Genomic DNA, 115343 nt, shown 5'->3' with positions numbered 1-115343 from the left:
CGGTGCAGACTGGATGCGTATTCGGCCCGAAGCCCGGTTTGTACGGCCAGGTGGCGGCTCAGGTAAAGCTGCGATTCCACAAACACGGCGCCGTAGTTGTCGCGCAGGCGGTAAGACCGACCCGATACGGTATTGCCCAGACCAATCGAGTGGGCTTCCAGCCCCGCCAGCAGGGTACCGGCGCCGTGGGTACCCGTGCCCAGCTGACGGCTCAGTACCAGCCGGCCCTGCAGGCGTTCGCTGGAGCGGTCAAAATCAAGGCTGTCGAAGCGGGTCTGGTCGGTATCGCGGCTGTAAGACAAACCGGCATTGAGGGTCCAGCGGCCATCGGCCCACTGATCGGTGTAGGTGCTCGTCACAAACAGGTTGCGGTTGTGCTGGCGCAGCGCCATACGGCCGGTTTCGCTGGCCAGATCGCGGACGTTCATGCCCAGTTGGCTGTCGCTGTACATACCGTAGAGTTTCAGTAGCCCGTTTTTGGTGGGTTTGAGCCGGTAGGTCAGCGACGAGCCGCCGTAGGTGGGCACCCGAAACCAGTCGACGGTTTGGGGAACCAGGGCAAACAGGGGTTTAAGGTTGCCGTAGTAGGCCGTGGCCGATACCGACGAGCGGGCCGATGTATGATCGTAGGTAAGGCCGGCGCTGGCCAGATTGAGGCTTACGGTCAGGCCATTGCTGCTGCCCAGGTCGGTGGTATTGAGCAGCAGTACGCTCGACAGCGCCTGGCCGTACTGGGCCGAATAGCCCCCCGTGCTGAACGACGTACCCCGAAACATAAACGGCTGGAACCGCCCCCGCGACTGCACGTCGGGCAGGGCGCTGAAATAAGGATTCTGCACAATCATGCCGTCGATTACTACTTTGGCTTCGGCATTGGAACCGCCCCGCACAAAGAGGCCTTCCTGTTCGCCCACGCGCTGGGTGCCGGGCAGCAGGTTCATGGCCGCCGTAATATCGGCACCGGCGCCGGCCGTAGTTACGATGTCGATGGGTTTGAGCATGGTCATGCGTTTGGCGTCGGAGGCTTCGAAAGCCCCGGCTGTAATAACCACCGTGTTCAGTTCGTTGGCCAGTTCGTGCAGGCGAATGGTGAGGGCGGGGGTCTGCCCAATGGTAATCGGGCGCGTGGCGGGCTCGTAGCCGACGTAGGAGACAAACAGGGTTGCGGTGTCGGTGCGACTGGTGCTGAAACGGAAAGCGCCGGTGGTGTCGGTCGAGCCGCCGTCGTAGGTGCCCCGGATGAGTACGTTGGCGCCGGGGAGTGGCTGGCCACGCTCATCGGTGACCCGGCCCGTCAGCATCGACTGAGACCAGAGCGGGCGAACCGTGAGCAGCAGGAGCAGAACGAGTAGAAATGGTTTCATGGCTGGCTGGTATTGTGGCTGGAAGGATGGGTCAAAACTAGGGCGGCCCGTAGCCCGGCACCCGCTTTTTCCGACCAAGTCCGTCCGCGCCGGTGTGAATACCGGTTCCGGCCCGATGAAAAATCCGGAAAGGGCTGGCCTCCGTAACCTTTCCCGAAGCCAGCCAGCAACATTTGTCAGCAACACTGGTTACTTTTAGCAAACCCAAACCCGCTTTTATCGCCCCTTGATCACGTTTCAACTCACCAACTGTCGCCTGCGTCCCTGGCGTGAGGGCGATGAGGAGTCACTGTCGCACTACGCCAGCAACCGGCTGATCTGGAACAACGTCCGTGATTTCTTTCCCTATCCGTACACCCCGCGCGATGCCCAGTCGTGGGTGCGTTCCAACAAGTCGTATCAGCAGCCCAACAACTTTGCCGTCGAGGTCGACGGGCAGGCGGTGGGTAACGTTGGGTTTACCGTTAAAGACGACATCTACCGCTACAACGCCGAAATCGGCTACTGGCTGGGCGAGCCGTTCTGGGGGCGGGGTATCATGAGCCAGGCCGTACCCGTGGTGACGAAATACATCTTCGAGCATTTCCAGGTCAACCGGGTGTTTGCCTGCGTGCTGGAGGGTAACAGGGGGTCGATGAAGGTGCTGGAGTCGGCTGGTTATCAGCACGAAGCCATTCACCGCAAAGCGGCCGTAAAAAATAATCAGTACCTCGACGAGCACGTCTACGCCCTGCTGCGGGCCGAGTTTCGGGCACTTTAGGCAGGTGGTCGGTTTGCCGATCCACCCGTTTTATGGTTATTTTTGCCGGGTCGGGCGGCCGGCCGCGCCGGATTTCGCCCCGTCAGTGATGCCTGGGCCGGTGCTGCCCGACTCGTCTGATCAAGTCACTAAGTGCCGCTTCGGCGGACCCCGTTTCATGCCGAAGATCGTTATCGCCCTTGATGGCTATTCCAGTTGCGGAAAAAGTACGACGGCCAAAGCCGTAGCCGCCCGTATGGGCTACGGCTATATCGACACCGGCGCCATGTACCGGGCCGTGAGTCTGTATTTCCTGCGCGAGCACGTGTCGCTCTCCAACCCGATCGAAGTAAAAGCCGCGCTCGAAAAAATTCATATCACCTTTAAATACAACCCCAAGCTGGGCAAAAACGAAACCATCCTGAACGGCCTGAACGTAGAGGATGAGATTCGGAAGATGTATATCTCCAACATTGTCAGTGAGGTAAGTGCCATTCCCGAAGTGCGCTGGGCCATGGTGGCGCAGCAGCAGAAGATGGGCCGCAAACGGGGCGTTGTGATGGATGGCCGCGATACGGGCACCAAAGTGTTTCCGGATGCCGAGCTGAAGGTGTTTATGAGTGCCGATACCTACACGCGGGCCCGCCGGCGGCAGCAGGAACTACTGGCCAAAAACGAACTGGTAAACCTGGAAGATATTATTCAGAACCTCGAGAAGCGCGACAAAATCGACAGCACCCGCTCTGAAGGACCACTAGTAAAAGCAGACGATGCGCTCGAACTCGACACGTCGCACATGACCATCGAGGAGCAGGTCGAGTGGGTGATCGAACAGGCCGACCGGCGGCTGGCCGAGCTGCACCGCGAGCAGCAGGAGAAGCGTAAAGCCGTTAAAGGCTGATCCATGACCATCGACTATCTGATTGTCGGGCAGGGCGTGGCGGGGTCGGTACTGGCCTGGACCCTCGACCAGCGGGGGGCTACCGTGTTGCTGGCCGATGATCCGGGGCAGCCCTCGGCCTCGGGCGTGGCGGCTGGCATCGTTAACCCGCTCACGGGCCGCAAACTCGTTCGGACCTGGAAAGCCGACGACCTGTTTCCGTTTCTGCACCAGTTTTACAGCGCGGTCGAAACGCAGCTGGGCGTACAGTTTTTCCATCCCAAAACAATCTACCGTCCGTTCCGGTCAGCATCCGAAAAAGCCGACTACCTCGCCCTGACGAACGACCCGGCTATCCGCCCCTACATCGGCCTCACCACCGACGATGCGGCTCTGGCCCCCTACGTCAATAATCCCTTCGGCGGGCTCAGCGTGGCGCAGGCCGGCTGGGTCGACCTGACGGAGTTTGTGCGGGTCATCAAAGGCTACTTTATCCGCAAGAACCAGTATTACGAAGGGGCCGTACAGCTCGATGAACTGAAGATCAACGAGGCATCGGTGATTTGGAAAGACGTGCGGTTCGGAAAGGTGATTTTCTGCGACGGTACCCAGGCAGCCGCCAATCCGCTCTGGAACTGGCTGCCGTTCAACCCTGTAAAAGGGCAGATTTTAACCGCGCTCATCGACGATTATCCTGTCGATGCCATTGTCAATCAGGGCGTATTTGTGCTGCCCGTGCGGCCCGGTCTGGTGCGGATCGGGGCTACCTACAGCTGGCACGACCTCGACTGGCAAACAACCGATGAGGCCCGGCAGTTTCTGGAGACGAAAGCGCAGGCACTGCTCCGGGTGCCGTTTCGGGTGGTGGGGCAACAGGCGGGCATCCGGCCGTCGAGCAAAGACCGGCGCCCTTTTATCGGCCTGCATCCCGATCATCCGTCGGTGGGTATCTTCGGCGGTATGGGAACCAAGGGCGTATCGCTCTCGCCTTACCTGGCCGAGGGCTTTGCGCGCCACCTGCTCGACGGTGAAGAAATCGATTCGGAAGCGCATATTAGCCGTTGCGTTTCGTTATAATAGCGTTATCGGAAATCGGTTGGGCCAAACCGGCCGGCGGGCAAAGCGGTATCAACTGCTAACCGGTTGGCAATCAACCCGACAGTTGCTGTTTTTCTCGTCGTATGCGAAATCATTACATTCTGCTGGTTGGCCTTTGGCTGGGAACGCTGGGCGTGGCTGCGGCCCAAAATTACCCGTCGCTCGAACGGTTCGGAAAAAACCGGATTCAGTACCGGAACTTCGACTGGAAAATCATCCGGACGGCCAATTTTGAAATATACCACTACCAGGATGGCGCCCAGCTGGCCAACCTGACCGCGCAGTATGCCGAGTCGGAGTTTGATCGCATTACTGAACTGCTGGGTTATACGCCCTACAACCGCGTTAAGATTTTTCTGTTCAACTCCCCGCAGGAGCTGGCCCAGAGCAACATCGGGCTCAACACGCAGGGCGGTCTGAGCAGCCGCGAACTCGACCTGTCGAAGTCGCGCATCGAACTGGCTTTCACCGGCGACCAGGTAAGCTTCCGGCGGCAGATCGTTCGCGATGTGGCCATGCTCTTCGTCTACGACATGCTCTACGGCGGCAGCCTGAAAGACGCCCTGCAGAACTCGCTGCTGCTGACGCTGCCCGACTGGTTTATGCCGGGTATTGCCGCTTACATTGCCGATGGCAACAGCCTCGAGCTCGACGATTACATGCGCGACGTGGCCCTGACGCACCCGGTTAAGAAACCATCGGTGCTGGCTGGTGCCGAAGCCGAACGGGTAGGGCAGTCGATCTGGAACTATATCGTGCAGCGGTACGGCCGTGACAACGTGTCGAACATCCTGAACCTGACCCGCATCATCCGCAACGAGCAGCGCAGCATCTCCAGTACACTGGGGGTTCCCTACAGCCGGTTTCTGCGCGAGTGGAACGAGTATTATGCCGGGATGGCCAACACCGTCGGGCAGGCCTACCGCAGCGGGGGCGATGATTTCCAGCTGAAAGTATCGGGCGATGAGGGCAGCATGGCCCTGCGCAGTCTGAAACTCAGCAAAGACAAACAGTATATCGCCTACTCGACCGTGCGCGATGGCAAGTTCAGCGTCGAGGTCGTGAACACGGCTACCCGCAAAAAGACAACGGTACTGACCGGGGGCTACCGGCTCGACGGGCAACCCGTCAGAACCAGCACCCCGCTGCTGGCCTGGCAGCGCGACAATCAGCTGATTGTGCTGACCAACGAAGGGGGGCAAAACCTGATGTATCAGTTTGCCAGTTTCGAGAAGAAACCGAAGCGCCAGTTCCGGCGGGTGGTCAACGGCCTGTCGCAGATCGTATCGGTCGATGCCTCGGACGATGGCGGCAGCCTGATTCTAAGTGCCGACCGGCAGGGTCAGAACGATTTGTTTCTGTACAGTATCAACCGGGGTTCTTACCAGCAGATCACCAACGATCTCTACGACGACATGAACCCCCAGTTTGTGGGGCGCACGGCGCGGCAGATCGTGTTCAGCTCGAACCGTACCGACGATACCCTCGGCGTGACCAAAGGTACGTACCGCGACATCCGCGACCGGATGAACCTGTTCAGCCACGAAGGTTCTGCGCGCGACCGGTCGCTTACGCGCCTGACCGATTCGCTGATCAACGCCACCCAGCCCATTCCGGCTGGTGAACAGCTTGTCTATTTTCTGAACGACGAGGCTGGTATCCGGAATCTCTACCGGCTCAATACCGAGTCAGGATCAATTGGTCAGCTGACTACCCTGGCTGAAAGCATCCGGCTCTACGACCTCAATCCAGAATCGGGCGCGTTTGTCTACAGCAGTCTAAAAAATGGACAGGAGTATATCGGCTTCCGGTCGAAGCTCGATCTAACCCAGTCGACATCGGCCGTGCCAACCCCACGCGGAGCTTCGCTTCGGTCGGCCGCGGCCCGGCAGGCGGCCATCCGGGCTGCGCAGACCCCGATTGCTGTCCGGCGCGATACCGTGGCCCGGACCGATACCGCCCGCGCCACCACGGCTCCCGCAGCTGTTACGGTCGGGCCGGGTCGGCTGGCACTCGGTCCCGGTGAAGTCGATACCGATAATTATCAGTTCGATGCCGATGTGCTGAAAGCCGTGGAAGCCCGGCAGCGCCGGTCGGCTACGGCGCCGGCAGCTGCGCAGGCACCCCTGCCCCGCAGCCGCCGGCGCGAAAACATCACCATCCGCGGGCCATTCCCCTACAAAGGGATTTTCGGTATCAACGACGCCACGTCGAGCTGGCGCATCGACCCGGTTCGGGGCTTTGGCTACTCGCAGGACGTAACCCTGACCGATCTGCTTGAAAACCACGTGCTGCGGGCCGGCCTCTTTATTACGACGACACTACGCAACAGCGATCTGTTTGCCGAATACACCAACCTGAAACACCGGGTCGACTTTGGGGCGCGGGTCGACCGGCAAACGCTCTTCGTCGATGCGGCCGGTCTTACCCAGAAATACCGCTATAACCGATTCGGCGTATCGGCATCGTACCCCATATCGGTAACGACGCGCTTTACCGTATCGCCTTTCTATGCCATCACGCGCCTGATCGACCTGACTTCGTTTAGCGAAGCCGACCGTACGTCTGATTTTGCAGGGCTGCGGGCCGAGGTCGTGTTCGACAACGCCAAGTCGAGCGGTATGAATCAGCTGGTCGGTACCAAAGCCAAACTCCGTTTCGAGGAGTACGCCGGGCTGCGGTCGGCCGACGAAGGGTTCCGGCGTATCACGCTCGACCTGCGCCATTACCAGCGCCTGCACCGCGATCTGGTGCTGGCTACCCGCCTGTCGATCAGCCAGTCGGGCGGGCCATCGCCCAAGCAAAGCACGCTGGGCGGCATGGATAACTGGATTGGCTCGCCGGGAGCGATCAAGGAGCAGATTGCCGCCAACCCCCTGCTGATTCCGAACCAGATTCCGAACCAGATTCCATACGACTACCGTAATATCTTCTTCACCGACTTTGCGGCTCCGCTGCGTGGATTCCGGCAGGGCAAGCTGACGGGCACGAGCCACATGCTCTTCAATGCCGAGCTGCGACTGCCGCTGGTGCGTTACCTGTACCGGGGCAATGTCACGTCTAACTTCCTGCGCAACCTGCAGCTCGTGGCCTTTACCGACATCGGCACGGCCTGGGCGGGCAAAGGCCCCTTCAGTCAGCAAAATTCGTTGAACACCGAAGTAGTTGGGGGGCCGCCCATTCCGTTCCGTGCCACGGTTACCAATTTCAAGAATCCGTTCCTGATTGGGTACGGCGCGGGGGTTCGGACGGTGCTGTTCGGTTACTTTGCCAAGTTCGATTACGGCTGGGGGCTTGAAAATAAAGTCGTGAGCAAACCAATTGCTTACCTGACCCTGGGATACGACTTCTGATACGGCTGCTGGCTGTACCAGTATCAATGGGCTGCCCTGACCGGGCAGCCCATTTTTGCGTTCAGATCGATCGCAGGCGGCTGTAAACCGGATCAAAAGTCCCCATTTTCCGGATAGCGGTCGATTTCGGGGCTTCCGGCGGGGCCGGCCGAAGGACCCATACTTGGCATAGTTTTGGCTAACTCGCTAGCGCGCACGCAGCCGGGCCGGGTGTGTGCCTGGTTTGGATAGATTCCTTCCGGCAACGTAAGATCAAGTCAGGCGTTCTATCCTACCGGATAAATAAAACCGGCCCATCCTTCCTCTTCTATATAGATTGACAAAAGACTAGCCTTTGGCATAGTTTTCGATCAATTCATGTGGGCCCACATGGCTCATCTTGTAACTGTTACTTAACGATTACTTACTGGTCAGAATCCTGCTCTTTGATTTATTGTCTGGAGCACCAGGATACCGATTTAAATTTCATCAATGATGGGGGTAACTTCTACTCAAGCGTTCATACAGCGTCTTCAGAGCTTTGTTCGTCAGATTGGTGTCCGTACGGGGTTGCCAATGCTAACCTTCATGGCTTATCTGACGCGGTTTCTGCGTCCTTTCACGCCCATAGGAAGCCGGCTGGCGCAGGAGATATCGACCCCTGTCGAACCCGCCACATCGATCAGCGCGATGGAGTCTCCCCCTCCGTTGCCACTACCCCCCCCGAATCGATGGTCGGTCGACGCACCCGCAATCGGTTTTCAGTCAGAAAACGCCGGTCTTTTCCGAATGGTACCCACCAAATGCCAGCAGCAGCTAATGAATGGTCAACGTTTACTACACCGTTTCATGAACATCGTTTCCCATTGGCCAGTCGCCGGTCGGCACGATCACCCGAATGCGTCAATAGCCAGCAACCTGTCCGGGTTGTATGCTGCGTTTATAGCCAAGGGGTTTGCGCGGACAGGCTCGTGGTTCGCCCTGCCCCTGGCCGGGCTGTTCGTATTAATGAGCACCCTAGGCTGGGCGCAGGCGCCGGGTAGTATCGACCTGAGTGTTACCAGTCAGATCAATCAGTCGAAGCCGGCATTGGGCGATATGGTCACCTATACCATTACCGTCAAGAACGGCCCCAGCAGCACGTCTACGGCCACCGGTGTTGTCGTAAAAAATACCTTGCCGGCCGGGGGAGTTACTTATGTGCCCTCGTCGGCAACCGTCGTTCGCGGTTCCGGTACTTACGATTCGGCGACCGGAAACTGGTCGGTTGGGGCGATCGCGCCCAACGACTCGTCGATACTGGTACTGAAAGCCACGGTTCTCGAACGGGGGGTATGGTTCAACATCGCCGAAGTAACGGCGGCCGATCAGCCGGATGTCGATTCGAGTCCCAACAATCAGCAACTGCTGGAAGACGATTATGAGGGTGTTTGCTTCTCGGTACCTATATTCTTTTATAAGGGCGATCAGTTCACGGTTACCATACCAACGGGCTATAACCAGGTTGTCTGGTATCGCAACAACGTCGATGTTCGAACGGTGCCGGCCGATTCGGCCGTGGTCAACGCCGATTCGTCGCTGACCATTAAAAGTCCGGGAACGTATCGATTTGTAACGATGCGGTTTGGTTGTCCGGCACAAAACTGCTGCGACATTGACGTAATCCAGGGCCCCTATGGGAGTCTGGGTGATTTTGTGTTTCTGGACAATAATCAGAATGGCCAGCAGGACAGCGGAGAACCCGGCCTGGATGGGATAAAGGTGTATCTGTATGACCAGACGGGTACCACCAAACTCGATTCGACGGTAACGGCCGGGGGCGGTAAATACGCATTCAACAACCTGCTCGATGGTCAATACAAGGTCCGATTCGCTGCTCCTGATACCTTATTATATACACAGCAGAATGTAGGCGCTGGTGAGACCGACAGTGATGCCGGGACAAACGGCTTTACGGGCGTTTATACAATCAATACAAATGCAGCGGCAACAGACGTTGCGCGTAATAACCCAACCGTTGATGCTGGCTTTATTCGTAAGCCGGCGTCGGTTGGCGATCTGGCGTTTGGCGATGCCAATAGCAACGGCGTTCAGGACCCGGGTGAATTGGGGATTCCGAACGTAACGGTCACGTTGTATCAGAACGGCAACGCCGTGGCATCGACGACAACGGATGCGTCGGGCGTTTACAGCTTTACGGGCGTAACGCCGGGCAGTGGCTACACGGTGGTGTTTGACACGACGGGTCTGGGTGCGCAGGGTAAAGTGCTGGTGCCCCTGGCGCCGGCGCCCTTCAGCCTGACAGCTGGTCAGGTTGATCTGACCCGTGACGCAGCTATCCAGCCCAAGCCTGTTCAGCCGGCTACGGTTGGTGATCTGGCCTTCAACGACACCAACAGCAATGGGGTGCAGGATGCGGGCGAAACGGGCTACGCCGGTCTGGTGGTGACACTCTTCCAGAATGGCAGCGCCGTGGCCACTACCACCACCGATGCCTCGGGTGTCTATAGCTTTACCGGCGTCGTACCCGGCAGTGGCTACACGGTAGTCTTCGATACGACGGGGCTGGGTGCCCAGGGCCAGACGCTGGTGGCGCTGGCACCGGCACCGTTTAGCCTGACAGCGGGTCAGGTGGACCTGAGCCGTGACGCAGCGGTCCAGCCCAAGCCTGTCCAGCCGGCCACGGTTGGTGATCTGGCCTTCAGTGACCCCAATAAGAATGGGGTGCAGGACGCGGGTGAGCCGGGTGTGCCGAATGTACTCGTCACGCTGTATCAGAACGGCAGCGCGGTGGCTTCGACGACGACCGACGGGTCGGGTATCTACACTTTCACGGGCGTAGCGCCGGGCAGTGGCTACACGGTGGTGTTTGACACGACGGGTCTGGGCGGCAAAGTGCTGGTGCCACTGGCGCCGGCGCCGTTTAGTCTGACAGCGGGTCAGGTGGATCTGAGCCGTGACGCGGCTATCCAGCCAGCGCCTGTTCAGCCGGCCACGGTTGGTGATCTGGCCTTTAACGATGCCAACAGCAACGGGGTGCAGGATGCGGGCGAGGGTGGCTTCGCGGGTCTGGTAGTAACGCTGTACCAGAATGGCAGCGCGGTGGCTTCGACGACGACCAACGCGTCGGGTGCCTACAGCTTTACAGGTGTGACGCCGGGCTCGGGCTACACGGTGGTGTTTGATACGACGGGTCTGGGTGGCAAGGTGCTGGTGCCACTGGCGCCGGCGCCCTTTAGCCTGACGGCGGGTCAGGTGGATCTGACCCATGATGTAGCCGTACAGCCAGCGCCTGTTCAGCCGGCTACAGTTGGTGATCTGGCCTTTAACGATGCCAACAGCAACGGGGTGCAGGATCCAGGCGAGGGCGGCTTTGCGGGTCTGGTAGTAACGCTGTATCAGAACGGCAGTGCCGTGGCTTCGACGACGACCAACGCGTCGGGTGCCTACAGCTTCACGGGCGTGACGCCGGGCTCGGGCTACACGGTGGTGTTTGACACGACGGGTCTGGGTGCGCAGGGTAAAGTGCTGGTGCCGCTGGCGCCGGCGCCTTTCAGTCTGACGGCGGGCCAGGTGGATCTGAGCCGTGACGTAGCCGTTCAGCCAGCACCTGTGGTGCCACCGGCACCGGCCACGGTTGGTGATTTGGCCTTTAACGATACGAACAGCAACGGGGTACAGGATCCGGGCGAGGGTGGCTTTGCGGGTCTGGTAGTGACACTCTACCAGAACGGCAGTGCCGTGGCCTCAACGACGACCAATACCTCGGGCGCTTACAGCTTCACGGGCGTAGCGCCGGGCTCGGGCTACACGGTAGTCTTCGACACGACGGGGCTGGGCGGCAAGGTGCTGGTGCCACTGGCGCCGGCGCCCTTCAGTCTGACGGCGGGTCAGGTGGACCTGACCCACGATGTAGCGGTTCAGCCAGCACCCGTGGTGCCACCGGCACCGGCTACGGTTGGTGATCTGGCCTTCAACGATACGAATAACAATGGGGTGCAGGATCCGGGTGAGGGTGGCTTCGCGGGTCTGGTAGTAACGCTCTACCAGAACGGCAGCGCCGTGGCTTCGACGACGACTAACGCGTCGGGTGCCTACAGCTTCACGGGCGTAGCACCGGGATCGGGCTACACGGTGGTGTTTGACACGACGGGTCTGGGTGGCAAGGTGCTGGTGCCGCTGGCGCCGGCGCCGTTCAGTCTGACAGCGGGGCAGGTGGACCTGACCCACGATGTAGCGGTCCAGCCAGCACCTGTGGTGCCACCGGCACCGGCCACGGTTGGTGATCTGGCCTTCAACGATGCGAATAACAATGGTGTGCAGGATCCGGGTGAGGGCGGCTTCGCGGGTCTGGTAGTAACGCTGTATCAGAACGGCAGCGTCGTGGCTTCGACGACGACCAATGCCTCGGGTGCCTACAGCTTCACGGGCGTAGCGCCGGGCAGCGGCTACACGGTGGTGTTTGACACGACGGGTCTGGGCGGCAAAGTGCTGGTGCCGCTGGCGCCGGCGCCCTTCAGCCTGACAGCGGGTCAGGTTGATCTGACCCACGATGTAGCCGTACAGCCAGCGCCTGTTCAGCCGGCTACGGTTGGTGATCTGGCCTTCAACGATGCGAATAACAATGGGGTGCAGGATCCGGGTGAGGGTGGCTTCGCGGGTCTGGTAGTAACGCTGTATCAGAACGGCACGCTGGTGGCTTCGACGACGACCAATGCCTCGGGGGCTTACAGCTTCACGGGCGTAGCGCCGGGCAGCGGCTACACGGTGGTGTTTGACACGACGGGTCTGGGTGCGCAGGGTAAAGTGCTGGTGCCACTGGCGCCGGCGCCCTTCAGCCTGACAGCGGGTCAGGTTGATCTGACCCACGACGTGGCCGTACAGCCCAAGCCCGTGGTGCCACCGGCACCGGCTACGGTTGGTGATCTGGCCTTTAACGATACGAACAGCAACGGCGTGCAGGATCCGGGTGAGGGTGGCTTCGCGGGTCTGGTAGTAACGCTGTATCAGAACGGCAGTGCCGTGGCCTCGACGACGACCAATGCCTCGGGCGCCTACAGCTTCACGGGCGTAGCGCCGGGCAGCGGCTACACGGTGGTGTTTGACACGACGGGTCTGGGCGGCAAAGTGCTGGTGCCGCTGGCGCCGGCGCCCTTCAGCCTGACAGCGGGTCAGGTTGATCTGACCCACGATGTAGCCGTACAGCCAGCGCCGGAAGCACCGAAAGCGTCTGTTGGCGACTTTGTCTTCCTCGACAAAAATGGTAACGGGATTCAGGATTCGGATGAGCCGGGCGTGAGCGGTATTACCGTAAGTCTCTTTCAGAATACGACTGCTGGGCCTGTCCAGCTGGCCAGTATGGTTACGCCTGAATCTGGTCTCTACAGTTTTACGGGCCTTACGCCGGGTAGCGGTTACTTCGTCAAGTTCGATACGGTTGGTACGGCTGCCCGTCAGCTGATGATCACCCGACCCGGTGCCGGAACCAATACGGCATTCGACAGCAACGCTGGCCCGGGTGGCGTAACAGCTCCTTTCAGTCTGAGCGCGGGTGAGGTAAATAATACCATAGATGCCGGCTTCGAACCCTACCGGTTCGACCTGGCTCTGAGCAAACAGCTGGCGAGCACGGGGCCCTTCATGCCCGGCGATACGATTCGATACGTGCTGACCGTAGTCAACAACGGTAATCGGCAGGCATACGCAGTAGCCGTAGAAGACCGGGCACCTGCTGGCCTGTTGCTGCAGCCCGGCGATAGCTTCAGTGCTATTACGAACAATACAGCAAGTGCACTGATTCAGGGTCCGATAAGCCCGGGCGAAGCTGTTTCGCTGACAGCCGTTTCGGTTATAGACCCGGCATTCGAAGGTGTAAGCATCCGAAACGTTGGGGAAATTACGCAGGCTGATGATAACCAGGATCCGCTTGACTCTCCACCGGTCGATGATAACTCGACTCCCGACAACGGCGTACCAACTGAAGATGACCAAAGCCTGGCTGATCTGCCAATCGGGGAAACGGGCATCATCGGTGATCTGGTATTCAACGATACGAATAACAATGGTACTCGGGATCCGGGTGAAACAGGCGTTCCCAACATACCGGTAACGCTCTACCAGAATGGAAATGTAGTCTCGACAACGATCACCGACGGCGCTGGCATGTACGTGTTTACGGGCGTTGTGCCGGGATCGGATTACACGGTGGTCTTCGATACGACAGGCCTGGGTGCCCAGGGGCAAACACTGATTGCGCTGGCGCCGGCACCGTTTAGCCTGACGGCGGGTCAGGTGGATCTGACCCGTGATGCCGCCATTCAGGGCCAACCGGTGGTTGCACCCACGCCCGCTACAGTTGGCGATCTGGCCTTCAACGATACCAACAGCAACGGCGTACAGGATCCGGGCGAGTCTGGTTTCACTGGCCTGGTAGTGACACTGTATCAGAATGGCAACGCCGTGGCCAGCACAACGACGGATGCTTCCGGTAACTACACCTTTATGGGAGTACCGCCGGGCTCGGGCTACACGGTAGTCTTCGATACGACGGGGCTAGGTGCCCAGGGCCAGACGCTGGTGGCGCTGGCACCGGCACCATTTAGCCTGACGGCGGGCCAGGTGGACCTGACCCATGACGCGGCTATTCAATCCAAGCCTGTGGTACCAGCCACAGTTGGTGATTTGGCCTTCAGTGACCCCAATAAGAACGGGGTGCAGGATGCGGGCGAAACGGGCTACGCCGGTCTGGTGGTGACACTCTTCCAGAATGGCAGCGCCGTGGCCACCACCACCACCGATGCCTCGGGTGTCTATAGCTTTACCGGCGTCGTACCCGGCAGTGGCTACACGGTAGTCTTCGATACGACGGGGCTGGGTGCCCAGGGCCAGACGCTGGTGGCGCTGGCACCGGCACCGTTTAGCCTGACAGCGGGTCAGGTGGACCTGAGCCACGACGCAGCAGTCCAGCCCAAGCCTGTCCAGCCGGCCACGGTTGGTGATCTGGCCTTCAGTGACCCCAATAAGAATGGGGTGCAGGACGCGGGTGAGCCGGGTGTGCCGAATGTACTCGTTACGCTGTATCAGAACGGCAGCGCGGTGGCTTCGACGACGACCGACGGGTCGGGTATCTACACTTTCACGGGCGTAGCACCGGGCTCGGGCTACACGGTGGTGTTTGACACGACGGGTCTGGGCGGCAAAGTGCTGGTGCCCCTGGCGCCGGCGCCCTTCAGCCTAACGGCGGGCCAGGTGGATCTGAGCCGTGACGCGGCTATCCAGCCCAAGCCTGTTCAGCCGGCTACGGTTGGTGATCTGGCCTTTAACGATGCCAACAGCAACGGGGTACAGGATCCGGGTGAGCCGGGTGTGCCGAATGTACTCGTCACGCTGTATCAGAACGGCAGCGCGGTGGCCTCGACGACGACCAATGCCTCGGGTGCTTACAGCTTCACGGGCGTAGCGCCGGGCAGTGGCTACACGGTGGTCTTCGACACGACGGGTCTGGGTGCGCAGGGTAAAGTGCTGGTGCCGCTGGCGCCGGCGCCCTTCAGCCTGACAGCGGGTCAGGTCGACCTGACCCGTGACGCAGCTATCCAGCCCAAGCCTGTCCAGCCGGCTACGGTTGGTGATCTGGCCTTCAACGATGCCAACAGCAACGGGGTACAGGATCCGGGTGAGGGTGGCTTTGCTGGCCTGCCGGTGAAGCTCTTCCAGAACGGCACGCTGGTGGCTTCGACGACGACCAACGCGTCGGGTGCTTACAGCTTCACGGGCGTAGCGCCGGGCTCGGGCTACACGGTAGTCTTCGACACGACGGGTCTGGGCGGCAAAGTGCTGGTGCCGCTGGCGCCGGCACCGTTCAGCCTGACGGCGGGTCAGGTGGACCTGACCCGTGACGCGGCTATCCAGCCAGCGCCTGTTCAGCCGGCTACGGTTGGTGATCTGGCCTTTAACGATACGAATAACAATGGCGTACAGGATCCGGGCGAAGGCGGCTTTACTGGCCTGCCAGTGAAGCTCTTCCAAAACGGCACGCTGGTGGCTTCGACGACGACCAACGCGTCGGGTGCCTACAGCTTCACGGGCGTGACGCCGGGCAGCGGCTACACGGTGGTGTTTGACACGACGGGTCTGGGCGGTAAAGTACTGGTGCCGCTGGCGCCGGCGCCGTTCAGCCTGACGGCGGGCCAGGTGGACCTGACCCGTGACGCGGCTATCCAGCCCAAGCCTGTCCAGCCGGCTACGGTTGGTGATCTGGCCTTCAACGATACGAACAGCAATGGCGTGCAGGATCCAGGCGAGGGCGGCTTTGCTGGCCTGCCGGTGAAGCTCTTCCAGAACGGCACGCTGGTGGCCTCGACGACGACCAATGCCTCGGGTGCCTACAGCTTCACGGGCGTAGCGCCGGGCAGTGGCTACACGGTGGTGTTCGACACGACGGGTCTGGGTGGCAAGGTGCTGGTGCCGCTGGCGCCGGCGCCCTTCAGCCTGACGGCGGGTCAGGTGGATCTGACCCGTGATGCAGCGGTTCAGCCCAAGCCCGTGGTGCCACCGGCACCGGCTACGGTTGGTGATCTGGCCTTCAACGATACGAATAACAATGGTGTGCAGGATCCGGGCGAGGGCGGCTTTGCTGGCCTGCCGGTGAAGCTCTTTCAGAACGGCACGCTGGTGGCTTCGACGACGACCAACGCGTCGGGTGCCTACAGCTTCACAGGCGTGACGCCGGGCTCGGGCTACACGGTGGTGTTTGACACGACGGGTCTGGGCGGCAAAGTGCTGGTGCCGCTGGCGCCGGCACCCTTCAGTCTGACGGCGGGCCAGGTGGACCTGACCCACGACGTGGCCGTACAGCCCAAGCCCGTGGTGCCGCCGGCACCGGCTACAGTTGGTGATCTGGCCTTCAACGATGCCAACAGCAACGGGGTACAGGATCCGGGCGAAGGCGGCTTTGCTGGCCTGCCGGTGAAGCTCTTCCAGAACGGCACGCTGGTGGCCTCAACGACGACCAACGCGTCGGGTGCTTACAGCTTCACGGGCGTGACGCCGGGCAGTGGCTATACGGTAGTCTTCGACACGACGGGTCTGGGCGGCAAAGTGCTGGTGCCGCTGGCGCCGGCACCGTTCAGCCTGACGGCGGGTCAGGTGGACCTGACCCGTGACGCGGCTATCCAGCCAGCGCCTGTTCAGCCGGCTACGGTTGGTGATCTGGCCTTTAACGATACGAATAACAATGGCGTGCAGGATCCGGGCGAGGGTGGCTTCGCGGGTCTGGTAGTGACACTCTACCAGAACGGCAGCGCCGTGGCTTCGACGACGACCAATGCCTCGGGTGCCTACAGCTTCACGGGCGTAGCGCCGGGCAGCGGCTACACGGTGGTGTTTGACACGACGGGTCTGGGCGGCAAAGTGCTGGTGCCGCTGGCGCCGGCGCCCTTCAGCCTGACAGCGGGTCAGGTGGATCTGACCCACGATGTAGCCGTACAGCCAGCGCCTGTTCAGCCGGCTACGGTTGGTGATCTGGCCTTCAACGATGCGAATAACAATGGGGTACAGGATCCGGGTGAGGGTGGCTTCGCGGGTCTGGTAGTAACGCTGTATCAGAACGGCACGCTGGTGGCCTCGACGACGACCAATGCCTCGGGTGCTTACAGCTTCACGGGTGTGACGCCGGGCAGTGGCTACACGGTAGTGTTTGACACGACGGGTCTGGGTGGCAAAGTGCTGGTGCCATTGGCGCCGGCGCCCTTCAGTCTGACAGCTGGTCAGGTGGATCTGACCCACGATGTAGCGGTCCAGCCCAAGCCCGTGGTGCCACCGGCACCGGCTACGGTTGGTGATCTGGCCTTCAACGATGCCAACAGCAATGGCGTGCAGGATGCGGGCGAGGGCGGCTTCGCGGGTCTGGTGGTAAAACTCTTCCAGAACGGCACGCTGGTGGCCTCGACGACGACCAATGCCTCGGGTGCTTACAGCTTCACGGGTGTGACGCCGGGCAGTGGCTACACGGTGGTGTTTGACACGACGGGTCTGGGTGGCAAAGTGCTGGTGCCGCTGGCGCCGGCGCCCTTCAGCCTGACAGCTGGTCAGGTGGATCTGACCCACGACGCAGCGGTTCAGCCCAAGCCTGTACAACCGGTACAACTGGCTGATCTGGCTATTGCGAAAGCCGTTACCACCGCTGGGCCGTATGCAGTGGGTCAAACCGTCTCGTACTCGATCACGGTTACCAACAATGGTCCTGTAACGGCCCGCAACGTAACGGTTAAGGAGCAGCTGGGCGCCGGTCTGACTTACGTCAGCGCCAACCCGGCAGGCGAATACAATAGCGGTAACAGCACCTGGACGGTTGGCGATCTGGCAGCCGGGGCACGACGTACCCTGACGCTGCAGACTACAGTTGGCAGCGCCGGTACGCTTCGGAATACGGTTGTTCTGGCTAGTCCGGACAACGATCCGTCCCGCGCGGCCAACGACACCGCCCGTGTCGATATCTCGGCAGGTGCCTGTGTGGCCGAAGCACCGTATATCACCTGTGCCATCACCGATATCTGTAAAGGGGACGTAACGCTGCTGCAGTCGACTGGCTGCGCCAACGGAACGATCCGGTGGTCGGATGGTCAGACGGGCGTATCGATTCAGGTACAACCTGCACTCACTACCATCTATACCGCCACCTGCGTGGTATCGGCCAATTGTGTGAGCGTAGCCTCGAACCAGTTGAAAATAACGGTTCGTGATCCGCAGACGCCAACGCTGGTAGCCAGCGCCGACAACGTATGCCCGGGTGGTCAGGTAACACTGACGGCATCGGGTTGCACCGGGGGAACTTACCTCTGGTCGGCCAGCCGCGAAACAACCGCGTCGATTGTGGTCAGCCCAACCGTACGCACCACCTACACGGTGCAGTGCCGGCTGGTGAACTGTGTGAGCCCGGCCGCTGCCAAAACCATCGGTATCGGTGGTACCAGCCTGCCCAAGCCGACCGTTACCTGCAGCACCACTGTGGTTTGCCCGGGTGAAACCGTCACGCTGACGGTCAACGGTTGCCAGGGTACGCCGGTCTGGAGCAGCACGAGCGAATCGTCGCAACGGATTGTGGTGACGCCAACGGCGGAGAGCAATAGTTACACGGTGTACTGCCGCAACGGTGCCTGCGTGAGCCCTGTTTCGGATGCGTACACGATCAAGGTGGTAACGCCGGTGGCGCCAACCCTGACGGCCAGTGCCGACTCGGTCTGCGCCGGTACGAAGGTGACGCTAACGGCAAGCGGTTGCGTAGGAACGGTGATCTGGAGCAATCAGCAGCAGGGTAACAGCATCACAGTAACGCCGGATGCCAACATCAGCTACTTTGCCCAGTGTAAATTCCGCGAGTGTCTGAGTGATCGCTCGGAAGCCCTGCCGATCACGATCGTAACCCCATCGGCACCGATTGTGAAAGCGGATAAACTGCTGCTCTGCAGTGGTGAGCGCCTGACCCTCTCGGCCGAAGGATGCACGGGTGGTACCGTGAAATGGTATGGTGCCGATGTCTTCGGCTCGACCGTCACGATTCTGCCAACTGAAACGAAAGAGTACTACGCCACCTGCCGCCAGGGTAGCTGCGAAAGCACAGCCTCGAACAAGGTGCGCGTAACGGTCAACAGCACCGCCGGTGCCGCTCCGCAAATCAGTGCCTCGAACACAACCGTCTGCAACGGCGGTGTGATCTCGCTGACGGCCACGGGCTGCTCGGGTACGGTACTATGGTCGGATGGCCAGACAGGATCGGTTGTGTCGGTAACGGCTACGACCAACAACAGCAGCTTCTACGCTGTCTGCAAAGTAGGGGCTACGTGTGCCAGCGGCCGCTCGAACGTGATCAACGCTACGGTGACGCCGGCCCCAACGCCGACCATCACCTGCAGCACCACGATTTCCTGCCCATCGGAGCGCGTAACGCTGACGATCAACAACTGCATCGGTACACCGCGCTGGAGCACGGGCGAAACCACGACCCGCATCACGGTAATGCCAACCGTCACGACCTCGTACAACGCGTACTGTGAAGACGGTGTCTGCCGGAGCCCGCAGTCGAAAGACTACACGATTAAGGTTGTTGAAGCGGCTGTACCAACGGTAACGGCTTCGGCCTCGACCGTAGCACCGGGTGGTACCGTCACGCTGACGGCCACGGGCTGTGCCGGCGATGTGATCTGGTCGGTCAACGGTATCGACGGCAGCAACAAAGGCAGCTCGATTGTGGTCCGGCCCGAGGGCAAGCAGACGTACTACGCGCAGTGCAAATTCCGCGAGTGTCTGAGCGATCCGTCTGAGCCAGTGACCATCAACCGGGGCGATTGCCTGGCCAATGCCGGAACCCTGGTGCCGAAGTCGCCTGTCCTGTGCGCCAACGCGGGCCAGACCGTACTGGTTGCCAACGTCAACGGTGGACTGGTTCGTCCGGAAGGTTACGTGGCGGTCTATGTGCTGACCAAGGGCAGCAACAAAGTCGTCGAGCAGACGAGTGCGACATCGAGCTTCACTGTAACGGCAGCGGCTGGTACCTACACCATTCATACGCTGGTGTACGATGCCCGCCAGTCATCGAAAGACTACTTCGACATCAGCCTGGTGAAACCGGGTCTGACTACGGCTACCGATGTGCTGCGGCTGATTACCGATCGGCAGATCTGCGCTGATCTGGATGTAGCAGGGGCCAGTATGCGGGTGAACAAAGTGGATGCCCCGACGATCTCGGCATCGTCGTCGCTGACGACCTGCTTCGGATCGGCAATCACGCTGAACGCTGCGGGCTGCGCCGGTGGTACGATTACCTGGTCGGATGGTTCGACGGGGGCATCGATTACCAAAACCGTAACGAGCAACCTGCAACTTTCGGCCACCTGCTCGGTCGATGGCTGCGTCAGTGCCGCATCGACACCCGTCAACATCGTACTCGGCACGGCGGGTGTACCCACCATTGCCAGCACCAGCGCAACGATCTGTGCGGGTGAGTCGGTAACGCTGACGGCCAGTGGCTGCGCTGGTGGTACACTGAGCTGGTCGGACAACAAAACGACGGGCAGCACGCTCATCGTGGCGCCGACCGCCAGCACCTCGTACCGCGTGAAGTGTACAATCGGCAATTGCGAAAGCGACTTCTCGGCGGCTACGCCGGTAACGGTTGGCAGCCCGGCGGCTCCAACGGTAGCCGGCAACGGTTCGGCTACGCCAACGGTATGCGCCGGTACGCCGGTAACGCTGCTGGCACAGGGCTGCGCCGGAACTGTAACGTGGTCGACCGGTCAGACCGGCGCGTCGATCACCGTGACGCCGGCTGCCAACGCCAGCTACACAGCTCGCTGCAGCACCTCGGCCACCTGCCAGAGCCCGGCCTCGACGCCGGTGATGGTAACGGTACTGGCCAAGCCAGCCACACCACGCGTGGCCGACAAGTCGAACGTTTGTCCGGCGGTTACGGTCGACCTGACCGCAGCTGTATTGGGCACGGCTTCGACCACGGGGGGTGTCTTTGAATACTACACGAACGAAACGCTGAGCGCAGCCAGCAAGGTGGCCGATCCAGGCGCCGTTGGTACGGGAACGTACTATGTGGTAGAGAAAGCTACGGGCGGCTGCTACAGCCAGGCAGCACCGGTTCGGGTGCTGATCACGACCTGCGGTACGCAAGTAGCCTGCGATCCGGCCAACCCGGTAACGGTAAGCGCCGGCCCCGATGCCAGCATCTGCGCGGCCAAAACCTACCAGCTGCAGGGTAAACTGGGCGGCTCGGGTACCAAACTGTACTGGACCACCAGTGGTAATGGTACGTTCGACAACCCATTTGCTGCCAATGCGATCTACACCGCCAGTGCCGAAGACATCCTGTCGGGCAAGGTTACGCTCACGGTATCGGCCAGCGCCAGCAACGCCAGCTGCCCCGTCGCTACCGATGCCATGGTGCTGACGATCTCGGGTGGTAAAACAACACCGATCGTGCAGGTAAGTGGTTCGACCAGCCTCTGCGCGGGCGAAACCGTAACCCTGCAGGCACCAGCCGGAGCGGCCTCGTACCGCTGGAGCAACAACGCCACTACGTCGAGCATCGTTGTCACCACCAGTGGTGAGTACACGGTGCAGCTGTTCGACGCTAGTGGTTGCAGCACCGTACCGTCGGCACCGGTTGTGGTGCGGGTAGCGGCACCGGTGGCAACACCAGTCGTGAGCAACCTGCGCAACACCTGTCCGGCTGTCGTTGCCAACCTGACAACGGCTGTATCGGTTACTACGGCTGGCAACAGCTACGAGTACCGCATCGGTCAGGCCGCTACGTCGGCGCAGATTCTGCGGCCCGATTCGGTAGGGGCGGGCACCTACTACGTCTTCCAGCGCAACAGCTCTGGCTGCGTTAGTGCACCGGCTAAAGTGGTGGTGAGCATCTTCGAATGCCGCACCGATACGCTCACGGCTGACCTCGCCCTTGTGAAAACGGCCGATAAGAGCCAGGTGAAACAGGGTGAAACGGTCATCTACACGTTGAGCGTAACCAACAACGGTCCGGGTGTAGCCCGTCGCATCGATCTGCGCGACGTACTGCCAGCCGGGGTTGTATCGCTCACCACGACGCCAGCGGCCTACACGGTCAGCAACGGCGTGGTAACGGCCCGCATCGATAGCCTGAATGCCGGGGCTACCCGCGCTATCCAGATACCGGTGACGGTAACGGGCAAAGGAGCCATCGTGAACAAAGGCGAGATCATCTACGCCGATCAGCGCGATCCGAACCCGGCCAACAACGTATCGACGGTAACGATCACCGATACCACCAGCAGCGGTGCCCCAGGGCGCATCGGTCTGGCCAAATCGGTGGTAGGTGTGCCGGTTTGCGAAGGCGACTCAATTCTGAAGGTGCGCTACCGGTTTGTAGCCACCAACTACGGTGGCGATACGCTGCGGAACGTTCAGATCACCGACGATCTGGCCTACGCCTTCTCGCCGGCCAAAGTGCAGTCGGCTCGCTTCAGCACCACCGACACCGACTTTACGCTGGTCTACAAACCATCGTACACCGGAACGGGTGACTTCTCGGCGATCTTCGATTCGGCCAGCTACATCAAGCCCGGTGCGTCGCAGATCTTCTTCCTCGACGTAACCGTGAAGCGGGCCAAGGGCGATACCACGCATACGTATCGCAACATCGCCAGTGCTACGGCTAAGAGCCAGGGTAAAACCATCGACGATCTATCGATCGATGGCATCAATCCTGATCCGGACGCCGACGGAAACCCGAATAACAACACGGGCTTCACGGTGTTCACCATCGATACTACCAAGCTGGATGCACCGCGTATCGGGGTAGCCAAAGCTGTGGCCGACGTGGTGAAAGTAGGTGAGGGTAGCTTCAACGTACGCTACAAAGCGACGGTGAAAAACCTGAGCACGGTACCGCTCTACGCCGTAAGCCTCATCGACAGTCTGGCGCCGGTGTTCACGGCACCCGCTACGTTCTCGGTTGTCGAAGCCCCATCGGTCCGGTCGGGTAGCACCCTGATCGCCAACGCGGCCTACGACGGAACCACGCGGCCAAACCTGCTGAATCCGACCAGTCTGCTGAACGCGGGTGAGGAAGATACGCTGACCTTCGTGGTCAACGTGACGACGAACGGTGACAACGGTCCGTTCCTGAACAGCATCCTGGCAACAGCCATGACCGGCGACTCGGCGGTGATGGTACGCGACACGTCGAACAACGGTATCGATCCGACACGGGCCGGCTTCTCGCCAACACCAGTTCGCTTCGATCTGCCGGGTGCACTGCTGGGTATTGCCAAAGCGGTGGGTGTACCAACAGAGGTCGAGTCGGGTGTCTACGATATTCCGTACACGATCCGCGTTACCAACCGCAGCCTGGTGCCGATCCGTCGGGTGCAGGTACAGGACAACCTGTCGGAGACCTTCAGCCACGGGGCGCTGATTGTCAGCAACCAGATTGTGGTGGATGCCGACAGCGGGCTGACCGCCAACCCGAACTACACGGGTCAGGGCCTGATCACCAACCTGCTCGTCGATTCGTTGAGCTCGCTGCCGGCAGGAGCTACCCGCGCCATCCGGTTCACGGTTCGCGTTGACGTTCGGAATGCCGATTCGACGACGTTCTTCAACTCGGCCATTGCGACGGCTCTCAGCGCCGACAACATCGCCTTGGCTGATACGTCGATGGCCGGTACCGATGACGATCCGGACAATGACCTGGATCCGCGCGACAACAACGTGGCAACACCGGTTTCGCTCACCAACGCAGCGGGTGCCGGCCCACGGATCGGGGTGGCGCTGGCCGTGTCGGATACGGTTCGTCTGTCGGATGGCAGCTTCAACGTGACCTACAAAGTGGTCGTTCGCAACTTCGGTCGCGAGCTGCTGCGGAACGTAGCGCTCAACGATACGCTGACGAAGGTGTTCAACACGCTGACGGGTGCGACCTACACGGTTGTCAGACCGCCGGTTGCCATCTCGACGGGCAGCACGCTCAAGCTCAACACGGCCTTCGACGGCGATGCATCGCCATGGCTCGTACTGGGCGACAGCACCAGCACCCTGCCGGGCGGACAGACCGATACGCTGCAGTTTGTGATCAACGTTTCGACCAACGGATCGACCACGACTTACCTCAACACGGTCTACGCCAGTGCGAGTGCGGTGAGCGGACGCGTCACCGATACGTCGACCAACGGTCTGCAGCCTGACCTCAATGGAAACGGCAACCCATCGGATTCGAACGAAAGTGAACCGACTCCGCTGGTACTGCCCCCGACGAATACCACTATCTTTATCCCCGAAGGCTTCTCGCCGAACGGTGATGGAGTAAACGACCTGTTCGTCATCCGGGGTGTAGCCGGTCTGCGGGTCAGTCTGGAGATTTACAACCGCTGGGGCCACATGGTCTACAAAAACGACGATTACCGCAACGATTGGGATGGTACTGCCAATACCGGTATCCTGGTCGACGGTGAGAAGGGCCTGCCCGACGGAGCATACTACTACGTGGTACGCACGAGCGACGGTCGCCAATTTGTCCGATACATGACGATTAACCGCTAACAGTAATGGCAACGCAGTTTTCAATGAAGAAGTGGGCAACTGCACTGCTGCTGATCCTCGGGATCGGCAGCAGTCAGCTCCACGCTCAGCAGGACAAGATGTTCTCGCAGTACATGTTCAACATGATGGCCCTCAACCCGGCCTATGCCGGGAGCCGGGACGTGCTGAGTATGTCGGCCCTGTACCGCAACCAGTGGACGGGGGTTGAGGGGGCTCCGCAAACGGCTACGTTCACCATGGATATGCCGCTCAACAAAGAGCGGGTGGGCATTGGCCTGCAACTCTATGGCGATAAGTATGGGGTGCTGGAAGAAGCCGGCGGATTCGCTTCCTACGCGTTCCGGATCAAGGTTGGCACCCGCTCGACCCTGGCGCTGGGGCTGCAGGCCGGCGCATCGAGCTACCGCGCCAACCTCACCGATGTGAAGCTGTCGCCCGACGGTGCCGGTCAGCCCGACCCCGCCTTCTCGAGCAACATCTCGAAGGTGTTGCCTAACTTCGGTACGGGCATCTACCTGAGCAGTGACCGCACGTATCTAAGTATTTCGGTGCCCCGACTGATCAAAAACAAGCTGAGCGAATACGCATCGCCGGCGCTGGGGCTGCGCTCAGTGCAGCGCCGTCATGCCTATCTGGCCGCTGGGTTTGTGGTTGGGCTGGGGTCGGTGGTGAAAATGAAACCGTCGATGCTGGTCAAGTATGCCGAGGGAGCGCCCCTTGGTTTCGATGGGAACGTTAACTTCTGGTTTGCCGACCGCATTGCCATTGGCGCGTCGATTCGCCGGAATCAGTTCAGCGACTGGAGCGCCACCAGCACCGATGCGATAATCGGGATGCTCGAGCTGCAGGTAACCGATCAGCTGCGCTTTGGCTATGCCTACGACCGAACCATGAACGGGCTGAAAGATGTAGCCCCCAGTTCGCACGAACTTATGCTGCGCTATGAGTTCGGATTCGGTAAAAACCGGATTCTTACCCCCCGTTACTTCTAAAATTCCGGCTTGGAATTTGCTTGTTGAGAAGGTACGTTTTCCCCACCAATCGGGCCAAACGTACCTTTTTTTTTTCTCCCAACCGGCGCCGTGACCATGACTCGATTTTATACTTTTCTGGTATTGCTCTGTTTGATAGCTGGCGCGGGGCAGGCCCAGTCGCTGGCCAAACAGGCTGAGCGACAGTACGACCGGCTATCGTTTGCCAAAGCCGCCGAACTCTACGAGCAGTTACTGAGTAAACCGGCCGGCCTGTCGGATGCCGAACGGCGAACAGCGATGTCGCAGCTGGCCTACAGCTACCGCCAGTTGCGCGACATGAAAAACGCCGAACGCGTGTATGCGCAGCTGTTGTCGGAAGGGCAACTGCCGGCCGAACTGGCTCCGCATTACCTCTACTACGCGCAGGCGCTGGCGAGCAATGGGAAATACACTGATGCCCAAACGGCTTATAATCGCTACAACCAGCTCAACCGGGCCGGCACCAGCGGCCCGACGTTTGCCGAGCTGTATGCCGAGTCGAACGCCAGAACCATGGGCAAATACGCGATCGAGTTTCTGAAGATGAACACGAAGCAGCCCGAGTTCAGCCCGGTTCGCTACCGCGACGGACTCGTCTTTGTTTCGGCCGGTCGTGGTGGCCGCAAGAGCGGAGGGCGCAACCCGTTTCTCGATCTGTATTACCTGCCCGAATCGAGCATTACCCAGTCGGGACGCGCGGGCAAGCTGGGGGGCGGTGGCAGCGAAAGCCTGTTCAACCGGTCGCTGGGCCGCGACAAGTACACGGCCGTTACGGCCAACGATTCGCGGACGGTGGGCTTCTACGGAGGTACCAACATTACGGCCGGACTGGGCTACGGCGATGTGCTGGTCAGCGAATCGGAGCGGTTTGCCAACTCGCTCAATACGCGCTACCACGAAGGGCCGGCCACGTTTTCGCACGATGGCTCGCGCATCATTTTTACCCGCAACAACTACAACGAAGGCACGTACCGCAAAAGCACCGACGGGGTCAACAAGCTGAAGCTATACACAGCTACGCAGACCAATGGTGAGTGGAGTAAGGCGGTCGAACTGCCGTTCAACAACGACGAGTTCTCGACGGGCCATCCCACGCTGTCGGCCGACGATCAGCGGCTCTATTTTGCGTCCGACCGGCCCGGCGGCTTCGGGGGGACCGACATCTACGTAGCGTTCTGGAAAGACGGAGCCTGGTCGGAACCGGTCAATCTGGGTAGCGAAATCAATTCGAAGGGCAACGAAATGTTTCCGTTCATCGACGAACGGGGTACCCTCTACGTATCGTCGGACGGCCACGGCGGGCTGGGTAAACTCGATCTGTTCTCGGCCCAGCTGACGGCCGACGGCGCCAAAGCGCTTAGCCTGACCAACCTCGGCGAACCCATCAACTCGCCAGCCGACGATTTTGGCATTGTAACCGATGGCGAACGAAAAAGCGGCTACTTCAGCAGCAACCGCAGGAACGGCGGTGCCGACGACGATATCTACAGCTTCAAGCGGGAGAGTCCGGTGTACCCATGCCGGGAGCTGACGCTGATCGTGATCGATGCCGACACAAAGGCCCCCCTGCCGGGTGCTGCCGTGGTGATTGAGGGGGCCGGCAAAACCGACGCCCGTCAACTCACAACCAATGATAAAGGGCAGCTGCGGTTCTGCCTCGACGACAACAGCGATGTGCAGTTTCTGACTACGCTGGCCGGTTACCTCGACAACCGGGTGGGCTTCTCGAGTAAAGCGCTGGTCGATAATCAGCCGCTGCGGCTCGATATTTCGATGATGAAGCCCCAGCCGTCGACCGAACTGGCCATTCAGGGCCGGGTGCTGGCTCAGGCCGACCGGTCGCCCATCGAAGGAGCCCGGGTCATTCTGGTGAACGGCTGCGATCAGTCGCGGCAGGAAACGATGTCGGCTGCCGACGGGAGTTATGCCTTCTCGGCACTCAAAGGCTGCCCCTATACCCTCGAAGCCCGGAAAGCCAGTATGGGCAATGCCGGCAGCACCATCAGCCGCGAGGGGGTAGGCAATACCGAACTGCTGATGTTCCGGCAGGGTGATGTGATCCGGATCGACAACATATACTATGATCGCAACAAAGCCAACATCCGGCCCGATGCGGCTGTCGAACTCGATAAGCTGGTTGATCTGCTCGGCAAGTATCCGGCCATGCGGATCGAAATGCGCTCCCATACCGATAGCCGCGCCACGGCGAACTATAACCGCACCCTGTCTGACAAACGCGCCCGGGCGGTGGTGGCGTACCTGAAGTCGAAAGGCATTGCTGGCAAACGCATGATTGCGAAGGGGTACGGCGAAAGCGAACTGACCAACAGCTGTGCCGACGGCGTAGACTGCACCGAAGAAGAGCACCAGCAAAACCGGCGTACAGAGATCAAGATTTTAAAACTCGAGTAGCGAACGGTTACAAAACGGGTAAATTCGCCCGGCGGCCGAACCCGATCGCCCGCATTCGATTGCCCGTATGGTATCCGTTACGCATCGCTATTGCCTTTGCCTGCTCCTGCTCGTGGGCCTGGCTGTGCCCGTCCGGGCGCAGCGCGAAGTACTGTATTCGCAGTATCTGGTCAACAACCTCAGTATCAACCCGGCCTATGCCGGTTCGCGCGAAACCTTCTACCTCTCGGCCTTTCTGCGCCGGAAATGGATCGGCATTCGCAACGCCCCCCTTACCCAGACCGTGTCGATGGACGGCGCGGTGGCCCGAGGGCGCGTGGGCCTGGGCTTTCAGGCGTTCAACGACCGCATGGGCCTGTTTGCCGCCAACGGCGTGCTGGGCAGCGTGGCGTACCGCATCAACCTGCCGGCGCTGGCGCACCTCTCCATTGGTATGCAGGGGGGCGTAAACGTGTTGCCGATCTACGATGTGGGCAGTGCCGCCAGCATCAATCGGGCGGTGGGTAGTCTGGGCTTCGGCGTGTATTACCGCTCCGAGCGCTTCTACGGGGGCGTATCGATGCCCGAGGTGCTGTCGCGTAAACCCAGTATTGCCGGCCAGACGCTTTATCCCGCCGTGCGCCCGCTGATGGTGCAGCTGGGCGGGCAGTTTCCGCTGTCCGAAACAACCGTACTGCTGCCGTCGGTGCTGGTTTCTAAAATCGCCAACCGCCCCCTGGGCGTCGATCTGAACGCCCGGGTATGGTTTGCCGAACAAGTTGGGCTGGGGCTCTCGTACCGGCAGAACAGCCCGGGCCTGATTCAGACAAACTATGTGCAGGCTACGGTCGAGTATCAGCTTACGAAAGCGATCCGGCTGGCTTACCTCTATTATTCCCGAACACCCGAAAGCCCGCTTTCGACACTCTACAACGAGAATAGCGTGCATGAGCTGATGTTCCGTTTTTCGCCGGGCGAACTGCGCTTTGCTTACTGAGGTGCCCGGCCCCGATCGATGAAACTGGGCTTTTATGCCCGTTTTGGGTATCTTGTACCAACTAACCCAACCGCACACTCCGTTGAAGCCGCACAACACGCCCGATCATACGGATATGTTACGCTACCTAACGGCCGACCGTCGTATGTCTACCCCGCCGACTATTCAGAATCTGTATATCCCCAGCGACCTCGACCGCGAGTTTCCGCTGGCTCCGCACTTTGTACAGGTGTTTGGGTCGTATCCTAACTACCTGCATTTCAGTGATGATTTCAAGAGTTCGGCCCGGGAGCTGATCGAGAGCCGGGGCTTCGAATCGATCAACCTGTCGACGCGGGCTACCGACGAGGGCTGGCAGGTGATCGAACGGGTCTATCAGCATCCCGACGGTATTGTGCTGAAGGCCGAATTTGTGGGCGACCGCTTTTTTCGGCTCTATGGGCTCTACCGCGATGAGCAGGCCGTACGGGGGGTGCTCGAAGGGCTGCAAACGCATAAGTATGTGCACGAAGACAACCAGACGCACATCTACCTGATTCAGAGTGGGCTGGGGGGGCTGCATACCGAGCGTGTCGAGATTACGCCCCCGGCCATCGATCTGGGGCTGCACTACAACGACGATTTCCCGGCCGTGCATGAGCGGCTGGTGGGGCTGCTGGGTCAGCCCAAAAGCAAAGGGCTGATCTTGCTCCATGGCGAACCCGGCACCGGCAAAACCACCTACATCAAATACCTGAGTTCACTGGTCAGGAAGGATATGCTTATTCTGCCGCCTTACATGACCAACTACCTGACCTCGCCCGAGATCATTCCGTTTTTGCTCGACAATAAAGATTCGGTACTGATCATCGAGGATGCCGAGCGGATTCTGCAGTCGCGTGAGGCCGGGGGTGACACCAACAGCGTGTCGAATATCCTGAACCTGACCGATGGGCTGCTGGCCGACTGCATGCATATTCAGGTGATTGCGACCTTCAACGCCAGCAAACATCTGCTCGACAAAGCCCTGATGCGGAAAGGCCGCCTGATGGTCGATTATGCGTTTGGGAAACTGGCTCCTGCCAAGGCCAACGCCCTGCTGACCCAGCTCGGCATGACCTATCGCACCACCGACCCGATGACCCTGGCCGACATTTTCAACCTCGATGATCAGACGGTGTCGGGCGAGCGGAATGACGTAAAAATGGGCTTCTAGAAACGACTCGCCGAAAGGCAGGGCGGCCCGCCGGAGTGTATCCGGCGGGCCGCTTTTTTGCCTGTTGGCTGGCCTCTACGCATGACCCACCACCACGAAGGGGCTTCCATAACTTCGCTCTATCTCGATTTTTTTGCCAACGTACAGGTCCCGAATGGCGTCGGGTGCCACAGTGCCTACAAACTCCCAGCGTTTGTGCAGGTTGGGCGTCTGGTGAATGTGCCGGGTCGTGTAGGGTGTTGTACCGGCTTTCTGCCAGCCCTCGATCGTGTATACTTCTAGCACCACGCCTTTGTAAGTCGCGAAAGCATACTGGAGTGAGGCATCGGCATGGGGTGGGTGATACCATACGCCCCGCGTAATGTCGTGAAGCGCATCGGCCGAGAGGCCTTCCTTATAGGTTTTATTGAGAATAAAGGCCAGGCCTTTGTGTGCTGGGTGAACAGAAACGAGGGTTTCGGTACTCATAAATGGTGATTCGACAATGGATAGGACGCGTGACCTGATCCGACAAAAGAACAAATTTCATTCATGTTTACCGCCCGTATCCGCTCCACTAGACTAAACGGTCGCCTGTCGGCCAATAGCGCTGCTGTTTTGGTCAACAGAACAGCAGGGAGCCCGGGCGGGTGGTCGTAGGTTTGCGGCATGAGAATCGACCATGTAGCCATCTGGGTGCGGAATCTGGAAGCGATGCGCACCTTTTACCAAACCTATTTCGGGGCCACCGCCAACGACCGGTATCACAACAGCCGCACCGACCTGCTAACGTATTTCCTGACGTTTGGGGGCGCGGCCGGCGAGCCAGGCTGCCGGCTCGAGCTCATGCAGCGAGCAGATATTCCCGAGAGTCTGACCGATCCGATTGGGCAGGCCACGGGGCTCACCCATCTGGCCCTGCAGCTTGGCAGCGAAACCGCCGTTGATGGCCTGACCGAGCGGCTGCGTGCCGACGGCTATCGGGTGGTTGGCGAACCCCGCCGAACCGGCGATGGTTACTACGAAAGCGTGGTGCTCGACCCCGAGCAGAACCGCATCGAACTAATTGCCTGACCCGATCGGCCTGATCGCTGGGTACCGATGCGCTGCCTGAGGGGGTGGGTGAAAAAAGGCCCGCGCGAACCCAGATCGAACCAATTGTGGTTGATCTGGTAAAGACGACACCGCTCATGACAACCCTACCGTATACCATTGTCGATGTATTTGCTCCGCAGCGTTACCAGGGCAACCCACTGGCCGTTTTCGATGCCCGCGACCCGGCCGCGCAGGCGCTGCTGACGACCGAACTCATGCAGACGATTGCCCGCGAGCTGGGCTTTCAGGAAATTACCTTTGTCATGGGCGGCTCGCCCGGTGCGGGCTTTGCGGTACGCATTTTTACGCCCGAATACGAAGTGCCGTTTGCCGGTCACCCCACGCTGGGAACGGCCTGGGTATTGGCCAATCGGCTGGTCGGTACGGGGCGTGCTCCGCTGACGCTGCAGCTGGGGGTGGGACCAGTGCCGGTGCAGTGGATAGGCGATACCCCCTGGCTGACGGCTGCTCAGCCCACCTTCGGGAGCAGCTACGACCGAGCCGAACTGGCCGAACTACTCCAGTTGCCGCCCGATGCGCTCGACGACCGGCTGCCCATCGAGCGGGTCAGTACGGGCTTGCTCTACGTTATTATCCCCATCCGGACACTGGCGGCCATGCGGGCTATCCGGATCGACGTGTCGGCGCTGGAAGCGTGGCTGCTGCGGCACGGCCTGCACAAGACCAACAGTCCCGAGGGGTTGCATACGTCGCTTTATCCAGTCTGCTCCGAAACGTACGATCCGGCCCACGGCCTCAACGCCCGTATGTTCTGCTTCGAGCAGGGCCACGTGGCCGAAGACTACGCTACGGGCAGCGCGGGTTCGTGCCTGCTGGCTTACCTGCTTAAAAACCGGGTGCTGGGCGATGGCGCCGTGCGCCTGCGAGTCGAGCAGGGGTACGAAGCCGGGCGACCATCGCTGCTCGAACTGGACGGGTCCCTTACCGCCAGGGGCGATTATCGCCTGCAGATCGGCGGCACGGTGCAGTATGTAGCGGCAGGCGAGTGGGCACTGGATGCCTAACGTTTGGGCCGGTCGTTTTGCCGGATTGCCCGCCGTTTGTCCTGCTCTTCCAGTTTCTCTTCGTGGATTTCCTCGGCTTCTTCGATCGAGTGTGATTCGCTCAGCGTCAGCTCGTGCTTGGCTTTCTCGGCCAGCTTGCCGAAAAATACGTGCAGGGCGTGTAGTTCGGCTTCGCTCAGATCCTCCACATTGAGCAGCCGGTTGCTGGCCTTGCGGTTCACGGCAATCAGCTCATTGAGTTTGATCTGCATGGCCAGTGAATCCTTATTCTGCGATTTCTGAATCAGGAATACCATCAGAAACGTGATAATAGTGGTGCCGGTGTTGATAACGAGCTGCCAGGTATCGGAATAACCAAAAATTGGTCCTGTGATAACCCAGACGATAATGGTCAGAAGGGCCAGCAGAAAGGCCGTCGACGACCCGGTGGCCTGGGTAGCGCGCTGGGCAAAGCGCTCGAAAAAACGGGTGAAGGCCTGCGTAGACATGCGGTGGTTAGTTTGGTTGATGTATCTGATCCTCAAATAACAACAGGCACTACCCACCCGGCATTAAGTTCTGATTAATCATGAGTAAAGGTCAGCGTTTGCCCCTCAGCGGTTCAGGCTATCGGCAGCAGCTGGCGCGGGCATAGCGGCCGGCACGGGGGCTGTGGGGCGCCGGCGCAGGGCCCGGCGCATGATGGGCATCGACAGAATCAGGTCGGGCTGCTGCACCAGCGCGCTGACCCCCGCGTAGCCTACCGACCGGTGCACCAGCTCGCCGGCGGGGGTAAAATACAGGGCCGTGGGATAACTGGCTACACTGTAGCGCCTGGCCAGTTCGGGGCCTTCGCCCTGTTCGGCATTGACCTGGCAGACAATAAAACGGTCGTTGAAGGCTGCACCTACCGCCGGATTCGGAAACGCTTCGCGGGCCATACGCTGGCAGGGCGGGCACCAGGTCGTGTACACGTCGAGGTAAATAGGCTTGTGCTGGCGCCGGGCCTCATCGAGGGCCTGCTGCCAGGTACCGCCGAAAAAGCGAATACCACCCGGGTCGGGCTGGGGGCGGGGGGCGGGCAGCAGCCAGAGCCAGAGGAAAAGGAGGGTAGGGTGCATGGAACAGGGCGGACAGATACCAGTCCGCGTGTGACCCGCAAAGGTAGTCAGCTCCCGGACTAGTTGGCGCCGACGGAAGGGGCGACCGGCACGTTTTGCCCGGTGGCCCAACGAACCGACTGATTCAGAACTAATCGCGCACCGGCCTTGTCTTTTCAATGAATGGCAAGAACAAACAAAACAACCGATACCACCGCGTCTGAATCAGTAAGCTGGCGCGAACGATTTGCAGCATTGGGCAATCTGCCCGCTTTTTTTCGACTGGTCTGGCAAACATCGCCCGGCCTGTTTCTGGGCAACGCCCTGTTGCGCCTGATCCGGGCAGCTATTCCGGCCGCTACGCTCTACATTGGCAAACTCATTATCGACCAGGTGGTGCTGCTAAGCCGGCAGTCGGGCCCCGACGATACCACGCAGCTGTGGTGGCTGATCGGCGCTGAATTCGGGCTGGCTATCCTGTCGACGGCACTGGCCCGGGCGGTAGCCCTGATGGATGGACTACTGGGCGATCTGTTTGCCAACCAGACATCGATTCAGCTGATGGAGCACGCAGCCCGTCTCGACATGGAGCAGTTTGAAGACGCCACGTTCTATGATAAACTCGAACGGGCCCGTCGGCAAACCACCGGACGCACGGTGTTGCTCTCGGGCGTGTTCGGGCAGGTACAGGAGATGATCTCGATTGGCTTTCTGGCTGCCGGGCTGGCCGTTTATAACCCCTGGCTGCTGCTGCTGATTCTGGTGGCCGTTACGCCCTCGTTCATCGGCGACAATTACTTCAACCAGCGCAGCTACTCGCTCTCGCGCTCCTGGACCCCCGAACGGCGCGAACTCGACTACCTGCGGTACGTAGGCGCGAGCGACGAAACCGCCAAGGAAGTGAAAATCTTCGGTCTGTCGGATTTCCTGATCGACCGTTTCCGGACGCTCTCGTGGCAGTACTTTACAAAAAACCGCGCCCTGGCCATCAGCCGGGCGGGCTGGGGCACCCTGCTGACGGCGCTGGGCACGGCGGGCTACTACGGCGCCTACGTCTGGATTTTACTGCGGGCCGTAACGGGCCAGATTTCGCTTGGCGACCTGACGTTTCTGGCGGGCTCGTTCCGGCAGGTGCGCAGCTCGCTCGAGGGTATTCTGCTCCAGTTCAGCAGCCTGACGCAGGAAGCTATCTATCTGCAGGATCTGTTCGACTTTTTCGCCATCCGGCCGCTTATTCACTCGCCTGCCGTAACGCGGCCCTTCCCGAACCCCATTCGGGAAGGCTTCGTGTTCGATAATGTCGGCTTCAAATACAGCAACGGGGCGGAACGCTGGGCGCTGCGGCACCTGTCGTTTACGCTGCGGGCGGGCGAAAAGCTGGCGCTGGTGGGCGAAAACGGGGCGGGCAAAACCACCCTGGTCAAACTGCTGGCCCGGCTCTACGACCCCACCGAAGGGCGAATCCTGCTCGATGGCTACGACCTGCGCGAGTACGACCTGTTTGACCTTCGGCGCAACATCGGCGTTATTTTTCAGGATTATACCCGCTTCAAAATGTCGGCCGGCATCAACATCGCCGTGGGCGACATCGACGAGCGTACTAACCAGCCGCGTATCGAAACGTCGGCGCAGCGCAGCCTGGCCGATACCGTCATTGCCAAGCTGGCCGGGGGCTACGATCAGCAGCTGGGGCGCTCATTCAACAAGGGCGTCGACCTGTCGGGGGGCGAGTGGCAGAAAGTGGCGCTGGGCCGGGCCTACATGCGCGATGCCCAGCTCGTTATCCTCGATGAGCCCACGGCGGCCCTCGACGCCCGGGCTGAATATGAGGTGTTCGAACGGTTCGGGCAGCTCACAAACGGTAAATCGTCGGTAATTATCTCGCACCGGTTCAGCACCGTGCGCATGGCCGACCGGATTCTGGTGCTCGAAAATGGCGCGGTACTCGAGATTGGCAGCCATGCCGAACTGCTGGCGGCCAACGGTCGTTACGCCGAGTTGTTCCGGCTGCAGGCCCGGGGCTATCAATAACCAGCCCGCCGGGGCAAGTGGCGGGGCGGGGTCGCAAGTAGTACGGCCGAGCTGTTGCCTTACCAGATAAACAAACGCAGCCCATGAAAAACGCCTTTCTCCTCGGCACCCTGCCCGTCGCCCTGTCGACTGCCCTGGCCCAGACCCCCGCCGTGCCCGCGCCCGATGTGCAAATCAAAACGGCCGTGCTGGCGGCTCCGGCTGACAAACGCAACGGGGCCGCCGTGTATGGCTATAAGCCCGACATGACGTTCACGCTGCTGCGAAAAGGCACCAACGAACTGGTATGCCTGGCCGACGATCCGCGGCAGAAAGGGCTGAACGTGTCGTGCTACCACCGCGATCTGGAACCCTTCATGGAACGGGGCCGTGCGCTGAAACAGGCGGGTAAAAAGCCCGACGAAATCCTGAAAATTCGCGAGCAGGAGGTAGCCGACAAAAAGCTGCTGATGCCGACGCACCCCTCGTCGCTGTTTTCGTACACGGCCAAAGAGGAAAGTTACAGCCCGGCTACGGGTGAGGTGACCGATGGGTATCTGCGCTACGTGGTTTACATTCCGTATGCGACGCCCGAGAGTACCGGCCTGCCGCTGAAGCCCGACGCGCCCGGTATGCCCTGGCTCATGGACCCCGGCACCCATCGCGCCCATATCATGATCAACCCACCCGTATCGGCAACGGCCGCTCACTAACGCTGGTTTATGCCCCTCTTTTTACCTTTTGCTACCCGCATGCGTACCCTGCTCATCGTTTTGCTTCCGTTTATCAGCTTGTCGTTGTCCAGTGCCCAGGCGCCCGTGCTGATTCCCATCGAAACCGAACATACCGCGCTGGTACTGCGGGTCGAAGCCGACCAGACGGTACTGGTGGCGCACCTGGGCCAGCGGTTGCAAAATCCGGCCGAATACAGCCGGATACCGGTCAACGGCCGCAACCCCGACGGTTATACCGACGTGTTTCAGGCCGCCTACAGTACCAGCGGCACCCGCAACCTGCTCGAACCAGCCATCCAGGCTGTCCATGCCGATGGCAATCCCTCGCTGGAGCTGAAGTACGTGTCGCACGAAACCCGACCGGCAGGGGCGGGCGTAACGCTCACGACGGTGGTGCTCAAAGACCCCAACTACCCGTTTACGGTGACGCTGCACTACCGCGCCTACCGCAACGAAGATGTGCTAGAACAGTGGAGCGTGATTCGACATGCCGAAAAAGCGCCCGTTCGGCTGCAGAAATACCTGTCGGCCAATCTGTATCTGCCCGCCGAAAAATACTTCCTGACCCACTTTCACGGCGAGTGGGCCCAGGAAATGCGCCCGGAAGAAGTGGAACTGACGGCGGGCCTGAAGATTCTCGACTCGAAACTCGGCACTCGGGCCGATCTATTTCAGCCGCCCTCGTTTCTGTTGTCGCTCAACCAGCCCGCGCAGGAAGAAACGGGGGCCGTGATCGGCGGAAACCTATCGTGGTCGGGCAACTACCAGCTGGCGTTTGACGTCGATCCGCTGCATCACCTGCGCGTGCTGGCGGGCATAAACCCCTACGCGTCAGAGTATACCCTGGCGCCCAACCGCGACTTTACGACGCCCGCCTTTGTGTTCAGCTATTCGACGCAGGGCAAGGGGGGCGTTAGCCGCAACCTGCACCGCTGGGCCCGCAACCACCGGATCGCCCAGGGCAATGGCAACCGGCTGACCCTGCTCAACAACTGGGAGGCTACCTATTTCGATTTCGACGAAACCAAACTGGCCACCCTTATCGGCGATGCCAAAAAGCTCGGCGTCGATATGTTTCTGCTCGACGATGGCTGGTTCGGCAACAAGCACCCCCGCAACGGCGACACGGCCGGGCTGGGCGACTGGCAGGAAAACGTAAAGAAGCTGCCCAGCGGTCTCGGGTACCTGGTGAAGGCCGCCGACAAAACGGGTGTGAAGTTTGGCCTCTGGATTGAACCGGAAATGGTGAACCCGAAGAGCGAACTCTACGAAAAACATCCCGACTGGGTACTGCGGCAACCCAACCGACCCGAAACCTACTTCCGCCATCAGCTCGTACTCGACCTGTCGAATCCGCAGGTGCAGGATTTTGTGTACGGTATTGTGGATGGGCTGATGACCCGTAATCCGGGAATCGCTTACTTCAAGTGGGATTGCAACTCGGTTATCTTCAACGCCTATTCGGCCACCCTGCCCAACAAGCAAAACCTGTATGTCGATTACGTACAGGGGCTATACAAGGTGCTCGACCGGCTGCGGGCCAAGTACCCGAAGCTGCCCATGATGCTCTGTTCGGGGGGCGGGGGGCGCGTCGACTACGGCGCGCTGCAGTATTTCACCGAGTTCTGGCCCAGCGACAACACCGACCCGCTCGAACGCATTTTCATCCAGTGGAATTCGTCGTATTTCTTCCCCGCCATAGCTACCTGCAACCACGTAACCGACTGGGGTAAACAGCCGCTGAAATTCCGGACCGATGTGGCCATGATGGGTAAACTGGGCTACGATATCATCGTCAGTAAACTCACGCCCGACGAACTGGCGTTCAGCCAGCAGGCGCTGGCTACTTACAACCGGCTGAAACCGGTGATCTGGCAGGGCGATTTGTTCCGGCTCAAATCGCCTTATACCGGCAATCTGGCGTCGATGCTGTACGTAAGCGAGCAGCAGGACAAAGCCGTCTGGTTTTCGTACCTGACCGGCAACCGCTACCGGGCCGGCTCCACGGAGCCGGTGCGTCTGCAGGGGCTGAATCCGGCCAAAACGTACCGGATTCAGGAGCAGAATGTGATGCCGGGCGGCAAACCCATGGCCGAGGCCACTTATACGGGCGATTACCTGATGACCGTAGGCGTGAATCCGCAGATCAGCGACCGTCGTACGAGTGTGGTGCTGGAACTGACCCAGCTGCCCTAGGGCTTCAGCGTCCTGGCTGTACTTTGCTCGCGCTGGAGCGCTTCGAGCGCGGCCGTCAGGTACACCAGCGGGGCGTTCCAGTTGATGGCAATCTCGTTGGACGCATACGAACAGTCGGCATCCAGATATACCTCGTCGGCTACGGTAGTCGTGTAGCCCGCGCACTTGTCCTGCTGGGCGGCCCGGGCGTTGGTACCCCCCGACAACAAGCCCGGCACCGGCGCATCGACGCCGTCGGCAATGGAGGGGCGGTGGTGTGGGTGCAGGGTCGATTTAGTGCCAAACCCTGTCACGAATGAATACCCAACGGCGTTGCGACCCAGCAGGTAGTCCAGATTGGCGAGGGCGTAGCGCAGGTATTGCCTGCGATTGGGCGAACTGGTAAGCCGGTAGGCCTGAATCAGGGCAATGCCCTGGTTGGCGGCTTCGGCACTGCTACCCCAGATAAAATCAGCCGGGCGTTTGCCCATCACCGTGCCGAACGCCTGCCGGTCGACTCCCTGAATCAGCGAATCGGCCAGGGTAAGCAGGTGGCGTTTCACCTGCGGCAGGTTGCGCCGGCCAAGGGGCGTCAGGTTGTTGCCCGCCCGGGCCAGCGTATAGTAGGCCAGGGTGCGCACCTGCGACCAGGTAGGCAGGGGCGTTTTGTCGTTTGGAAACAGGTTAACGGCGTTGTAGTAGGCGTCGTCTTTGGTGGCCACGTACAGCTCAGCCGCAGCCCAGATCCACTCATCGCCGGCGTCTTTATCACCGTAGGTACCCGTTGTTATGTCGGGCTTGAAGCGTTTGTTGAGCGCGTCCTGATCATAAAGGGCATTGGGGTTTGCTTTGGCCCAAGTCCAGGCCTGCGTGGCAGCCGTCAGGCAGGAGTCGGCCAGGCCGGGCAGCTGACTATTGTAGGGTTTGAGTACCCGGCTGGCCTGCGCCATAACGGCCGCAAAATCGAGCGTAGCCGTCACGCTTTTCTGTACCACATACCGCACGTTGGGTGCCTTGTCGGGCATCACCATCCCGTCGAATTTGGCGTTGGTCAGTTTGTGGTACACACCCCCGTCGGCCGGGTCCTGCATGGTAAGCATCCAGCGCAGGTTCCAGAGGGTTTCGTCGAGCAGATCGGGCAGGGCGTTCTGCTGTTCGGGAATGTCGACGGTCAGGGTTTTGACGTAAGCCGGAAAGTCTTCACAGAGCGACAGCAGGGTTGATACCGTAATGCCCGAGTTGACAATGTATTTGTTGTAGTCGCCCGCGTCATACCAGCCCCGGGGCGACGAAATAACCGTACCGGCGGGCCGGCTGGCCGACGCGGCCGACGGGTGAATCTGGACCTGGGTATCGGGGTGCCCGGCGGCCCGGGCCCACTGGCCGGCGAGCGACGCCGGCAGCGCCGTCGACGCCCGCTGGTAGTAAAACCCTTTGATGGCACCTGCGGCCAGCGGCTTGTAGACATTGGCTTTGATCACAAAGGGATACGACTGCCCTTCGTCGGGAATCCGGATGGCGTAGGTGCCGGGTTTCTGGAAAGCCGAGAAGTCGGCCAGGTGGGTTGTTTTGCCCGATATGGGGTTGATGCGGGCATCGCCCAGGGTACCGGTGAAGACCACCCGGTTTGTTTCGGCCGTTACTACCTGAAACGCCCCCGTTTTGTCGCCGACGAGTACCGCGACCTTGGGGCCGTTGGGGTAGTAGCCAATTTGGTTGACTCGGATAGCCTCCGAGACGGACTGGGCATATGCCGTGGTGGCCAGGCCAGCCAGTAATGAGAAAAGAAACACTTTCATACGAGGAAGGAATAGACAAAAAAAGCTGTACCGACAAATCTGCCGGTACAGCCATACGTCACTGTAAATGGATTACTTCGTGTGCGCTCGGGGCGGCTGGGTTACAGCCCTGAACAGCCTTTACTTCACTACTTTGATCACCCCGCGCATGAGCGATGCATGGCCGGGGAAACTGCAGATATACTGGTACTCACCCGGCTCGGTGGGCGCCGTGAAGTAGATTGCTTCGGTGGTTTCGGGCTGCAGAATGTTGGTGTGGAAAACGACATTCGGGCTGTTCGGTACGTAGTTCAGCTTCGGCCCGTTCAGGTTCAGCCGCAGAGCCGCTTCGGCTACGGCGTCGGCCATGCCGGGCTTCGTGATCACGCAGTTGTGCAGCATGTCGTCGTTGTTGTTGAAAATCCACTTCACGCGGCTGCCCGCCTTTACTTCAACCTGCTCCATATCGAATTTCAACCCCGGTTTCGTGCCGATCGTGACGGTCTGGTCGGGGCCATTGGTCCAGTCGGCGGGTTGCTCGGTAATCCGCTTGGCCGCCGTCGATTTGCCGCCTTTGGCAACGGCTGCGCCCTTCGCGCCTTTGGTGGCTGGTGCTGCCGGACCTGCTTTGGTCGAGGCCATGGCGCTCATGTCGTGCACGTGTTTAGCCGGCGCGGCAATGGTCAGTTTCTCGCCCTGGGCAATGTTGTTGAGGGTGTAATACCCAACGGTATGCAGCAGCGGCAGACCGGTGGTCGATTTGACGCCCTCGGCTTTCAGCTCGTGGATGTACCCCAGCCGCAGCGTTGTGTCGACCACGATGCGGGCTTTCAACCCGTTGTCCGACACCACAATGCCCCGGATGGGCACGGCTTTGGCGTCTTCGATGGGGCTGCCGTAGGTGTTATGGTATTTGTAGGTGAAGCTGTTGAGGCTATACGACGCCGGATCGGCGGCCGTCTTTTTATCGGCCGGCAGCGTAAACTCAACCTCGAAGCCGTCGGGCATCGATCGGACGGCCTTCATCTCGAACGGCATCTTGCCCGTCCAGACCAGCCGCTGTACACCGTAAGGGGCTTTGCCTGTTGCCGACCAGCCCCGGCTGGTCATCCCCACGAACAGCGACCCATCGACACCCCACGCCATGCGCAGGATACCCGACTGAAAGCCCTCGCGGAACGGGAAACAAACGCCCTGCAGCTGCCCGCCTACCGTTTCGGTAAACACCCGCATCACTTTGCTGTGGCCCTGATCGCCCACAAACAGCTGTCCATCGAAGGGGCCGAAGCGGTTGGCGGTGGTGTCTTCGACAATGTCGGCCGTTGAGATACCCATGATCGTATGCGGAAACCAGACTACCGGGTTTTTCAGCGCCGGTACTTTCTTGGCCGCTTCGTAGAGGGGCTGTCCCGTGTTCGGAATATCTTCGGGTTTCAGTTTGAGCGGAGAGCCGGGCTCGCTGGTCCATTTCAGGCCCGCCGGGTTGCCGGCAAATGTGCCTTTGTCGAGCTGGGTAATACGGCCCGACCCGACCCAATCGCCCTGGTTTTCGGAGTACAGGATAGCGCCGTTGCGCAGCTGCGTAAAGCCCGACGGCGACCGCAGGCCCGTGGCCCAGGGGGTCAGTTCGCCCTTGTCGTTTAGTTTCATCATCCAGCCCCGCCACTTCGACAGGCTGGCGCCGTAGCCGATCCAGCCCAGATTGAGCGTCACAAGCATGTCGCCGTCGGGCAGGGGCACGGGGCCGTAGCTGTACTCGTGGTAGTTGCCGGCCAGCGGCCACTTCACCAGCGACTGATAATCGTCGGCCTTGCCATCGCCATCGGTATCGATCAGTTTGGTGACCTCACCGCGCTGGGTAGCCAGAATTTCGCCCCGGCGGTAGGCCAGGCCCAGTGGTTCGTGCAGACCCGATGCGAAGCGCTTGAACTGCGGCTGCCGGGTGCCCTGCATGTAGGGGTTGCTGATCATCCAGACCTCGCCCCGGCGCGTCGATACGCCCAGCCGCCCGTCGGGCAGCACGGCCATGCCCCCCACTTCCAGCAGTACGCCTTCGGGGATAGGCAGGGTAACCATGTGGTAATAATCGTCTTCGGTGAGCGGACGACCGGCTTTAGGTTGCGCCAGCAGTGTATAACTACACAGCAGCGACAGACAGAGTATGCTAAATCGGGTCATTGGTTGTGATTAGGTCTAAGGGTAGGCGGTTCAGGTGGCCGGGTGCGGAGACGGGTGCAGGGGTCGCTCGCGGGGCCAGCACCGCATGCCTACCAGATGTACGCGTATTGGATGGTGGTGTTGCCATTGCCCGAAACCGGCATCAGTAGTTCCTGCCTGCCGTTGCTGGTGCGCAGGGTGGCTTTCTGCTTCGGATCGAGCCGCACGTAGTAACGGTGGTCATCGATGGCGTACAGGCCTTTAGCTACTTCATCGATGGTTTGCCCCGTGGCCAGCCGGCAGTAGAGCGACCCGTTGCCCGAGCCACTCAGGGTAAGCGTGCGGTTCAGCGCCTTGCCATCGGTGGTGGGCAGCAGGGCGTCGGTTACGTCGATGTCGCGGTAACGGTAGCGCGTGGTGGGGTGGCCCTGCTGATCGAGTTTCAGACCCTTGTAGGTAAAATCGGTGGTCGCCATGGTGTCGGGCCAGGCCTGCTGGGCGTTGCTGAGCAGGGCCACCGCCGACTGCGGGGCCAGGCGCACGGGCGAACCCATGGGCTCGAGCAGCTGGGGTTCACCCCGCTCGTACCACATCTCGGTGGCGTCGGCAAAGTCACCACGCCACACCTGCAGCAGAGCGTCCTGGTTCAGATCGACCGTATAATGCAGGCCCGAGGGCGTGCCAACCGACAGACAGTGGGTCCGCTTTCTGGCTTCGCCCGGCAGCTGCACGAACGACCGGATCAGTACGGGCTCGTCGCGCACCGGCACGGCAATCGTGCCGACAGGGTCGGGCTCGGGCAGCGACGCGGGCGCGTGCAGGGTCTGAAACTTGGTGTCGGGGGCGGCAATGAAGAGGCCGAAACCCGGCCGGGGCCACGACCGGCCATAGAACAGTTTGATCGGGTGTTTGCCCGCGCTCAGGTTGATGCGGGCGGTATTCATCTTGCCCAGATCCTGGTAGGTATTGGCAATAACCGACTTGCCGTCGATATCGAGTCCGGCATAGCCACCGTTTTGAAGCGCGATGGTGTAGGTGCCGGCTTTGTCGACGGTCAGATCGCCGGTGTACACGATGGCGTGCCATCGCGGTTGCCCATACGATACCTCATACGACAGTGTCGATGTGGTATCTTCCTTGATCATCTTCAGATTCTTTAGTGCTTCGGGCGAGGTTGTTTCCGTTTTGGCCTCGTAGAACTGATAGCGCAGGTTGTTCAGGCTGGCGACCTTCCGGTCCGACACGAGCTGGTAGCCGATGTTGCGCACCGCTACGGTTCCGTTATTGACCTGTATGGCTACTGTGCCGGCTGCGGCCTGCGGCAGGTTGGGCAGCACCAGATTTTCCTGAATCAGCACGCCATTGAGCTTGAGTTGCGCCAGTACGGCGGGTTTACGACCCGATTCCATCAGCAATTCGACCTGCTGCCAGAGGCCGGGTGCCCGACCGGTACTGCGGGTGGGTAACTCGGCGGTACCAGTCGTTACGGTACCGATGGTGCGGGCGTTGACACCGGCGGTGCCCCAGTTGTCGGCGAGCCGGATGGGGGCACCGCTCACCAGCAGCTGCGCGTCGGCACCGGGCGAAAGCATCACCTCCATCAGCAGCCGCACATCGCGGGCGCCGGTCAGCAATGTCACGGGCTGCCCCGCGCTGCCTACGAGTACCGTGTTGCCCGATGTCGTTTTGGTGCCCGCATCCTGCGGGTTAACGAGTAGCGAACCGGCTGGTTTCCAGTTGCCGGGCAGTCCGGAGAGGGTAGCGGGCGTAAGGCGGGTGAGGGATTCATCCATCGACTGACCGTGGGCCAGCGCACACCAGAGCGTCAGGCCGGCCAACAGGGCCCGGCTAACAGGGTAACGGTTTAGGAACATAAGAGCTTGGCAAGGAGAAAAGGCCTGACCCATGACGGGCTAAGGTCACTCAAATTTACTACTTTTTAGGGGTTTCGTACCCGGCTGCCGGTCTATTTCCCATGGTCAGCACCAGGGTGCCGCCCTGCCGGATGGTCTGGTGCGTAAGCGTCTGCCCGTCAACTGGTTTGCCGTTGAGCGTTGCCGACTGCACATAGACGTGCTGCGGACTGTTGAAGCGGGTTTCGATGCGGAAAGGCCGCCCGCCCGGCGATTGAATTGTGATCCGGTCGAAAACGGGGCTGCCCAGTACATAGTCGGGGGTGCCGGGGCACACCGGGTACAGCCCCGCCATACTGAATACCAGCCAGGCCGACATTTGGCCCCCATCTTCATTGCCACTCAGACCACCGGGGCTGCCGTCGTATTCGTCGTAGATCAGCTGCCGTACGCGGGCCTGGGTTTTGTGGGGGCTGCCCGCCAGCGCGTAGAGGTAGGCAATCTGGTTATTGGGTTCGTTGCCGTGCCAGTAGTGCCCGCCGTTGAACAGGGTATCGAGTTTGGCCACGAAAGCGACGGGACCACCCACGGCGCTGATGAGGCCGGGCATGTCCTGCGGCACAAAAAACGTGTACTGCGCCGGCGACCCTTCGGTGATAAACGATGCCCGCAGGGCAAAGGGGTCGAACGGAGCCATCCAGCGGCCATCGGTGTAGCGCCCGCGGACATAGCGGGTGCTGGGGTCGAGCACGTTGCGGTACCACTGCGCCCGCTCCCGCAGCTGTCTGGCATCGTCGGTCTGACCGAGCGCGGTGGCCAGCTGGCTCAGGCAGAAATCGTCGTAGGCATATTCGAGGGTGCGCGATACCTGCTCCCGCTTGTGAAACGCCTGCCAGACCGAATCTTCAAGCGGAATATAGCGATGGGTCAGGTAGGATGCGAGCGCCCGGCGACCCTGCCCGTTGGCATAACTGCGGGCATCGGTGTTGACGGTGAAAGCATTTTTGCGCAGGTATCGGTAGGCAGTTGGTATGTCGAAATTACGTACGCCCTTCACGTAGGCATCGGCCATCACCGACAAAGCATGGTCGCCCACCATGGCTGCGGTGTATGTATTCCAGCACGGAAAAATGGGCATCCAGCCGCCCTGTTCGGCTTTCTTCACCAGCGACTGCATCATATCGCCGGAGCGGGCCGGATCGACCAGGTTGAGCAGCGGATGAACGCCCCGGAAGGTGTCCCAGAGGTTGTAGTCGCAGTAGTAGGTGAAGCCATCGGCCCGGTGCGTGGTCGTGTCGTCGGCAAAGCCGGGGTAGCGGCCATCGACGTCCGAAAAAATGCGGGGCGTCAGCCGGGTGCGGTAGAGGGCCGAGTAAAAGAGCGCTTTGTCGGATTCGCGGCCGTCCACCGTCAGCTTGCCCAGTTCCTGATTCCAGGCCGCTTCGGTTTGCCGGCGCTGGCGGGCCAGATCGAAATCCGGAATCTCGGCCCGGAGATTTTGCCGGGCCCCGTCGAGGCTGACGAACGACGTGCCGACGCGCACCCGCACGACCTGCCCCGGCCGAAGCTGCCAGCTCACATACGCACCGGTTGCTTCCCGGCGTCCCTGCCCGCGAACGCTGCGCCGACCGGGGGTGATGGTGGTATCCTGCCACGTACCCGACACGGTGAAGGGCGTGTCGAACTGCACCACAAAATATCCGCTGAAGCCGGCCGGCTGCCCCGCGCCCTGGTAGATCCGGTGGACCGGATTATAGCCCACCACTTCCTGCCGGGCGGAGTCGATAGCCAGAAAGCCCTGTCCTTCGTCGCTGTTGGCTTCGATCAGCATATGACTGCTGCCCCCGCGCCCAAACGTAAACTGCAGCAGGCCCGCCCGGGTATGGCCCGTCAGTTCGGCCTGAATGGCGTAGTCGGTCAGGGTGGTGCGGTAGTAGGCCGGCGTGGCCACTTCCTGCTGGTGCGAATACGCCGAGCCGCGGGCGTTCGGACGCACGCGCAGAGGCCCGGCCAGCGGCATGAGTGTCACGCTGCCATAGTCCTGCACGCAGCTCCCATTCATCCAGTGACTCCCCCGAAAGCCGTTGATTCTGGGGTCGTTATAATAATAGGGCGGTATACACTTGATTTCGGTGGCCTGCGTCTGGGGTGTCCAGTTGGTCATGGCGTGGGGCCGACCCACCATCGGCACGGTCTGGCCTTTCAGTTCGCTGCCGGCTTCGCTGTGGCGCAGGGCCGTTGGGGTACGGCTGGGTGCCGACCCGATCAGGGTATTGACGTAGGAAACGGGGGCACGCTGGGCCTGGGCCGTGAGCTGAACGAGCAGCAGGGTAGCCAGGCTGGGCAAACGGATCAATCGGGGCATAGGAACGTATAACTTGCCCGGAAAAGCAGTCACCCTGGCATCGCTACTACTACGAATCCACTGCCGACCGACACGGGCACGCTGTCTGAACGGCGCCGACGGGCTCATTTCCGGGCGAACTGGCGCCTAGGGCAGCAGAAAGACGGTCATGGTTTTAGAGCCATGCGCCCCAATCACCAGCGACTGTTCGATATCGGCTGTTTTGGAAGGGCCGGCAATGAAGGTGCCAAACCCCGTATCGAGGTCGATGCGGCCGTAGGCCTCATGCATGGTCGCCACGAGGTCTTTTTCGTAGACCACTGCCACCACATTGAGTGTAATGAAAGGCAGGGCACGAATACTCAGGGCCGTTTCATCGAACCAGATGCAGGCGTTTTCGGCTACGGCTGTCAGGCCCTGCAGCACCACCAGATTCAGATCGTCGAGCAGGCGCAGATTGTCGGTGGGGGTGAAGTTGCTCAGATCGAGGCCGGAAACGTGGCTCAGCGTCGGCAGAGTCAGGTCATACTCCGACGCGATCTGCGCCCGGACGGCTTCCAGCGAAGGGGTCCGTACGCCAATGCCTCCGTTGGAAGCCACCGTTTTCAGAAACGTATCGACCACATCGGCAGGAGCAATGTACGAGGGAAACCCGATGGTTTCGGGAAGCGGATGCAGTTCGGGCTTACCTTGCCGAATGGCAGACAGGATTTGTTCGCGTGACACGGAGGGAGGGGGGAGTGAGTTTGTGGTTTTCAGTTTTAAGTTTTTAGTATTCAGGTTTCAGCACGGGTAAGGATTGTGGATGAGACAACTGAGTCTACAGGCTATACGCTCAATATGGAAAAATGCTGTAAACCGTGTACGGAAAACCATATACTGAATACCGTATACCGAAAGCTGTATACCGAAAACCGTACTACTTATTTCTTTTCCTGCGCTGCGTACCAGTCGCGGAAGCTTTGGGCGGGGGGCGTGGGCATATCGCGGTGAATGGCCCAGGGGTTCAGCCGGCGGTTGTTGGCCAGCGACGGAAACTGCTTCATCAGCCAGCGACCCGTACGACCGGCAAAGCGGTACAGCGCCGGGTGGCTGAACAGTACATCCATACCCGCCATGCCCATCTTTTTGGTCGGCTCCACCGCCCCCGCTTCGCCCAGCACCTGTCGCCACTTATAGAGCTGCTGGTGGATGTCGATCTTGACCGGACACACATTGGTGCACGACCCGCAAAGCGTAGACGCAAAGGGCAGGTCGGCGTATTCCTTCATGTCGATGTTGGGCGCCAGAATCGAGCCGATGGGGCCGGCAATGGCCGAGTGGTAGCTATGCCCTCCGCTGCGCCGGTACACGGGGCAGGTGTTCATACAGGCGCCACACCGAATGCATTTGAGCGAGTTGCGGAAGTCGGGGCTGGCCAGCTGCCGGGTGCGCCCATTGTCGACCAGTACGAGGTGCATGGCCTGACCGGGGGCGGGACGCCGGAAATGACTGTTGTAGGTGGTAGTGGGCTGGCCGGTGGCCGAGCGGGCCAGCAGGCGCAGGAAAACGCCCAGGTGCTGCCCCTTCGGAATCACTTTCTCGATGCCCATGCAGGCGATGTGTACCTTGGCCAGATGCGCGCCCAGATCGGCGTTGCCTTCGTTGGTGCAGACCACAAAACCCCCCGTTTCGGCAATGGCAAAGTTGACGCCCGTAATGGCTACGTCGGCCAGCAGAAACTTTTGCCGCAGGTGAATTCGGGCGGCTTCGGTCAGGTATTGCGGGTCGGTGGCGCCGGCGTCGGTGCCGAGGTGCTTATGAAACAGATCGCCGATGTGGCTCTTTTTGAGGTGAATGGCCGGCAGCACGATGTGGCTGGGGGGCTCATTACGCAGCTGCACGATCCGCTCGCCCAGGTCGGTGTCGATCACGTCGATGCCGTGTTCGATCAGGTAGGGGTTGAGGTGGCACTCCTCCGTCAGCATCGACTTGCTTTTGACCACCTGCGTGGCGTTGTGCTGTTGCATGATGCCCAGCACGATCCGGTTATGTTCGTCGGCATCGGCGGCCCAGTGCACGGTGATGCCGTTTTTCCGGGCGTTGGCTTCCAGCTCCGTCAGGTACTCATCGAGCCGCGAGAGCGTATGAAATTTGATCTGCGACGCCTGTTCGCGCAGGTCTTCCCACTCGGGCAGCGTCTGGGCGGCCCGGTCACGTTTGCTGCGTACAAACCACAGCGTTTCGTTGTGCCAGTCGGTGTTGGCTTCGTCCTGCAGAAAAGCCGCAGCGGCTTCGGCATGACGGGGCGGAGTGAGGGTTTTTTCCATAACGAATCGGGTTGGAGTGGGCCAGCCCTGCCCGAAGGAGTTAGGCCTGCGCCGTCAGGATTTCGGCAATATGCATGACCCGCACGGGACTGTTCTGCCGGTGTAATACGCCTTCGAGCTGCATCAGACACGACATATCGCCCCCCGTAATTACGTCGGCCCCGTGCCGTACGTGGTCGGCCACGCGGTCTTTGCCCATCTTCGACGACAGGGCTTCTTCAAATACGCAGAACGTACCCCCGAAACCGCAGCACTCGTCGGGCTGCGACAGGGTAACCAGGTCAAGCCCGTCGACCATACGGAGCAGCTGTTCGGGCTTCGAAAATTTGGGTTTCATCAGTTCCGACGCCGACGACAGGCCGAGGCCGCGCTGCCCGTGGCAGCTGGTGTGCAGACCCACGCGGTGCGGAAACCGGGCCGGTGGCAGCGACTCAACCTGCAGCACGTCGGTCAGAAATTCGCAGAGCTCATACACATTGTTGCGGAGCCGTTCGGCTTCGGCTTCGTGGGCGGGGTCATGCAGGTGTTCCTTGAGGTGGAGTACACAGCTGCCCGAGGGGCCAACCACCACGTCGCAGCCGGCAAAATTGCGAACGAAGTTCCGGTCGCAACCGGCCGATCGTTTGGCAAAACCCGAGTTGGCCATAGGTTGCCCGCAGCAGGTCTGCTCCATCGGAAAGTGAATCTGCTGGCCGAGCGACTGCAGGAGTCGCAGCGTGGCGATACCGACCTGCGGATAAAACTGGTCGACGTAACACGGAATAAATAAACCAACTTTCATGCGTACAGATGAAAACGAAGACGAAGTTACGAAACACACTCGGCGAACCTACCTATACATTCCCGCCTTTTTCGGAGCTCAAACAGACCGTTCGCCAGGTTTGACCGTTATCTCAGTAACGCTTTGTCCAGAACGCTTTGTTATGCGCCATATACCACTACCGCTCCTGGTTTTCCTGATCGTACTGACGGCCTGCCGCCGTAGCACCGACGAACCCCTGCCGCTGACATACCCCGATCTGCGCATCACCAGTCTGAAGCTGGCCGGTATTCCCGACGAGGCTATCCGGATCGATCAGCCAACGCGCACGATTCGGGTCCGAATGCCGGCACTGCTGCCCGCCAGCGGAACCCCCGCTACCGTCACACTTACCGACCGGGCGCGGCTCACCACCACCCTGGCGGCCCTGGGGCTGGGGCAGATAGCCCGCTGGTGCGTAGCCGATACGAGTAGTCTGCAACGTATTTTTCTAACCGGCAAAGATGCCCCCGGTGCCACGCCCCTGGTGCAGTACACCATTCGGCCCGAAGCCGGTGGCCCCCTCGCAGCCGGCACGGCCAGCACACCCATGCTGCCGTTTGCCATTGGCGACTCGGCCACCATTCACCTGCCGGTGCAGTATCTCTACGGAAACTCGCTGCCCCAGTCGGTTACCTTTACGCCCCAGGCATCGGGTGGTAAGCCGGTGGTGGTCGATGCCCGCACGGGGCAGGTGCTGACCTGCTCGGCCCAGCGCGCCAACTACATCGATCTGTCGGCGTTTGGGCTGGCCTTCGAGCCGGGGCTGTATACGGTGACCATGACCCGTGCCGACGGAACGGTACTGACCGAGCCGGGTGCGCTCGACGTAAAAGCGGGCCGTGCTCAGCTCGATAAAGATCCGGTGTTTGGTTATACGGTGCTGACGGGTAAACCCACTGCGCTGACCGTCACAGGCGCCAACCTGCTGGCCGATCAGTTGAGCTTTCGCGTGGTGGCGGCCGACGGAGCAACGGTGGGCGTGGCTAAAGGCGCGGCCCGGCAACCGCTTGAGCTAACGGTGCCGGCGCTGGCACCGGGCTACTATGGCCTCGATCTGGTGCAGAACGGCCAGTCGACGGGAACGCTGTATCGGCTGAGTGTACTGCGCACGCCAACACAACCGTATATCGGCATGGTCAATTATGTGCCGGGTGGTAAGGCGCTCACGGCCACCCCCCTCGCCCTGCCCCGCAATCAGGCTATCGTGATTGCCTTCGGTAACCGAAACGGCACGCTCGCGCTGACACTTGCGAACCAGGCCAATCCGGCACAGGTCTACCGATTGCCGCTGTCGGTGGGGCTGGAGTCGTACCCGAAATTCACCATCCCCGATACGGTGCCCGCTGGTCGATACCAGTTGCTGGTGCAACAGCTCGACCCGGCCACACAGCAGGTGCTGCAATCGAGTGAACCCTTCGAACGCCCAATCGAACTGCCCTGACAACCGGGGCTGCCCGGGGTAAAGCAAACGTTTGGGCAACGGCCGGGTAGCCCGGGCTACTGCTGCCAGTCCCAGACAACCACTAGCCAGCGTTCGCCCAGGTTTGGATCGTCGAAGGCGTGGATGGTCTGAAAACCCACGCGGGCATGGGCGCGCTGCGACCGGGTATTTCGCTCCGAGATATCGGTTACCAGCAACCGGAACCGGTCGCCGTAAACGTCGCGCTGGTGCTGGTACATCCGATCGAAAAGCTGCTGGCCCCGGTAGCCCTCACCAACACATACCTGACCCATTACGTAGTAGGCGTAGGCGTGAATCGGTTGCCCCTGATAACTGAGCGCCCCAATCGAATCGAAAAGGGGTTTTAGTTCGGGCACCTCGTCGGCAAAGTCGGGCAGCATGGTCAGGCAGTAGCCCACCACGGTATCGCCATCTTTGGCGATCACACTGGGGGCGGCCTGGTTCATCCGGGTCAGCACGGCGGGGTCGTGCTCGACAGTGACAAACCCCTGATCGAGCTGAACCTCGGCGGGGATGTTTTGACGAAGGTTGCGCTGCTGCAGCGCCAGAATGCCGGCGACATCGGCCGCTGACTGAACGGTGGTGATGGTAATCATGCGTAATCAGGCAATATGCACCGACGGGCAGTGCTGCAGAAAGGTCGGATCGATGTCGGCGCCGATCCCGGGTGTATCGGGCAGCGTGATCTGGTAGCCATTGTAGCGAATGCCTCCCCGCACGGGGTCGTCAGCATGTTCGAAGCAGCTGTCGAGGTCGCAGAAGCGGATGTTCTGCCGGGCCGACGCCAGGTGCGCACTGGCCGACAGGGCCAGCCGCGATTCCGACATGCAGCCGATCATGCAGGCCATACCGGCTGCCTCAAAAACGGCATTGATGGCCAGGGCTTCGTAGATACCCCCGCTTTTGGCCAGCTTGATGTTGCCATAGTCGACCGCTTCTTCACGCACCAGCCGGATAGCGTCGACCGCATCGAACAAACTTTCGTCGGCCATGATCGGTACCGTGGCCTGCTGCCGGATCTGGCGCAGGCCCGTTACGTTGGCCCGGGCCACGGGCTGTTCGCAATACTGCACATTCCAGTCGCCGATGGCGCGCAGCACGGCCTGTGCTGTTACCACATCCCATCCCTGATTGGCGTCGGTTCGGATGGGTGTCGCATCGCCAATAGCCTGACGAATGGCTTCGATCCGCCGGATATCGTCGCGCTGATTGGTGCCCAGCTTTACCTTGATCGCATCGGCACCCTGCGCCTGAATACGCAGCGCATCGGCCACCATGAGGTCGGGGGTGTTGATATAGATGGTTTCGTCGGTGACGAGGGTGCGTTTGGTGCCACCCAGAAACCGGTAGAGCGGCAGGCCCGCTGCCTGAGCGGCCAGGTCATACAGGGCCATGTCGAAAGCCGACCGGGTGGTGGGGTGGGCGGGCAGAAACCGCGCCAGCGCCCGCACGTTGGCTTCGATCGCCAGCGGGTCGCGTCCGATCAGCAGCCGGGCCAGGTCCTGCGCGGCCGCCAGCCCCGACGCCTGCGTTTCGCCCACGAGCATCCAGAAGGGCGAGGCTTCGCCCCAGCCCGTCAGCCCGTCGCTCGTGCTGATCTGGACCAGCAGGTTACGGGCGTGTTCGATGGTGCCCAGCGCAATAGTGATAGGGGCTTTGAGCGGAATGTCGTACTGGTAGAGGGTGATGCCGGTGATAAGCATAGACGAAAAACAGACGTGCGTACTGAATGGGTAAACCTGGCTGACTCAGTCGGGGAAACTACTTTTGTCGAGCCCGGGAATGATGCGCAGGGCGTTTTTGTAATACACCTTCTTCAGCACTGCGTCGGGGAGGTTCATGCCATACATGCGCCAGAATGCGTGGTACTTCTTGTGGTAGGGAAAATACTCGTCGTCGGTTTCGAGCACGCGGAAGTAAGTCGCGTATTCGCTGGGTACCCAGCTGTCTTTACCAAACAGAATCCGGTCCTGCCATGTCTCGAAGAAAGCCCGGCTGGCCCGCGGCTGTCGGCCCAGTTCAGCAATGACGGCGCCAATCTCGACGTTCATGTTCGGGAACGCGCGCATCAAACTGTCGAGTTTGGTCAGGTCGTTGGGATACCAGCCCATGTGGGCGTTGATAAACGTAGTTTTAGGGTGTTTTCTAAACACGTTGTGCTGCTCGGCCAGCAGCTGCTCCCAGGGCACCGGATCGTTGGCAGCCCGTTTGCGGCCACCGTGCAGTTTAAGTTCGAGCCAGCGCTCGTTATACCGGTCCATCGGGTCCCAGAACGATTTGGGGTCGGCCGTGTGAATGAGCACCGGTATGCCCAGTTCGCCACATTTGGCCCAGATCGGGTCGAGCCGCGGATCATCGACCCGGATGCGCTGCCCACCGGCGTCTTTGTTGTTGATGCCCAGTGATTTGTAGATTTTCAGGCCCCGGGCTCCCTGCTTCACATCGGCTTCGAGAAGGCGAACGGCTTCCTCGGTCCAGCCTTTGGTACCCACCCCGTCGAAGTTGATGTTGGTAAACAGCACCAGCCGCTTAGGGTCGGTTTTGGCGATGTTGGCCATCGACTTCGCGAAAAACTGATTGCCCTCGGCCACGCCCCCCCAACCCCGACCGCTCAGGTTGACCATAATGCCCATGTTGAGGCTATCCATCTGCCGTACCAGTGGCGTCAGGCTGGCATCATCCATATTCCACTGGTGGTTATGCACATCGATAAATGGGTATTTGGCCCGGGTCAGCTTATGCTCCGGCACCTTGAGTGTCGATACGGGATCGTATTCTTCGAAGCCCAGCGGCTCGGCCGGTTTCTGGGCCAGAGCCATTGTGCTAAGGCCCAGCAGGGCAAAAAGAATGCATAATGAATAAAAATGATGGGAAGGTAGGCCGTTCATGTGGAGAAGGTTGAGTAAATTATCTGATTTGTAGGCGTAGCTTTTCAATTAGCGTGTATACGGTCGTACACGGATTGTGATTTGCATAATCGGTTCGCCCGGCAAACTGTCTCTCCAGTTTTATGGCTCGTTTGATTGCCATGTCTTCGTTTCCATACTCATGGAGTAGATCAAACATCGACTGACTATTTTTTTCGTACGAAAACGACTTGCCTAAGTGTCGACTTAGTTCTTGTTCCAGCTTATCTTGATAGTCTTGCCGACGCATAGCATTTTGAAAGTCTTGGAAGTGAAGTAAAAACCAGAGTTCAAAAGCTTCGTTACTCCACGCGCAGTGAATATTTAGCTGTCGTGCTTTGGTGATGGCAGTATCGAAATGATGATTTGGGAAGCTGTCACGGTCAAATACAGCCCAGACTTCATCGACCACTCGACCAGCGTGTAATTCGGTTCTTTCTTTTATTTTTATAGCTTCATTGATGAGTCCCAGCGTATTTCTGCCAGTACCACGGGCCTCAAAATCAATTAGCTCAAGGATATGCGGTGGTAAATTTCTTCGCAAACCTTCAAAATAGTTGGGCTCTGTTTTCGTCCCTTCACATACAACCAAGAAATAACGCTTTTTAGGTCGGGTGTCTTGCTTCCTTTTTACTTCCAGACGTTCGAAGCGTTTTTTGAACGCACTATCAATTTTCTCTTTCCGTGCCATGCTGAAAGAGTTTTGAGAAGTCACCTATGTATGGTATTGCTCCGTATCGTCCTTGGATATAGTCTGTTTCGAACGACCGATCCTTCCGAACTTTCGTTCCGTCCTCTTCTTGGTATTCAACTAGTGAATATAGACTGGTTGCTCCGTATTGGTCTTTCTCCGTAAACCAGATTTGGTCTCTTCTAAACTGACCGTACGTCAGTAGATTCGTATCATGCGTGGCAAAAATCAATTGGGCATTGTTTGGATTCGTTGCCGGGTCGTTGAAGAGCCTGATAATAGCTTGGGTGAGAAGTGGGTGAAGTTTTGCATCAAGTTCGTCGACAACCAAAATGCCTGGTCGTTCTAAAACCAAGTAAAGAGGGGCAAGAATATCGAAAAACTTGTTTGTTCCGGATGATTCGTTCGCCAAATCCATGAGGACAGAAGCAACAAGTTCATTAGAGGAGTTGTATTGCTCGTGCACTGTTTTGATGCCTACCGTTCGCTTTCCGTCTAGTAAATCAAAAAAACGTTTTTGATTTTCTGGAGAGAGACTGGCTAGATATTCTCTGTCCATGTCGCTTTTCTGCAAGGCAATACCCGAAAACCCAAAATTCATTTTTTGAATAATATCATTCAATTCGTCATGAACATTTGGCGCGTCAATGAGTCGCAATAAATTGTTTCTATGCATTTCATGCTCTATTCCAGAAACGTATACAAGATGTCCAAACCAGTCTAAGATACGTTTCGCTATTGGACCATTGAACTGGTCACAAATGCTTAAAAAAAGCGCATTGTCTCTGGTACGTTCTTCTAGCCCTTTACCCTCTGCGAAATTTTTTGACAGCTCAATGGCGTCCTCCTGACGTATGAATAACATTCGCTCACGAGTCTTTTTGGTTTCAAATAACCACTCCGCTCTTACTGCTGTTTTGTCTACGTCGAATCCATAACGGTATTGGGTTTGCCCAGCAATGAAGAGTATTTCGAAAGAACTTGGCTGCTGTAGAGTTTCTGTATTTAGCCGGAAAGGGTCGACAGGGATCTCATCTGTCGACTGCCGTTGAGCGGAGTGCCGTAAAATGAACCCCATCCTGTCAATGGCTTTCAGAAGGTTTGACTTGCCACTGGCATTGGCACCATACAGGGCAACGCTTCTTAATAGTTTCTTTCCACCGGCAATGAATACCCGTTCGGGATAATCGCTAATACCCGTTGGGTCCATTCGTAAGGTTTGGCGATCTTTTATGGACAGAAAATTAGCGACACTGAATTCTATGAACATAGGCTCTGACCATTTTTAAAATTTTGCCTTGTTGATAAGGGCTAAATATTGAGAAAATATCTCAAAAATGGTCGATTACTTATAAATCAGGGCAACGCAGTGGGCGGCAATACCTTCGCTGCGACCGACAAAGCCGAGGTGTTCAGACGTAGTAGCTTTGATGGAGATATCCTCCTCGGGAATGTGCATGACGCCTGCGAGGCAGGTTTTCATGGCCGGGATGTGGGGGTTGAGTTTGGGCTCCTGCAGTACAACGGTCACGTCGACATTGGACACCTCATAGCCGGCCTCCCGCACCATGCGCAGCACTTCGGCCAGCAGCAGCTTGCTGTCGACGCCTTTCCAGCGCGGGTCTTTGTCGGAGAAATGGTAGCCGATGTTGCGCATATTGGCCGCGCCCAGCAGGGCATCGCATAATACGTGGCAAACAACGTCGGCATCGGAATGGCCGACGGGACCGAATTCGCAGGGAATCTGGATGCCGCCGAGCCAGAACGGCCGGCCTTCTGCCAGGCGATGAACATCGTATCCCTGACCTACGCGTATTTTCATGGGGTGTTGTGGTTTAGTCGTTCGCCGGCGGGCAACGCATGGCCCCCGCCGAACCATTAGTGGGCCTCGCTGGCCCGAAGGTAAACCTGAACTGTCGTGAGAAATGAGCTGGCCTGCTCGACGGCATCCTGTGCGTCGTCCAATGAAATATCGAATCCAATTTCGTAATCACTCCCCTGCCGGAGATTGAACAGGGTTGTTATTGTAGTACTCAGGGTTTCGCTGATCAGACCGGTTCGGATAAATTGCCTGCGAAATTCAGTATGTGCACCCGTGTGTGTTTTCGGTACACTGGCGTCGGTAGTGTGCAACATGGCCAGTACAGCGTGGAAGAGTGCATAATAGGCCCGGTTACAGGTACCGTCGGTAAAACCGGCATCAAGCAGACTCTGGGCCTCACGAAGATCGTCGATGGCCTTTTTCAGGTGCGCATTGCTCAGACTACGATCAGTCATACTAATTGGCCCTCCATCCGTGCTTCACCGAAAAAAGGCGTTTCGGCCGCCTGATAACGCCTTGTTGATACGGGCAGTACCGAAAGCTCGGTACTGTAGCGCAATGCCAGTTTGCCAATGGCCTGCGCCATAAAGCGAACTTCCCGCCCGGCTTTTACTGCCTCATCGCGCAGCACCACCAGGTAGTCGACGTCGGATTCGGCGTGGAAATCGCCCCGCGCGTATGACCCGTACAGAATCACCCGGTCGAGCCGGTCGCCGTAGAGCGCGGTCAGCGCCTGCCGTACCTCCTGCGAGAGGGCCTGCAGCTGCTCGGGCGTGAGCGGGGTGGGCGTGTGGGTAGGGGTCATACGCGGGGCAGTCTGGTCAGGCGGCTACCGGTTCGGCCGCCCGCCGGTAGTAAAGAGTTGAGCAGTTGGCCGTGCGCAGTACCTGAGCCGCCAGCTGCTGAATGGCGTCGGGCGTGACGGCCTGAATGTTGGCTGCTTCCTGGTTCACCAGCTCCGGATCGCCGGCATTGGCCGCGAAAGCCAAGTTCATGGCGCGGTTCAGCAGTTCGACTTCCGAGAAGGCCAGCGTGGCTTCGGCCTGGTTCTTCACCTTGGTTAGCTCATCGGCCGGCACGGGCTGATCGATAAACTCCTGAATGATGGCTTCGACGGCCGCGTCGGCTTCTTCGAGCGTTACGCCTTCGTTGAGCGTACCCTGTACAACCAGCAGACCGGGGTCGAGGGAGGCCGTGTTGTAAGCCGCGATGTTGCTGAACAGGGCCCGGTCGCGCACCAGTCGCTGGTAAAGCCGCGATGATTTACTCCGCCCCAGTATATCGCTCAGCAGGTCGACGGTCTGGAAGTCAGGGTCGAAGCGGCCGGGCGTGTGCCACACCTTGTACAGGGCGTCGAGCGGAACGCTGGCACTCGCTTCGAGGTGTCGCGCTTCGGTCTGGCGGGGTTCGGCCGGCAGTTGCCGCACGTAGGGCGCCCCGGCCGGAATGGGGGCGAACCACTTGGTACACAGGGCTTTCACCTGGTCGACCGTAACGTGGCCAGCCACCACCAGAATGGCGTTGTTGGGCAGGTAATACCGGAAGAAAAAGTCGCGCACGTTGTCGAGCGTGGCGTCTTCGATGTGGCTGATGTCTTTGCCGATGGTGGCCCAGCGGTAGGGGTGCTGCTGATAGGCAAGGGGGCGCAGCTTAAGCCATACGTCGCCGTAAGGCTGGTTGAGGTAGCGCTGCTTGAACTCTTCGATCACTACTTTCTGCTGCACGTCGAGAACCTGCGGGTCGAACGACAAGCTCATCATCCGGTCCGATTCGAGCCAGAAAGCTGTTTCGAGGTTGGCCGCCGGCAGCGTAATGTAGTAGTTGGTGATGTCGGGACTGGTAAAGGCGTTGTTTTCGCCCCCAACCTGCTGCAGCGGGGCATCGTAGCTGGGGATATGGGCCGAGCCACCAAACATCAGGTGCTCGAACAAATGGGCAAAGCCCGTACGGGCCGGATCTTCGTCGCGCGAGCCGACGTTGTACAGGATATTGACAGCAGCCATGGGGGTCGAGTCGTCCTCGTGGACGAACACCCGCAGGCCATTATCTAAAACAAACTGTTCGTAATGAATCATGGGCGAAACTTTTGCAAAGAGCTGTCGTTAGGTATACGCAGTAAACAAAAGTACGGTACCAGCCGTACAGAACCAACGTAATCGTTTTTACCACATTGCCACGTCGTATTTGCTTTTTTATCGCTCTTTTTCTGGTTTGGTGGTCGATACCTGTTCGGGCGCAGGTGATGAACGATCCGGCTGCCCAGCAAACCGTTGTCAGGGCTCTCGATCACATTTACAACATGGAGTTTGCGCAGGCCGATGCCCTGATCCGGCAGCTCCAGACGCGGTATCCCCAGCACCCGGTTGCGTTTATGCTCCGGGCCACGCAGCTCGACATTCAGCACCTGCCCCTGGCCGACAACAAAGGGGCCATGACCCAGTTCGGGCAGGCTGTTGGCGAGGGCATGACGCTGTCGAAACGGATGCTCGACAAAAACGAAGCTGATCCGGAAGGCATATTCTTTATGCTGAGCAGCTATAGTTACATGGCTTCGCTTTACCACAATCAGGGCGAATCGCTCAAGGCGGTTGGGGAGTCGAAAAAAGCATATAACTACCTCCGTAGCGGGGCCAAACTCCTCGATAAACAGTCGGACTTCTATTTTACCACGGGCCTTTACAATTACTACGTAGAGCGCTACCCGGTCGATCACCCGATTGTGCGGCCTTTCATGTTTTTCTTCGCCGATGGTGATATGCCGCTGGGCTTGAAACAGATGGATATTGCCACCCGGAAGGCGGTGTTCATGCGTCCTGTTGCCAACTATTACCTGGCCCATATTCTGCTCAAACACGAGTCGAACCCCGTAAAGGCCAGCGCCTACACGAGTTATCTGGTGGAGAAATACCCCAAAAATCCGCTGTTTGCCATGATTCAGGCCGAAACGCTGCTGCTGTCGGGACGCTACACCGATGCGCGTCCGGCGGTGCAGCAGCTGCGGCAGTTTACCAATAAGCTGGTGCCGCTGGCCTATCAGACGTTTTCGGGGATGCTGGCCGAACAGGCTGATAAAAACGACCGGGCCGCAGCTGAGTGCTACGAAGCAGCCCTGAAACTGCCGGCCAACGACGCTTACACGAAAGAATACAAAGCGTTTGCCTATGCTGGTCTGGCCCGAATTGCAGCCCGCGCCAACGACCGTACCCGTGCCAGGGCACTTTACAAAAAAGTGCTCGATACGGCCGAATACAAACTCGTGATTCGCGAGGCTAAAGCGTTTAAGTAAAGCCGGCAAGACCGCTTTGGCCGGACTTGTCTAGTAATCAACCTCGAGGTTCAGTGCTTTGCGCAGGTCGTGCAGGGCCGGGTTTTTGTCGGCCATGAAGTTGAACTTGTCGAGCGAGCTGTAAATCATCTTCTTCACCTCCTGCACCTGTACCGTGTGTTCGATCTGGATACGGCTGTTTTGCAGCGTTTCGCGCAGAAAGCCGATCAGGTCGGGCTTGATATCGGTCAGGTAACCAACCTGCAGGGTGTTATCGAGCGTCAGGCGGATAACGGTATCATCGAGCGTCAGGGCGCGGTTCAGCACGAGCTGTTCCGTAGCCGAGTCGAACTGCTGATGCCGGCGCCGGGCAAACGTATTCCAGGCACTTTGCAACTCGTCCAGCGAAAACGGCAGATCGGGTCGTGCCGGTGCGGCTACCACAACCGGTTCGGCTTCCTGGGTGGTGACCACCGCGCTTGTGTTGAGCGAAACGGTCTGGCGGAGCCGGCTCCCGGCCGGTCGCGGAGGCAGCGTGACAGGGGGGCGGCTGGCAGTTGGACCTGCCGGTGCGGACTGCGCTGCCGGCGCCGTGACCACCGGGGGCGCGGTTGATACAGCAGCAGCTACCGTAGCCGCTGGTACGCTATCCGGTACGACGGGCGCTACGATCGGCGTGGGGGCCGCCCGATAGCCACCGGCCGGCTCACTCGTGATGGGCTGCGGATCGGCTACGGGCCGACCTGACTCAGGCGAGGGCTGGCGACTGGCGTTTTTTTTTTCGGCGCCGTCGGTCAGCGCGGCCGGAGCACTCAGCGTGGGCATCGCATCCCAATCGAGCACGTTGCGCAGGTTGGCCAGCTTCATCAGCCACAGTTCTACGTGCAGCCGCTGATCTTTGGCCTGCTTGTAGTGCATGTCGCACTGACCGCCCAGGCTCAGCGCCGACAGCAGAAACGACATGGGCGCGCGCCCCGACTGATCGAGGTATTGCCGCCGAACGTTTTCGGTTACCTGCAGCAGCTGCACCGTAGCCGCATCTTTGGCCACCAGCAGATCGCGGAAGTGCCGGCAAAGCCCGACCACAAACTGGTGCCCGTCGAAACCCTTGCGCAGAATTTCATCGACCGTCAGCAGACTCTGCACGAGGTTGCCCGCCAGCAGGAAATCAGTCAGGCGGAAATAGTAATCGTAGTCGAGGATGTGCAGGTTGTCGAGCACTTCCTTATAGCGGATGATGCGGTCGGCCGCGAACGTTACGTTCAGGTCGAACATCGACAGCGCATCGCGCAGCCCGCCATCGGCTTTCTGGGCAATCAGGTCGAGGGCGTCGGATTCGGCTTCGATGCCTTCCTTGCGGGCAATCGAGGCCAGGTGGCCGGCAATGTGCTGCGGCTGAATCCGGTTGAAGTCGAAAATCTGACAGCGCGACAGAATGGTGGGCAGAATTTTGTGCTTTTCGGTCGTGGCCAGAATGAAAATGGCGTAGCTGGGCGGCTCTTCCAGCGTTTTCAGAAAAGCGTTGAAAGCCGCCGATGAGAGCATGTGCACCTCATCGATGATGTAGATTTTGTAGTTGCCCGACTGGGGTGGATACCGCACCTGATCGATCAGGTTTCGAATGTCTTCGACCGAGTTGTTGGAGGCCGCATCGAGTTCGTGGATGTTGAACGATGCGTTCTGGTTGAAGCTAACGCAGGATTCGCACTGGTCGCAGGCTTCACCCTCGGCGGTCAGGTTCTGGCAGTTGATGGTCTTGGCCAGAATCCGGGCGCAGGTGGTTTTGCCAACACCGCGGGGGCCGCAAAACAAAAAGGCCGACGCTAAGTGATTGGTCCTGATCGCATTCTTGAGCGTGGTAGTGATGTGCTCCTGTCCGACAACGGTATCGAAGGTGGCGGGGCGGTACTTGCGGGCCGAGACCACAAAATTTTCCATACCCAAAGTTAACACCCCCCCGGCGGATTTCAAATTGTGCGGACGCCAAACCCGCCCGCGCCGATCTACTGCCCACTTGCACCGGCATATTGCGCCAGTAGGAGATTATATCGTTGATTATCAGGGTGATTTTGGGTAGGTAGGGGCTGGTTATAACCAATCTGGCCGGCGAACCTCAGGGGCGCGCACGGCCAGATTGGATGCCGGAACAGCTGCTTATTTTCGGCAGCCCTGGCGGGTTAGCTCTCCGACGGTTCCGAGCCGCGAAACGCATCTTTCCGGTCGACCTTCGGCAGTTTGACAGGGCGGCTTTCACGCGCCGACTGGTAGATCGCTTCCATAATTTTCTGGTCCTGCATGCCTTCTTCGCCCGGTGTAAACGGCGTTTTGTTGTTCAGCACGCAGTCTGAAAAGTGGTCCATCTCAGCCGCAAAGTGGTTTTTCTGGCCCATCTCGTGTTCGGTTACCCGATTCTCTTTTCCCTCAGCCTGGCTGGTCATCAGTTTAAGGCCCTGATAGGGGAAAGCGGGGTCCATTTTGATCCAGCCCGTATCGGCCAGCACCTTGTAATTTTTATCGTCGTGGTGACCGTAGCTGGTGGCGCAGCTGGCCTGTACCCCGCTCGGAAACGTCATGAGCCAGTTAACCTGCTCCTCGACTTCGCGGAAACGGAGATCGCCGGGCGTACTGTGCACAAAGGCCGACACCTCGGTGGGTTCTTCACCCAGGATAAAGCGGATGGTGTTCAGGCAGTAGAGCCCCACGTCGGGCAACGAGCCCCCGCCGGCCAGGGCTTTATTGAAGCGCCAGTGTTTGGGATTGTCAGAGTTCTGGCCGTTGTTGGCCAGTATGGATTTGACCTTGCCGAACTGGCTGGACTGGATCATTTCGCGCACCTTACGGTTGTGCGGTTCATACTGAATCCGGTAAGCAATCATCAGCTTCACGTTGGCCTGTTTGCAGGCATCGATCATGGCCTGGCATTCGGCAACGGTGTTGGCCATCGGTTTCTCACACAGAATGTGCTTGCCCGCTTTGGCGCCCCGAATGGTGTATTCGGCATGCATACCGTTGGGCAGCACAATGTAGATGACCTGTACGTCGGGATTGTCTTTGAGCCGGTCGTAATCGGCGTAGCTGTAGCAGTACTCGTTCCGGACGCCGTACTGCAGGGCTACCCGACTCATTTTCTCGGGGTTGCCACTGACCAGGGCCACGATCTTCGATTTTTTCGACTGGCTGAGGGCGGGCAGAATCTCATCGAGGGAGAGGTGGCCCAGCCCAACGACGGCGTAGCCAACCCGCTTGTCGGGCGCCAGCGGAGTAGGGGTAGGTGCGTTCTGCTGCTCGGTTTTGGCTTTGATCGGCTCCAGCTCGATGGGTTTGGCCGGATCGGCGGGTACCGTAGCCGGGGGCGACACGGCGGGCAGCTTCGGAACAGGACCCGTGCTACCGCTCTGCATGGTCGTGGTCGGGCCCGAAGGGGCGCTTGTTGCACAGGCCGCCACCGCACTGCTAACGGCGCCAAGCGCCAGACTCCGGCCGGCCAGACTCAGAAACTGGCTGCGCGACAGCCGGTCCGACTGGAGCTTCCGGGCCAGTGGAGTGGAAAAGTCAATCGGTTTCATAGCGTTGGTTGTTTACCCTGTGAAACCGATTGACTCGGGGCTTGTTCGCGATTGTTAGCGAATCGGCGAATAATCGGTGGCGTTCATGTAGATCGACTCTACCTTCTCGGTCACTTTGCCATTGGCTTCCGATGCGTCGCGGGCTTTGATCCATTTCGGGTCTTCGGCAAATTCCTTGAAGTGCTGTTTACCCTCGGCTTCACTGGGGTGAGCCAGGATGTAAATCAGTTTGGGCTGCGTGCCTTCGGCTTCCTGCGTAATCCAGTAGCCGATGTGGGTCATACCGTGCTTGCTGAACAGTTTGATCGTGTGATCGCGGAACCGGGTCAGCAGGGTTTCGAGCTTGCCGGGCGCGGCCGTGTAGGTACGCAGTTCGAACGTGCGGGGAGCCTTCTTGCTGGGCTTGATAGTCGGCGACAGGTCCGATTCGGTCATGAAAATCTGATCGACTTTCTCTACCAGCTTGCCGTTGGCCTGCGTTTTCTCGACCACCGCTTTCCAGGCCGGATCGTCCTGGAAGGCTTTCCACGAGGCATCGCGGGCCGCGCGGTCGGGATAAGCCAGGATGTAGATCAGCTCCTTGTTGGTGGTGTCGGTCGGGGTCCAGTACCCGATGTTTTCCATGCCGTGCTTTTCAAACAGTTTGGTGGTGTACTGCCGGAACCGGTCGACGATTTCGGCGTATTTGCCCGGCATGGGGTGATAAATCCGTACCTCGTAGAGTTTGGTCGAGGGTTTGGCGGGTGGGGCTGGGGTCTCGTCGGCGGGGGCGGCTGCCGTTGCCGAAACGGTAAGGGCACCTGCCAGCAGGCAGGTGGTCAGGAGGGTTGTCAGGTAAGCCATAGCGCTGTTAAGGAATACACCGGCAAGGTAACCGATTTTGGGTTAGGGTAAGGCAAATATGCGCCACGGGGCTCGCCGGGCTTGCAAAACAGCCCCGAACGTCTATTTTTGTCGGAATACCCCCTGCCCACCTCAACCGATTGCTGCTATGCTGAGCCGCGTTGCCAACTCTGTTTACTGGATGCACCGCTACATTGAGCGGGCTGAGAACTACGCCCGGTTCATGAGCGTTAACTTCAATCTGGAACTCGATCTGCCCCCCAACGTCGATCAGCAATGGGAGCCGCTGCTCATCGCCACGGCCGATAACCACCTGTTCAACAAGTATTTCAAGCACCCGACCCGCGAAAACGTCATCCAGTTTCTGACCTTCGACAAGCGAAATCCCAACTCGATTGTGTCGTGTCTGAGCAATGCCCGCGAAAACGCCCGGACCATTCGGGAGGCCATTTCGAAAGAGATGTGGGAGCATCTTAATCAGTTCTACCTGATGGTGCGCGATACGGCGCCCAAGCAGCAGTGGGGCCAGAGCCAGACCCAGAGTTTCTTTACCGAAATCCGAAACGCCATCCAGCTGTTCTACGGCATCATCGACGCTACCATCACGCGCAACGATGCCTGGCATTTTGGCCGGCTGGGCCGTTTCATCGAGCGGGCCGATAAAACGTCGCGCTTTCTCGATGTGAAGTATTTTACGCTGCTGCCCGAAGTCGAAGCCGTTGGGTCGACCCTCGATCTGATGATCTGGTCGGCCGTGCTGAAGTCGGTGAGTGCCTATAATATGCACCGGCAACAATACCGATCGCTGACACCGGCCAGCATCGTCGAGTTCCTGATTCTCGACAAGCACTTTCCGCGGTCGGTGCATCACTGTGTTCGGCAGGCCGAACTGTCGCTTTACGAGGTGTCGGGCAATAACATTGCCGCCGGCTTTGGCAATGCCGCCGAACGGCATCTGAGCAAACTGCGCACCGATATCGAGTTCACCGAAACGGCCGATATCTTCAACATGGGCCTGCACCAGTACCTCGACAATTTCCAGACCCGAACCAACGAGGTTGGCCAGGCCATCTTCGAAACTTACTTCGATCTGAAGCCTATTGAGGTGTAGAAAGGCAAAAGAGCGATAGCGTGAAAAGAGCGAAATAAGGAGCGATAGCGTGAACGAGCGTCGGAATGGTCGTTTCAACCAGCCATTCCGACGTTACAGACGCACGACTGAAAAAGAACGAGGGAACGAGCGACTGTGCCGGACACAGTCGCTCGTTCCCTCGTTCTTTTTATCACGCTTTAAAACGTCTCCTACTGAAAAATGGGCAGCGTGACGGCCAGGTAGGGAAAACCGGTGCGGTTGCGGTACCGATCGTTATCGGCTACCACGTCGCGGTTACTCACTTTCATTTCGGTTGTCTGCCACTGATACCCAGCTTTGATGGCTATCCGCTGGTTGATTCGGAACCGGGCGAACAGTTCAGTCGACAGCGAACCCATATCGTTGTCGCCGAGCATCCGGGCATTGAAGCGCGTAGGGCGTGCCGCCTGAAACGCGTTGGCACCGGTGAAGGGTGCCGTCGTAGCCGAATCGACCCGGAACCGACCTGCAGAGTTCAGGAAGCGCCCCGTACGGGTACGGCCCAGGGTCAGCCCGATCAGATCGGCGCTGCCACCCAGTTCGAGCCGGCCCAGATTGATCTGTGCCCGAACGCCTACGTTGGCCGAGGTCAAAACCGCATAGTCGAAGCGAACCGTTTCGATATTGGCCGGAATTTCATCGGCCGAGAGGGCCGCAAAGCCGGTCTTACCCCGCGTCAGTCGGGCGGGGGCGGTGGTGTAGTTGATGTTATCGCCGTAGAACGCGCCAAAGCGAAGCGTCCAGCCGACGGAAAACAGCTTATGTTGACCGATGTTCAGCAGCTGGTAGTAAGCGAGCGATGGATTGTAGCGATCGGTCGTATAAGCCATACCCAGATCGTAACCGCTACTAAGCCGGGCCGACACGGGCGATTGGGCCAAACCAGGCACTGTAGCTAACAGCAGTACGGCAAGCAGGACTTTCTTCATTCAGAGACAAAAGATTGATTGGGTCGCAAAGATAGACCAGATACGGGCGCAGGACGACAGGAATGAGCCACCGGCCCTGAACACCAGGGCGGGGTGGGCGCAAACATGTCGTCCTGCGTCGCTGATTAATGCATTTTCAGCACAACGGCACCCAGCGGGGGCACGTTGAGCCGGAGCGACTGCTGCCGCCCGTGCCAGGGCTCGGGGTCGCTGCCAATGGGTTGCGCGTTCACAACCCCACTACCATAAAATTCGGGTGCATCGCTGTTGAAAACCTCCACGTAAGTACCCGGCGTAGGCACGCCGATGCGGTAATCCTGCCGGGGGATGGGTGTCATATTCAGCACGATCAGCAGCGTGTCGGCCGGGTTGTCGCCCCGGCGGCAATACGACAGTACCGTATTTTCGCGGTCGGAGGTATCGATCCAGTCGAACCCATCGGCCGTGAAGCTGCGCTCGTACATAGCCGGTTCGCTACGGTAGAGCTGGTTGAGCGCCCGCACGCAGGCCGCCATCCCTTTGTGGGGAGCATAGTCGAGCAGGTGCCAGTCGAGGCTGGTGTCGAATTTCCACTCGGATGTCTGACCAAACTCACCGCCCATGAAGAGCAGTTTAGAGCCCGAGTGGGTAAACATATACGAGAACAGCAGCCGCAGGTTGGCAAAGCGCTGCCACTCGTCGCCCGGCATTTTACCCACCAGCGACTGCTTGCCGTAGACCACCTCATCGTGGGAGAGGGGCAGCATGAAGTTTTCGGTGAATGCGTATACCGTGCTGAACGTCAGGTTGTCCTGATGAAACTTGCGGAAGGCCGGATCGCGCTCGAAATACCGCAGCGTGTCGTTCATCCAGCCCATCATCCATTTCATACCGAAGCCAAGCCCTCCTGTGTAGACCGGCCGCGATACGCCCGGAAACGAGGTCGACTCTTCGGCAATGGTCTGCGTGTCCGGAAATTCGGCGTAGATGGCTTCGTTGATTTCCTTGAATAGCGATACCGCTTCGAGGTTTTCGCGACCGCCGTAGATATTGGGTTCCCACTCACCGGCGTTCCGCGAGTAATCGAGGTAGAGCATCGACGCTACGGCATCGACCCGCAGGCCGTCGGCGTGGCAGCGGTCGAGCCAGAAAATGGCATTCGACAGCAGGAACGAGCGTACTTCGGGCCGGCCGTAGTTGAAGATATAGCTTTTCCAGTCGGGGTGGTAGCCTTTGCGCGGATCGGGGTGCTCGTAGAGGTGCGTACCGTCGAACTCATAGAGTCCGTGGGCATCGCCGGGGAAGTGCGAAGGCACCCAGTCGAGCAGCACGCCGATACCGGCCTGGTGGAGCCGTTCGATGAGCTGCATAAACTCCTGCGGGGTGCCAAACCGGCTGCTGGGCGCGTAGTAGCCCGTGATCTGGTAGCCCCACGACGGTGCGTAGGGGTATTGCATCACCGGCATAAACTCGACGTGCGTAAAGCCCATGTCCTGCACGTAAGGCACGAGCGCATCGGCAATCTCGCCATAAGTCAGTTCCCGTTCGGGGTTCGACGGATCGCGACGCCACGACGACAGGTGTACTTCGTAGACTGAGAAGGGCGCATTGAGGGCGTTTTTGGCTTTGCGGTTGGCCATCCACTCCTGGTCGTTCCATTCGTAGTAGGTATCCCAGACTACCGAGGCTGTCTTGGGCGGTACTTCCCACCAGTGGGCATACGGGTCGCCTTTTTCCAGTTCGCGGCCGTTTTCGCTGACAATGAAGTATTTGTAGACTTCGCCCCGGCCAATGTTAGGAATAAAAATCTCCCAGATACCCGACGAGTCCCAGCGAACGTTCATGGCGTTACTGCCTTTGTCCCAGCCGTTGAAATCGCCGATAACGGCCACGTAGCGGGCCGATGGGGCCCATACTGCGAAATAAGTGCCCGTTACGCCCCCGTGTTCGACCACGTGCGCCCCGAACTTTTCGTAAAGCCGCTGGTGCTTACCCGCCCGAAACAGGTAAATGTCGAAGTCGGTGAACCGGGAATAAAAACCCGTCGATGCCGGGGTATCGGCGGCTGGAGCCGGAGATTGATCGGAAGAAGAATCCTGAACGGGAGCGGCCGGTGCCGCCGGAAGTGCCTCGTCAGGTGTGGTACTGGTCTTGCGTTTTGCCATTAGTGAGCGAAATCGGAGTTGGTTACAGAACCCGCTGTGGAGTCGAAAGTTAGAAAAAACTTAGCCATCCGTGCGGAAGGTGGCTTCAATTCGACTGCGCAGCAGCTTCGTGTAGCGGGTAGGCAGCAGGCGGGTCAGCCAGTCGATCTGCCGGGCATCGGGACCAATCAGTATGCGGGTCTGGTTTTGCGCTACCCCCCGCCAGATCTGCCGGGCGGCCTCGTCGGCGGTGGTGCGGGCGGCCCGATCGAAACTCTGGGTGGCTTGCTGCAGCATGCCCTCTGTGATGGGGCTTCCCGCTCCCCGGCGGGCGCTGCGGGCAATATTGGTTTTGATGCCGCCCGGATGCACGCAGGTGACACCAATACCCGTGCCGGCCAGTTCCATCCGAAGCACTTCGGTAAACCCGCGCACCCCGAACTTGGCCGTGCAGTAGGCCGACTGGTGCATGACACCCGCCAGCCCGAACACACTCGAGAGGTTGACGATGTGGCCCGCCTGCTGCGCCTGCATGTAAGGCAGAAACGCTTTGGTCATCCGGATAACGCCCCACAGGTTGATCGACAGGAGCCACTCGAAATCGGCCAGATCGGTATCGGCGAAGGTACCGCTGCTAAGCGCTACGCCCGCGTTGTTGACCAGGATAAGGGGTGCGTTGCCGAGCGTTGGTACCGTGTCGGTGGCAAACTGCGCAATGGCGGCTGCATCGGCCATGTCGAGCCGGGCGGTGGTGATGGGGGCAGTGGCCAGCCGGGCGGTTTCGGCTAGTCCCTCGGCGTTGCGGTCGGTAGCCAGCACCCGGGCGCCGGCAGCCGCTGCCTGCAGGGCCAGCTGCTGGCCAATGCCCGACGCAGCGCCGGTAATGAGCACCACGTGCTTGGAAAGGGTGGTCATGTGAGAAACGGTTGGTTAGGGTAGTTTAAGCAGGCCCGTCTGCAACATCGGAATATCGGTTGTGGTATTGCCGTCGCTGATACGGATTTTCTCGATCTCCGTTACCACGTCGATAATCCCTTTCAGCGGAATCTTTACCCAGGTGGGCCGGTAGCTCAGCTCATAGCCCAGTTCATACACCGCTTTTTCGAGCAGATAGATCAGCAGCAGAAAGTTGATTTCGTTGTTGTTGCGGAAGAGCGGGTGAGGGGCGCTGAAAGTGTCGAAATAAGCCGACAAAAAGGTGTCGCGGATGAGGTGGAACCACCGGTCCGAGACGCGCTGCAGATAAGCCGGGTCGAGGGTTTCGGTTTCGGCAGCGTTGAACAGCTTGGCCGACACAGCGTAGTGGTACGAACGAATCATGCCGGCCACGTCTTTGAGGGGCGAGTGCTTCACCTTGCGGTCGCTGATGCTGCTTTCGGGTTCGCCCTCGAAGTCAATTATAATGAAATCGTCGTTGGCTGCCAGTACCTGACCCAGGTGGTAATCGCCGTGGATGCGGGTCCGGAGCGAGCCCAGGGGCCGGCTGCGAAAATCGCTGATAAACGCTTCGATCATTTCGCGGGCCTCCATAAATACCCAGGCCAGCCGCTGGGCCAGCGGGTCGAGGCTTTCGTAGGTGGCAATGAGCAGGGCGTAGCGCTGTTCGAGCAGAGCCTCGAAGCGGTCGATCAGAAAGGTCCGGTAGTCGTCGGTAAACGCTTCGGGGGCAAAAGCCGCATCGGTATCGGGCTGGTAGAGGGCATTATGCATTTCGCCGGTTCGGCGCCCCAGCAGCTCGACCTTCTCGAACACGTCTTCGCGAATGGTGAACAGGCGCTGCGGTACGGCATACAGGAAGTCGTTGAGGTAATCGCCGGTCTGGCCCCACGAATCCTGGTTGGCGGGTACCATCCGCTGAATCATGCCCAGCGTTACATCGGCAATGCCGTCACGCTCCCAGACCAGGCTGCCCCCAAAGGCCGGAATATGCGGAAAGTGCCCGACCTCGCTCAGAAACGCAACCATGTCGACTTCAGGGTTGGTCTGGCGAAACAGTTTGCGGTAGAGCTTCAGAAAATATTTGTCGCCGAAGGTCATGGCCGAATTGCTCGAGTCGACGGGCAGTACGCGGGAGGGCAGGTCCAGGTCGCCTTCGTCGAGGCCGCTCCCCCGATGGCCGCGCAGTTGCCCCAGGGGTTCCTGAACGACCTGGTTCTGGTAGATCGTGGCAAAGAGCGTTTGCCGGAAATCGTTGTCGTAGATGGCGTCGATCAGTTGCCCGGCCTGCCCGGCCAGCACCATATCGCCAATGCGGCCCTGCTGCGGAATGGCGGGCATACCGTAGTTCTGCTCCTGTCGGTGGGTATTGCCCAGAAACGAAACCGGCAGCAGGTAATGCTCCGGGTCGCCGTGTGCGTAGTCGACCGCCAGAATGAGCAGATAAGCCATGTTTTCGGGCGCATTGCTGATCGGCAGGGGCAGTACAGTACGCACCGTGAAACTCGTTTGCTGGCGAGCCTTGCCGGCAAACCAGCGGCAGCTATTGACGTAGGCGGGAAGCAGGTTTTGGCAAATCGACGACCAGAAATCGGGTTGTTGACCTACGGCGGTCCAGGCAACGGGCGAGGTGAATTGGATGGGCATAGGCACGCAAAAAAAGAAGATGGCCGGATCAGGCGTATCTGCTAAACGCAGGCTGACCGGCTTAACACAAAAATTTCTTGAATATACAACAAGCCAAACCGGAAAAGGGCACAGCCCCGGCCGAAAAACTGCGGTGGGGGGCCGTAGCTGGCTCAGAATCAGTCCGGCATCGGCACAGTGCTGGTGGGCCTGTTACACAGGCGCCCCGCCAACCAGAGGGTTGGCGGGGCGCCTTTTATGGGGGAGAAGAGGAAGGGGGTGGCCGGCGTGTTGGCTGGCGGCTGCGTGTGCTTACTGCTGATCGATGATGAGCTGGCGGCTCGACTCGGCCACCTGCTTGGTGCTCAGGGTAACCTGCCGCTGGGTAACCTCGCTGCCGTTGGTGATCTCTACCGTGTAGGTGCCGTCCTGCAGCTGGCTGAGGTCGAACTTGAGGCAGGCTTTGTTTTCGCGTTTGGGCATGTACTCGGTGACCAGGGAGGTGCCGGCGGCATTCTTGACCGAGACCGATACCTTGTTGCCGGCCTGCTTGTTGAGCATCACCACCAGCCGGCCATCGGCCGCGGTATACATGCCGCTCTGGTAAACGGTGGCGGGTTTGGCAGGTTTTTCGGGTTTGGTAATGGGTTTGGCGGTGGCGAAGGAAGCGGCAACCGACGAAACGAGGATGGCGGCAACGAGCAGGGGTTTGATGAGGGCTTTCATGATGGTATGATTGAGATGGTTTGTAGGTGCTTGTTTGATTTCTGATTGGTGAAACAAAGATATGGGTGGTAATGGGTACTATGCATTGCAAACTACCGGAACGGTTGTAGTAAGGGATGAGTGGTCGGCCGGCTGGTTTGACCGATTTACCGGTCTGGCTGACATCCGACCATAAGAAGCAGAAAGGGGCCTCCGGGTTGCACGGGCGGGTGAAAATCTTGTGTGAAGTTTATGTTATGTGCGGCCTTTGCGTTCGAATATCTTGACAAACAGGGCGATAGGTCAGGTTATTTTTTGGGATGTGCTGAGGCTGACTGCACATGAACAGGCAGGGGCTGGCTGGTTGCCTGTTGGATAGCGCCGGCTGGAATAGCCGAACCTGCCTCACCGGCGAAACGCAGAGAACGCAAAAAGCCCCGCCAACCAGATGGTCAGTGGGGCTTTTTTATGCGGAAGTATGGGCAGAAGAGGAAGGGAGCGGCTACGACCAGTTCACTGGCAGAGCCCGGAAGCAGTTACGCTGGCGGTTGCGTGTGCTTACTGCTGATCGATGATGAGCTGACGGCTCGACTCGGCCACCTGTTTGGTGCTGAGGGTGACCTGCCGCTGGGTAACCTCGCTGCCGTTGGTGATCTCTACCGTGTAGGTGCCGTCCTGCAGCTGGCTGAGGTCGAACTTGAGGCAGGCTTTGTTTTCGCGTTTGGGCATGTACTCGGTAACCAGGGAAGTGCCGGCGGCATTCTTGACCGAGACTGATACCTTGCTGCCGGCCTGCTTGTTGAGCATCACCACCAGCCGGCCATCGGCCGCGGTATACATGCCGCTCTGGTAAACGGTAGCGGGTTTGGCAGGTTTTTCGGGTTTGGTAATGGGTTTGGCGGTGGCGAAGGAAGCGGCAACCGACGAAACGAGGATGGTGGCAACGAGCAGGGGTTTGATGAGGGCTTTCATGATGGTATGATTGAGATGGTTTGTAGGTGCTTGTTTGATTCCTGATTGGTGAAACAAAGATATGGGTGGTAATGGGTACTATGCATTGCAAACTACCGGAACGGTTGTAGTAAGGGATGAGTGGTCGGCCGGCTGGTTTGACCGATTTACCGGTCTGGCTGACATCCGACCATAAGAAGCAGAAAGGGGCCTCCGGGTTGCACGGAATGCCGTACTTTCGACAACTATTTATTCAGGAAGGTCTTATTGTTCTGTTATATGTCTGATAATCAGTCTGGTGTTTTTCTGGCCGATGCCGCGTCGGTTCTACAGCCGCTTTTCCGAACCCCCGCTTTACTGGCACAGTTTCCGACTGTGGTAGCGGCTGAGAGTACCCGGCACGGGGGCGTGAGCCCGGCGCCCTATGCGTCGCTTAACCTGGGAATCAATACCGACGACCAGCCCGCGCATGTCGATACCAACCGCCAGCGGTTCATGGAAGCGCTCGGAGCCGGATCGTTTGGCTTTGTTTCGTCGCTACAGGTACATGGTACGGCTGTCTACGAAGCCACGGCACCCGGCCGGCACGAAGGCTATGATGCCCTCATAACCAACCGGCCCGGTTTGCTGGTGGGCGTTACCGTGGCCGACTGTGTGCCGATGCTGATATACGATGCCGGACAGCGGGCCGTAGCGGCCGTACACGCGGGCTGGCGCGGCACGGTGGGCAACATTGTGGGGCACACACTTGCGCGTATGCAGCAGACCTACGGCACCCGGGCCGTCGATTGTTACGTATATGTCGGCACCTGCATCGATACCGAATCGTTCGGGGTCGGGCCCGAAGTGGCCAGTCAGTTCGACGCCGATCTGGTTCAGCCGCACCCCGAAACGCAGCAGCCCTGCGCTGATCTGAAGCGAGCCAACGTGCGTTTTTGCCAGCAATGGGGCGTGCCCGCAGCGCAGATTGCCGTATCGCCCTACTCCACGGTGCTGCACAATCACGACTATTTCTCCTACCGGGCCGAACGGGGCCAAACCGGGCGTATGCTGGCCGTGATCGGTTTGCGGGGCTAAAACATTCTGAAAGGGTGGCTGTTATGTATGTACTTCACTGAATAAGTTCACAAACACGCCTTTTAAAACTATGGGTATTTTAGTCTCCATCCTGGTAGGTGCGGTAGCCGGCTGGCTTGCCGACCTCGTCTTCAAACGGTTTTCTTTCTCGCTGGTCGTACAGATTCTGCTCGGTATTGTCGGCGGCTTCGTTGGCGGCATGATCTTCGGTAAGTCGGGTGGTATTCTCGATAGCATTCTGACTGCATTTGTCGGGGCCGTTATCGTACTGGGTATTGCCGCGCTGATCAAAGGCTCGCGCAAAACAGTATAAGTGTAGCGGGCTGCCACGGGGCAGTCAGGACTTAAAAAAGGGTTGGCAGCGTGTGCTGCTAACCCTTTTTGTTTTGTCACGAAACTCGTTTTCTGAACAGCATTACAGAATGCCTACGGCTCAGGCGGCCATGCATCTGATCGGGGTAAGCCGGTTTACCTGGCTCGTACAGTCTGGTACCGTACCGAATCCATCTTCTCTCATCCTGTAATCCTGTCAAAAAAGAAACAGGTAGTCCTGTCGATAAACTTATTTCAGGATTTGCCGAGAGATCACCAGTCGCTGGATTTCGCTGGTGCCTTCGCCAATGGTGCACAGCTTGGCATCGCGGTAAAATTTTTCGGCCGGGAAATCCTTGATGTAGCCGTAGCCGCCAAAAATCTGCACCGCGTCGTTGGCTACCCGAACGGCCGTTTCCGACGCAAACAGCTTGGCCATAGCCGACTCTTTCGTTACCGACAGGCCGTTGTCTTTGCGGTCGGCGGCCTGGTAGGTCAACAGCCGCGATGCTTCGATGTCGGTGGCCATGTCGGCCAGTTTGAAACCGATGGCCTGGAAGCGGGCAATGGCCTGGCCAAACTGCTCCCGTTCCTGCGCGTAGGCCAGCGCTGCATCGTAGGCGCCCCAGGCAATGCCCAGACTAAGGGCCGCAATCGAGATGCGTCCGCCGTCGAGCACCTTGAGCGACTGTACAAAGCCGTCGCCCACCTCGCCCAGCCGCTGACTGTCGGAAATGCAGCAGTTATCGAACAGCATTTCGGCCGTTTCGGAGGCCCGCATGCCCAGCTTATCCTCTTTACGACCGCCCGAGAAACCGGGCGTACCCCGCTCAACCACGAAGGCGGTTGCGTTGCGGGGCTGGTTGGGCTCGCCCGTACGCGCAATCACAACGGCAACCTGGCCGCTGCGACCGTGGGTAATAAAGTTTTTCGAGCCGTTGAGGACCCAGTTGCCCTGCTCATCGCGAACGGCGGTGGTGCGCATATTGCCCGCGTCGGAGCCCGTGTTGGGTTCGGTCAGGCCCCAGGCACCAATCCACTCGCCCGATGCCAGCCGGGGCAGGTACTGCTGCTTTTGCGATTCGGACCCAAACAGCAGAATGTGGTTGGTGCAAAGGGAGTTGTGAGCGGCCATCGACAGGCCCACCGCCCCGTCGACCCGCGACAGTTCGACAATGGCCGTTACGTATTCACGATAGCCCAGTCCGGCCCCGCCATACTGCTCAGGCACCAGCATGCCCATTAATCCCTGCTCGCCCAGCTGCCGGAACAGATCAGCCGGAAAATGCTGCTGCTCATCCCAGACCCGCACGTTGGGGCGAATAAGCCGGTCGCTCAGATCGCGAACCGACTGCGCTATTAATTCTTGATTTTCTACAATTTCACTAACCATACGGTCTACCATGTTGATGAAGGTACAGTTGGTAATATCGGCAAATAGACTGACTCCATCAACCACCCCCACAACTTGCCTGCATAACCTTACCAACTGGCGTACATACCCCCAATCTAAGCGAATTTTCGCTAAGATTGGTCGATTTTTGCCCGATTTTAGGGTATAATTAAATTATTGTCAGAAAGACACCTATACTAAGCGCGAGGCCAGCCACCGGCAAAAACCGTTACCCAACGGCTACCGAACAGTCACTATTCCGCTGGAAATCGGAGGGTGTATTGAAAAACTCCTATTTTTGTGCAGACAGTCTACTGGCAGGACTATTGCTCTGACAGGGTAGCATTGTAACTATTTTACTAACATTCTGATATGAAACTGGCAGTCGTTGGGACCGGATATGTAGGGCTTGTGACAGGAACGTGCTTTGCGGAAACGGGCAATCAGGTAACCTGCGTCGATATCGACGTACGCAAGGTCGAGAAACTAAATAACGGTATCATTCCGATCTACGAACCAGGTCTGGATGTGCTGTTCAACCGCAACGTGGAACAGGGTCGCCTGACCTTCACGACGGATCTGGCCGAAGGGATCAAAGGGGCCGAAGTTATTTTTCTGGCGCTGCCGACCCCGCCGGGCGAAGATGGCTCTGCCGACCTCAAATACATTCTGAAAGTGGCGTCGGACCTGGGGCCGATTCTTAGCCAGTACGCGGTTATTGTCGACAAAAGCACGGTGCCCGTTGGTACGGCCGAGAAAGTACATGCCCACATCGCCGACAATGCCAAAGTCGATTTCGACGTGGTATCGAACCCCGAATTCCTGCGCGAAGGGGTAGCGGTCGAAGACTTTATGAAACCCGACCGGGTGGTGATCGGTACGCGGTCGGAGCGGGCCAAAACGGTGATGAACCGGCTTTACGCACCCCTGGTGCGGCAGGGCAACCCCGTCATTTTCATGGACGAGCGCTCGGCCGAAATGACCAAATACGCAGCCAACGCGTTTCTGGCTACCAAAATCACGTTCATGAACGAAATCGCCAACCTGTGTGAGCGGGCGGGGGCCAACGTCGACGATATCCGCCGGGGTATCGGTACCGACAGCCGCATCGGCAAGCGCTTCCTGTTTGCCGGTATCGGCTACGGCGGCAGCTGCTTCCCCAAAGACGTGCAGGCCCTGGCCAAAACCGCCAGCGATTTCGACTATGATTTCAAAGTGCTCAAGTCGGTGATGGACGTTAACTACGCCCAGAAGACAAAGATGATCCCGCAGGTTCTGAAGCACTTCGGGGGCGATCTGACCGGCAAAACCATTGCCGTATGGGGCCTGGCCTTCAAGCCTTATACCGACGATATCCGCGAAGCACCCGCGCTCGATAATATCCGGCTGCTGCTGGAAGCCGGTGCCAAGGTAACGGTGTATGACCCCGAAGCGATGGACAACGTGCGGAACCTGATCGGCAACGACGTGAGCTACGCCCATACCCAATATGCCGCCCTCGACGATGCCGACGCGCTAATGATCATCACCGAGTGGCCGCTGTTCCGTACGCCCGATTTCGACAAGATGAATCTGCTAATGAAAGGCCGGGTTATCTTCGACGGCCGGAACGTGTACGAAACCGAGCAGATGCGCGAACTCAATTATACGTATTACAGCATCGGCCGCGAAACGGTACTGGCGCCGGTAGAACAGAAAGCCTAATGATAGTAGTCAGTTTACAGTATTCAGTTTAGAGTTTCAGGCTACGGGGCCGTTGCCCGGTTCCAGATAGGTCGTAAACTGTATACTGTAAACTGAAAACCTTTTCAACCGAAACAATGAAACGAGTACTCATTACTGGCGGAGCCGGATTCCTGGGGTCGCACCTGTGTGATCGGTTTATCAAGGAAGGTCACCACGTGATCGCCATGGATAACCTCATTACGGGCGACATCCGGAACATCGAACACCTGTTCAAACTGCCCAACTTCGAATTCTACCACCACGACGTTTCGAAGTTTATCCACGTACCGGGCGAGCTGGACTATATCCTGCACTTTGCGTCGCCGGCCAGTCCGATCGACTACCTCAAAATCCCGATTCAGACCCTCAAGGTGGGTTCGCTCGGAATTCACAACTGCCTGGGGCTGGCACGGGTCAAAAACGCCCGGGTTATCATTGCCTCTACCTCGGAAGTGTACGGCGACCCAACGGTTCACCCGCAGAACGAAGAGTATTGGGGTAACGTGAACCCGGTTGGGCCGCGGGGCGTGTATGACGAAGCCAAGCGGTTTCAGGAAGCCATGACCATGGCCTACCACACCTACCACGGCCTCGAAACCCGCATTGTCCGGATTTTCAATACCTACGGCCCCCGCATGCGGCTCAACGATGGTCGGGTGTTGCCCGCCTTCATCGGGCAGGCCCTGCGTGGTGAAGACCTGACGGTGTTTGGCGATGGAAGCCAGACGCGGTCGTTCTGCTACGTCGACGATCTGGTCGAAGGTATTTACCGGCTGCTGCTGAGCGACTACCCATACCCGGTCAACATCGGCAACCCGTCGGAAATCACGATTCGGGAGTTTGGCGAAGAAATCATCAAGCTGACCGGTACGACGCAGAAACTGGTGTTCAAAGAACTGCCGACCGACGATCCGAAACAGCGGCAACCCGACATCACGAAGGCCAAGGCTATTCTGGACTGGGAGCCTAAAGTGAGCCGTGCCGAAGGGCTCCGGATTACGTACGACTACTTCAAGAGCCTGCCTGAAGAGGAACTATACCGGGCGGCCTACCACCGGGAATTTGAGAAGAAATAAGACGATCGGCTGAAAATACTGTAAAATAGTTGTAGCTTTGGGGCTGGTTATTGCCCTGAGTAATAACATTTTAGCTGTCTTGAAAAACCTGCACGCCCACTGGCATGCAGGTTTTTTGTTATAGAGCGGGCTGGTTTAGCTTAGCCGGTCGCGGAAGCTGTCGTAGCCGTAGCTGCGTACGAGCGTAAACGAATTATCTTCGTTCCAGACCCCGATACTGGGCAGATTGACGCCGTTGAAGGTGGTTGTTTTCACCATGGTGTAGTGAATCATATCGTCGAACACGAGGGTGTCGCCCACGCGCAGGGGCGCGTCGAACGAGTAATCGCCCATAAAATCGCCGGCCAGGCAGGTCATTCCGCCGAGCCGGTAGGTAGGCTTGCCGGCCACCGGTTCGTGATAGCTGTTTAGAATCCGGGGCTTGTAGGGCATCTCGAGCGTGTCGGGCATATGGGCCGCGAACGACGTGTCGAGAATGGCTACGTCGATGCCCTGGCTGTTGACCACGTCGAGCACTGTCGACACCAGTACACCCGTTTGCCAGGCAATGGCCGAGCCGGGTTCGAGAATAACTTCCACGTTGTATTTCTGGCGGAACGCCGACAGCAGGCCAATGAGGTGATCGGTGTCGTAGCCTTCGCGGGTCATGAGGTGACCCCCGCCAAAGTTGACCCATTTGGCCTGGTGCAGCAACGTGCCGAAGCGTTCTTCGAGGGCGGCCAGGGTACGTTCGAGCGTAAACGAATCGTTTTCGCAGAGCGTGTGGAAGTGGATGCCTTCCAGCCCGTCGGGCAGCTGGTCGGGCAGCTGATCGCGCGTGACGCCCAGCCGCGAGCCGGGCACGCAGGGGTTATACATGTCGGTGGCCACTTCCGAATACTGCGGGTTGACCCGGATACCGCACGAAACGGCGGGTTCGCCGGCCGCGAGCCGGGCCTGGTTGAACTCGGCTACCTGCGCCCGGAAGCGTTCCCACTGGCTCCAGGAGTTAAACGTCAGGTGGCTGCTGCGCGACAGTACCTCGGCAAATTCATCGTCGCGATAAGCCGGAATGTAGGTGTGGGCCGGCACGCCCATGTAGTCGTTGACGAGCTTGATTTCGTTGAGCGATGAGGCCGTGGCTCCGCTCAGGTATTCCCGCACCAGCGGAAACGCGCTGTACATCGAAAACCCCTTGAGGGCCAGAATGATGGTAACACCGGCTGCGCGCTGTACGGCGTCGATCAGCTGCAGGTTCCGGCGAAGTTTAGCCGTTTCGAGTACGAAACAGGGCGACGGGATCGCGTCGAGGTGGTCCAGTAGGGGCGAATTCATACCGCAAAGGTAGGCACCCCATCAGCGTCGACCAAGGGAATCTGCCAGGCCGAACCAGACCGGCAGGCCATACAGTATCGGCACGGGTTTGCCCCGGTACCGGCCGGGTTGCCAGCGCGCCTGCACATCGGCGGGGTTTCATTCCAGCAGAAACGCGATGGGGAGGTTGTAACGCACCCGCACGGGGCGCCCCGATTGTTTGCCGGGCTGCCAGCGGGCCATTTTTTGCACCACGCGCAGGGCTTCTTCATCGCAGCCAAACCCGATTCCTTTCAGAAGATCGATATCCGTCAGGGAGCCATCGGTGTTGACCACGAAGGTTACGTACACCCGCCCCGATATATTGGCCCGGGTGGCCGCAGCCGGATAACGCAGGTTGCGGCTCAGAAACTGGCGAAGGGCTTCGGGGCCACCGGGGTAGCTGGGGGCCTGCTCAACAGCCACGAAGGGCTCATCGGTGGTGGGCGTTACATCGAGCGCCTGCTCAACCCGGGTCGGGGCGCTGGCTTCGGGCGGGGCTATGATTTCCTCGGCGCCAGTGCCCTCGGCCGTAACGGGTCCGGAGGTAGCTTCGGCCAGCTCGGCAGTGGTAGGGGGCGCTACATCGTCGGCAACCTCGGGGTCAGGCATCACCACCGGCGGCAGGTTACGCACGGTGCTGACCGCCGGCAGCGGCTCAGCCGGCGGTGGCACTACCGGGACTACCGGCTCGGGCTCGTTCAGCTGCGTCAGCGTCACATCGACCGCTACATCGGCTACTGCCGGCTGCTGGCCGGCAACCAGGTGGGTATACAGGCTGGGCAATGCCAGGCCCAGCCAGAACAGCCCAATACCGGCTCCCAGAGCGCGCGTAAGTCCCGACCGGTAGTGCCGGCGCAGGTCGAATGCCCCGTAGTCGCGGTGGCGAAACTGAAAAACAATGTCGTCGAGGGTAAGCGCAACGGGGGGCGGTGGCGTATGGGTGGCCATGGTCTGCAGCGGTTTGGTGTATATCGCTTAGATGCAGCGCCCTGCGCCAATTCCACAACGGGGTTACAGACTGTCGTATTTTTTGATGAGGGCCGTGGCGCCGGCTTCGGTTTTGAGGTCGAGCTTTTCGGCGTCCGCAAAGGGCGTCAGCGCGTCGGCCCGGTCGCTGAAGGCATCGAGCAACGTTTTCTTCGACAGCTTCAGTTTGGTCAGCGTCAGGTCGGGTTTGAGCAGGTAGTACGAGATGGCATCGGTGTAGGCATCGTAGCGCACATTGGCCGAGTAACCCCCTTTGAAATCGGCTGGCCTGAACGTCTTGGCCACCCGTTTCAGCAGGGCGTTTTTGCCGGTGTAGAGAATAAGAAAATACCCGTTTTTCAGCATACTGTCGTCGGTTTTGGCGGTGGGATAGCGCCCAAACAGGTAGGATTGACCGTCGGATGTGCTGAGCAGAAACCGCGTTACGGTGTTGCGATCGATAATGATTGAATCGTTGCCCGATTTGGGACGGAGCAGGATCAGCTCCTGCCGATAGGCATCGAACTTAAGGGGCACTTCTTTATACTGCCGCCCATCGGTCAGCGCCACCTGGCCCGTGGTCCAGGCATCGAGCAGGTAGGGGGTGCCGCGCTGGCCTTCGTAGCGGTTGTCGATTTTAAAGACCAGCGGACTGGTGGCGGGGTTGCTCAGGTTGTTGAGCCGGAGGTTATCCATGGTTTCGCTGGTTTGACCCATCGCCAGGGGCGCCGTGAGCAGCAGAATCGCAACGAAAACGCAGTTCAGAAAAGACATGGTAACTGACAAAAGAGGGGTGGAGGACTAATGGACTAACGTGTTCCGTAAACTACAATCCAGCTACCACAAACCAAAACGGGCCATGCCATAGCGGCTTGCCATGGCAGACGGGTGGCGGTAGTGCAGCAAAATTCCTCCCTGATGAAGAAGGCTACGCCCGAAAAACTGCAGGCTGTGGCCCGGCTGGCCGAACAGGGTTTGCATATCGCTACCCGCTGGCCCATGTCCGAGACGCTTACCGCGAGGCCCGGGCTGGTCAACTGATCGGCAAGTCGGTTATCCAGCTCGCCTGATCCGGCCCGGTAGAGTCGATCGGTTTTATACGACGAAGGGTCATGCACAGGCTTTCTGCGCATGACCCTTTATCGTAACGGTGGCCAGAAGCCTAGTATTCGTGCGGCAGGGCGATGTCGACTTTTTCCTGCACGGGCAGCCCCTGTTTGTTCATCTGCTCGATAAACGGATCGGGGTCCAGTTCTTCGCAGTTCCAGACGCCGGGCTTCATCCAGACGCCGGTCAGCATCAGCATGGCACCGATCATGGCCGGAACGCCGGTGGTGTAGCTAACGGCCTGTCCGCGTACTTCCCGGTAGGTTTCGGCGTGGTCGCAGTTGTTCCAGATAAAATACGTCCGGTCTTTGCCGTCTTTTACGCCTTTGATCTGACAGCCAATGCTGGTCTGGCCGGTATAGTTTTCGCCGAGCGAGTCGGGGGCGGGCAATACGGCTTTCAGGAATTCGAGCGGCACGATGTCCATGCCGTTGAACTTAACGGGGTCGATGCGGGTCATGCCCACGTTCTGCAGCACCTCCAGGTGGGTCAGGTACGCCTGACCGAAGGTCATCCAGAACCGCGCCCGTTTCAGGGTGGGGAAGTTTTTAACCAGCGACTCGAGTTCTTCGTGGTAGAGCACATACGACTCGCGGGGGCCGATTTCGGGGTAGTCGATGGGCTTATGGATGCTCATCGCCGGAATCTCGACCCATTCGCCATTTTCCCAGTAGCGACCGGGCTGCGTGATTTCGCGAATGTTGATTTCGGGGTTAAAATTGGTGGCAAAGGCTTTGCCGTGGTTGCCCGCATTGCAGTCGACGATGTCGAGGTAGTGCATCTCGTCGAAATGGTGCTTGTTGGCGTAGGCCGTAAACACCTGCGTGGCGCCGGGGTCGAAGCCGCAGCCGAGCAGGGCCATCAGTCCGGCCTGTTCAAACCGCTCCCGGTAGGCCCACTGCCAGCTGTACTCGAACTTGGCCACATCTTTGGGCTCGTAGTTGGCCGTGTCCATGTAGTGAACACCGGCTTCCAGACAGGCATCCATGATGGGCAGATCCTGATAGGGGAGGGCCACGTTGATAACCAGAGCCGGGCCAAACGACCGGATCAGGGCAACCGTTTCGGCTACCACGTCGGCATCGACCTGCGCTGTCTGAATCGTTACGCCGTGCAGCTCCTGAATTTCGGATGCAATCCGATCACATTTGGCCTTGGTGCGGCTGGCCAGCATGATGCTGGTGAATACGTTGCTGTTGAGGGCGCATTTGTGCGCGACCACACTGCCAACGCCACCCGCTCCGATAATGAGCACCTTTGCCATGTACTTGCTTGATTTGTGGTGAACTAGTTTGTGGCCGCAAAGATAGAGAAACTCGGGGAGTCGGACCGAGCCGGCTGCAAATGTTGCCCCCACTGAGCCGGACGGGCCATTTGCTCAGAAAGGCCTCGGTACGCGGCTGATTTTGAGCGTAGTGGCTTGGTTTGCAAACAGCTAGCTAGTATATTTGTTTAGTAGGTAATTGTAGGCACCCTCTATACGTTCGTTATGAAACTAAACTCGACTACCGGCTCTTTTGAACTTTCGATTGTTGGCTATGCGACGCAGGCAGCCAACTGGCGCGAGCGTAATAACCTCCGCTGTCGAATTTCGACCATGTGGCGTCAGCAACACGATTCGCAGGCCGCTCCGCTGCAAACCTGGGAGGTGCGTCGGCTCCTGACCGAACTCCGGTCGCTGTGGTCCAAAGCCGCCAACCGGGTTGCCCTGACCTTTGCCGAACCGGGCCTGGCTGTCGAGGGCGTAGCGCTGCCCGACGATCAGTACCGGCTGCAGATTCAGCTCGACCGGGCCATGACGCCGGCCTGGCATCCGTATCCCGATTTTCCGCTTGAACTCGATATGCTGCTGAGCCGTAACCAGCTCCAGGAAGCCATTCAGGATTTGTCGGGTCAGCTCGAATCCTATCCGGAACGCTAAAGCCCGGCCTCGGGCCTTTTTTATCCATCAGCCAGCCATCCTGTGGCTGACCGGCAACGGACAGCTCCGCGTGCAAGCGCACCGGAGCTGTCCGTTTTTTTTATGTCTGGAACCTTGTGATTACCGCTTACTCAATATATCGGTGGCGGAAGAATCAGATAGGGCGAATGCGTAAATTACTTACAGGTAAGTCGTTAGTTTACAAAATTCCGCCTTGTATCGACTATTCATCCGTCAGGTCAGCCGTTGCTAACGTTACCGCTTGGTAACATGCTGGCGAATTATCATATTTGCCGATAGACCGCCTGATCGGTCTTTTTACACTGTGTCCTTCGTACCAACGGGGGGCATCAGCACCTAATTAAAACTACTTAAACGAGTTTTACGATGAAGATTGTCAAACGCAGAAACAGACAGCTTACCATGGAGCGCATCTTGCGGGCAATGGGTGAGGTGATGGCGGAGCGGGGAACGGAGAAAGCAGGCATCAATGCCGTAGCCGAACGGGCCGATGTGAACAAGGTGCTGATCTATCGTTATTTCGGCGGCTGGAATGGGCTGCTCGAAGCCTACGTACAGCGTGGCTTCTTCCTGTCAATGTTCAACGAGAAGTTTCTGGAGTCGGCCCCCGACAATCTGGCCCCTGAGCATCGCAGTAAAATCTGGTCGGAGTATACCATTCAGTTTATGCGCGAGTTCCGGAACCGGAAGTCATCACAGGAGCTGATTCGCTGGGAGATGACCCACGGCGAAACCGAACTGGCTCAGCGGCTGGCGGCCTTCCGCAACGAGTCGTTCAAGAACCTGGTGAGTAAAATTGCTCCCTATTCAGATTACGACCCTATCGCGATCACCAGCCTGATGGTGGCGGCCGTGACCCACCTGGTGCTGGTGAGCGGGCAGCAGGATACCATCATGGATATCGACCTGCGCACCGACGCGGGCTGGCAGCGACTCGAAACGGCCATTCGTCGGATTTATTCGGGGCTCAACATCGCCCTCGAGCGCGAAAGCGTGAAGAAAATGGCCGAGGTATAGATCGGCCTGTGGTTATCGTTTCCGGCAGCCGGGTGCAGGCCCGGCCACCGGAAACGATAAACCACTACTCGTTTCGCTACCGATTCATAAGTTCCTCGATCGCGTCGGCTTCGATCGGGATGTTGGCCATCAGGTCGGTATTGCCCGATTCGGTAATGACCACGTTGTTTTCAAGCCGGATACCCAGCCCTTCCTCCCGGATGTAAATTCCCGGCTCCACCGTGAAAACCATCCCCGGCTCCATCCGCCGGTACTTGTTGCCCACGTCGTGCACGTCGAGACCCAGAAAGTGGGAGGTGCCGTGCATGAAGTACTTTTTATAAAGGGGCGCTTCAGGGTCCTGAGCGGCCACGGCAGCCTTGTCGAGCAGGCCCAGCCCAATCAGTTCCGACTCCATCACTTTGCCAACTTCGCGGTGGTACTCGTCCCACAGGTTGCCGGGGCGCAGCATCTGACTGGCTTCGCGCAGCACACGCAGCACGGCGTCGTAAACAGCCCGCTGCCGGGGCGTAAAGCGGCCGTTGACCGGAATGGAGCGGGTCATGTCGGCGTTGTAGTTGGCATACTCGGCACCCAGGTCGAGCAGAATCACGTCGCCATCCTGACACTGGGCGCTGTTGTCGATGTAGTGCAGCACGCAGGCGTTGGGGCCCGACGCGATGATGGGCGTGTAGGCCGCCCCCCGCGAGCGCCGGCGCAGAAATTCATGCATCATCTCGGCCTCGATCTCGTATTCCCACACGCCGGGCTTCACAAAGGTCAGCAGCCGCCGGAACATGGCCTCGGTGGTATCGATTGCCGTTTGCAGCAGCGCCAGTTCTTCGGGCTGCTTAATGGCCCGAATGGTATGCATCAGCGGGGCCAGCCGTTCGAGCCGGTGCAGCGGGTACTGCTGCCGGAACTGGTCGATATAGCGGGCATCCTGGGTCTGCACCACTACGCCCGCCCGGGTGTGTTCGTTGGTGTTGAGGTACACGTGCTCGGCCTCGAACACGATCTGGGCAAAAATGGTATCGAACTGGCTGGTCCAGTAAATCTGCTTTTCGGGCAGGCCCGTGGTCTGGGCGGCTTCGGCTTTGGTAAGCTTGTGGCCTTCCCAGATGGCGATCAGTTCGCTTGTTTCGCGCAGAAACAGCACTTCCCGAAACTTCGGATCGGGGTGTTCGGGAAACAGCAGAAAGCGGGTTTCCTCCTGATCGACGCCGGTCAGGTAGAACAGATCGTTGTTTTGCCGGAACGGCATGGTGCCGTCGGCATTGGTCGGCATGATATCGTTGGCATTGACGATGACCAGCGATTTGGGCTTGAGCAGCGCGGCCAGGCGCTGCCGGTTGCGCACGAAGAGCTGGTTGTTGATGGGCGAGTAACGCATAACGGGAATGTTGAGGCCCTGTTTGGGTGTTTACACCTGCAAAGGAAACGAAAACCGACCAGAGTTGCGGGCTGGCCATCGGCTGGCTTTTCGGCCCGATTGCGTACCTTAGTTGTCTTGCTTAACCGGCCCCCCGGGGCTCCTCTCGTTCATGCGTGTTTTGTTGATTGTCTGGCTGGCCCTGTTTATGGGTACGGCGCTGGCGGCTCCGGCCCCTAAATACTGGATTCTGCTCAAGGCCAAAGATCCGGCTGCCGCCCCCGCGCTGTCGGCAGCCGCGCTGCAACGCCGGCAGGTGCAGCAGCTAACCATCGACGATACCGACCGGCCCGTTGCGCCGGCCTACCTGTCGGCACTGGGCCAGCTGGGGATAAAGCCCATCTGTCAGTCGCGCTGGCTCAATGCCGTGTCGGCCCAGCTCACGCCCGAGCAGCGCCGGCTGGTAGCCAGCCTGCCCTTCGTGAAGGCACTGCACCCGATCGATCCGTCGATCATCATCACCAGTATGGGCGGCAGCCGCACCACCACCGATCCGGCCGAAGGCATTAAACCCGCCCTGGCCCCGGTAATGACCCAGATTCAGGCGTCGGATTTCGGACAGGCGGGCCTGACGGGCCGGTTTGTTACCATCGGAGTGATCGACGCCGGTTTTTTTGGGGCCGACTCGGCCAATGCGCTCAAACATATTTTTGCCCGCAACGGCATCCGGCAGGTGCGTGATTATGTCGATGATGCCCGTACCCACAACGACCTGTTCCGTACGCTTGAAACGATGGCCGATTTTCACGGCACGGAGGTAATGGCGGCTATCGCTGGCTCCGACCCGCAGGAAAACCGGCAGTATGGGCTGGCCACCGACGCTACCTTCTACCTGGCCCGCAGCGACCAGGGCAACCGCGAATACCGGGGCGAAGAAGACAACTGGGTAGCGGCCATGGAATGGATGGACAGTCTGGGTGTCCGGCTCGTAAACACGTCGCTGGGGTACGCCCAGGGCATGAGTAACCCCAAAGAAAACTACCAGCCCAGCCAGATGGACGGGCATACGAGCCTGATCAGTCGCGCGGCTCAGCTGGCGGCCGACAAGAAAGGCATGCTGATTATTGTTTCGGCCGGTAACGAGGGCGAAGACCGGTCGTGGCGGGTTATCAGCACACCCGCCGATGCGCAGGGGGTGCTGGCCGTGGGCGCTACCAACGCCAAATACTGGAACCGTATCGGCTACAGCAGTATTGGGCCCGAACCCCTGCCGTATCTGAAACCGAACGTAGCGTGTTTTTCGCTCTACGGCACCTCGCTCTCAGCCCCGGTCATCACCGGTTTTGCCGCCTGTCTGATGCAGGCCCGCCCCGACCTGAGCAACAAGGAGCTGTTGGCGATCATCGAAAAGTCGGCCCACCTGTATCCATACGGCAACAACTATATCGGCTACGGCGTGCCTCTGGCCTCGCGGGCACTGGCCCTATTGCGCAACCAGCCCCTGCCCGCCACGGCCCGGCTGGTGAAAGCCACCGGCAAAAGCCTTGACCTGCCCATCACCACCAGCGACCAGAGTGTGTCGGTGTTCCGCAAGAAAGACGCTACGCACGTGATTCGGCAGGAGGTCGTGAAAGTGGCCCGGGGCCGCATCAGCCTGCGCCGGGATAATCACGAGGCCCGCACAACGGTCGACCTCAAAACCGAAGTGATCGAAGTGGTCTGGCCCTGATAGTGGGCGAATTCGGTTTGTCGACGCCCATTGCTAAGATGGTGACCGAATAATAAAGAGCTACGGGGTTGATCGGGAGGAAACAGGTAATTCGTAAAAAACCTCGATCCTATGAAACACGGTTCCGCGTGGCTTTTGGCCAGCCTGCTCCTGCTGTCGACGCAGGTGAGCAGGGGGCAGGGGGCTGGCGTCGATTCGCTGGCGCGTTTCCTCCGAACCCATTCGCCGACCGACACGGCCTACGTGCGGGCGATGGACCCGGTAATCGTAGACATGATCTACAAAAAAGCCGACTATGCCCGGGCCGACTCGATGAGCCGGCAGATGGTTGACCTGGCCACCCGGCTCCGCGACTGGCACGGGCTGGTGCGGGGCCAGCGCAACCGGAGCATCCTGTTTATCATGACGGCCAACTACGAGCAGGCCGTGGCCAGTGCGAAGAAAGCCCTGGAAGTTGCCGAGCAGCATAGCATGCCCCCGGTTATCGTGGGTGGTCTGCTCAGCAACCTGGCGGCCGTTTACGACCGGCAGGGCAATGCCCCGCTGGTGTTTCAGACCGCCTTGCGGGCCATTCAGCTGCAGGAGAAATACGATTTCCGGCCCCGCTCGCCGGTTATTTACCGGCTGATTGGGGGGGCGCTGGTGAAAATGGGCAAGAAAGAGCAGGCCATGCCTTACTACCAGAAAGCAGGCGTGCTGTTTCGCGAGCTGGGCGATCCGCGCGGTATTGCCATTTTCGAAAATCAGCTGGGCGAATTCTACAACACCCTCAACCAGCCGCAGCAGGCACTGGTACACTACCGGGAATCGCTGAAACTGGCCGAATCGCTCAAGTTCGACCTGCTTAAATTCGATGTGTTCGACGGGCTGGCCAATGCCTACCGGCTGCTCGGCAAACCGGCCGAGGGGATGCCCTACGCCCGGCGCGCCCTGACCATTGGCGAGCAGCAGCAGAACAAACGGGCCTGCTGCGTGGCCTACGGCACAATTGCCCACCTCTATCAGGCACAGAACGACTACACGCAGGCCGAAGCTCACCTGAAAAAGGCCATGATCCTGGCCGACGACAATGCCTTCAACGACGAGCGCAAAAAACTGACGCAGCAGCTGGCCGATCTGTACGGTGTGCAGCACAAATTTCAGCAGGCCTATACGTACCAGCTCGAAAAAAACCGCCAGACCGATTCGGCCATCGTGATCCGTACCAATGCCGAACTGCAGCGGATGGTGGTGCAGTATGAAACCCAGAAAAAAGAAGCCCGCATCAAGCTGCTGCAACGCGAAACCCAGCTGCTGCAGCAGGCCAAAAAACTGGAGCAGGAGGAGGCCCGGCAGGCCCGCTGGCAGCGCAATGCCGGTTTGCTAGGTGGGCTGCTGCTACTGCTGCTGGGCGGAGCGGTTAGTGCCTGGCTCCTCAACCGGGCCAAGGTACGGCGGCTGGAAGAGTCGCAGCAGCTGCGCCAGCAGATTGCCCACGACCTGCACGACGAGGTGGGCAGCACGCTCAGCAGCATCTCCCTGCTGAGCGGTCATACCGACAAACTGCTCCGCGACAGCCAGTCGGGCGGAGCGGTACAGGCCACCGAAACGGCCCAGCGCATGGTGCAGAAAATTTATACCGACGCCCGGCAGATACTGGAATCCATCGACGAGATTATCTGGACCATCAACCCCGGCAACGATTCGCTGCAACGCATCGTGCTGCGGTTGCAGGAGTATGCCCAGCCGCTGATGGAATCGAAAAACATTGCCTTTACGCTCAGCGTCGATCCGGCGCTGAATGAACTGCCAGTGTCAATGGACGTCCGGCGCAACCTGTACCTGATTGGCAAGGAAGCCATCAACAATCTGGTCAAGTACGCCGATGCCACCCGGGCCACCCTGCGATTCGAACGGCGGGGTAATGAGTTTGCGGTGCTGATCGAAGACAACGGGCAGGGCTTCGATACCGGCCAGGCCAGCACCCGCAACGGGCAGCAGAGCATGCAGCAACGGGCCGCAGCCATGGGCGGCCGGCTGACGGTGGAGTCGACCCCGGGGCAGGGTACCCGCCTTGAACTGACGGCTGCGGTGGGCTGACGGGTCATACACTTATCCGATTTCGGCAATGGGTACGCCATTGTAGTTTTGTACGGTCCTGTCCATTCCTAACGCTGAAGCCGCGTATGATTCGTGTAGCCATCTTCGACGATAACCGCTCCCTGCGCGAAACCCTGGCGCTGGTAGTCGACGCAACCGACGATCTGATCGTGACGGGAGCTTATGCCGACGCGCTCGATGCCGTGCGGTGCGTTGAACGCGACCAGCCCGACGTGATTCTGATGGATATCGACATGCCGGGGCGCACGGGCATCGAAGCCGTCAGGCTGATTCGGGCCCAGCCAGCGCGCGCCCGCATTCTGATGCTCACGGTGTTCGAAGATGTCGACCGGATTTTTGCGGCCCTGTCGGCGGGAGCCGTGGGGTACCTCCTCAAGAAAACCCCCGCCGACAAAATTATCGAGGCCATCCGCGACGTGGTGGCGGGGGGAGCTGCCATGACTCCATCCATTGCCCTGAAAGTGCTGACCACGTTTCAGCAGCCCGCCGGGCTGGCCAACCCCTTTGCCCTGACTGAAAAGGAACGGGCAGTGCTGCACCGGCTGGTCGAAGGCGACAGCTACAAACTCATCGCCCACCACTGCCAGATCAGCATGGGTACGGTGCGGACCCACATTGTCAATATCTACGAGAAGCTGCACGTCAACTCCAAGTCGGAAGCGGTGGCAAAAGCCCTCAAAGCCGGACTGGTCAAATGAACCGGTTGCTGCTGATGGGGCTGGTGCTGCTGGCAGCCTGCGGCTTCGACCGAACCGCCAGCCGGGATTCGGCAACGGGCCCGTCCCGGTCGAAGCCCGCTGCCCTGGTCAACGATTTTCGGATTGTGCCGGGCAGCCGCGTAGGGCCGGTGCGGGCCACCACCACCGAGGCTGATCTGCTCCGGCAACTGGGGAAGGAGGTGGTAACAACGGGCGACACGATCTACGGGCCCGAGGGAACGGAGTGGATCGGTACAACCCTCTACAAGGGCCGGCCCGACCAGGTGCATATTCTGTATCGCGATTCGCTGCTGCGCCGGCAGCCCGAACTGGTCTTGATTCGGCCGGAACTGACGGATGCCGACGGCCGGCCGCTGCCAAACCCGTCGCCGGGCCGCTGGGCTACCGCCGACGGGCTGCGCGTGGGCACCACACTCCGGGCGCTGGAGCACCGCAATGGCCGGCCGTTCCGGCTGTGGGGCTTCGCGTGGGACTACGGCGGAGCGGTGTCCAGCTGGCAGGGTGGCCGGCTCGACGCGGGCCCCCAAACCGCGCTGACCATGACCCTGGGACCCGGCCCTGACCTGACGCCAGCGCAGGCCCGGGCGCTCGACCGCGTGCTGGGCGACCGCGAATTTGGGTCGACGAGTTCGGCCATGCAGGTGCTCAACCCAAGGGTGCAAAGCCTGCAGGTAAGGCTGAACCCCTAGGCCAGCGCATCGAAACCGAATTGAAGGCCATGCTTACGGCGCATATTCGCCGGTTGCAGACCAGCCGACAAGGCCAGCTGCCTACGCTGCATAACCCGGCCACGGAGTAGGGGGGGGCGGGCAGGAAAACCGGTTGCCCGGTCATGGGTTTGATCGGCTGGCCTGTAACGTTGCCGTACTAACGGACTATTTAAGCGTCGACAGGGGCGAAGCCGACCTCTGTCCTCTCACGCCCGATCGGGCGGGGAGGATCAGTATTCGCACAGCGTCGAATGTTTCGGTGCCGGCCTGATGATTGGCCACCCGGCGCAGGAAAATACCCGACAGTGTGCTCTTCGATTCTGCGGCCATGTAAAATGAGTATTCATTGCCCGTAGCGGTTTCTCCTGGTACCGAAAACCAGCGCTCGACGGGCGACCCGCTAGCCGCATGTACGGCTTGCTTTACGTAGACACAGATGACGGATTCGTCGGTTGTGCTGACCGGCACCGAGGCCGGAAAAGGGATGAACAGGTCGGCTGTTCCGATATGCGTTTTCGACTTGTAGTTAATTGGCTGGGCGTTGACCCTGCCGAAAACTGGATTAGCAGTGGCAAGCGGTCCGCTTGCCACTGCCGGCCCCTGGGGACCGTCCAGTTCCCTACAGGAAGCCACACTGATAAGCAGCAGCAGACTACCGAACTGGACAGCCTGCCGCACGACCCGCGAGTAGGGTGTTTTCATGAACGTACTATAGTGATGTGGATAGAAAAGCAACACCACAAAGTTGCGGTTGGTAAGCCCGGGCAACCATCCCCCTCCAGGGGGATTTTTTCGGGACAACTGTTTTAATTAGTTTGCTCCTGCCACACTGGTTATACGCTATGAAGATCTGGCTCTGTATTGGTTTGCTCTGCGTCGGACCATGGGTTTGCCAGGGGCAACACCTTTTTCTGATCACCAGCCACCGAAAGCAGGTCATTGATTCGCTGCATAGAACAATAGCCGCTCTCTGCCGGCAACCGGTGCATATCGGGCGCGACACCAGCTTGTTTTTTGCCCTCGATCGGTACTATTACCACCTGTCGCAGCTCAACCCGCGCTTTTCGCCCACCGTCGACCTGCAAAAATTCTACGCGGATTCAATGCTGCGGGTTGCCCGTCGTAGCCGATGGTCCCAGGGTATAGCCATTGCTACCGTGCGGCAGGGGCGGGCTGCATTCAACCACCGGCAGGATTCTACGGCTTTACGGCTGTTGCAGCGGGGGGCTGCTTTGTGTCGTCAGCAACGGTTATCGCATGAACTGGGGTTGGTACTCATCAATCTGGCCACCTGCCTGGCCTACCGCCCAACCAACACGCCCGACGAGTGGCAACAGGCCATGACTTATATGCGGCAGGCGCTGCGCGTGGGCCAGCTTGCAAACGACTCCGAAGTGATTTACCTGTACTATGACTTCATGGGTGACTTTCATATTCTGCGACGCCAGTATGGCCAGGCACTCAGCTACTTCGATGCGGCCGAACCAATACTACGCCAGCACCCGCTTTTGAGCGGCAACCGGACGAATCTGGGCTACCGGGCAATCTGTCATCTGCATCTGGGCCATCAGCAGGCGGCCCGGCAGCTACTGACCCGGTTTTTTGTCCGGAGCAATCCTGATGAAGGTACGTACGCGGCTTATCTGCATCACACTGTGCTCTACGAGATCAGTCAGCACTACCTGAAACACCAGTCGTACCAGTCGGCACTGTATTATCTGCGTCAATACGCCCGTATCCTGCATCAGCGCCCGCCCATCGACCACTTCAAATACCACCGGAGCCTGGCCGAGATTTACGAGAAAACGGGTCAGTATCGGCGGGCACTCTATCACCGGTCACTGTATCAGGCCGCGCAGGATACCATCCGGTCGGAGGAGTTTAGTCAGCAGTTCGCTGCGCTGGAACGGCGCTACCAGGTAAGCCGGCGGGAAACCCAGATCCAGGCCCTGAAGAACCAGACGCTCGATCAGCAGAACCGCGTTCAGCAAACGCGGATCTGGCTATTAGGCGTCAGTCTGCTGCTCCTGTTGAGTGTGCTGGGGCTGCTGCTGTATGCCAGCCGGTTGCGTCGTAAACGAATGCAGTCGGAGTTGCAGCTGGCTACACTCCGTAACAAGGCCAATGCTTCCATTTTGCAGGCCCAGGAGGCCGAGCGGGCCCGAATAGCCGCCGATATTCATGACGAACTAGGGGGCCTGCTGGCTACGGTCAATCACCAGCTTACGCAGAGCTTGCAGGCCCCGACGTTGCCCGAACTGGTGCAGAAAGTAACCGACATCAAATCGGTGTCGGCGCAGGCCGGCGCCCGAATCCGGCATATTGCCCATAATCTGATGCCGCCCGATTTTGCCCGGCTCGGGCTGGTGGAGAGTGCCCAGCAGCTGGTTGAATCGCTGGACGATCAGCAGGGGACGTTTGCCCTGTTTGGCGAACCTCGGCGCCTGATTCCCGAGGTCGAACTGAATACGTACCGGATCGTGTCCGAACTGCTGCACAACATTCGCAAACACGCCCAGGCCAGTCATGTGTCGGTGCAGTTGCTGTTCCATACCGATGGGCTTAGCCTGGTTGTCGAAGATGACGGAATTGGCTATGACGGGGCCGAAGACGCGAGCCGTTCGGCCGGAATTGGTTTGAAAACGATTCAGTCGCGAGTTACTTACCTGAATGCCCGCTGGCATACCGACAGCAGTCCGCGGGGTACGATCACGCTTATCGATATTCCCTATGCTTATGACCCAGGCAAGCCTGCTGATCGCCGATGATCACCGGCTTTTTAACGATGCTATCGCCACCATGCTACGGCCCCTGTCGCGGGTAGTGCAACAGGTATTTGACGGAGCCAACCTGCACTATGCTATCCAGAAACACTGCCCGGATTTGCTGTTGCTGGACATCAATTTACCCGCTCTCAACGGGCTTGAGGCCGCCCGCCTTATTCGCCAGCACACGCCCGACCTGGCCATTGTGCTGGTGACCATGTACAACCACGCCCACTTTGTTGCTGAAGCGAAAACGCTGGGGCTAAACGGGTATCTGCTCAAAGATTCGCCTTCGGACGTGCTCATTCAGGGCGTGCAGACCGTGCTGGATGGCGGTTCCTTCTTTGATCCGAAGCTCCGGAAGCGTCCTGACCTGACCGATACGTTCGTCAAAGTCAGCCTGCTCTCCCGGCGCGAAAAAGAAATAGTGCAGTGGCTGATATCGGGAAAAACGGCTGAGCAGATAGCCGATGCGTTGTGCATCACCTACGAAACCGTTAAAAGCCACCGCAAGAATATTTATCTCAAGCTGGGCATCAACAGCCTTATCGAACTCGTACAGTTCAGCCGGGAGCAGGAGTAGGTAGCATAGTCAGGTGCCGGGCATCGGAAAACCCATGGCTTATACGGGATGATTGCCCAGCAGGCCGTTACGGGTCTGGCGGCTGCTTTCAGCCACGGCCTGTACGTTCGTCAGTCCAGCGTATCGGCCCGTTACGCTGACCGGGCCGATGCCCGCCAATTTGCAGCACCGGGCCCGGTGGCGTATTTTCAGGGCTTCAGCGCGGCCAGTTCCGGATCCGGAGCCTCCGCCACAACCATCCTGACAACCATGACCACAACGGCTACCTTCTTCAGCGCTCTGCTGCTCGCCACCGCTGCCCTGGCTCAACCAAGCCCATCGGCACCGGTTTCGGCTACCCAGCCAGGGGCCTCCACCGCCAAACGACCCATTCGTCCGTCCGACGTGATGCGGCTCCAGACCATTGCCGACCCGCAGGTGTCGCCCGATGGCCAGTGGGTGGCTTATGTGCAGTCGGCTGTCGACGCGAGTAAAGACAAACGCAACGCCGATATCTGGATGGTGCGCTGGGACGGTGCCGAATCCGTGCAGCTTACCAGCAGTCCCGACGGCGAATCGACCCCGCGCTGGAGTCCCGATGGCAAGTGGCTGTCGTTTCTGTCGAGCCGGAGTGGGCTGCCCGGTACGGCGCCCGGCACGCAACTCTGGCTGATGGACCGGCGCGGGGGCGAAGCCCGCAAACTGACCGACCTGAAGGGCGAACTGGAAGAGTATGAATGGTCGCCGTCGGGCCGGAAAATCGCCCTGGTCATTCGGGATAAGGATTACTCCGATTCGGCCAAAACCAAGGTCCGCACGCCCTACGTGCTGGATCGGCACCAGTTCAAGGCCGATATGAAGGGGTACCTGGATCGCCGGCCCATGCACCTCTACGTGTTCGATGTGGCCACCAAAACGCTGGACACGCTCACCAGAGGCCTGTATGACGAAACCGCCCCGGCCTGGTCGCCCGACGAAACGCAGCTGGCCTTTACCAGCAACCGAAGTGCCGACCCCGATAAAAACGAGAACACCGATGTGTATGTGATGGCGGCCCGGGCGGGGGGGCAGCCGCGCCAGCTCACCAACTGGCCGGGCCGCGATGGGGGTGCCGTCTGGAGCCCCGATGGCCGGCAACTGGCGTACCTGCGCTCCACGGCGTCGACCGACTTTATCATGTACGACCAGCCCGTGCTGGCGGTGATTGGCGTGGAGGCCGGCGCGGCAGGCCTGCCGCAGCCTCGCCTGCTGTCGCTGCCGCTCGACCGCCCCGTCCGGAACGCCCGCTGGTCGGCCGATGGGCAGCGCATTGGCCTGCTGATCGACGACGACCGCCGGACCCACGTGGCCGAATACGGCGTCGCTGATGGTAAGCTGACTTACCTGACCACGGGCGACCGGGCCTTTGCCGACCTCGAACTGAATCCGAAAGGGGGGTGGGTTACGCTGATGAGTGAGCCGCAGCTGCCAACGGAAGTGTACGCCCTCGAAAACGGCGCCACCCGTCGGCTCACCGCCGTGCAGAACGAATTTGTGGCTCCGCTGGCGCTGGCCGCCGTTACGGGCTACACCTCGCGCAGCAAAGACGGGGCGCAGGTGTCGAACCTGCTGTTTCTACCGCCCGGGGGGGCTTCCGCCAAACTGCCGGCTGTTTTCTACATTCACGGCGGGCCGGTGGGGCAGGATACGTACGGCTTCGATCTGACGCGGCAGGTGCTGGCGGGTGGGGGCTACGCCGTGGTAGGCGTCAACTACCGGGGTAGCAACGGGCGCGGCCTTGCCTACACCAAAGCCATCTATGCCGACTGGGGTAACAAAGAAGTGCTTGATGTGCTGGGGGCTGCCGACGCGCTGGTGCAGAAAGGCACGGCCGACCCCGCCCGGCTGGGTATCGGTGGCTGGAGCTACGGCGGTATTCTGACCAACTACGTGATTGCATCGGATACACGGTTCAAAGCTGCCGCCAGCGGGGCCGGTAGTTCGCTGCAGCTGACCATGTATGGCAGCGACCAGTACGTGAATCAGTACGAGAATGAACTGGGCCTGCCCTGGAAAAACCTCGACAAGTGGCTCAAAGTGTCGTATCCGTTTCTGAAGGCCGACCGGATAAAAACCCCGACGCTGTTCATGGCGAGCGAGAAAGATTTCAACGTGCCGGTGGCGGGCAGCGAGCAGATGTATCAGGCCCTGCAGACGCTGGGGGTACCTACGCAGCTGATCATTTACCCCAACCAGTTTCACGGCATCACCACGCCCAGCTATCAGCAGGATCGATTGGTGCGCTACCTCAGCTGGTTCGATCAGTATCTGAAAGGCAACCTGTCGGCGGCTCAAACGGGTCGGTAATACGCCTTCGCTTGCCCGGCCCAAACGCCCGGCTCATCCGATACACGGGATGGGTCGGGCGTTTTTTGTTTGGGATAATTCCGCTGGGCCGGGGCGGGTTTCTACGCGGTCCGGCCCAGCAGTTCTACGGATTCTGATCGGATAAAGCGCCAGCTGTAGAGCATTGCTATGGTGTTAACTAATTGAATATCAATGGTAAGTGTTGGTGCGGGGTGATGCTGGTCATACGTTTATCCGATTGTCCGACGCCCGCGTAGCCAGTAGGTTTGTTGTCAGAAATCACCCGTGGCCAGATCGGCTGTAGGTCTGTTTCGCAAGCTCTGCCCCTGCTGCTCTATGCGCTTCACGCTACTGCTTCTCGGCTTTCTGTTTCTGTCCGGCCAATCGGGTCGGGGACAGTCGGCACCCGATCCGCGGCCGTCGCTGGTCAGGGTGTCGGGCGGGTTGAACGCCTACGCCGGCCTGTATGCCAGCAACGGCATTGCCGCCCGAAACCAGCCCGCTCCGCTGGGGCTGAGCGGGGCCGTTACGGTTACGCTGCCGGGGGGCGTGTCGCTGCCGTTCTCGGCCGTGCTGGGCAATCAGGGCAGCAGTTTTCGGCAGCCCTTCAACCAGTTTGGCGTGTCGCCCACGTACAAATGGGCAACGCTGCACGCCGGCTACCGCAACGTCAGCTTCTCGCCCTTCACACTGGCCGGGCACACGTTTCTGGGCGGAGGGGTGGAGCTGAATCCCGGCAAGCTGCGGCTGGGCGCCGTCTACGGCCGCTTCAACAAAGCCATCTCGACCAAACTGGCCGAACCCGATATCATACCCGCCTATCAGCGAACGGGTTACGCCGTGAAAGTAGGCTACGGCAAACCCGGCAACTACGTCGACCTGATTCTGCTGCGGGCCCGCGACGATTCCAGCTCAATTGCCGCGCAGCCCCGGTCGCTGACGCAGACGGTGGTGCCCGCCGAGAATCTGGTGCTGGGCCTGACCACCCGGCTGCTGATTCTGAAACACCTGACGGTGGAGCTGGACGAAGCCGTCAGCGCCTATACCCGCGATGTGCGGGCCACGCCCGTGATGGCCGAAGGCAGCAACCCGCTGGTGCGGCTGTTTGGCCGGCTGCTCACGCCCCGGCTCTCGACCCAGCTGACGCAGGCTACGCAGGCGGCTATCGGCTACCGGGCAGGGCTCGCCGGCATCCGGTTTCAGTACAAGCGCATCGACCCCAATTTCCAGACCATGGGGGCCTACTATTTTCAATCGGACATTGAAAGCTACGCCCTGGCGCCCAGCCTGACCCTGCTCGCGGGCAAGCTGCAGCTGTCGGGTAGCTACGGTTTGCAGTTCGACAACCTGGCCGGTAACAAAACGGCCCGAACGGGTCGGAAAATCGGTTCGCTGGTGGCGTCGTACAATCCCTCCGCCACGTTCGGCCTCGATCTGCAGCTGGCCAACTACGGTATCAGCCAGCAGGCGGGGCTGCGGCCGATTATCGACACGCTTCGGCTGGCGCAGAACAATCTGTCGGCCACGGTCAGCGGGCGCTACACGCTCCAGAAAAACGACGTACTGCAGGTGTTTACCCTGACCACCACCTACCAGCAGCTCAGCGACCTCAACGCCACCACGGCCAGCCAGACCGAAAGCCGCAACACCAACCTGAACCTGGGGTATTTCTACCAGCAAACTACCACGGGCTGGGGCATCAACGGCATGCTGTCGTACACGCAGACGCAACTGCCCGTGGCCTTGGGCGATACCAACCAGACCGTGCGCTTTTTCGGGCCGACGCTGGGGGCTACCCAATCTTTTTTCGACAAAAAGCTCACCACCTCGGCCACCGCCAGCTACCTAATCAACCAGCAGGCGGGGCTGACGGGCAAGGTGCTGACCATCAGTGCCAGCGCCGGCTATCAGGTGGCCAAACGGCAGACCCTCAGCCTGTCGGCCAACTACCTCAATAGTAACACGGGCATTCAGGCGCAGCTGTTCAACGAACTCAGAGCAAACCTCGGCTATGGTCTTTCCTTTTAAATACCGTTCACTAGTCTATCGACAGTCGTCTGCCCAGCAGTGGGGCTGGCTGGTGGCCTTCGGGCTGCTGCTGGCCTCCCTGTCCGGGTGGGCGCAATCCTTTCCGCTGCAGGTGCAGGTCAGCGTGCTGCCGCCCTACAGCGCGTACCTGCAGGACTACCCCGGCGCGGGGCAGCAGGTGCGGGTGTTCATCATCAACACCAGCCGGCAAACCTACCAGATCCGGCTGGCGGGCCAGCTGACGGGCGACAATGGCGTGGTGATCCGGACGGCGGCCGGCTACCGCCCGCCCCGCCCCCTGACGGTACCGCCGGGCCAGACCCTGCTGAGCCGGTCGGACCTGGAAGGGCTGTTCGATCTGAATCAGGTGGAGGTGACGGGAATCGATAAAACTCAGCTGGCCCGGGGCCTGCCGCTCCCCGACGGGCAGTACCAGCTCTGCATCCGGGCGTTCAGCGAAACGCCCACCAACACGGCCGCTGTGGTGTTTGGCCAGCCCTTATCGGCGGAGTTCCCGATTGGCTGTTCGGCCCCGATTGCGGTACGCTCGGTCGAGCCGCCCATCCTGATCACTCCAGGCTGCGATGCCGCCGTTACGGCCACCAACCCCCAGGCGCTGGTCTTTACCTGGACACCCCCGGCGGGCGTGTCGCCGGCCCTGGTCGAGTACACCCTGCGCGTGGTTGAGCTGCCGCAGGTCGACGTAGACCCGAACGTATTTATCGATGCCGTGGCGCTACCCCGGTCGGGGGTGGAGGTGCGAGGTCTGCGCACGAGCACCTTCCTGTACGGGCCCACACAACCCCCGTTGCAGCTGGGCCGGCGCTACGCCTGGCGCGTACAGGCCATTGACCGCAGCGGTAAGCTGCATTTTCTGAACGATGGCAAAGCGCCCGTCTGCCCCTTCACCTACGGCACTGTGCAGCCCACGCTGGCCCTGACGCCCGGTCAGGAGCTGGTGCAGACCCCTACCAAACTGGTGCCGATGCCCGGCCCGGCGGTGCTGGCCACCACGCCTACGGGTGCTACGGCCGTGGCCAGTGTAATTCCCGCCCCGCCCGTAGCCACCGAACAGAAGGTGGCCAAAAGCAGCGTTGTCTGTAAAGCCGTAAGCCAGCCCGACAACACCAAACTCCAGACCGGCCCGCTCGACGGGAAAACGGTGAAACTGGGCGAGTTCGAACTGACCATTGCCACCGCCACCTCGGGGAAAGCAGGGCTGTCGGGAACGGGGCGGGTGAGCTGGCAGGGGGCACCCATCAAAGTGGTGTTTACCGATCTGCAGGTCAACACAGATAATCAGGTGATCAACGGCACCGTTACCTCCGACAGCAAGGGGCCGGGTATGCCGACGATTACGCCCGGTTCGCTGAGCAGCTACAGCAGCCTGCCCCCCGATTACTTCGATAAAATAACCAACTCGCTGACCACGGCCGCCAAGCAGGCGATAGCCGTGCCGCTGCCGATCAAATACGACGGCACGATCGGTACGATCGGTATCAACCAGATGACGTTCAGTCCGGTGGGGGCTATGATGGATCTGGTGCTGGGCGTACCCATTCCGGAGGCTAATGGCAAACTGCTGCTGGCCGCTACCGAGGTCTGCACGCGCCCCAGCCAGCGCATTCCCGACAATGGTGTGGTATATCTGGTGCAGGATTTTACGGTGCCGGGCATTGGCCAGACGCTCACGTTCCGGAAAAAAGACCCCGAGAAACCCGGTGTCGACGGCACCCAGGCGCAGGTAAAGAACGGTGATTTTGAAAAGGTCCATGCGGTAGTGAGCATCAACCTGGGCAGCAAGGTGCTCCGGCTCGACGATGGGCAGGGCGGCACCAAGGCGGGCGACGTGGTCAGCACCGTTACCACCGATTTTGTGAGCTGGTCCGACTGGATCGGTAAAGTGGAGCTGCCGCCGTTCCAACTCCCGCTGCTGAGTGGCGTCACCTTCTCGGGCAACGAGGTGCTGTACGACCATTCGAGCGTGCGTAACGTCGATGGGTTCAGCCTGCCCGACGACTATAAAGACGACAAGGGGCCCACCTTCGAGGGGGTTTACTTTAAAAAGCTGACGGTACAGCTGCCTAAATCGCTCAAAGACAGTCCGCGTATCAGTATCGGTGTCAACGGGGGCGTCGTCAACGGGTCGGGCTTCACGGGGGTTATCACCAGTACGGCAGCGCCCGTGCTCGACTACAAGAAAGAGAACATTGCCGGGTTTGGGTTCGGTATCGACCAGATTCAGTGGACCATCGTGCAGAACAGCAACCGGGGCGGGTTTATGCTGGGCCAGCTTCAGTTTCCGATCAGCACCGATGCGTTTAGCTACAGCTGTAATCTGTCGGGCGGTTTCGATAAGCTGCAGTTTACGGCTTCGCCCAAAGACGGGTATGCCGTGCCGCTGTTTGCCGCGACCATGGATCTGAACGCCAACACCAGCATCGACCTGACTTACACGGCGGGCAAAGGGGTTCAGGTGGGTATGAAACTGGCCGGCAAAGTCAGTATCAACGTCAAGAAATTCGCCGGCAGCGGCACCACCGGCCAGCTGATCGACGGCGTAGTGCCAAAGCTGTGTTTCCAGGATTTTCAGCTGCGAAACGCCACGGCCCCCGGCCTGTCGCCCCTGGGGGCTGGCCTGTATGCCAGTACCGGCAACTGGCAGCTCGATACCCAGTGTGCCCAGGTAGCCGGCAGCAGCCCACCCAAAGGCGGGGGAGGCCCTTGGTCGCCCGACGACCTAAACCGGCCTTGGGAAACAACCGCCGGCGATGACAGCAAGCCGGCGCTGGCTGGTTTCCCACTCGATTTCGACCCGCCCGCGTTCATCACGGCGAAGGAAGGAGCCGGTATCCGACTCGGCGTGGGGCTGCACCTGGGAGAGGTAGCCGACGACAAGAGCATGGTGCAGGCCCATGGCTCGGTCGATGTGCTGGGGAGCATCGGACAGGTGAACGGCCGCTTCAGCCCGGTGTATAAGGGCACCTACCCCCGCAGTTTCAGCCTCGCCGGCGGAATCGGGCCGCTGAAGGTGACGGGAGAAATGAAGTTTTTCAACACGGATGCTACCTACGGCGACGGCCTGAAGGGCAGCGCATCGGTGACGATTCCCAACTTCGACGTGACCCTGAAAATGATGCTGCTGTTCGGCAACGTGCAGGGCTTTCACTACGGTTTCGTCGACGGCAGTGCCCAGTTTCCGGGCATCCCGATTGTGGGGCCCATACGGCTGACGGGGCTGGGCGGGGGCATGCACTACAACATGCGCATGACCGTGGGCGGGCAGAACGCGCTGGCCGACCCTACGCTGGTGACCAAGCTGCCCAAGGCTACCAACGACCTGACCACGCCCCCGACCATCGACCTCAACAAACCCGGCCAGACTATGTCGGGCGCGGTGTTCGTACCCGACAAGGGACACTGGGGCCTCACGGCCAAGGTGTACGCCGGGCTGGTCGACCCTAAAGTATTCAACGCCAGTCTGGCCCTGACCATGGATTTTTCGGGGGGCAGCCTGTGGGGCGTTTCCATGCACGGAAATGCCAACGTGATCAGCCAGTCGGGCGATGGCGACGCAGCCGACGGCGTTGTCCACGCCCTGATGGACATCACCTATGCCGACAAGGAGCTGGACGCCGGGCTACAGGTCGATGCCAACTTTTTGACGGCCAGTGTCAAGATTCCGTTTCACATGCACGTTGCTTCGGCCAAAGACTGGTTTATCAAACTGGGCGATCCGCAGGGCCAGCGGATATCGGTGGTGCTGTTCGATCTGAACAAGTCGATTGTGAAGGCACACCTGGGGGCGGAGGCCTACCTGGTTGCCGGTGTAGGACCGAATGTGGGCGGTCTGCCCCCCGTGCCCGCCATTGTCGACAATTTTCTCACTAATGGCGCGAACACCCTGGCCTCGGCCAAGGCGGCCTACCAGCACCGGTCGATGCCCAATCTGATGCCCATTGGTAATAATTTTAAACTGCTGCTGGGTGGTAAGCTGGAGGGTGACTTTAAGGTCGAGGTGGAGCCCTTTCGGTTTTCGGCCAACGCCGTGGTGGGCTTCGATGCCGCGCTGGCCCAGAACATGGCGTGCGCCGAGGGTGGTACGCCAGACGGTGTTAAGGGCTGGTACGGCGAGGGACGGGCTTACGTGTATCTGGGGGGCAAGGTAGACCTGTTTGTCGATACCTGGTTTTTCTCGGGTTCGCTGACGCTGATGAAGCTGGAAGCCGGCGCGCTGCTGCAGGCTGGTCTGCCCAAGCCCGCCTGGGCCGCCGGCCGGGTAAAAGTAGCGGGCGAGGTACTGGATGGTCTTATCTCGGTATCGACCACGCAGGACTTTGCACTCGGCGACAAGTGTTCGCCGGTCTACAACGGTGACCCGCTGAAGGATATCGAGATCATCTCGGAAATAACACCGGCCACCAACGAAACCGATGTGTCGACACTGCCGACGATGGCCGTGGCCTTCAATATGCCGATGAATAAGGTGTTCGAGGTGTACGTTTCGAGCGATGACATCCGGTATTACCAGTTCAGAGCGGCTGCGCCGGTCATCACCATGACCCCACCCAACGGCAGCGCCACCAAACTGACCGAGCTGGGACCGGTAAACTGGGCCGCCGATTACCGCTCCTATACCGTGTCGGCAACGGCCTACCAGCCCTCCTTCGCCACCGTCAAACTCACGCAGTCGGTTAGCATCAAGGAAATGAACGGGGGCCAGTACGGCAACCCGGTCGATCCGATGAACTACCAGACCGGCCAGCGTGAGCCGCGTAGCCAGCAGAAAGAATCCAGCTTCACGCTGGGCAAACAGCCCGACGAGATACCGCTGGAAACCATTACCCGCACCTGGCCCATTAATGGTCAGCAGTATTTTCTGAAAAGCCACCAGCCCACGGGCCTGCTGACCGGAAAAACCCTGAAGGGACTGGATATCCTGAAAGCCAAAGCCGGCGAACAGCTGTCGGCCACGTTTGAGACGGGCAAGGGCGAGCGGCTGACGGTGCCGCTGACCTACGATGGCGAAAACACGCTGACCTTCCCCATTCCGGCCACGCTGAAAAACCAGACGGCCTACCGCCTGACGCTGGGCCGGCAGGCCAAACCCGCCGGCAGCATGCCCGGCGGACCGCTCACCAAGTCGCAGTACGTGACGCTGGCGCAAAGCCCGAAAGTGCAGCTCTACCGCACCACCTTCAATGCCGGCGCGGTGCAGGCGGCCGCTGCGGCTAACCAGGCCAATCAGCAGACGGTCTACTTCTCACTTCAGTTTGCCACCAGCCAGTTCAATACCTTCGAGGAAAAACTGGCCGCCCTGAACCTGAAGGCCTCTGACTACAAGTACGACAGAGAAATCTATCTGAGTCCGGCCGCCGGGACCTACGAGCGATTCGACCGCATCGACCTCTTCAACAATACCATTTATCCCAGCTTTGTATCGCCCCGGCTGCTCAACTACGAAACCCCGATTGCCGGTACACCCTATGCCAATACGCCCTACGAGAAAGAAGTGCGTACCCGGATCTATGATAAGCTGAAACTGCTGGCGGAGGACGGCAGCGGGTCGTACACCTCGGCGGGAGCCGGGCAGGGCGTCAGTGCCGATTTTCGCCTGTCGACCCTGAGCGAGCTGACCCCGGCCTCCGACCCGTATGACCGGGAAGCGTACAACGATCCCAACGGAACGTCGTCGGTAGGGGGTGTGCCGCAGCGGGTGCTCTTTCTGACGGCGTCGAAAGCAGCCTACAACCCGCTTAAGTCGGAGCTGAGCTGGCGGTTTGTGCGCGACAAGCTGGCCTACTGGGATCTGGTGGCGCTAAGCGGCATTCTCGACGCCCTGCAACGACTGAACTACCTGGATGTGCTGGGCGGCAAGACCTACAGCCCTGATAAGAACCTGAACGATCAGGCGTATATGGCGCTTCATTACCACGACCCCAACGCCGAGTCGGGCCATGTGTATGAGCCCACCTTCTACAGCGAAGCCTATATCGATGGCAATGGCAAGCAGCAGCCCCCGTCCAGCTGGCCCAACCCCAGTTATCGGAAAGTAGACGGCGCGGTCTACGACGAATGGGGGCATATACGGGTCGCATCGCCCTACAAGACGCTCATAATCAATAGTTTTTCGGGTGCGCTATACCGGAAGAAAACGTACTGGACCTTTGCCGAAGATAGCTACTACAAGCTGCAGGCCTACACCGACGATACGGGCAAAACCTACGGCGATGGCCCGGTTCGCGATGCCAAATCGCCCTTTCGAATCGCCTTCAAATACGGGTCTGGCCAAAGCCCGAAGGTTGTGAATAAGACCTTCACCATTGGCTCTCAGAACGCTCAGGGTTTCACGCCCATTCCCTACACACCCTATTCAACCTCCTTTTTCCTCAACAACTAATGCCCGGCCATGAACGCAACGCGACTACTGCTGTTTTTGGGCTGGCTGGTGGCTGGCCTCGGCCCAACCCGGCCGGCAGCCGCCCAGCTGGCTCGTACCCGCCCGGTGCGCCCGGCGCCGACTCGCCCGGCGCACCTGTTTGTGAAAGCCTTCAACTACGGCGACTCGATTGTACTGCGCTGGAACGTCGACCGGGGGGCCTACTGGCTGGCGGCCAACAAACGGGGGTATGTGGTGGAGCGCATCGCGTACCTCGGCACCCGCGAGAAACCGGTGCGGCAGCGGGTGCGGCTGGCGCTGGTACGGCCCTGGTCGCTCGATTCCATGAAGAAAAGCCTGTCCCGCAACGACCGGTTCGTGGCTATTGCTGCGCAGCTGCTGCACGGTAAAACCAACGCCCGGCCCGAACCGAATACGATGGGCGATGTGTACCGGACGTACGAGCGGCAGCAGGGACAGCTGCTCTCGGCCGCCATGGCCGCCGAATTCTCGGCCCCGGCGGCTACCGCACTTGGCCTGCGCTGGACCGATCGCTCGTTCGATAAGGGCGTGGTTCAGTATGAATACCGCGTCTGGATCAACAACGGGCCATCGCCCCGGGCCGGCGACCTGACCGATACGGCCACCGTGCGGGTGTCGCCCCGGCTGACGAATACGCTGACGCCCCCCCGGCTGATGGGCGTGGAGGCCGGCGACAGTGTGCTGACCGTACACTGGCAGCGGCACCACAACATGGGCCTATACGCGGGCTACTACATCGAGCGCAGCACCGATGGCAAAACGTTCCGGCGGCTCAATGAGGTGCCGTACGTGGCGCCCCGGCGCGACTCGGCGCAGGCCGACACTACGCAGGGCATCGGGGCCGACGAGGTAAGCTACCGGGATTCGGTCGGGAGCAACTACCGGACGTTTTATTACCGGATCATTGGCATCAACAGCTTTGCCGATCTCAGTCCGGCCTCGGCTGTGGTATCGGGCCGGGGGCGCGACCTGACACCTCCCCGGCCACCCATCGACATCCGCAAAACAATTGAAGACAACCGGCGCATCGTGCTGACCTGGACGCTGCCCCGGCCCGACCCGGACCTGAAAGGTTTTTTCGTGGGGCAGGCCAATGAATACGGCGGTCCCTACGTGCCTCTGAATAAAGACCTGCTGCCGCCGTCGACCCGCACGTTTGTCAACGAAAAGCCGGTGCCTTACCTGGGTAAGTACTACGTGATAGCCGTTGTCGACACGGCGGGTAACACGGCGTACAGCTATCCCGTTACAGCGCTTATCGACGACAAGGTGCCACCGGCCGCCCCCGCCCGGCCTACTGCCCGGGTCGATACGAATGGGGTAGTAACCCTACGCTGGCCTACCAGCCGCGAACCCGATGTACTGGGCTACAAAGTGTACCGGTCGTATGAGCGCGGCAACCCCTATTATCAGCAACGCACTACGGATATCCTGGCCGATTCGGTTTTTACCGATACACTGCCCCGAAACACCCTTACCCGACAGGCATTTTACCAGCTGGTGGCCGTTGACCAGAGCAACAACCATTCGTTGTTTTCCGAGTCGACTGCCGTCCCGATTCCCGATCGGGTTGCTCCCAGTTCGCCCATTATCCGGCAGGTACTGGTGCAGGACAGGGGGATCCAGCTGCTGCTGATCCCCAGTCTGAGCGACGATGTGGTCGAACACGTGCTGTACCGGCGGCAGGCGGGCGAAAACTGGCAGCCGATTCGCCGGATTGCCGGCCACCCCACCACCGAGCAGGCGTTACTGGATACGGCCCTGCTGAGCCAGCACACCTACGAGTACAGCCTGATGGCCCGCGATGCCGGGGGGCGCTGGTCGGAGCGCTCGTTTATCGTGTCGGCCCAATACGTTAATCTCCAGGCCGAAACGGCCCAGCCGCCCACCGGTCTGCAGGCCCGCTACGACCGGGCGCAGGGCAGCGTTCGGCTCGACTGGAAATCATCGGCGCTGGCGGCCGACCGGCAGTTTATGATCTACCGCAGTCTGTCGGGCTCGCCACCCCTGCCGTATCGGCTGGTAGGGGCGGGCACCTCCTTCACCGATACCGCCCTGCCTGGCCCCGGCACCTACACTTATGCCGTGCAAACCATCGTAACGGCCCACCGCTCGGGGCTTAGCCCTGCCGTTCAGGCATTGGTTCAGCCCTGAGCGGACCATTCTCCCTGCTGTCAACGCCATCCACGCAAGCCCGGGTGAAGAACCCCCCTGTCTTTATGAACCGCTTTACACGCATCTATCTGCTAGCCCTGGGGCTCCTGACCACCGCGGGGCTACGGGCTCAGTCCAACGCCCCGTCGAATCTGGCGGGAACGGCCCCGGCCTATAACCGGGTGGTGCTGACCTGGAAAGACAATACCACCAACGAAGCCAAATTTGACATCGAACGCAACGATTTCACGAGCTTTACCAAAATTGGTGAAGTCGCAGCCAACACGACTACGTACACCGACAATACCGTGCAGGGCAGTGGCTCGTACACCTACCGGGTGCGGGCCGTGCTGGCAACGGGCGCGCCTACCACGTATTCGGGCCAAATCACCGTAAACACCCCGGCTGCGCCCCCCACCACGCCCACCGGGCTGGGAGCGGCTGCCCAGTCGCCCTCGATTATCCGGCTGAGCTGGACCAATCCTGGTGGGGGCAGTGCCACCGATTTTCTGCTCGAGCGGGCGCCGGCCTCGGGCGGGCCTTTTGCGCAGGTAGCCATTGTGCCCTACAGCCGCACCCCCACCTACGACGATACCGGGCTGGCCAGTGGCACCCAGTACTGCTACCGGGTGCGGGCAAGGGGCCCCGGCGGTATGTCGGACTATTCAAACACCGCCTGTACGACTACAACGGCCGTACCCCCCGTCACGCCCTCGGGTCTGAGCGTGCTGGCGGTGTCGACAAGCCAGCTGCAGGTGTTCTGGCAGGATGCCAACGTGGTACCCGTCACGTTCGAAATCTCGCGGGCCACCAGTCCCGGTGGGGCGTATCAGGTCATCCAGGCCGATTTCGGGCAGAAAATCTACGACAACACGGGGCTGGCGGCCAATACAGCATACTGCTACCGGGTACGGGCTAAAAACAGCGCGGGCCAGTTTTCGGGCTACAGCAACGAAGCCTGCGGTACCACCAAAGCCCCGGCTCCAACGGCGCCCAACGCCCCGGCCCGGCTAAGTGTGAGCGCCGGCAGCAGCAGCCAGATCAATTTGCAGTGGGCCGACCTGTCGGACAACGAAACCGGTTTCCAGATCGAGCGGGCAACCGGCCCCACCGGCACCTTTGCTAAAATTGCCGATGCCGGGGCCAACGCTACGACTTACAGCGACAATGGGCTGGCCGGCAACACGCAGTACTGCTACCGGGTGCGGGCCGTGAACGGGGTAGGGCCCAGCGCTTATACCGAGGTGCAGTGCGGCACTACGCCCGCGGCCCCGGCCGGGGTGCCGCAAAACCTGGCCGCGGCCGCAGCATCGACCACGCAGATCAACCTGAGCTGGACGGGCGTAGGCGGGGCCGCCGGCTATCAGCTGGAGCGCAGCCCGAACGGCAGCGATGGTTGGACTAAACTCGCCGATCTATCCGGCTCGGCCACGACTTACAGCGACCCCAACCTGACGCCCAATACTCGATATTTCTACCGCATCCGGGCGCTGAATGCCACGGGTGCGCCGGGGGGCTATTCCAACGTGGCCGACGCCACCACGCCCGACAGTCCGCCGGCAGCCCCCGTGCGGCTCGCCATCACCACCGTTGCCTACAATCAGATCGGACTGCAGTGGGCGGCCGGGTCGGCCAACCAGAATGGCTTTCAGCTGGAGCGCAGTCCCGATGGCAACAGCTGGGCCAAACTCGCCGACCTGCCGGCCGGCGCTACCACCTACGCCGACAATGCCGTGCAGCCGCTGACCCGCTACTACTACCGCATCCGGGCTGTGAACGCAGCCGGCCCGTCGGATTATTCAGGTGTTGTTGATGCGACCACGCCCGCCGGACCGCCGGCCGCTCCGCAGAACCTGGTAGCCACGGCCGCGTCGACCACGCAGATAGACCTCAGCTGGTCGGCTATCGCGACAGCGTCTGGCGTGCTGGTTGAACGCAGTCCGAACGGTAGTGACGGCTGGAGTCAGGTGGCTAGTCTGCCCGGCTCGGCCACGACCTACAGTGACCCCAGCCTGACGCCCAACACCCGCTACTTCTACCGCATCCGGGCCGTGAATACCAGTGGGGTGGGGCCTTTCTCGACCGTGGCCAACGCTACCACGCCCGATGCGCCCCCGGCCGCGCCGGCCCGCCTGACCGCTACGGCGGTTTCGTTCGGCCAGATCGATCTGCAATGGGCCGATGTGTCGGGCAACGAAGCCGGTTTTCAGCTGGAGCGCAGCCCCGACGGCAGCAGCTGGACCAAACTAACCGACCTGCCAGCCAACGCCACCAACTACAGCGACCGCACCCTCAACCCCCGAACGCGCTATTTCTACCGCATCCGGGCCGTGAACGCAGCCGGGGCATCGGCCTATTCAGGCGTGGCCGACGCCACCACGCCCGACGGCCCACCCGCAGCCCCCGTGCGCCTGACGGCCACGGCGGCATCGACCACCCAGATCGACCTACAATGGACCGATACGGCCGACAATGAAACCGGCTTCGAACTGGAACGCTCGACAGACGGGACCACCTTTTCCAAAATCGCCGACCTGCCGGCCAATGCAACGACCTATCCGAATACCGGCCTGACGCCCAACCAGCGCTACCTTTACCGGTTGCGGGCGAAGAACGCGGTCGGCGTGTCGGCCTACTCGAACGTGGCCGAGGCCACTACGCCCGACGTGCCCCCGGCCGCCCCGGCCCGCCTGACGGCCACGGCCACTACGCCCATCCAGGTGGTGCTGACCTGGGCCGATCTGAGCACCAACGAAAGTGGCTTTCAACTGGAAAGGGGCAGCAGCGCCACCGGCACCTTTACCAAACTGGCCGATCTGCCGGCCAACACCACTACCTATACCGATAATAACCTGGCCGATGCCACGGCCTACTGCTACCGGGTACGGGCGCTCAACGCGGCCGGGGCCTCGGCCTACACTGAGGCTGTCTGCGTAACGACTCCGCTGGCTCCCCCGGCCGAACCGGGCGGTCTGACGGCGCAGGTGCAGGATTATGACCAGATTCGGCTGGTCTGGGCGGCTGTGTCGCCCAAAGCCCTGACGGTCAGTATCGAACGGGCTACCAGCCCCGGAGGGCCGTTTGCGGAAATCAGGCAAGTGCCGGCCCCTACAACCAGTTACGTCGACCCCAACCTGACCGAGTTTACCACCTACTACTACCGCATCCGGGCCATCAACGCAGCTGGCAACTCCGCCTACTCCAATGTGGCATCGGCCCGGATCAGTGAAGTGGTGATCGCGGTAGCCGAAGCGCTGGACGCCCATACCGATCTGGTGGTCAGCAACCGCACGCTACACGTCAGTACCGACTGGTTGGTGCCAGCCACGGCCACGCTGCAGCTGCGTACGACGGCGGGGCAACCGGTTCTGACCGATCACAGAACCGTACGCCCGGCCGACCGATGGCAGTATGAGCTGGCGCCCATACCAGCCGGCGTTTACATCATCCAGATCGAGTCTGACGGCCGAACGCTGGCAAAACGAATCGTACTACCATGACGCTACTACATACCACGCGGCTGAGCCTGCTGCTCGCCCTGCTGCTGGCAGCCTGCCAGCCTACCCCCGTGCCGTCGATCACCGATCAGCTGAGTCGCGTCTGGCAAGCCCAGCTGGTGCGTGAGAACGAGGTACTGGTGTATACCCTGGGCGGCACCGGCAACATCAAACCCGGTTACGCTACTTTCCGGCTCGATTTGAGCAAACCCGGTGTGGCCACGCTGAAAGATATCGATGGCAAGCTGCTGACGGGCACCTGGACGGTCTCGACCAATAACCAGCGGCTGATTCTGGCGGGGCTGACGCCCAGACCGACCAATACCGACGGCACCATCGAATACTACATAACCGAACCGCCCACCCCGGGTTCGCTGAAGCTGGAACGCACGGCCGAGAGCCGAAAAACCGGCAATTCGCTGAATCAGTATGCGCTGGTGCCCGAGTAGCTTCTATAGGCAGCGGGCTCAGTCGGCTGGCCCGCGCGCGTCGTTCACGGTGATGAAGAAAAATTAATTCGGGGTTCAGGTCGACTTCAGGTGGTGCCCGTAGGTTTGCTTCCGTAATCAACAGAAACCGAAACAGACCATGATACGCAACAACTCGAAAATTGTCCTGCTGCTCACCACCCTGCTCATCGCCGGAACCGCTTCGGCCCAGACCAAAAGCAATCAGACTGCCATTCCGGCCAATCCGCCCGCAGCGGGTCCCGGACAGGAGGGTCCCGGACTGGATGGTCCCGGGCTGGATAGTCCCGGACTGGACGGTCCCGGACCGGGTGGTCCTGAGCAGTCCGGTCGACCGGCCCGGGCCGGTCGGCCTGGGCGGCCGGCTGGACCGGTGGCCGATCGGCTGACTGCCCTGACCACCCTCTCGGGAACGGTAGGGCAGTGGACCGGCAACGATGACTACATGCTGGATGGCTTTACGCTGACCGGCGGATCGGCCGGCACCACGACGGTCAGGTTTCCGGCTCACCTGGGGCAGCAGATTCAGAAAGCCGTAAAGCCCGGTGCGTCGGTTAAAGTAACGGGCTTCAGCGAAGCCCGGCCCGACGGCGGAACCCAGTTCCGGCTCACCAGCCTGACCAGCGGCAGCACCACCGTGATCGACTCGCCCCCCCTGCGATCAGACAGAGAGCCGGCGCAGCCCGAAGCCGTAACCATCACCGGGAAGATTGCCGACTACCGGCTCGATCGCCAGGGCAAGGTGAATGGCTTGATTATGAGCGATAAAACCATCGTTCGGATTCCGCCCCACGTGGCTTATCAGCTGACCAACCTGGCCACCAAAGGCAGCACCATCACGGTGCAGGGCTTCAACCGGCCTGTGCGTGAGGGACAGGTTCAGCTCGAGCGGGTAAACATCCTGCAAGCCTCTGTGTTGACCATCAACGGCCAGCAATACCTGGTTCGCTAATTCTGGCTGCAGCCAACCCGTTTCCGCCCGTCAGGGGTGGAAACGGGTTATGCGTTTTCTATGAAAATACTGGTTATCGAAGACGAACGTAAACTGGCCCGCTTTATCCGGCAGGGGCTGGAGCAGCACGGCCACGTGGCCGACCTGGCGTTTTCGGGTACGGAGGGGCTCGATAAGGTGGCTGGCGGCCTCTACGATCTGGTACTACTCGACCTGATGCTGCCGGGCCAGACCGGCTTTGAGGTGCTGCAGAACCTGCGCGCCTTCGGCCTGGCCGTGCCGGTCATTATCCTGTCGGCGCTAAGCGACCCCGAAAAAGTGGTGCAGGGGCTCGATCTGGGGGCGGTCGACTACCTGCGCAAACCCTTCGATTTCAGTGAACTGCTGGCCCGTATCCGGGTGGTGCAGCGCCGGTCGACAACGGGCGATACGGTGGTGTTTGAGGTGGCCGACCTGCGGTTGATGCTCGTTACGCATGACGTAGTGAAGGCGGGGGCGCGCCTGGAACTGACCAATCGTGAGTTTGCCCTGCTCGAACTGCTGATGCGTCGGGCCGGGCAGGTCGTAACCAAAAGCGAGATCGCCGAAAAGGTCTGGTCCGTCGATTTCGACATGGGCAGCAACGTAATCGAGGTGCACATTTACCAGTTGCGCAAAAAACTGGATGCCCAGGGACAGACGGGCCTCATCGAAACCGTAATTGGCCGGGGCTACCGGCTCCGGCTTGCATGAGTCTGCGCAGCCGCATCGTACTGGCCGTGGCGGCCGTGTTTGGCCTGCTGAGTGGTCTGGCCGTGTGGCTGATGCTGCAGCGCGCCGAGCGAAGTCTCTGCACCTCGTTCGACCGCGCTACCCGCACCCGCGCCAACTGGCTGGTATCGCTCGTCAGCGTCGAGCCGGTGGTGATTCCGCTGCCCGGCAGCCACGAGCAGATGCGGCTGGTCTACACCACGTATGGCCGGCCGCAGGTGCTGTTCGAGAGCCCTGATTTTCCGGCGGGACCGTCACGGCCCGGTGCTGCTACACCTACCTACCGGGCCGTAACGGTTGCTCAGGCGGGTCGGGTTGATGGGCAGCTGCGGCTAACCCTGGCCGTGCCTGACCGCAGTCTGCGGCAGGACATCCGGCAGTTGCAGTGGGCGTTCGGGTTGAGCTGGCTGATCAGTCTGGTGCTGGCCTTCGGGGCGGGCTACGGGGTAGCCGGCTGGCTGCTGCGGCCCATCCAGCGCATGGTCCAGCGCGCCAACACCATTACCGGAGCGGGCAACATGGGGCCGATCGACCTGCCCGCCACCCACGACGAACTCTACCAGCTCACGGCAGCGCTGAACGGTATGCTGGCCCGGATTCAGGCAAATAACGATTTGCAGCGCAACTTTTTCGGGGCGGCCGCGCACGAACTGCGCACCCCGCTGGCGGTGATGAAAACGGGGCTGGACGTAACGCTCAGCAGCCCCCGGCTCGATGACCAGACCGGGCTGTTTCTGACCAGCCAGCTCGACGAGGTACGGCGGCTCACGCGCCTGGTCGACGAGTTTCTGACGCTGAGCCGACCCGACGAAACGCCCGTGCCGGTGCAGCGCGTCCCGGTCGATCTGTCGGCGCGGCTGGCGCACTGCCGGCAGCTGCTGGCCCGGGTGGCTGCCGACTATGACGTATCGGTTGAGCTGTTGCCAGCACCCAGCCACGAGCCGCAGCTGCTGACGGATGCCGGCAAACTGGAGCATATTCTGCTCAATCTGCTCGAAAATGCCATCAAGTATGCCGTGCCGGGCAGTACGGTGCGGGTGGTTTGCCAGACAGACGACGCGTGGCGCATCCGGGTGACGAACCAGACCGACCGCGCCGATGGTCCCACGCTCGACCTGCTGCAACCCTATTTTCAGGCCGATCCGCTGCGCGAAGGCCACGGTCTGGGTCTCTGGATCAGCCACCGGCTCACCCGGCTGCTGGGTGGACACCTGCGGCTCAGCTGGCACGATCATACTTTCACCAGTGAACTGACGCTGCCACTGACCGGGGCCGCAGACACGAAAGACGCCTGAATGGGCTGGTGTGGAGGGATAGCTTTGCCGATTGGTGCCTTCACTGGGTAGGATTGGCCGCTGGTTGGCTTCCCTGTTTACGACTATACGCTTTACGGCATGATGTTTCCGATTCGATTGCTGACCGCCGGGCTGCTGGGCCTGGCTGCCCTGACGGCCACCGCCCAAACGACCGCCGGGCCAAAAACGGCGGGCAACCCCATCTTCCCCGGCTGGTATGCCGATCCCGAAGGTGCCGTGTTCAACAAAACCTACTGGGTGTATCCTACCTACTCGGCACCCTACAACCAGCAGGTGTTTATGGACGCCTTTTCGTCGCCCGATCTGGTTACCTGGACCAAACATCCCCGCATTATCGACACCACCGCCATCAAATGGGCCCGCCGGGCCATGTGGGCGCCGTCGGTGATTCAGAAAGGCCGTCAGTACTTCCTGTTCTTCGGCGCCAACGATATTCAGAACGACAACGAACGGGGTGGTATCGGTGTGGCCGTGGCCGACAAACCCGAAGGGCCATTCCGCGACTACCTGGGCAAACCCCTCATCGACAAGTTTCACAACGGTGCGCAGCCCATCGACCAGTTTGTGTTTCACGACAAAGACGGGCAGTATTACCTTATCTACGGAGGCTGGCGGCACTGCAACATGGCCCGGCTCAAACCCGACTTCACGGGCTTTCTGCCGTTTCCCGATGGCAGTCTGTTCCGCGAGATTACGCCCGAGAAATACGTCGAGGGGCCGTTTATGTTTATCCGCAACGGCAAGTATTACTTTATGTGGTCGGAAGGGGGCTGGACCGGTCCCGACTATTCGGTAGCCTACGCCGTGGCCGACTCGCCCTTTGGTCCGTTCAAACGCGTCGGCAAGATTCTCCAGCAGGATCCGTCTGTTGCTACCGGGGCGGGCCACCACTCGGTGATTCGGGGGCCGGGTGCCGATGAATGGTATATCGTGTATCACCGCCGACCCCTTACCGAAACCGACGGCAACCACCGCGAAACCTGCATCGACCGCATGGAGTTTGCCGCCGATGGGTCGATCAAACCGGTTAAGATTACCACCGAAGGCGTTAGCCGGCGTCCGTTAAAGTAAGCTGGGGCTACGTTCGACTGGCCAGGGGCGTAGGCTGGCCACGGCTGGTAATCGGGGCGGTAGGCGG

At 59.9% G+C, this 115343-nt stretch carries 76 protein-coding genes (1 of these 76 only partly in view); 39 read left to right on the top strand and 37 right to left on the bottom strand.

Annotated features, from left to right (window positions below):
* A protein-coding gene (locus tag ACYVAC_RS03895; RefSeq protein WP_461096263.1) for a TonB-dependent receptor crosses the window boundary here: on the bottom strand, window positions 1-1364 show its 5' portion. 832 nt of this gene lie to the left of the window's left edge; only the first 1364 of its 2196 coding nucleotides appear in the window; the start codon lies at window positions 1362-1364; the stop codon falls past the left edge of the window.
* Window positions 1365-1590: 226 nt separating this feature from the next.
* Between ACYVAC_RS03895 and ACYVAC_RS03890 the strand changes: the two genes are divergently transcribed.
* From ACYVAC_RS03890 to ACYVAC_RS03850, 9 genes are all read left to right on the top strand, one after another.
* Entirely contained in the window at window positions 1591-2124 is a 534-nt protein-coding gene (locus tag ACYVAC_RS03890) for a GNAT family N-acetyltransferase (protein WP_461096261.1), read from the top strand.
* 157 nt (window positions 2125-2281) lie between these two features.
* Entirely contained in the window at window positions 2282-3004 is a 723-nt protein-coding gene (gene cmk, locus ACYVAC_RS03885) for a (d)CMP kinase (protein WP_461096260.1), read from the top strand.
* 3 nt (window positions 3005-3007) lie between these two features.
* Window positions 3008-4060 carry an NAD(P)/FAD-dependent oxidoreductase gene (locus tag ACYVAC_RS03880; RefSeq protein ID WP_461096259.1) on the top strand — a complete coding sequence of 351 codons (1053 nt, stop codon included), beginning with the start codon at window positions 3008-3010 and terminating at the stop codon, window positions 4058-4060.
* Between the two features lie 104 nt (window positions 4061-4164).
* Complete coding sequence (locus ACYVAC_RS03875) at window positions 4165-7434, top strand: hypothetical protein (RefSeq protein WP_461096258.1); 3270 nt, start codon at window positions 4165-4167, stop codon at window positions 7432-7434.
* Window positions 7435-8421: 987 nt separating this feature from the next.
* Window positions 8422-24495 (top strand): SdrD B-like domain-containing protein, encoded by a 16074-nt coding sequence (locus tag ACYVAC_RS03870; protein ID WP_461096257.1) that lies wholly within the window; start codon window positions 8422-8424, stop codon window positions 24493-24495.
* Window positions 24496-24500: 5 nt separating this feature from the next.
* Entirely contained in the window at window positions 24501-25487 is a 987-nt protein-coding gene (locus tag ACYVAC_RS03865; RefSeq protein WP_461096256.1) for a PorP/SprF family type IX secretion system membrane protein, read from the top strand.
* Window positions 25488-25583: 96 nt separating this feature from the next.
* Window positions 25584-27920: a carboxypeptidase regulatory-like domain-containing protein gene (locus ACYVAC_RS03860; protein WP_461096255.1), complete on the top strand. Its 2337-nt coding sequence runs from the start codon at window positions 25584-25586 to the stop codon at window positions 27918-27920.
* A gap of 67 nt (window positions 27921-27987) precedes the next feature.
* Window positions 27988-28896 (top strand): PorP/SprF family type IX secretion system membrane protein, encoded by a 909-nt coding sequence (locus ACYVAC_RS03855; RefSeq protein ID WP_461096254.1) that lies wholly within the window; start codon window positions 27988-27990, stop codon window positions 28894-28896.
* Window positions 28897-29041: 145 nt separating this feature from the next.
* Window positions 29042-30091, top strand: coding sequence for an AAA family ATPase (locus ACYVAC_RS03850; RefSeq protein ID WP_461096253.1), 1050 nt, complete (start codon window positions 29042-29044; stop codon window positions 30089-30091).
* A 75-nt stretch (window positions 30092-30166) separates the two neighbouring features.
* Here the strand turns inward: ACYVAC_RS03850 and ACYVAC_RS03845 are convergent, their stop codons facing one another.
* Window positions 30167-30559 carry a hypothetical protein gene (locus ACYVAC_RS03845; protein ID WP_461096252.1) on the bottom strand — a complete coding sequence of 131 codons (393 nt, stop codon included), beginning with the start codon at window positions 30557-30559 and terminating at the stop codon, window positions 30167-30169.
* 180 nt (window positions 30560-30739) lie between these two features.
* Between ACYVAC_RS03845 and ACYVAC_RS03840 the strand changes: the two genes are divergently transcribed.
* The gene (locus ACYVAC_RS03840) at window positions 30740-31144 is read left to right on the top strand and encodes a VOC family protein (RefSeq protein ID WP_461096251.1); all 405 of its coding nucleotides are present in this window, start codon (window positions 30740-30742) and stop codon (window positions 31142-31144) included.
* A 116-nt stretch (window positions 31145-31260) separates the two neighbouring features.
* Window positions 31261-32190 (top strand): PhzF family phenazine biosynthesis protein, encoded by a 930-nt coding sequence (locus ACYVAC_RS03835; RefSeq protein ID WP_461096250.1) that lies wholly within the window; start codon window positions 31261-31263, stop codon window positions 32188-32190.
* On the opposite strand, the gene ACYVAC_RS03830 is transcribed toward ACYVAC_RS03835, so the two are convergent.
* On the bottom strand, window positions 32187-32678 hold the full coding sequence (locus tag ACYVAC_RS03830; protein WP_461096249.1) for a low affinity iron permease family protein: 492 nt from the start codon (window positions 32676-32678) through the stop codon (window positions 32187-32189). The two genes, ACYVAC_RS03835 and ACYVAC_RS03830, sit on opposite strands and share 4 nt — an antisense overlap.
* A 105-nt stretch (window positions 32679-32783) precedes the next feature.
* The gene (locus tag ACYVAC_RS03825) at window positions 32784-33290 is read right to left on the bottom strand and encodes a thioredoxin family protein (protein ID WP_461096248.1); all 507 of its coding nucleotides are present in this window, start codon (window positions 33288-33290) and stop codon (window positions 32784-32786) included.
* Window positions 33291-33452: 162 nt separating this feature from the next.
* Between ACYVAC_RS03825 and ACYVAC_RS03820 the strand changes: the two genes are divergently transcribed.
* The 3 genes from ACYVAC_RS03820 to ACYVAC_RS03810 all read left to right on the top strand — a co-directional run bounded on the left by ACYVAC_RS03820 (window position 33453) and on the right by ACYVAC_RS03810 (window position 38209).
* Window positions 33453-35300: an ABC transporter ATP-binding protein gene (locus tag ACYVAC_RS03820; RefSeq protein ID WP_461096247.1), complete on the top strand. Its 1848-nt coding sequence runs from the start codon at window positions 33453-33455 to the stop codon at window positions 35298-35300.
* 83 nt (window positions 35301-35383) lie between these two features.
* Complete coding sequence (locus ACYVAC_RS03815) at window positions 35384-35992, top strand: hypothetical protein (RefSeq protein ID WP_461096246.1); 609 nt, start codon at window positions 35384-35386, stop codon at window positions 35990-35992.
* Between the two features lie 9 nt (window positions 35993-36001).
* Window positions 36002-38209 (top strand): alpha-galactosidase, encoded by a 2208-nt coding sequence (locus tag ACYVAC_RS03810; RefSeq protein ID WP_461096245.1) that lies wholly within the window; start codon window positions 36002-36004, stop codon window positions 38207-38209.
* Here the strand turns inward: ACYVAC_RS03810 and ACYVAC_RS03805 are convergent.
* From ACYVAC_RS03805 to ACYVAC_RS03775, 7 genes are all read right to left on the bottom strand, one after another.
* Entirely contained in the window at window positions 38206-39987 is a 1782-nt protein-coding gene (locus tag ACYVAC_RS03805) for a glycoside hydrolase family 9 protein (RefSeq protein WP_461096244.1), read from the bottom strand. The genes ACYVAC_RS03810 and ACYVAC_RS03805 overlap by 4 nt on opposite strands.
* A gap of 120 nt (window positions 39988-40107) precedes the next feature.
* On the bottom strand, window positions 40108-42144 hold the full coding sequence (locus ACYVAC_RS03800; protein WP_461096243.1) for a plastocyanin/azurin family copper-binding protein: 2037 nt from the start codon (window positions 42142-42144) through the stop codon (window positions 40108-40110).
* 89 nt (window positions 42145-42233) lie between these two features.
* Window positions 42234-43997: a PA14 domain-containing protein gene (locus tag ACYVAC_RS03795; RefSeq protein WP_461096242.1), complete on the bottom strand. Its 1764-nt coding sequence runs from the start codon at window positions 43995-43997 to the stop codon at window positions 42234-42236.
* Window positions 43998-44055: 58 nt separating this feature from the next.
* Complete coding sequence (locus ACYVAC_RS03790; RefSeq protein WP_461096241.1) at window positions 44056-46341, bottom strand: GH92 family glycosyl hydrolase; 2286 nt, start codon at window positions 46339-46341, stop codon at window positions 44056-44058.
* A gap of 126 nt (window positions 46342-46467) precedes the next feature.
* Window positions 46468-47046 (bottom strand): LutC/YkgG family protein, encoded by a 579-nt coding sequence (locus ACYVAC_RS03785; protein ID WP_461096240.1) that lies wholly within the window; start codon window positions 47044-47046, stop codon window positions 46468-46470.
* A gap of 197 nt (window positions 47047-47243) precedes the next feature.
* The gene (locus ACYVAC_RS03780; RefSeq protein ID WP_461096239.1) at window positions 47244-48629 is read right to left on the bottom strand and encodes a lactate utilization protein B; all 1386 of its coding nucleotides are present in this window, start codon (window positions 48627-48629) and stop codon (window positions 47244-47246) included.
* Between the two features lie 40 nt (window positions 48630-48669).
* Window positions 48670-49410, bottom strand: a complete 741-nt coding sequence (locus ACYVAC_RS03775) for a (Fe-S)-binding protein (RefSeq protein WP_461096238.1) — start codon at window positions 49408-49410, stop codon at window positions 48670-48672.
* 142 nt (window positions 49411-49552) lie between these two features.
* Between ACYVAC_RS03775 and ACYVAC_RS03770 the strand changes: the two genes are divergently transcribed.
* Window positions 49553-50872: a hypothetical protein gene (locus ACYVAC_RS03770; protein WP_461096237.1), complete on the top strand. Its 1320-nt coding sequence runs from the start codon at window positions 49553-49555 to the stop codon at window positions 50870-50872.
* Window positions 50873-50928: 56 nt separating this feature from the next.
* Here the strand turns inward: ACYVAC_RS03770 and ACYVAC_RS03765 are convergent, their stop codons facing one another.
* The 9 genes from ACYVAC_RS03765 to ACYVAC_RS03725 form a co-directional block, all read right to left on the bottom strand.
* On the bottom strand, window positions 50929-51489 hold the full coding sequence (locus tag ACYVAC_RS03765) for a GNAT family N-acetyltransferase (RefSeq protein ID WP_461096236.1): 561 nt from the start codon (window positions 51487-51489) through the stop codon (window positions 50929-50931).
* Between the two features lie 6 nt (window positions 51490-51495).
* Window positions 51496-52596 (bottom strand): mandelate racemase/muconate lactonizing enzyme family protein, encoded by a 1101-nt coding sequence (locus tag ACYVAC_RS03760; RefSeq protein WP_461096235.1) that lies wholly within the window; start codon window positions 52594-52596, stop codon window positions 51496-51498.
* A gap of 45 nt (window positions 52597-52641) precedes the next feature.
* Window positions 52642-53781 carry an amidohydrolase family protein gene (locus ACYVAC_RS03755; RefSeq protein ID WP_461096234.1) on the bottom strand — a complete coding sequence of 380 codons (1140 nt, stop codon included), beginning with the start codon at window positions 53779-53781 and terminating at the stop codon, window positions 52642-52644.
* A gap of 19 nt (window positions 53782-53800) precedes the next feature.
* Window positions 53801-54490: an RloB family protein gene (locus tag ACYVAC_RS03750; protein ID WP_461096233.1), complete on the bottom strand. Its 690-nt coding sequence runs from the start codon at window positions 54488-54490 to the stop codon at window positions 53801-53803.
* On the bottom strand, window positions 54468-55760 hold the full coding sequence (locus tag ACYVAC_RS03745; RefSeq protein ID WP_461096232.1) for an AAA family ATPase: 1293 nt from the start codon (window positions 55758-55760) through the stop codon (window positions 54468-54470). The genes ACYVAC_RS03750 and ACYVAC_RS03745 overlap by 23 nt, the downstream gene beginning before the upstream one ends.
* 75 nt (window positions 55761-55835) lie before the next feature.
* Window positions 55836-56312: a 2-C-methyl-D-erythritol 2,4-cyclodiphosphate synthase gene (gene ispF, locus ACYVAC_RS03740; RefSeq protein WP_461096231.1), complete on the bottom strand. Its 477-nt coding sequence runs from the start codon at window positions 56310-56312 to the stop codon at window positions 55836-55838.
* Between the two features lie 56 nt (window positions 56313-56368).
* The gene (locus ACYVAC_RS03735; RefSeq protein WP_461096230.1) at window positions 56369-56767 is read right to left on the bottom strand and encodes a HEPN domain-containing protein; all 399 of its coding nucleotides are present in this window, start codon (window positions 56765-56767) and stop codon (window positions 56369-56371) included.
* Window positions 56764-57117 (bottom strand): nucleotidyltransferase domain-containing protein, encoded by a 354-nt coding sequence (locus ACYVAC_RS03730; protein ID WP_461096229.1) that lies wholly within the window; start codon window positions 57115-57117, stop codon window positions 56764-56766. The genes ACYVAC_RS03735 and ACYVAC_RS03730 overlap by 4 nt, the downstream gene beginning before the upstream one ends.
* Before the next feature lie 16 nt (window positions 57118-57133).
* The gene (locus tag ACYVAC_RS03725; protein WP_461096228.1) at window positions 57134-58387 is read right to left on the bottom strand and encodes a M16 family metallopeptidase; all 1254 of its coding nucleotides are present in this window, start codon (window positions 58385-58387) and stop codon (window positions 57134-57136) included.
* A gap of 95 nt (window positions 58388-58482) precedes the next feature.
* On the opposite strand from ACYVAC_RS03725, the gene ACYVAC_RS03720 reads away from it, so the two are divergent.
* Window positions 58483-59598: a tetratricopeptide repeat protein gene (locus tag ACYVAC_RS03720; RefSeq protein WP_461096227.1), complete on the top strand. Its 1116-nt coding sequence runs from the start codon at window positions 58483-58485 to the stop codon at window positions 59596-59598.
* Window positions 59599-59628: 30 nt separating this feature from the next.
* Here the strand turns inward: ACYVAC_RS03720 and ACYVAC_RS03715 are convergent, their stop codons facing one another.
* From ACYVAC_RS03715 to ACYVAC_RS03705, 3 genes are all read right to left on the bottom strand, one after another.
* Complete coding sequence (locus ACYVAC_RS03715; protein WP_461096226.1) at window positions 59629-61515, bottom strand: DNA polymerase III subunit gamma/tau; 1887 nt, start codon at window positions 61513-61515, stop codon at window positions 59629-59631.
* 239 nt (window positions 61516-61754) lie between these two features.
* Entirely contained in the window at window positions 61755-63143 is a 1389-nt protein-coding gene (locus ACYVAC_RS03710) for a Gfo/Idh/MocA family protein (protein WP_461096225.1), read from the bottom strand.
* Between the two features lie 54 nt (window positions 63144-63197).
* Window positions 63198-63986: an NIPSNAP family protein gene (locus tag ACYVAC_RS03705; protein WP_461096224.1), complete on the bottom strand. Its 789-nt coding sequence runs from the start codon at window positions 63984-63986 to the stop codon at window positions 63198-63200.
* Window positions 63987-64134: 148 nt separating this feature from the next.
* Between ACYVAC_RS03705 and ACYVAC_RS03700 the strand changes: the two genes are divergently transcribed.
* Window positions 64135-65097 carry an alpha-E domain-containing protein gene (locus ACYVAC_RS03700; protein WP_461096223.1) on the top strand — a complete coding sequence of 321 codons (963 nt, stop codon included), beginning with the start codon at window positions 64135-64137 and terminating at the stop codon, window positions 65095-65097.
* Window positions 65098-65288: 191 nt separating this feature from the next.
* On the opposite strand, the gene ACYVAC_RS03695 is transcribed toward ACYVAC_RS03700, so the two are convergent.
* The 6 genes from ACYVAC_RS03695 to ACYVAC_RS03670 form a co-directional block, all read right to left on the bottom strand.
* Complete coding sequence (locus tag ACYVAC_RS03695; protein WP_461096222.1) at window positions 65289-66047, bottom strand: hypothetical protein; 759 nt, start codon at window positions 66045-66047, stop codon at window positions 65289-65291.
* Window positions 66048-66172: 125 nt separating this feature from the next.
* Window positions 66173-68191 carry a 1,4-alpha-glucan branching protein GlgB gene (gene glgB, locus ACYVAC_RS03690; RefSeq protein ID WP_461096221.1) on the bottom strand — a complete coding sequence of 673 codons (2019 nt, stop codon included), beginning with the start codon at window positions 68189-68191 and terminating at the stop codon, window positions 66173-66175.
* Window positions 68192-68251: 60 nt separating this feature from the next.
* Window positions 68252-69085, bottom strand: coding sequence for an SDR family NAD(P)-dependent oxidoreductase (locus ACYVAC_RS03685; RefSeq protein ID WP_461096220.1), 834 nt, complete (start codon window positions 69083-69085; stop codon window positions 68252-68254).
* Window positions 69086-69100: 15 nt separating this feature from the next.
* Window positions 69101-70753, bottom strand: a complete 1653-nt coding sequence (locus tag ACYVAC_RS03680; protein ID WP_461096219.1) for a maltokinase N-terminal cap-like domain-containing protein — start codon at window positions 70751-70753, stop codon at window positions 69101-69103.
* Window positions 70754-71044: 291 nt separating this feature from the next.
* Window positions 71045-71458, bottom strand: coding sequence for a T9SS type A sorting domain-containing protein (locus ACYVAC_RS03675; protein ID WP_461096218.1), 414 nt, complete (start codon window positions 71456-71458; stop codon window positions 71045-71047).
* A 537-nt stretch (window positions 71459-71995) separates the two neighbouring features.
* The gene (locus ACYVAC_RS03670) at window positions 71996-72409 is read right to left on the bottom strand and encodes a T9SS type A sorting domain-containing protein (RefSeq protein WP_461096217.1); all 414 of its coding nucleotides are present in this window, start codon (window positions 72407-72409) and stop codon (window positions 71996-71998) included.
* Window positions 72410-72667: 258 nt separating this feature from the next.
* Between ACYVAC_RS03670 and pgeF the strand changes: the two genes are divergently transcribed.
* Both pgeF and ACYVAC_RS03660 read left to right on the top strand, forming a co-directional pair.
* Entirely contained in the window at window positions 72668-73465 is a 798-nt protein-coding gene (gene pgeF, locus ACYVAC_RS03665; protein ID WP_461096216.1) for a peptidoglycan editing factor PgeF, read from the top strand.
* 70 nt (window positions 73466-73535) lie between these two features.
* On the top strand, window positions 73536-73778 hold the full coding sequence (locus tag ACYVAC_RS03660; RefSeq protein ID WP_461096215.1) for a GlsB/YeaQ/YmgE family stress response membrane protein: 243 nt from the start codon (window positions 73536-73538) through the stop codon (window positions 73776-73778).
* Between the two features lie 249 nt (window positions 73779-74027).
* Here ACYVAC_RS03660 and ACYVAC_RS03655 read toward each other — a convergent pair whose 3' ends face one another.
* Entirely contained in the window at window positions 74028-75170 is a 1143-nt protein-coding gene (locus ACYVAC_RS03655; RefSeq protein ID WP_461096214.1) for an acyl-CoA dehydrogenase family protein, read from the bottom strand.
* Window positions 75171-75542: 372 nt separating this feature from the next.
* On the opposite strand from ACYVAC_RS03655, the gene ACYVAC_RS03650 reads away from it, so the two are divergent.
* Together ACYVAC_RS03650 and ACYVAC_RS03645 are read left to right on the top strand one after the other, a co-directional pair.
* Entirely contained in the window at window positions 75543-76874 is a 1332-nt protein-coding gene (locus ACYVAC_RS03650) for a UDP-glucose dehydrogenase family protein (RefSeq protein ID WP_461096213.1), read from the top strand.
* 116 nt (window positions 76875-76990) lie between these two features.
* Window positions 76991-77971, top strand: coding sequence for a UDP-glucuronic acid decarboxylase family protein (locus tag ACYVAC_RS03645; protein WP_461096212.1), 981 nt, complete (start codon window positions 76991-76993; stop codon window positions 77969-77971).
* Window positions 77972-78106: 135 nt separating this feature from the next.
* Here the strand turns inward: ACYVAC_RS03645 and nspC are convergent, their stop codons facing one another.
* From nspC to ACYVAC_RS03620, 5 genes are all read right to left on the bottom strand, one after another.
* Window positions 78107-79285, bottom strand: a complete 1179-nt coding sequence (gene nspC, locus ACYVAC_RS03640) for a carboxynorspermidine decarboxylase (RefSeq protein ID WP_461096211.1) — start codon at window positions 79283-79285, stop codon at window positions 78107-78109.
* Window positions 79286-79423: 138 nt separating this feature from the next.
* Window positions 79424-80254 carry an energy transducer TonB gene (locus tag ACYVAC_RS03635; protein WP_461096210.1) on the bottom strand — a complete coding sequence of 277 codons (831 nt, stop codon included), beginning with the start codon at window positions 80252-80254 and terminating at the stop codon, window positions 79424-79426.
* 63 nt (window positions 80255-80317) lie between these two features.
* A complete protein-coding gene (locus ACYVAC_RS03630) occupies window positions 80318-81046 on the bottom strand; it encodes a hypothetical protein (RefSeq protein ID WP_461096209.1) in 729 nt (242 codons plus the stop codon).
* 63 nt (window positions 81047-81109) lie between these two features.
* Window positions 81110-81253, bottom strand: coding sequence for a hypothetical protein (locus tag ACYVAC_RS03625; RefSeq protein WP_461096208.1), 144 nt, complete (start codon window positions 81251-81253; stop codon window positions 81110-81112).
* Window positions 81254-81434: 181 nt separating this feature from the next.
* Window positions 81435-82643 (bottom strand): saccharopine dehydrogenase family protein, encoded by a 1209-nt coding sequence (locus tag ACYVAC_RS03620; RefSeq protein WP_461096207.1) that lies wholly within the window; start codon window positions 82641-82643, stop codon window positions 81435-81437.
* A gap of 225 nt (window positions 82644-82868) precedes the next feature.
* Here ACYVAC_RS03620 and ACYVAC_RS03615 point away from each other — a divergent pair, with 225 nt between their 5' ends.
* Together ACYVAC_RS03615 and ACYVAC_RS03610 are read left to right on the top strand one after the other, a co-directional pair.
* A complete protein-coding gene (locus tag ACYVAC_RS03615) occupies window positions 82869-83300 on the top strand; it encodes a WapI family immunity protein (RefSeq protein ID WP_461096206.1) in 432 nt (143 codons plus the stop codon).
* A gap of 387 nt (window positions 83301-83687) precedes the next feature.
* Window positions 83688-84338 (top strand): TetR/AcrR family transcriptional regulator, encoded by a 651-nt coding sequence (locus ACYVAC_RS03610; RefSeq protein ID WP_461096205.1) that lies wholly within the window; start codon window positions 83688-83690, stop codon window positions 84336-84338.
* A gap of 76 nt (window positions 84339-84414) precedes the next feature.
* On the opposite strand, the gene ACYVAC_RS03605 is transcribed toward ACYVAC_RS03610, so the two are convergent.
* Window positions 84415-85710, bottom strand: coding sequence for an aminopeptidase P N-terminal domain-containing protein (locus ACYVAC_RS03605; protein ID WP_461096204.1), 1296 nt, complete (start codon window positions 85708-85710; stop codon window positions 84415-84417).
* A 151-nt stretch (window positions 85711-85861) separates the two neighbouring features.
* Between ACYVAC_RS03605 and ACYVAC_RS03600 the strand changes: the two genes are divergently transcribed.
* From ACYVAC_RS03600 to ACYVAC_RS03585, 4 genes are all read left to right on the top strand, one after another.
* Window positions 85862-87418 (top strand): S8 family serine peptidase, encoded by a 1557-nt coding sequence (locus ACYVAC_RS03600; protein WP_461096203.1) that lies wholly within the window; start codon window positions 85862-85864, stop codon window positions 87416-87418.
* A gap of 111 nt (window positions 87419-87529) precedes the next feature.
* Window positions 87530-89497: a tetratricopeptide repeat-containing sensor histidine kinase gene (locus ACYVAC_RS03595; RefSeq protein WP_461096202.1), complete on the top strand. Its 1968-nt coding sequence runs from the start codon at window positions 87530-87532 to the stop codon at window positions 89495-89497.
* A gap of 86 nt (window positions 89498-89583) precedes the next feature.
* Window positions 89584-90216 (top strand): response regulator, encoded by a 633-nt coding sequence (locus tag ACYVAC_RS03590; protein WP_461096201.1) that lies wholly within the window; start codon window positions 89584-89586, stop codon window positions 90214-90216.
* Window positions 90213-90926 carry a hypothetical protein gene (locus ACYVAC_RS03585; protein ID WP_461096200.1) on the top strand — a complete coding sequence of 238 codons (714 nt, stop codon included), beginning with the start codon at window positions 90213-90215 and terminating at the stop codon, window positions 90924-90926. The genes ACYVAC_RS03590 and ACYVAC_RS03585 overlap by 4 nt, the downstream gene beginning before the upstream one ends.
* A gap of 186 nt (window positions 90927-91112) precedes the next feature.
* On the opposite strand, the gene ACYVAC_RS03580 is transcribed toward ACYVAC_RS03585, so the two are convergent.
* A complete protein-coding gene (locus tag ACYVAC_RS03580; protein ID WP_461096199.1) occupies window positions 91113-91649 on the bottom strand; it encodes a hypothetical protein in 537 nt (178 codons plus the stop codon).
* Between the two features lie 140 nt (window positions 91650-91789).
* On the opposite strand from ACYVAC_RS03580, the gene ACYVAC_RS03575 reads away from it, so the two are divergent.
* From ACYVAC_RS03575 to ACYVAC_RS03520, 12 genes are all read left to right on the top strand, one after another.
* Window positions 91790-93715 (top strand): ATP-binding protein, encoded by a 1926-nt coding sequence (locus ACYVAC_RS03575; RefSeq protein ID WP_461096198.1) that lies wholly within the window; start codon window positions 91790-91792, stop codon window positions 93713-93715.
* On the top strand, window positions 93678-94295 hold the full coding sequence (locus tag ACYVAC_RS03570; RefSeq protein WP_461096197.1) for a response regulator: 618 nt from the start codon (window positions 93678-93680) through the stop codon (window positions 94293-94295). Before ACYVAC_RS03575 ends, ACYVAC_RS03570 begins: the two co-directional genes overlap by 38 nt.
* A gap of 48 nt (window positions 94296-94343) precedes the next feature.
* A complete protein-coding gene (locus tag ACYVAC_RS03565) occupies window positions 94344-96620 on the top strand; it encodes a S9 family peptidase (protein WP_461096196.1) in 2277 nt (758 codons plus the stop codon).
* 336 nt (window positions 96621-96956) lie between these two features.
* Window positions 96957-98648: a TonB-dependent receptor gene (locus ACYVAC_RS03560; RefSeq protein WP_461096195.1), complete on the top strand. Its 1692-nt coding sequence runs from the start codon at window positions 96957-96959 to the stop codon at window positions 98646-98648.
* On the top strand, window positions 98632-105048 hold the full coding sequence (locus ACYVAC_RS03555) for a hypothetical protein (protein WP_461096194.1): 6417 nt from the start codon (window positions 98632-98634) through the stop codon (window positions 105046-105048). Before ACYVAC_RS03560 ends, ACYVAC_RS03555 begins: the two co-directional genes overlap by 17 nt.
* Before the next feature lie 9 nt (window positions 105049-105057).
* Entirely contained in the window at window positions 105058-107223 is a 2166-nt protein-coding gene (locus tag ACYVAC_RS03550) for a fibronectin type III domain-containing protein (protein ID WP_461096193.1), read from the top strand.
* Between the two features lie 65 nt (window positions 107224-107288).
* Complete coding sequence (locus ACYVAC_RS03545; protein WP_461096192.1) at window positions 107289-110723, top strand: fibronectin type III domain-containing protein; 3435 nt, start codon at window positions 107289-107291, stop codon at window positions 110721-110723.
* Entirely contained in the window at window positions 110720-111169 is a 450-nt protein-coding gene (locus ACYVAC_RS03540) for a hypothetical protein (RefSeq protein WP_461096191.1), read from the top strand. Before ACYVAC_RS03545 ends, ACYVAC_RS03540 begins: the two co-directional genes overlap by 4 nt.
* Before the next feature lie 139 nt (window positions 111170-111308).
* Entirely contained in the window at window positions 111309-112139 is an 831-nt protein-coding gene (locus tag ACYVAC_RS03535) for a hypothetical protein (RefSeq protein ID WP_461096190.1), read from the top strand.
* 60 nt (window positions 112140-112199) lie between these two features.
* On the top strand, window positions 112200-112871 hold the full coding sequence (locus ACYVAC_RS03530) for a response regulator transcription factor (RefSeq protein WP_461096189.1): 672 nt from the start codon (window positions 112200-112202) through the stop codon (window positions 112869-112871).
* The gene (locus tag ACYVAC_RS03525; protein WP_461096188.1) at window positions 112868-114184 is read left to right on the top strand and encodes a sensor histidine kinase; all 1317 of its coding nucleotides are present in this window, start codon (window positions 112868-112870) and stop codon (window positions 114182-114184) included. Before ACYVAC_RS03530 ends, ACYVAC_RS03525 begins: the two co-directional genes overlap by 4 nt.
* Window positions 114185-114283: 99 nt before the next feature.
* Window positions 114284-115276: a glycoside hydrolase family 43 protein gene (locus ACYVAC_RS03520; RefSeq protein ID WP_461096187.1), complete on the top strand. Its 993-nt coding sequence runs from the start codon at window positions 114284-114286 to the stop codon at window positions 115274-115276.
* The last annotated feature ends 67 nt before the right edge of the window (window positions 115277-115343 follow it).

It is taken from the genome of Spirosoma luteolum (assembly GCF_054778875.1).
This window is presented reverse-complemented; position numbering and strand designations above follow the sequence as displayed.

Bases quoted from the DNA above. Each gene is read 5' to 3' on its own strand.
- ACYVAC_RS03800 (WP_461096243.1), bottom strand. From the start codon at position 42,144: ATGACCCGATTTAGCATACTCTGTCTGTCGCTGCTGTGTAGTTATACA.
- ACYVAC_RS03520 (WP_461096187.1), top strand. From the start codon at position 114,284: ATGATGTTTCCGATTCGATTGCTGACCGCCGGGCTGCTGGGCCTGGCT.
- ispF (WP_461096231.1), bottom strand. From the start codon at position 56,312: ATGAAAATACGCGTAGGTCAGGGATACGATGTTCATCGCCTGGCAGAA.
- ACYVAC_RS03795 (WP_461096242.1), bottom strand. From the start codon at position 43,997: ATGTTCCTAAACCGTTACCCTGTTAGCCGGGCCCTGTTGGCCGGCCTG.
- ACYVAC_RS03820 (WP_461096247.1), top strand. From the start codon at position 33,453: ATGGCAAGAACAAACAAAACAACCGATACCACCGCGTCTGAATCAGTA.
- ACYVAC_RS03570 (WP_461096197.1), top strand. From the start codon at position 93,678: ATGCTTATGACCCAGGCAAGCCTGCTGATCGCCGATGATCACCGGCTT.
- ACYVAC_RS03685 (WP_461096220.1), bottom strand. From the start codon at position 69,085: ATGACCACCCTTTCCAAGCACGTGGTGCTCATTACCGGCGCTGCGTCG.
- ACYVAC_RS03545 (WP_461096192.1), top strand. From the start codon at position 107,289: ATGAACCGCTTTACACGCATCTATCTGCTAGCCCTGGGGCTCCTGACC.
- ACYVAC_RS03590 (WP_461096201.1), top strand. From the start codon at position 89,584: ATGATTCGTGTAGCCATCTTCGACGATAACCGCTCCCTGCGCGAAACC.
- ACYVAC_RS03745 (WP_461096232.1), bottom strand. From the start codon at position 55,760: ATGTTCATAGAATTCAGTGTCGCTAATTTTCTGTCCATAAAAGATCGC.
- ACYVAC_RS03550 (WP_461096193.1), top strand. From the start codon at position 105,058: ATGAACGCAACGCGACTACTGCTGTTTTTGGGCTGGCTGGTGGCTGGC.
- ACYVAC_RS03705 (WP_461096224.1), bottom strand. From the start codon at position 63,986: ATGGCTTACCTGACAACCCTCCTGACCACCTGCCTGCTGGCAGGTGCC.
- ACYVAC_RS03675 (WP_461096218.1), bottom strand. From the start codon at position 71,458: ATGAAAGCCCTCATCAAACCCCTGCTCGTTGCCGCCATCCTCGTTTCG.
- ACYVAC_RS03610 (WP_461096205.1), top strand. From the start codon at position 83,688: ATGAAGATTGTCAAACGCAGAAACAGACAGCTTACCATGGAGCGCATC.
- ACYVAC_RS03760 (WP_461096235.1), bottom strand. From the start codon at position 52,596: ATGCTTATCACCGGCATCACCCTCTACCAGTACGACATTCCGCTCAAA.
- ACYVAC_RS03650 (WP_461096213.1), top strand. From the start codon at position 75,543: ATGAAACTGGCAGTCGTTGGGACCGGATATGTAGGGCTTGTGACAGGA.
- ACYVAC_RS03565 (WP_461096196.1), top strand. From the start codon at position 94,344: ATGATTGCCCAGCAGGCCGTTACGGGTCTGGCGGCTGCTTTCAGCCAC.
- ACYVAC_RS03815 (WP_461096246.1), top strand. From the start codon at position 35,384: ATGAAAAACGCCTTTCTCCTCGGCACCCTGCCCGTCGCCCTGTCGACT.
- ACYVAC_RS03825 (WP_461096248.1), bottom strand. From the start codon at position 33,290: ATGCACCCTACCCTCCTTTTCCTCTGGCTCTGGCTGCTGCCCGCCCCC.
- ACYVAC_RS03645 (WP_461096212.1), top strand. From the start codon at position 76,991: ATGAAACGAGTACTCATTACTGGCGGAGCCGGATTCCTGGGGTCGCAC.
- pgeF (WP_461096216.1), top strand. From the start codon at position 72,668: ATGTCTGATAATCAGTCTGGTGTTTTTCTGGCCGATGCCGCGTCGGTT.
- ACYVAC_RS03865 (WP_461096256.1), top strand. From the start codon at position 24,501: ATGGCAACGCAGTTTTCAATGAAGAAGTGGGCAACTGCACTGCTGCTG.
- cmk (WP_461096260.1), top strand. From the start codon at position 2,282: ATGCCGAAGATCGTTATCGCCCTTGATGGCTATTCCAGTTGCGGAAAA.
- ACYVAC_RS03880 (WP_461096259.1), top strand. From the start codon at position 3,008: ATGACCATCGACTATCTGATTGTCGGGCAGGGCGTGGCGGGGTCGGTA.
- ACYVAC_RS03580 (WP_461096199.1), bottom strand. From the start codon at position 91,649: ATGAAAACACCCTACTCGCGGGTCGTGCGGCAGGCTGTCCAGTTCGGT.
- ACYVAC_RS03755 (WP_461096234.1), bottom strand. From the start codon at position 53,781: ATGAACGGCCTACCTTCCCATCATTTTTATTCATTATGCATTCTTTTT.
- ACYVAC_RS03870 (WP_461096257.1), top strand. From the start codon at position 8,422: ATGAGCACCCTAGGCTGGGCGCAGGCGCCGGGTAGTATCGACCTGAGT.
- ACYVAC_RS03560 (WP_461096195.1), top strand. From the start codon at position 96,957: ATGCGCTTCACGCTACTGCTTCTCGGCTTTCTGTTTCTGTCCGGCCAA.
- ACYVAC_RS03660 (WP_461096215.1), top strand. From the start codon at position 73,536: ATGGGTATTTTAGTCTCCATCCTGGTAGGTGCGGTAGCCGGCTGGCTT.
- ACYVAC_RS03655 (WP_461096214.1), bottom strand. From the start codon at position 75,170: ATGGTTAGTGAAATTGTAGAAAATCAAGAATTAATAGCGCAGTCGGTT.
- nspC (WP_461096211.1), bottom strand. From the start codon at position 79,285: ATGAATTCGCCCCTACTGGACCACCTCGACGCGATCCCGTCGCCCTGT.
- ACYVAC_RS03780 (WP_461096239.1), bottom strand. From the start codon at position 48,629: ATGGAAAAAACCCTCACTCCGCCCCGTCATGCCGAAGCCGCTGCGGCT.
- ACYVAC_RS03620 (WP_461096207.1), bottom strand. From the start codon at position 82,643: ATGGCAAAGGTGCTCATTATCGGAGCGGGTGGCGTTGGCAGTGTGGTC.
- ACYVAC_RS03635 (WP_461096210.1), bottom strand. From the start codon at position 80,254: ATGGCCACCCATACGCCACCGCCCCCCGTTGCGCTTACCCTCGACGAC.
- ACYVAC_RS03540 (WP_461096191.1), top strand. From the start codon at position 110,720: ATGACGCTACTACATACCACGCGGCTGAGCCTGCTGCTCGCCCTGCTG.
- ACYVAC_RS03810 (WP_461096245.1), top strand. From the start codon at position 36,002: ATGCCCCTCTTTTTACCTTTTGCTACCCGCATGCGTACCCTGCTCATC.
- ACYVAC_RS03845 (WP_461096252.1), bottom strand. From the start codon at position 30,559: ATGAGTACCGAAACCCTCGTTTCTGTTCACCCAGCACACAAAGGCCTG.
- ACYVAC_RS03530 (WP_461096189.1), top strand. From the start codon at position 112,200: ATGAAAATACTGGTTATCGAAGACGAACGTAAACTGGCCCGCTTTATC.
- ACYVAC_RS03875 (WP_461096258.1), top strand. From the start codon at position 4,165: ATGCGAAATCATTACATTCTGCTGGTTGGCCTTTGGCTGGGAACGCTG.
- ACYVAC_RS03595 (WP_461096202.1), top strand. From the start codon at position 87,530: ATGAAACACGGTTCCGCGTGGCTTTTGGCCAGCCTGCTCCTGCTGTCG.
- ACYVAC_RS03860 (WP_461096255.1), top strand. From the start codon at position 25,584: ATGACTCGATTTTATACTTTTCTGGTATTGCTCTGTTTGATAGCTGGC.
- ACYVAC_RS03735 (WP_461096230.1), bottom strand. From the start codon at position 56,767: ATGACTGATCGTAGTCTGAGCAATGCGCACCTGAAAAAGGCCATCGAC.
- ACYVAC_RS03725 (WP_461096228.1), bottom strand. From the start codon at position 58,387: ATGATTCATTACGAACAGTTTGTTTTAGATAATGGCCTGCGGGTGTTC.
- ACYVAC_RS03670 (WP_461096217.1), bottom strand. From the start codon at position 72,409: ATGAAAGCCCTCATCAAACCCCTGCTCGTTGCCACCATCCTCGTTTCG.
- ACYVAC_RS03575 (WP_461096198.1), top strand. From the start codon at position 91,790: ATGAAGATCTGGCTCTGTATTGGTTTGCTCTGCGTCGGACCATGGGTT.
- ACYVAC_RS03855 (WP_461096254.1), top strand. From the start codon at position 27,988: ATGGTATCCGTTACGCATCGCTATTGCCTTTGCCTGCTCCTGCTCGTG.
- glgB (WP_461096221.1), bottom strand. From the start codon at position 68,191: ATGGCAAAACGCAAGACCAGTACCACACCTGACGAGGCACTTCCGGCG.
- ACYVAC_RS03805 (WP_461096244.1), bottom strand. From the start codon at position 39,987: ATGAAAGTGTTTCTTTTCTCATTACTGGCTGGCCTGGCCACCACGGCA.
- ACYVAC_RS03625 (WP_461096208.1), bottom strand. From the start codon at position 81,253: ATGCAAACCCTGTTCGGCCAGCCGGGCCACAGCCTGCAGTTTTTCGGG.
- ACYVAC_RS03790 (WP_461096241.1), bottom strand. From the start codon at position 46,341: ATGCCCCGATTGATCCGTTTGCCCAGCCTGGCTACCCTGCTGCTCGTT.
- ACYVAC_RS03850 (WP_461096253.1), top strand. From the start codon at position 29,042: ATGTCTACCCCGCCGACTATTCAGAATCTGTATATCCCCAGCGACCTC.
- ACYVAC_RS03525 (WP_461096188.1), top strand. From the start codon at position 112,868: ATGAGTCTGCGCAGCCGCATCGTACTGGCCGTGGCGGCCGTGTTTGGC.
- ACYVAC_RS03700 (WP_461096223.1), top strand. From the start codon at position 64,135: ATGCTGAGCCGCGTTGCCAACTCTGTTTACTGGATGCACCGCTACATT.
- ACYVAC_RS03750 (WP_461096233.1), bottom strand. From the start codon at position 54,490: ATGGCACGGAAAGAGAAAATTGATAGTGCGTTCAAAAAACGCTTCGAA.
- ACYVAC_RS03710 (WP_461096225.1), bottom strand. From the start codon at position 63,143: ATGAAACCGATTGACTTTTCCACTCCACTGGCCCGGAAGCTCCAGTCG.
- ACYVAC_RS03695 (WP_461096222.1), bottom strand. From the start codon at position 66,047: ATGAAGAAAGTCCTGCTTGCCGTACTGCTGTTAGCTACAGTGCCTGGT.
- ACYVAC_RS03775 (WP_461096238.1), bottom strand. From the start codon at position 49,410: ATGAAAGTTGGTTTATTTATTCCGTGTTACGTCGACCAGTTTTATCCG.
- ACYVAC_RS03715 (WP_461096226.1), bottom strand. From the start codon at position 61,515: ATGGAAAATTTTGTGGTCTCGGCCCGCAAGTACCGCCCCGCCACCTTC.
- ACYVAC_RS03600 (WP_461096203.1), top strand. From the start codon at position 85,862: ATGCGTGTTTTGTTGATTGTCTGGCTGGCCCTGTTTATGGGTACGGCG.
- ACYVAC_RS03535 (WP_461096190.1), top strand. From the start codon at position 111,309: ATGATACGCAACAACTCGAAAATTGTCCTGCTGCTCACCACCCTGCTC.
- ACYVAC_RS03615 (WP_461096206.1), top strand. From the start codon at position 82,869: ATGAAACTAAACTCGACTACCGGCTCTTTTGAACTTTCGATTGTTGGC.
- ACYVAC_RS03840 (WP_461096251.1), top strand. From the start codon at position 30,740: ATGAGAATCGACCATGTAGCCATCTGGGTGCGGAATCTGGAAGCGATG.
- ACYVAC_RS03770 (WP_461096237.1), top strand. From the start codon at position 49,553: ATGCGCCATATACCACTACCGCTCCTGGTTTTCCTGATCGTACTGACG.
- ACYVAC_RS03830 (WP_461096249.1), bottom strand. From the start codon at position 32,678: ATGTCTACGCAGGCCTTCACCCGTTTTTTCGAGCGCTTTGCCCAGCGC.
- ACYVAC_RS03835 (WP_461096250.1), top strand. From the start codon at position 31,261: ATGACAACCCTACCGTATACCATTGTCGATGTATTTGCTCCGCAGCGT.
- ACYVAC_RS03555 (WP_461096194.1), top strand. From the start codon at position 98,632: ATGGTCTTTCCTTTTAAATACCGTTCACTAGTCTATCGACAGTCGTCT.
- ACYVAC_RS03605 (WP_461096204.1), bottom strand. From the start codon at position 85,710: ATGCGTTACTCGCCCATCAACAACCAGCTCTTCGTGCGCAACCGGCAG.
- ACYVAC_RS03730 (WP_461096229.1), bottom strand. From the start codon at position 57,117: ATGACCCCTACCCACACGCCCACCCCGCTCACGCCCGAGCAGCTGCAG.
- ACYVAC_RS03585 (WP_461096200.1), top strand. From the start codon at position 90,213: ATGAACCGGTTGCTGCTGATGGGGCTGGTGCTGCTGGCAGCCTGCGGC.
- ACYVAC_RS03680 (WP_461096219.1), bottom strand. From the start codon at position 70,753: ATGCCCATCCAATTCACCTCGCCCGTTGCCTGGACCGCCGTAGGTCAA.
- ACYVAC_RS03630 (WP_461096209.1), bottom strand. From the start codon at position 81,046: ATGTCTTTTCTGAACTGCGTTTTCGTTGCGATTCTGCTGCTCACGGCG.
- ACYVAC_RS03765 (WP_461096236.1), bottom strand. From the start codon at position 51,489: ATGATTACCATCACCACCGTTCAGTCAGCGGCCGATGTCGCCGGCATT.